The sequence below is a fragment of the Nocardioides pymetrozini genome, from assembly GCF_046058985.1.
Taxonomy (GTDB): domain Bacteria; phylum Actinomycetota; class Actinomycetes; order Propionibacteriales; family Nocardioidaceae; genus Nocardioides.
Genome location: NZ_CP175556.1, coordinates 4,190,794 through 4,299,952, shown reverse-complemented (window position 1 = coordinate 4,299,952; position 109,159 = coordinate 4,190,794). Strand labels below are relative to the sequence as shown.

Below are 109,159 nucleotides of genomic sequence, written 5' to 3'. Positions count from 1 at the left end.
CGGGTTCGCTTGTCATGGCGTCCATGCTCCGATCATGGCGCGCGCGGTGGCGGCGAGGCGCTCGGCGCTGAACCGCTCGGGCTCGGCCAGGACGAGCCGGCCGAAGTGGTCGAGGATCGCGAGCACCGCGTGCGCCAGCACCTCCGCGTCGGCGTCCGCCGGTAGGACGGCGCCGATGAGGCCCTGGATGGTCCCGCGCACCCGGCTCCGGTCGGCCTCGATCCGCTGGCGGACCACCTCGGGCACGTTGGCCGGCGACTGCAGGATCGCGCGCCAGGTCACCGGGTCGGCGAGGACCATCGCGTGTAGTGCGGGGATGGCGCGCTCGACCAGCTCGAGGGGAGTGCTCGCGAGCGCGGTGAGCGGGAGCGCGCCGTAGAGCTGGGTGAGCGCCCGCTGCTGCTGGCGGTCGAGGAGGGCCGTCAGCAGCGGGCCGAGCCCGTCGTAGGCGCCGTACACGACCGGTCGCGTGACGCCCGCCTCGCGCGCGATCGCGTCGATCGAGACGCCGTCGTAGCCGTCGCGGTCGATGATCGTCAGCGCCGCGTCGAGCAGCTGCTCGCGGCGCTCGGGCATCGGCACCCGCGCGGCGTACGGCCGCCGTCTCCGGCTCTCCTCGGGCATGCGCCCACCTTAGGGACACCCGGGTCTTCCATTTACTACACATGTGTAGCATTCTGGCGCCATGGCGATCTCGAAGCACGCGCGCAGCGTCACCCCGGCCGAGGACTACGGCTTCTTCGGCCCCGACTCCGTGGCCTGGAAGGTCTGGGGCTATCCCACCTCGCTGACCATCGGGTTCAGCCGGGCCGTGGTGGTCGAGGAGCTCGACCCGCACCTGGTCGCGTCGGTCGACCACACCCAGGACATCTACCGGCGCCCCAAGACCCGGTACGACCGGACGGTCCACTACTTCGCACTGGTGACGTTCGGTGCGAGCCGCCCGACCGCCCGTGCGGCGGACGTCCTGGTCAAGGTGCACAGCAAGGCGATCGGCACCGAGCCCTACGCCGGTGACCGGTACGACGCCAACGACCCCGACTCCCAGCTGTGGATCCTCGTCACCGCCTGGCACTCGGTGCTCAAGGCCTACGAGATGTACGGACCGGGCCGGCTCTCCGCGGCCGAGGAGGCGCAGTACTGGGCCGAGTGTGCCCGGGCGGCCGAGCTGCAGACCTGCTCCCCGGACGACGTGCCGCGCTCGCGGGCCGAGCTGCACGCCTACTACGAGCGGATGCGGCCGGTCATGTCCGGCTCGCCGATCGCCCGCCGGGCGATGGCGCACCTGATGGACATCAGCCAGCTCGCCGACGAGGTCCCGGCCGTGCTCCGCCCGGCGCGGTGGCTGGTCGGGTGGTTCTTCCGGGCCGGCGTCATCGCCACGCTCCCGCACTGGATGCGCGAGATGGCCGACATGCCGCAGTCGCGTGCGGTGGACCTGCTGGTCCGCCCCGTGCTGCGGGCCACCTTCGCGGCGCTGTCGCCGAGCAAGCGGCTGCAGCTGCGGATCCTGGGACTGCTCTCGCCCAGCACGGTCCCGGTCGTGGCGCCGGTCCTGCTCGGCGTACCGCCGACGAGCCCGGAGGTGCTGACCCCGGCGCAGGCCCGGGGGCGCTACGGCTACGACCGCCCCGCCGAGGCCCACCTGGAGTGGCGGGCCCGGCAGCGCGAGCGCGTGTTCGGTCGCGGGGAGCGGCCGAGCGACGAGGGACTCGTCGAGTCGGAGCCGGTCCTGGGTCGCCTGGCCTGACACAGTGGTCCTGCCGTTCCCGGCCGTCCCCTCGCGTCCGCACCACCGAAGGAGAGAACCGTGGGCCTCAACCCCGTCGCCGACGTCCTCAAGCGCACCGACAAGGTGCTCAAGAGCGCCGAGGTCGCGCTCGGCAGCGTCGACACCACGCTCGTCGACGTCGACGGCAAGCTGACGACCGTCGACGCGACCCTGGCCGAGACCCGGCAGGTGCTGGGCCAGGTGGAGACCCTGCTCGGCGACCTCAACGACAAGATGGCGCTGCTCGACGAGGTGCCGCGCCTCAAGGCCACGCTCGACGCGGTGCTGGCGGCGGTGCAGAAGGGCTGAGCGGCGAGCTGTAACTACCTGTTCGCGTCACTCCCGGACCCGTAGACGGGTCAGGTAGCAACACGAACAGGTAGTTACAGCTCGGTAGGCCCGCCGGCGCGACGGTTGACAGGACCGCGCCCAGCGCTCTAAATAGAAACTGTGACCATTTTAGAACCGCACTGGCGTCCCCGGGTGGCGACCGACGGCCCCGGGATCGACCGCCCCGGGGCCCACCGGGCCGCCGTGGACCTGCTGACCGCCCTCGGTCTCGACCTGAGCGTCGAGCACCTGGCGGACACGCCCCGCCGGATGGTCGACGCGCTCGCCGAGCTGACCTCACCGCCGGCGTTCGAGCTGACCACCTTCCCCAACGACGACGAGTACGACGAGCTCGTGGTGGTCGAGGACATCCCGGTCCAGTCGCTGTGCGAGCACCACATGCTGCCGTTCGTGGGCGTGGCGCACGTGGGCTACCTGCCGGGCGCGCGGATCCTGGGGCTGTCGAAGTTCGCCCGGATGGTCGACCATCACGCCCGCCGGCCGCAGACCCAGGAGCGGCTCACGAAGCGGGTCGCCGACCACCTCCAGCGCGCGCTCGAGCCGCGCGGGGTCGGCGTCGTGATCGACGCGCAGCACACCTGCATGTGCCTGCGCGGGGCCCGGGCCACCGGGTCGCGCACGCTCACCTCGGCCCTGTTCGGCCGGCTGCGCGACGACCCCCGCAGTCGCGCGGAGTTCCTCGACCTCACCCGGGGCCGGCGATGAGCGGGCACCCCGACGTCGTGGTCGTGGGCGCCGGCCTCGCCGCGGCCAGCGCGGTGGCCGAGCTGCGCGCGCAGGGCCACGAGGGCAGCATCGTCGTCGTCGGCGAGGAGCCCCACCCGCCGTACGAGCGACCGCCGCTGTCCAAGGGGCTGCTGCTCGGCTCGGCCACGCCCGACGACGCCCTGGTCCATCCGCGGGAGTGGTACGACGAGCACGACGTCGACCTGCGGGTCGGGACGGCCGCGACCGCCCTCGACCTCGCCCGCCGGCGGGTGGTGCTGGGCGGCGGCGAGCTGTCCTACGACCGGCTGTTGCTCGCGACCGGTGCCGCACCGCGGCACCTGGGGATGGCTGACGCCTCCGGTGCCCCCGTCCTGCACCTGCGCACCCTCGACGACGCCGTCGTCCTCCGTGACCGGATCGCCGCCGGCGCGAGGGTCGCGGTGATCGGTGCGGGATGGATCGGTCTCGAGGTCGCGTCCGCCGCCCGGCAGCGGGGGGCCGAAGTGACCGTGCTCGAGAGCGCTGCCCTCCCGCTCCAGCGCGTGCTCGGCGACGAGCTCGCCACCGTGTTCGCCGACCTGCACCGCGAGCACGGGGTGGACCTGCGTCTCGGGGTGAGCGTCGCCGGCGTCGAGCACGACGGCGGCAGGGCGGTGGTCCGGGTCGAGGGGAGCGAGCCGGTGGTCGCCGACCTCCTCCTCGTCGCCGTCGGCGTCACGCCCAACGACGCCCTCGCGGCCGCGGCGGGGCTCGCCGTCGACGACGGGGTCCTCGTCGACGCCCGGCTGCGCACCTCCGACCCGCACGTCTTCGCCGCCGGTGACGTCGCCCGCCACGACCACCCCGCCCTCGGCAGCCGGATTCGCGTCGAGCACTGGGACGCCGCCCTCCACCAGGGCCGGCACGCCGCGCGGGCGATGCTCGGCACGGAGGAGCCCTACACCCGGCTGCCCTTCTTCTTCACCGACCAGTACGACCTCGGCATGGAGTACGTCGGCCACGCCGCCGCGTACGACGAGATCGTGGTGCGCGGCGACCTCGGCGCCCGCCACGCGAGTGTCCTGTGGCTGAGCGCTGACCGCGTGGTCGCCGGGATGCACCTCAACGACTGGGACGCGATCGAGCCTCTGCGCGCGGTCGTCGGTGGGCCGGCGACGGATGCCGTCCGGGACCCGTCGGTCCCTCTCGCGGACCTGGCCGGCGGCCGCTAGGCGCTGCCGGTCAGGCGGTGCCGGACAGGACGTCCTCGGACGCGGGCGGGAGCTCGCGGACCTCGAGCCCGTCGCGACGGAGCCGCTCGCGGCCCCAGTCGCCCAGCGGGCGCAGGGCCTCGTTGAGCGCCGCGCCCACCTCGGTGAGCGAGTACTCGACCCGCGGCGGCACCTCGGCGTGGACCCGGCGCTCGACGAGACCGTCCGCCTCCATCTCCCGCAGGTGCTGGGCGAGCATCTTCTCGCTGACCCCCGGGAGCGCGCGGCGCAGCTCGGCGAACCGGCGTACGCCGTGGGCGTGCAGCTCCCAGAGGACCAGTCCCTTCCACTTGCCGCTCACGACGTCGAGCGCGGCGTCGATCCCGCAGATGTAGGGCCCGGTCCTCGGTGGTCTCGCCATGGTGGCTCCCTTACGAAAAGGTGAGTACCCCAGTAAATAGTGCGTACTTACCGAGGTTCGTGGTTCTCCTCGAGCATGGTCGCATGACGCACACCAGCCCCGCCCCGCCGGCTCATCCGTCCCCCGTCCCCGCTCCGGTCACCGTCCTGGGGCTCGGCCCGATGGGCCAGGCCATGTCCCGGACGTTGCTGGGGGCCGGGCATCCGGTGACCGTGTGGAACCGCACCCCGGCCCGGGCGGCAGAGCTCGTCGCGGCCGGCGCACGGCTCGCGCACTCGCCCGCCGGGGCGGTCGCGGCGAGCGACCTGGTCCTCCTCAGCCTCACCCACTACCAGGCGATGTACGACGTCATGGGTGGCGCGACGGCCGCGCTGGCCGGGCGCACCCTGGTCAACCTCAGCTCGGACACCCCGACCGCCACGCGGGACGCCGCGGCCTGGGCGCGTGAGCACGGCGCGGCCTTCGTGACGGGCGGGGTGATGGTCCCCGCTCCGATGATCGGGTCCGAGCGCTCCTCGGTGTTCTACAGCGGCGACGAGGAGGCGTTCCGGACGCACGCGGCGACCCTCGCGCAGATCGGCCGGCCGCGCTTCCTGGGCACCGACCCGGGCCGCGCCCAGCTGATGTACCAGGCCCATCTCGACGTCTTCCTCACCACCCTCGCGGGGCTCGCGCACGCGACCGCGATGGTCGGCACGGCAGGGATCGGCGCCGAGGACTTCCTCCCGGACGTCCTGCAGCTGCTCGGCGCCGTACCGGACATGATCGCGCCGGAGGGGGTCGCCGGACTCGGGCGCCAGATCGACGAGGGCGAGCACCCCGGGGACGGCAGCAACGTCACGATGATGGGCGCCACCGCCGACCACATCCGTGAGACGAGCGAGATCGTCGGGATCGACACCGCGCTGCCGGCGGCCGTGCAGGAGCACTACCACCGGGCGATCGCCGACGGCGGGGGAGCCGACGGCTGGACCCGGATCATCGACGGCATCCGGGCGCCCCGCCGGGCCGCGTGAGCACGCGGCCCCTCCTCAGGAGCGGCCGTGGTGCTGGGCGTGCAGGGCCCGCATCCGGTCGGCGTACTCCGCCACAGGGCCGTCGGCGGTGACGCCGGGAGCGACCTCGGCGACCCGCAGGGGAGCCACCGGCGAGGCCGGCAGGCCCAGCTCGCCGTACCACTCGACGAGCTGGGGGGTCGAGGTGGCGAACACGATCCGGCCCAGGCCGGCCCAGGCGTGCGCGGCCGAGCACATCGCGCAGTGCTCGCCCGAGGTGTAGACGGTCATCGCCGCCCGCTCGGCGGCGGGGACGTGCTCGGCGGCCCAGAGCGCGATCGCGAGCTCGGGGTGCCGGGTGCCGTTGCCGCCGCTGACGCGGTTGTGGTCCTCCATCAGCACGCTCCCGTCGGCGGCGACGAGGAGCGAGCCGAAGGGCTCGTCGCCGGCGGCGGCGGCGGCCTCGGCCAGCTCCACGCACCGGTCCAGGTGACGGCGGTCGTCGGCGGTGATCGTCATGGGCTCCTCCTCAGGCGCGGATGATGCGGCGCTCGATCGCCGCCGCGACGGCGCCGGCGCGGGTGTCGACGCCGAGCTTGGTGTAGATGTGCGACAGGTGGGACTTCACCGTCGCCTCGGAGACGAACAGCTCCCGGGCCATCTCCTTGTTGCCCAGCCCGCGGGAGAGCAGCTCGAGCACCTCCACCTCGCGCTCGGTGATCGTCACCGCGCCGGGCGTCGTACGGCGCACGAGGGTCGCGGCCACCGACGGAGCGAGCACGGTCTCGCCTCGGGCCGTCGCCCGGATCCCGGCGAAGAGCTCGTCGGGCGGCGCGTCCTTGAGCAGGTAGCCCCGGGCGCCGGCCTCGAGGGCGCGCAGGATGTCGGACTCGGTGTCGTAGGTCGTGAGCACGAGCACCTCGGGCGGCTCGGCGAGCGCGCGCAGCGCGGCGGTCACCGCCGCGCCGCCCGCCTCCCCCTCACCGAGGCTCAGGTCCATCAGCACGACGTCGGGGCGGTCGGCGGTCACGACCGTCACCGCGCGGTCGAGGCCGTCCGCCTCGCCGACCACGGACAGGTCCTCCTGCCCGTCGACCAGTGCCCGCAGCCCCGCACGGACCACCGGGTGGTCGTCGACCAGCACGATCCGGATCATCGCTCCTCCTTCGCACTCACCGGGAAGCGGACCGAGACGGTCGTGCCCTCACCCGGAGCGCTCTCGACCTCGGCGCGCCCGCCGAGGGCGTCCGCGCGGTCGCGGATGCCTGCCAGGCCGCGCCCGCGGGTGCCGGAGGCGCGCACCTGCGCGGGGGCGAAGCCTCGGCCGTCGTCGCGTACGTCGAGCACCACCTCATCGGGGTGATAGGTCAGTGTCAGCGCCACCCGGCGCGCGGCGGCATGCTCGCCGACGTTCGCGAGCGCGCCGCGGGCGGTGCGCACCAGGGCGGCCGCCACCTCGGCGGGGACGACGACCGGCCGCCCGTCCACGCGCACCTCGACCCGGGTCCCCGGTGCCGCCTGCGCCCACTGGTCGGCGGTCCGGCGCAGCGCCGCCGGAAGGGCGGCGCCGGTGTCGTCGCCGTCGAGCTCGGCCGGCGCGAGGTCGCGCACCACCCGACGCACCTCGTCGAGGCCGTCGCGTGCAGTCGCCGCCGCCGTGCGCACGTGGTCGCGGGCGGTCGCCGGCTGGACGTCCCACGCCTGCTCGGCGGCCTGGAGGAGCAGGTTGATGCTCGACAGGCCCTGGCCGACGGAGTCGTGGATCTCCCGTGACAGGCGGGTCCGCTCGGCGAGGGCGCCGGTGCGGTGCTGCTCCTCGGCGAGCTCGGCCTGGGCGTCGACGAGCTGGTCGAGCAGGTCCTGCCGGGCGCGCGCCTCGTTGTCGAGCGCGCGGTAGGCGAGCACGGTGACCAGCGCGACGCCGATGGGCCCGGCCACCTGGACCGGGTCGAAGCCGTCGGTGATCCGCTGCCAGGCGGCGGTCAGCAGGACCGTCATCAGGACCACGGTGCCCACCGCCCACGCGAAGGGCACCACCCGCAGCACGGCGAACGCCACCGGCACCGCGCACCACGCGAAGGACGGCGCCACGGCGGTCAGCGCGCCCCACAGCGCGACCATGCCGCTCACCCACGCCGTGGGCCACCAGCTGCGGTCGGCCAGCATCCCCCGGGTGGCGTAGGCCAGGCCGAGGACGCCCGCACCGGCCAGCACCGCGAGCCCGGCAGCGTCGAGGTCGTGCCGGTCGACGTACCGGACCGCACAGGTGACCAGCAGGACCACCAGCACCGCGAGCAGCCAGCGGTCCAGCCGGCTCGCGGGCGCGAGGATCCCGTGCTCGCCGGGGCGGCGGGAGACGGCGGGAAGGACGGACATGGCTGCCCCAGCGTAGGGAGATCGGCCGGCCGCGGCATCAACCATTCGGCTATCAAGGGCTAGCCGCCTGCCCGACGTCTCGCCGGGAGGACCCCGGCAGGCTGGCACCATGAAGCGAATCCAGCTCCTCACCAGCACCCTGGCCGGCACCGCCGTCCTCGCCACCACCGTGCTCGCCGGTACGACGACCACCACCGCCACCGCGGCCGACGGCGGCGACAGGGACCACGGGCGCGCGGCGAGCTACCTGCTCGCCGGCGACCCGGTCGACGCGGCCAACCCGGCCGGCTCGAAGTTCGAGGGCATCGGGGCCGACGAGCGCCGCGGCCGGTTCTACGTCAGCGAGGTCACCGGCGGCGAGATCCACCGGGGTACGGTCGGCACCGCGCAGACCCGCGAGTGGCTGGCCGGTCACGGCGCCGACGGCCGGTTCACCGCCCGCGGCATCACGGTCGACGACAAGGGCCGGGTGTACGTCGCCGGCGGCCCGAACGGCATCAGCAACGGTGGCCCCAACGGCATCGACCCCGCGGGCACCGACAACACGGCCCGCCCGGACCTCTGGGTCTACTCCCGGTCCGGCGAGCTCGTCGCCGCCCTGCAGGTCCCGGGCAAGCCGGTCTTCCTCAACGACGTCGCGATCGGTCCCGACGGTGCGGCGTACTTCACCAACTCCAAGGACGCCGAGATCTACCGCGTCGCGAAGGGCAAGAAGGGCTGGGGCGTGAAGCTCTTCGCCGACGCCAGCGCCACGATCACGACCGCTCCCGGCTTCAACCTCGGCGGCATCGTCGTGAGCGCGGACCAGAAGGCGCTCGTCGTCGCGCAGGGCAATGTCGGCAAGCTGTGGCGCTTCTCGCTCGAGAGCGGCAAGGCCATCCTGGTGAAGACCGGCGGCGCCGACCTCACCGACGCAGACGGCCTGGTCCTGCGGGGCAACCGGCTCACCGTCGTGCGCAACTTCAAGCGGCAGGTCGCCACCCTGCGCCTGTCCGCCGACGGCCGCAAGGCCACGCTGGTCCGCCAGCGCGCCACCTCGCCGAGCCGGGTCCTCACCACCGCCAAGGAGATCCGCGGCCAGATCCTGTACGTCGACAGCAAGTTCGACGAGCAGGTCGCCTCGGGTCCCTACGAGGTCATCGCGGACCCGACCCGATGACCCGCCGGCTCGTCGTCGCCCTCCCGCTCGCGCTCGTCCTGGGCGCGTGCGGGGGCGGTGACCCCGCGGCGGAGCGGTCCGCCGGCCCGGAGGAGACGACGAGCCCCGCGGTCACCGGCGCGACACCCACCGGCATCTCGTCCTCCGGCGCGGAGAGCCCCGCCCCGGAGGGCGGGCCGCTCACGCAGGCCGAGCTCGACCGGCGGCTGCGTGACGCCGCCTGGGCGAACGACGTGCCGCGGGCCCGTCGCCTCGTGCGGCGGGGAGCGGACGTCAACGCCAAGGACGACACCGAGCAGTCGGCGTACCTCATCGCGACCAGCGAGGGCCACCTGGAGCTGCTCCGGCTCGCCCTGCGCCACGGGGCACGGGTCGATGACAAGGACAGCTGGAACGGCACCGGGCTGATCCGCGCCGCCGAGCGCGGCCACGCGCTCGTCGTGGGCGAGCTGCTCCGGGCCGGCATCGACCGCGACCACGTGAACCGGATCGGCTACCAGGCGATCCACGAGGCGGTGTGGCTCGGGGAGGACACCCGCTCCTACGCCACCACGGTCCGGGTGCTCGCCGCCGGCGGTGTGCGCCTCGACCTGGCCTCGCCGTCGGCAGGCCTGACGCCACGACAGATGGCCCGCGAGCGCGGCTTCGCCGGGCTCCAGAGGACCCTGCGCAAGGTGACCACCGCAGCCCGGCCGGCGGACGCCGACGCCGCGCTGCTGCACGCGGCGCGCACCGGTGACGCCGACGCAGCCGCCGTCGCGCTCCGCGCCGGCGCCGACCTCGAGGCCCGGGACGAGCACGCGCGCACGCCACTGCTGCTGGCCGCGACCTACGACCACGTGGCCGTCGCCGAGCTGCTCGTCGCGATGGGTGCCGACCCGGACGCGCTCGACGACCGCCACGACACGCCCTGGCTGGTCACCGGGGTGACCGGCAGCGTCGCGATGCTCGAGGCGCTGCTGCCGGCCAGGCCCGACCTGACGATCGAGAACAGGTACGGCGGCCTCTCGCCGATCCCGGCAGGCGAGCGCGGCCACGTCGACTACATCCGCCGGGTGGTCCGGACCGACGTCGACCTCGACCACGTCAACGACCTCGGCTGGACCGCGATGCTGGAGGCGGTCGTCCTCGGCGACGGCAGCGAGCGCTACCGGGAGATCGTACGGATCCTGCTCGAGGCGGGGGCCGACCCGACGATCGCCGACCACGACGGCGTCACGCCCCTCGAGCACGCCCAGCGTCAGGGGTACGACGAGATCGCGGACCTCTTGCGGCGCTGATCGCCTCCGTTCATCGCTACCGTTGCCGGGGTGTTCACCTGCACCGGCCCCGTGATCGAGTGGCGCGGCCCCGCCCCGTTCGTCTTCCTGGCCGTACCCGAGGACGACAGCGACGACATCAAGGACGCGTCGCGCGGCCAGGAGTACTGGGGCCAGGTCGCGGTCGACGTCCGCATCGGCGAGACCGACTTCCGCACCGCCCTCTTCCCGAAGGACGGCCGCTACCTGGTGCCACTGAAGGTCGCCGTCCGGCGGGCCGAGGGGATCGAGGTCGGCCAGGAGCTCACCGCGACCCTCCAGCTCGCCTCGAGGGGTGAGCCCCGCGTTGGTTGAGGTGCGACGAGCGCCAGCGACGAGTCAGCCCCGCGTTGGTTGAGGTGTGACGAGCGCCAGCGAGGAGCCTCGAAACCAACGCCTGCTCGCATCGGCGTGCCGGGTGGCGCCGGGGGTTTCGAGGCTCGGCGCTGGGGCGCCTCGCACCTCAACCACCGGCGGGCGCCTCGCACCTCAACCACCGGCGGGCGCCTCGCACCTCGACCACCGGCGGGTGGGGTCAGCGACCGGGGCGGGGCCGCAGCGGCACCGGCTCGCCGGCGTACTCCTCGAGCGCCCCGCGGACCGCGTCCGAGATCGGCCAGGCGGTCCCGGCGGCAGTGTCCCAGAACACCGCGGCGGTCTCGGCGACGACCGCCGGCGGGTGGTCCGGTGCGACCCGCAGCTCCGAGGAGACGGCGAACGAGGAGCGGCCGACGTGGCTGACCCAGATCCGCACCAGGAAGGGCTGGTACGCAGCGAAGCGCATCTCGGCGTGGTACTCGACGTGCTGGGAGCCGACGAGCTCGGTCACGCCCGGCGGCAGGTCGCGGAGCAGTCCGCGCGGCTCGTCGCCCGCGGCAAGGCGGGCATGCCGGAGGAACATCAGCCGGGCCTCGTCGAGCACCCGGATCGCCTCGACGTTGTCGACGTGACCGCCGAGGTTGATGTCGCGCAGCCGCGCCTGGATCTCGCACTCGAAGACCTTGCCCACGCGCGCATCCTCGCAGCCCCGCTCAGAGCTCGAAGCGGTAGCCCATGCCCGGCTCGGTTCGGATGTGGACCGGGCGCGCCGGGTCGGGCTCGAGCTTGCGGCGCAGCTGGGCGACGTACAGGCGCAGGTTGCCGTGGGCGCTCTCGTAGCCCGGCCCCCACACCTCGGTGAGCAGCTGGCGCTGGCTGAGCAGCCGCCCCGGGTTGCGGACGAGCACCTCGAGCAGGTGCCACTCGGTGGGAGTCAGCCGCAGGTCCTCGCCGGCGAGGGTCACCCGCGTGGTGACGAGGTCGACCCGGACCGCCCCGAACTCGACGAGGTCGCGGGCGGGGTCGGCGTCCTCGGCCTGGCCGCGGCGCACCAGCGCGCGCAGCCGGGCCAGCAGCTCGTCCATCCCGAACGGCTTGGTCACGTAGTCGTCGGCACCAGCGTCGAGCGCGTCCACCTTGTCGACGCTGTCGCTGCGACCGGAGAGCACGAGGATCGGTACGCCGGACCGCTCGCGCAGCTGCGCGATGACGTCGACGCCGTCGCGGTCGGGCAGGCCGAGATCGAGGACGACGACGTCGGGTGGCGAGCTCGCGGCGAGGTCGAGCGCCTCGGTGCCGTCACCGGCCGTCGTCACCTGCCACCCCCGCGCCCGCAGGTGGATCCCGAGCGCGCGCCGGATGCGCAGGTCGTCGTCGACCACCAGCACGCGGCTCACCCCTCCTCCCCCGCCGGCAGGCTCAACCGCATGGTCAGGCCGCCACCCGGGGTCGCGGTCGGGACCAGCTCGCCGCCCACCGCGTCGGCCAGGCCGCGCGCGACGGCCAGCCCGAGACCGATCCCGGTGGTGTTGTCGGTGTCGCCGAGCCGTTGGAAGGGCTGGAACACCCGTTCCCGGTCGGCGCCGTCGATCCCCGGCCCGTGGTCGACCACCTCGATGACCACGCGAGCCGTGGCGGGGCCGTCGCCGGTCGTCACGCGGACCACCGGTGGCCGGTCGGGCGGGCTGAACCGTTGGGCGTTGGAGAGCAGGTTCACCAGGACCCGCTCGAGCAGGCCGGGATCGGTGAGGACGGCGGGCAGGTCGTCGGGGACGTCGATCAGCACGCCGCGCGGCGCGACGCCGAGGTCGTCGAGGGCGCGGGCCACCACGTCGCCGAGGGCGACCGGCCGCAGCCGCACGGGGATGGCGCCCGCCTGCAGTCGGCTCATGTCCAGGAGGTTGTCCACGAGCGCGGCGAGCCGGTCGAGCGCGTCGTCGGTCGTAGCGAGCAGCGCGACGTGGTCCCCGCGCGACAAAGCGACGTCATCGCTCAGCAGGCCCGACACGGAGGCCTTGGCCGCCGCGAGCGGGGTGCGCAGGTCATGCCCGACGGCGGCGAGCAGGGCCGCCCGCATCCGGTCCGCCGCCTCGATCTCCGCCGCCGCGGCGGCCGCCTCGGCGCGCCGGGCCGCGAGGTCCACCACCCAGCCGACCATCATCGCGACCACCACGAACGCGACCAGCGCCACGGCGTTGTTGGCGTCGTCGATCGCGAAGGTGTGGAAGGGCCGGGTGAACCAGAAGTTGAGCAGGGTGGCGCCGAGCACCGCCGCGACCAGCGCGGGAAGGACGCCGCCGACGAGGGCGGACCCGACGACCGCGACGAGGAACAGGGCGACATCGCTGGCCAGGTTGAGCTGGTCGCGCAGCGGCACCAGCACGGGCACGAGCAGGGCGGGGGCGGCGACGGCGACCACGAAGCCGCCGACGCGGCGTCGCCGGCTCAGGCTCCTGCTCATGGGGCCATTGTGGTGGCATCGCTGTTAGGGCCTTGTTAGGCGCGGCCCGATCGGGCCCGCGCGGGCGTTGCATGGCCGGGTGACCACGTCCACCGAGCCCGCGGCCGAGCCCCGGTCGCGCCCCCACGCAGCCACACGACACACCGACCAGGACGGCCACCTCGGCGGCCGGCGCCCGCACACGCGCCCCTGGTGGCAGGTGATGTGCCTGACCGGCGTCGACTACTTCTCCACCCTCGGCTACCAGCCCGGCATCGCGTTCCTGGCCGCCGGGCTGCTGAGCCCGCTGGCGACGATCGTGCTGGTGCTGCTGACGCTCCTCGGCGCGCTGCCGGTCTACCGGCGAGTGGCCGCGGAGAGCCCGCACGGGCAGGGCTCGATCGCGATGCTCGAGCGGCTGCTCCCGCGCTGGCGGGGCAAGCTGTTCGTCCTCGCCCTGCTGGGCTTCGCACTGACCGACTTCATCATCACGATCACCCTCTCGGCGGCGGACGCGAGCGCCCACGTGGTCGAGAACCCGCACGTCCCCGCTGCCCTGCACGGCCAGGAGCTGTGGATCACCCTCGGCCTCATCGCGTTGCTCGGGGCTGTGTTCCTCAAGGGCTTCCGGGAGGCCATCGGGCTGGCGGTCGTGCTCGTGGTCGTCTATCTGCTGCTCAACGCCGTCGTGATCGCGGTCGGTGCGGTCGAGGTCCTCCGCAACGGCCACGTGGTCACGGACTGGACCGGCGCCCTCACCACCGAGCACGGCAACATCGCGCTGATGATCGCCGTCGCGCTCACCCTCTTCCCGAAGCTGGCGCTCGGCATGTCCGGCTTCGAGACCGGCGTCGCGGTGATGACCCACGTGCGGGGCGCCTCGGACGACGACGCCGAGCGGCCCGCCGTACGGATCCGCAACACGAAGCGCCTGCTGACCACCGCCGCGATCGTGATGAGCATCTACCTGGTCTGCTCGAGCCTGGTCACCACGCTGCTGATCCCCGCCGCGCAGTTCGAGGAGGGCGGGGAGGCCAACGGACGGGCGCTCGCCTATCTCGCGCACCGCTTCCTCGGCGACGGGTTCGGCACCGTGTACGACGTCTCGACCATCCTCATCCTCTGGTTCGCGGGCGCCTCGGCGATGGCCGGCATGCTGAACCTGATCCCGCGCTACCTGCCGCGCTACGGCATGGCCCCCGAGTGGGCGGGTGCGGTGCGTCCGCTCGTGTGCGTGCTCACGGCCACGGCCTTCCTCATCACCTGGATCTTCGACGCCGACGTCGACGCCCAGGGCGGCGCCTACGCGACCGGAGTGCTCGTCCTGATGACCTCGGCGAGCATCGCGGTCGCGCTCGCGGCGCGCAAGGCGCGCGAGCGCGGCTGGACGATCGCGTTCACCCTGATCGCCGTCGTATTCGTCTACACGACACTCGACAACGTCAAGGAGCGCCCGGACGGGGTGAAGATCGGCGGCTGCTTCATCGCGGCCATCGTCGTCGTCTCGCTGGTCTCGCGCCTGACGCGCTCGCTCGAGCTGCGCACCACCCACATCGAGTACGACGCCACGGCGGACCGCTTCCTGCGCGACTGCGCGCGGCGCACCCTCCGGCTCGTCGCCCACGACCCCCAGCACGGGGACGCCGGCGCCTACCGGGCCAAGGCACGCAAGATCGTGGACGCCCACGAGCTGCCCCACGGTGGCGACCTGATCTTCGTCGAGGTCGTCGTGGAGGACTACTCCGACTTCGAGAGCCGGATCGAGGTGACCGGGTCCGTGGCGCACGGGGAGTACCGGGTGCTGACGGTGCACGCGGCGACGATCCCGAACGCGCTCGCGGCGCTCCTCCTCGACCTGCGCGACCGCGTCGGCGTGCGTCCGCACATGTACGTCGAATGGACCGAGGGCAGCCCGGTCTCCCAGATGGCGCGCTTCCTGCTCTTCGGCACCGGGGAGGTCGCCCCCCTCACGCGCGAGGTGGTGCGCCGGGCCGAGCCGGATCCGCGCCGGCGACCGCACGTGCACGCAGGCTGAGCGCGCGGCGGCGTACGGTCGGAGCATGGGCTACGAAGAGATCAGCGCGGAGCAGTTCAGCCAGGCCGAGGGCGTCGCCGACTGGCGGGTGCTCGGGGTGCACGCGTACGCCGTCTTCCGCACGGGCAGCTTCGCGACCGGGCTGCAGCTGGTGAACGCGATCGGCGAGCTGGCCGAGGAGGCCAACCACCACCCCGACCTGAAGCTCGGCTACCCGTCGCTGGCCGTGCACCTGACGACGCACGACACCGGCACCCTGACCACCGCTGATCTGGACCTCGCGCAGCGGATCTCGGCGGCGGCGCGCAACCTGGGCGTCGCCGGCGACCCGGACGCGGTGCAGGCCTGGGTGTGAGTTCGGCCCGAGCTTGGACGAAGAAACTCACGCCTGGACGAAGAAGCTTCTTCGTCCAGGCGTGAGTTTCACCGGCCGGCCGGTGAAACTGTCTCCCCGACGTACGCCGCCAGGTGCTCCCCCGTCAGCGTCGAGCGCTTCGCGACCAGCTCGGCAGGGGTGCCCTCGAAGACGACCGTGCCGCCGTCGTGGCCGGCGCCGGGGCCGAGGTCGATGATCCAGTCGGCGTGGGCCATCACGGCCTGGTGGTGCTCGATCACGATCACGGACTTGCCGGTGTCGACGAGCTGGTCGAGCAGGCGCAGCAGGTTGTCGACGTCGGCGAGGTGGAGGCCCGTCGTCGGCTCGTCGAGGACGTAGACGCCGCCCTTCTCGCCCATCCGCATCGCGAGCTTGAGCCGCTGCCGCTCGCCACCGGAGAGCGTGTTGAGGGGCTGGCCGAGCTTCAGGTAGCCGAGCCCGACGTCCTCCATCCGCTGCAGGATCGCGACCGCGGCGGGTGTCTTCGCCTCGCCGTCGGCGAAGTATGCGCGCGCCTGCGCGACCGGCAGGTCGAGCACCTCGGCGATGTTGAGCTCGCCGAGCCGCAGCTCCAGCACCGACGCCTGGAAGCGCCGGCCGCCGCACTCGTCGCAGACGGTGGCCACGGTGTCCATGAACCCGAGCTCGGTGTAGATCATCCCGTTGCCGTTGCAGCTCTCGCAGGCGCCCTCGGAGTTGGCGCTGAACAGCGCGGGCTTCACGCCGTTGGCCTTGGCGAAGGCCTTGCGGATCGGCTCGAGCAGGCCGGTGTACGTCGCCGGGTTGCTGCGCCGCGAGCCCTTGATCGCGCTCTGGTCGATGACGACGACCTCGTCGCGGCCGGCGAGGGAGCCGTGGATCAGCGAGCTCTTCCCCGAGCCGGCGACGCCCGTGACCACGCAGAGCACGCCGAGCGGCACGTCGACGTCGACGTCGCGCAGGTTGTGGGTCGAGGCGCCCCGCACCTCGATGACGCCCGACGGCTGCCGGACGCTCTCCTTGACCTCCGCGCGGTAGCTGAGGTGGCGCCCGGTCAGGGTGTCGGAGGCCCGCAGGCCCGCGACGTCGCCCTCGTAGCAGATGGTGCCACCGTGGGTCCCGGCGCCGGGCCCGAGGTCGACGACGTGGTCGGCGATGGCGATGGTCTCGGGCTTGTGCTCGACGACGAGGACGGTGTTGCCCTTGTCGCGCAGCTCGAGGAGCAGCTTGTTCATCCGCTCGATGTCGTGGGGGTGGAGACCGACGGTGGGCTCGTCGAAGACGTAGGTGACGTCGGTGAGCGCCGAGCCGAGGTGGCGGATCATCTTGGTGCGCTGCGCCTCGCCGCCCGACAGCGTGCCGGCGGGGCGGTCGAGGGAGAGATAGCCGAGACCGATCTCGACGAAGGAGTCGAAGAGGTGGAGCAGGCTCTTCACCAGCGGCGCGACACCGGGGTCCTTGATCTCCCGCACCCATGCGGCGGCGTCGGTGATCTGCATGGCGCAGACGTCGGCGATGCTCCGGCCGGCGATCTTGGAGCCGCGGGCGGCCTCGTTGAGGCGGGTGCCGTCGCAGGCCGGGCACGGAGCGAAGACCGCCGCGCGCTCGACGAAGGCCCGGATGTGGGGCTGCAGCGAGTCGACGTCCTTGCTGAACATCGACTTGCGGATCTTGGGGATCAGGCCCTCGTAGGTGACGTTGATCTTCTCGACCTTCACCTTGCGCGGCTCGGCGTACAGGAAGTCCTCGCGCTCGGCCTTGGTGAACTTCGCGATCGGCTTCTCCGGCGGCAGCACCTCCTTGTACGGCGCCACCATCCAGCCGTCGGCCGTGTAGCCCGGCACCAGGATCGCGCCCTCGACCAGCGACCTGCTCTCGTCGACGATCGCGCTCATGTCGAGGTCGGAGACGGTGCCGCGGCCCTCGCACTCCGCGCACATGCCGCCGAGGTAGACGGCCTGGCGCACGACGTTCTTCTCGACCCGGCCCCCCGCCTTCTCGGTCTGCATGACCCCGCTGGCCTTGCGGGTGGGCACGTTGAAGGCGAAGGCGGTGGGCGGCCCGACGTACGGGTCGCCGAGCCGGCTGAACAGCACGCGCAGCATCGCGTTCGCGTCGGTGGCCGTCCCGACCGTCGAGCGGACGTTGGCGCCCATCCGCTCCTGGTCGACCAGGATCGCGGTGGTGATCCCCTCCAGGTGGTCGACCTCCGGGCGGGCCAGCGAGGGCATGAAGCCCTGCACGAAGGTGCTGTAGGTCTCGTTGATCATCCGCTGCGACTCCGCGGCGATGGTGCCGAACACCAGCGAGCTCTTGCCGGACCCCGAGACGCCCGTGAAGACGCTGAGCCGGCGCTTCGGGATCTCGACGTCGACGCCCTGGAGGTTGTTGACGTGGGCGCCCTGCACCCGGATCGTGTCGTGGCTGTCCGCGGGGTGCGGCTCGGCAGGCTTCGGCATGCGCCCATCATGGCCGATCTCGCCGACACCTTGCCGAGACTTATGCGCGGTCGGCGGCCCCGGGGAGCGCCTCCCGGCGGCTGTGTACGAGAATCGGCCGTCCTGCAGCGGAGCTGTAACTAGCTGTTCGTGTCACTACCTGACCCGTAGACGGGTACGGCAGTGACACGAACAGCCGTCCTGCAGCTCGGCCAGCGGATTCGGCGACGAGCATGGGGGAGAGCCGTGGGCGAGGAAGCGATGGAGGGCGCCATCGAGGGCGACGAGCCCGCCGACGTGGTCGGCGACGTGGCGGGCCGCGCGATGTCGTACGAGGAGTTCGGCGTCAGCTGGATCCGCCGGGTGCTCCACAAGGAGCGGATCCTGCGCACCATCGACGAGGTGCTGGGCGACCAGATCGCGCTGGGCCCGATCGGTGCCGGGCCGGGGCGGGCGTTCGCGAGCGTCAGCTTCGTCGGGACCTACCGCCCCACCACCGGCGAGCTGGTGCCAGGCGAGCTGCTGACCTACGCCATCGACCTGCCGATCAGCGTGGTCTTCGACCTCGACCTGCCGCTCGACAAGCTGACCTTCAACGCGGAGGTCGTCGTCCCGCTCGTGCTCGTGGTCCACACCGAGGCGCCGCTGCGGCTGCGCCTGGAGCTGCAGACGCCGACCGAGGACGAGATCGGCCTGGAGCTGAAGACCGACACCCGACGGGGTGCGATGCTGCGGAAGGTCGCCGGCCTCGACGCCGAGCTGCGACGCTTCCTGCTCAAGGTGCTCGACACCGAGCTGAGCAAGGACTACGTCCGCCGGGCGACCGAGCTCGACATGGAGGAGCTCATCGACGGGGCGTGGCCGGCGTTCACCGCGCAGTTCCTGCCGCGGGGCCCGGAGGATCGGCGGGCCTGACGCGGGCGGCGACCGCGAGGAGCTACCGCGGCGGCGCGAAGGACGCCAGCTGCGGCCTCTCGTAGAGCGCGCGCAGGCGCTCGTACCGGAACCGGTTGAGCGCGAGCGGGTCGAGCAGCAGCCAGCGCGGGAGCCACCGGCGCACGGTCCGGATGAGCAGCAGGTAGAGGTCGAGCTCGCGCTGCCGCCGCCGCGTCCAGCGCACGCCGAGCAGCTCGCGCATCCGGGGATGGGCCGCGCCCTCGGCGCACACCTTCGCCGGCCGGCCCAGGACCGGCGTGAGCAGCCACCACAGGGGCGCGAGCGCACGCTGGAGCCAGCGCGGCCCGACCAGGGTCGGCACGGGGAGACGGTCGAAGGCCGCATGGGCCCACTGGAGGAACTCGTTGTCGTCGAGGACGGTGGCGGCGACCTCGTCGTAGTACGCCGCCGCCTCGGCGGCGGTCGCGGGGATCCGCGCCTGCTCGCTGGGCAGGTCGAAGTCGGTCATGTGCAGGATCGTGCGGTAGACGACCTCGCGCTGCTCGGCGTCCAGCTGCCGGCCGTAGGTCGTGACGTAGCCGGTGTGGAACACGAGCAGGCTGGTCGTGCCGACCCACTTCCACAGGGCGGGGTTCAGCGCGCTGTAGCGCTCGCCCTCGAAGTGGCCCCTGCCCCGGCCGCGCACCTCGCCGTGCAGGTCCTTGAGCCGCTGCGCCGTCGCACCGCGGTCGGCGTCGTCGCCGAAGAGCAGGAGCGGTCCCCACAGCGCGCTGCGGATCCCGCGGTCGGTGAAGTTCTGCGCGAAGCGCCCGGTCGCGTCGACCGCGGCGGCCACCTCGCGATAGGCGACCTGGTCGAGCGCGAGCCGGCCGAAGAGCGCGAACGCGGCGGGGGTGCCCAGCCAGGCACGGACGTCCGCGGCAAGCGCGTGGTGCGGCTGCGAGGGATGCCAGGGCGGCACGGCGGTGCGGAGGTCGGACACGGCGGAGCTCCTCGGGCGGTATCTGTCAACGGTCGTTGACAGTTGTATTCAGCCATCGGTCAACGGTCGTGTCAAGATGTCCGCGTGGAGCGGACGGCCGAGGGCGCACGACGGTACGGCGGCCGCGCGGCCGAGGAGCGGGTGGCCGAGCGGCGCGCCCGGCTGCTCGAGGCGGGCCTGGACCTGATGGGCACCCGTGGTGTCGCCGGGACCACCGTCCGGGGGATCGCGGAGCGGTCCGGGCTCGCCGCGCGCTACTTCTACGAGAGCTTCCCGAGCATCGAGGCGCTGCAGCTCGCCGTCTTCGAGCAGATCGCCGCCGAGGCGGCCGACCGCGCGCTCGGTGCGCTCGCCACCGCCCCCGCCGCGGCCCCGGCGCGGACCCGCGCGGTGCTCGCCGAGATGGTGGACCTGCTGCTGGAGGACCCCCGCAAGGGCCGGGTGGCGCTCATCGAGTCGATCACCTCGCCCGTCCTGGGTCCGCGCGTGCTCGAGGAGAGCCGCCGCTTCGCCGGGATGCTCGCGGCCACGGCCTCCGCCGGCGACCCCGGCGCCGCGCCGGAAGGGCTGCCGGTCGAGGTCCGGCTGCGCGCGCAGTTCCTCATCGGCGGGGTCGCGCACACGGTCGGCGCGGCCTTGCAGGGCGACATCGCCGTCGAGCGCGAGCGCCTCGTCGACGTCCTGGTGGACCTGTTCTTGACCATCAGCCCGGCCTGAGCGCGCGTCAGGCGGTGACCGGGTCCTGCGCCAGCAGCGCACGCACTCGCGGGACCACCTCGGTGCCGTAGAGCTCGATGCTGCGGAGCAGCTGCGCGTGGGGCATCGTGCCGTTGCTGTACTTCAGGTCGAAGCGCTGGATGCCGAGATCGCGCACGGCGGCCGCGATCTTGCGGGCGACGGTCTCGGGGGAGCCGACGAACAGGGCGCCGTGGTCCACCTCGGCGTCGTACTGGGCGCGGGTGGCGGGTCCCCAGCCGCGCTCGGCGCCGATCCGGTTGCGGCTCTCCTGGAAGTGCGGGAAGAGCCCCTCGCGCGCCTCCTCGTCGGTGTCGGCGACGAAGCCCGGTGAGTGGACGGCGATGGGGAGCGCGGGCTGCTCGAACTGCGCCAGCGCGCGCCGGTAGAGGTCGGTGAAGGGCGCGAACCGGGCCGGCTCGCCGCCGATGATCGCGATCGCCAGGGGATAGCCGTAGCGGGCGGCCCGCACGACCGACTCCGGCGAGCCGCCCACCCCGATCCAGGTCGGGATCGAGCCGCGCTCGGTCGACGGGTAGGCACGGGCGTCGCGCAAGGGCGCGCGCAGCGTGCCCCGGTCCCAGGTGACCGGCTCCTCGCCCTGGAGCTCGGTCCACAGGTCCAGCTTCTCGCTGAACAGCCGGTCGTAGTCGGCGAGGTCGTAGCCGAACAGCGGGAACGACTCGGTGAACGAGCCGCGGCCGAGGGTGATCTCGGCGCGCCCGTGCGAGAGCGCGTCGAGCGTCGCGAAGCGCTCGTAGAGCCGGACCGGGTCGTCGGAGCTGAGCACGGTCACCGCCGTGCCGAGCCGGATCCGCTCGGTCCGGGCCGCGACCGCGGCCAGCACCATCTCGGGGCTGGTGACGGCGAAGTCGTCGCGGTGGTGCTCGCCGACGCCGAACACGTCGACCCCGACGTGGTCCGCCAGGACCGCCTGCTCGACGAGGTTGCGGATGACCTGCGGATGGGTGAGCGGCCGGCCCGTGTCCGGGTCCGCGGTCACGTCGCCGAAGGTGTCGAGACCGAACTCCAGCGCGGTCCCGGGCCCGCTCACTGCTCGGCGGCCTTCGCGGCGTCCACGTCGAAGTCGCGGACGGCGGCGATGACCTGCTCCAGCGCGGGCGCCGGGAGAGCGCCGGCCTGGGAGAAGACCAACGCGCCGCCCTTGAAGGCCATCAGGGTCGGGATCGAGGTGACCCGCGCGGCCGCGGCGAGCTGCTGCTCCTCCTCGGTGTTGACCGAGCCGAAGACCAGGTCGCCGTGCTCCTCGGCGGCCGCCTCGTAGATCGGGGCGAAGTTGCGGCACGGGCCGCACCACGACGCCCAGAAGTCGACGAACACGATCTCGTTGTCGAGCACCGTCTGCTCGAAGTTGCCGGCGGTGAGGTCGATGGTGGACATGTCTTCTCAACGCCTCCCGACCGGGATTGTTCCCCGGTTGCGGTCGACGCCGCCCCGGACGCCCGGTACGGAGCCGCGGTCGTCGTACTGCCACACCGCCCATTCCCGGGCCGGGGGGCGCCGGCCGAGCCGGCGGACCCACTGCGGATGGTCGGCCAGGTCGTCGGCGAAGCGGAAGCGGTCCTCGAACGCGGGGTAGAGGTAGACGAGCGTGGTCGTGCCGAGGCGCTCGTCGACCGTGGCGAGGAACGCGCGGACCTCGGCGAGCAGCTCGTCGGCGGGCGGCGGCGAGGTGCAGCTGCCGGCGAGCTCGAGGTCCACGGCGGGCGGCAGGTCCGGGTCGGCGCGACCGCCCAGCACGGTCAGGAAGTGCTCGGCCTGTGCCCGGCCGTCGCTGCACAGCTGGAAGTAGTGGTAGCCGGCGACCGCCAGGCCCGCCCGGGCGGCGCCGGCGCGATGCGCGGCGAAGCGCGGGTCCACGAAGCCGGTGCCCTCGCTGGCCTTGAGATAGGCGAACCGGATCCCGGCGGCGGCCACGCGGTCCCAGTCGATCGGGCCCTGGTGGTGGGAGGCGTCGATGCCCTCGGCGACGGCAGGTGCGGGCGGCGGGGTCGCGGTCGTCGGCGCGCTCGTCGGGACGGCGTCCGCGCTGGGCGAGGCCGCCGGGGTGGTCGGCCGTACGCCGGACGTCGGCGCAGCGCCCCCGCACGCCGTGAGCAGGAGCAGCGCCGCGCAGGCCGACGCGGCGAGCCGGGTCCTCATGGGGACACCCAACCACGGCCGGGACGACGTATCGTCGATCCATGCGCGCGCTGTCGACGAACTCTCGGGCGATCCTCCTCACCGTGCTCCGCGGCCTGCTCCCGGCCCTGCTGCTGGGCGTCCTCGCTCCGCTGGCCGTGCCGGCGCCGGCCGGGGCCGCGGTGAAGGTGATCGACGACGGCGCCGAGGCGTCCCTGCCCGCGCGGATGGACATCCTGACCGTGCGGATCGACAACCGCCTCGACCGTGTGGTCCTGAAGATCACCTTCCGCGACCTCGTCGAGCACCAGCGCTCGCGCACCAAGGTGTTCATCGGCACCGACCCGGGCAGCGACGCGGGCTTCATCGCCTACAGCCGGCACCGGCCCGGCGACGTACCGCTCACCCAGCTGTGGCTGCCGACCGACCAGGAGTTCGGCGGGACGCCCATCGCCTGCGAGGGGATCCGCGGGAGGTGGCGCTTCGACCGCGACCGGGTCAAGATCGTGGTGCCGCAGGCCTGCCTGGCGAGCACCGCCGACCGCTACCGCTTCAAGGCCGTCGCGGGGTTCTACCGCAACGTCGGCGACTGGACGGCGTTCCGCTCCGTCGCCCGCGGCTGACCGCGACGCCGTAGCCTCCTCCCATGGAGACCGCGCGGACCAGCTACGTCCTGGTGGACGGCGAGAACATCGACGCCACGCTGGGCACCTCGATCCTCGGCCGCCGACCCCGGCCCGAGGAGCGCCCGCGCTGGGAGCGCCTGCTGCAGTTCGTGGAGCGGCAGTGGGGGCAGCCCGCCAACGGGCTCTTCTTCCTCGCCGCCAACAGCGAGCTCCCGATGTCCTTCGTGCAGGCACTGCTGGCGATCGGCTACCGGCCGATCCCGCTCTCGGGCGGCGCGAACCAGAAGGTCGTCGACATCGCCATCCAGCGCACGCTGGAGGAGCTCAAGAGCCGCGAGGCCGATGTCGTGCTGGTCAGCAACGACGGTGACTTCGTCGACCAGATCGAGAACGTCCTGGACGGGCGCCGCGTCGGCCTGCTCGGGTTCACCGAGTTCCGCAACAGCGCCTTCGCCGAGCTGACCACGCGCGGGCTGGAGTTCTTCGACCTCGAGTACGACGTCAACGCCTTCAACGAGCGGCTGCCGCGGGTCCGGATCATCCCGATCGACGAGTTCGACCCGGCCCAGTTTCTCTGAGGGAGCCGGCGCGGCACACCTAGAACCAGGCGTTGATGTGGTCCTTGTGGTGCTGCCCGTAGTAGCGCCAGGTGGAGGACGTGCTCGGGATCTCGCCGTTGATCATGCACCCCCAGGTGCTGATCCGGTCGGCGTGGTGGGTCAGGCCGACGGTGTGACCCGCCTCGTGGCAGGCGGTCTTCTGCATGTCGTTGTAGTCGCTGGACCCCTTGGCGATCTCCAGCGCGTCGATCTGCACCAGGCTCTGGTCGCAGTGGGCGCCCGAGTCGGACCAGTGGATGCAGGTCGCCCGCCCGCGCGTCCCGCCGCCGAGATAGTCGTCACGCCACGCCGTGTCGGTGCGGTACTCGCCCGACGCGTCGCAGGGGGCCTTGAACTCGTTGACGGCCTGGGTCTGGGCGCCGACGGCCTGGGTCATGGCGTGGCGGATCGCGTTGTACCGGTTGTCGCTCGTGCTCGCCGGGATGGCGAGAAGGCACCAGCTGTGCGTGCTGCCGTCGGGGTGGGAGCCGACGCCCGAGACCTGGTTGTCCTCGGTGTCGCCCCACGGGTCGGCGGCGGCGGGGGCGGCGACGGCGAGGACCGTCGCCACGGTAGCCATCGCCAGCCAGCGCCGTGCGGCCACCGCCGCGGCTCCGCGCCCTCGTGCTGTGGTCATGTCAGCTCCTCGATCAGCCGGTCGATGTCCTCAGTGCTCATCCCCTCGCGCAGATAGAGGTCGAGACGTCCCTCGACCTCGACCCCCACGACGTCCTCCGGCGCGTGCCCGTGGATGCTGTGGACGCGCACCGGTACGGCGTCCTCGCCGCCGGTCGCGGATCCCTCCCCGTCGGGGCAGCCGCCCAGCTCTCCGGCACCCAGGTCGGCGTCAGCCGTCTCGCCGTCGGCGGAGCCGTAGCCGAGATAGGTCTCCTCTCGGAAGACCAGCTCCTGCGAGCAGTCGCCCTCGGCGTCCCCCTGGCCGCTGCAGCCCGCGACGCCGGTGGCGCAGAGCACGAGTCCCAGGACGCGTGCGGCCGGGGCGAGGCTCATCCCAGGGCCCGGAGGTCGGACCGGATCTCCGTGGCGGACAGGTCCTGCCATGCCTCGGGCAGCGCCTCGACCTCCTCGAGGACCGGGTCGACCGTGACCCCGCCCGCAACTCGTCGCCCGACCTGGTCGGACGCGCCGTCCGGGGTCCCCGTGGCGGTGTCGTCCACCGGCTCCAGGACGAAGAGGCCCTGCGGACTCGCCTGGTAGACGCTGGCCCCGGCCTCTCGCCCGGCGTACTCGTCGCGGACCGGCTCGACGGCGCGGGACCGGTAGCCGAGGAAGATGACCTGCGTGCCGATCCCGATGCTGTCGCGGTAGACGCTCGCATCGACGTTCTCGGGGCGGATCATCTCGAAGTAGAGATGCTCGCCGGCGCGCTGAGGGTCTGCCTTGAACTCCTCGGTGACGGCGACGCCGAACACGACCGTCTGCACGCCGGCGCCGAAGTCCGCCATCTGGGTACGCCCGTTCTCGACGGAAGCGATCGTGCCCTCGACGGCGACGTCCTGCCGCTTCAGCAGGGCTCGCGGCGACGCGGCCGGGCGGTAGTCGTCGTGCGGTCCGAGGACGCCGACGAGCTCCGACAGGGAGCCGGTGGGCAGGGCTCGCGTGGAGGGGCCGGGTGCGGCCTCGCGCGCGTCACCGTTCCCGCCGCAGGCCGCCAACATGGTCAGGGCCACCGTGGCCAGCGCGAGCGCGCGTCTCCTCATCCGAGTCTCCCGTCCCGAGTGGGTGGGTCGAACCTAGGTTCGCGCCCACGCCCTGTCAACGAGCGGCCCTGTCGGGACCGTCGGGCATGCTGGCGGGATGCGGATCCTGGTCCTCGGCGGCACCCAGTTCCTCTCGCGCGCGGTGGCGGCCGAGGCCGCGCGGCGCGGCCACGACGTGGTGTGCGCGAACCGCGGGCGCTCCGGGTCCCCGCCGCCGGGGGTCGCCACGGTGCGCTGGGACCGGGACCAGTACGCGCCGGCGGAGCTCGCCGACCTCGGGCCGTACGACGCCGTGGTCGACGTGTCACGCGTCCCCTCGCACGTCCGGCGCGCCTTGGCCGCGGTCCCGGAGGCGCACTGGGTGTTCGTCTCCACCATCTCGGTCTACGCCGACGACGCGGACCCGGCCGGTCCCGGCGCGGGCCGGCTCAAGGAGCCCATCCCCGACGACCTCGACCCGATGGCCAGCGTCGAGAACTACGGCGGCATGAAGGTCGCGTGCGAGCAGCTCGTCCTCGACGCCGTGCCGGGCGCCGCCGTCGTGCGCCCCGGACTGATCGTCGGACCCGGCGACCCGAGCGGCCGCTTCGCCTACTGGGCGCGCCGCTCCGCCGCCACGGGTGAGGTCCTCGCGCCCGGGCGGCCCGAGGACCTCGTGCAGGTCGTCGACGTGCGCGACCTGGCCCACTGGCTGGTGACCCTCGCCGAGGAGCGCACCGGCGGCACGTACGACGGCGTCGGACCGGCGCTGGGGATGGGCGAGCTGCTCGCCGCCTGCTTGCCCGACGCGCGCCTGGTCTGGGTCGACCAGGAGTTCCTGGAGGCCGAGGGCGTGGAGCCCTGGTCGGGACCGGACAGCATTCCCGTCTGGCTGCCCCGGCCGGCGTACGACGGCATGCTCGCCCACGACGCCGCGCCCGCTCTCGCCGCCGGGCTCGCCCCGCGCCCGCTCGCCGACACCACCCGGGACACCCGGGTCTGGCTGGACGCCGACCCTGCGGCGCGGATCACGGGGATCACCACCGAGCGGGAGGCCGAGATCCTCGCGCGCTGGCGCGCCCGCTAGCCTCCCGCGGGTGCTGAGAGTCGCCACCGTCAACATCAACGGCATCCGCGCCGCGCACCGGCGCGGCTTCGGCGACTGGCTGGCGACCCGGGGCTGCGACGTGGTGACCCTGCAGGAGGTCCGGTGCCCGACGTCGGCGCTTCCCGACGACGCCTTCGGAGACTACGAGGTGGCCTACGACGCCGGCGAGATCCCCGGTCGCAACGGGGTCGCGGTCCTCACCCGCGTCCCGGCAGCGGCCGTGCGCACGTGGGCCGTGCCCGACCCCGAGCGACCGCTGCACCGCGCGCTGCGCCGCCACGCCGTCGAGGGTCGCTACATCGAGGTCGACCTCGCCGACGTACCGCTCACCGTCGCGAGCCTGTACCTCCCCAAGGGCGGCCTCCCCGCCCACCTGCAGGACCCGCGGCGGATGCGGGAGGCGCCCGACGGCGGCGCGAAGTACCAGCGCAAGATGTCCTTCATGGCCGGCTTCGCCCGCCATCTCGCCGCCTCGCGCAAGGCCGCGGTCGCGGCCGGACGCGAGTTCCTGCTGACCGGCGACCTCAACATCGCCCACCAGCGCATCGACGTCGCCTCCTACAAGCGCAGCAACCAGACGGAGGGCTTCCTCCCCGAGGAGCGGGCCTGGCTGGGTGCGCAGCTCACGCCGCGCACGCTGGTCGACGTGGTGCGCCACGTGCACCCCGACGTCGAGGGGCCGTACTCCTGGTGGAGCTGGCTCGGCCGGGCGTACGACGAGGACCGCGGCTGGCGCATCGACTACCACCTCGCGACCCCGCGGCTGGCCCGCGCCGCGCGAAGCGCGGTCGTCGACCGCCACCACCTCGGCGTACGGATGAGCGACCACGCCCCGGTGGTCGTCGACTACGACCTGACGGCGCTGCGCTGAGACGCGGCTGACGGCTCAGCTCACGGTGCGCTCGCCCGCCACCGGCACCACCGCGACCGCCAGCAGCGGAAGCGCGGCCGCGAGAGCGTAGGCGGCGCCATAGCCCCACGCGGTGATGGTCAGGCCGGCCACGGGCGGCACGGCCACGGCCGCCAGGTGCTGTGCCGTGTTCTGCAGGCCGAGCGCGCGCCCCGACCAGAAGGGGCCGGCGCGCTCCGCGACCGCGGTGAACGCCAGCCCGTTGTCCGCGACGGTGACCGCCGAGGCAACGACGAGCAGCACCACGGCGAGCGCCGTCACCGCGGTCGAGCCGTCGGTGCCGCTGGCGGCGAGGCCGAGCAGGGCCATCGTGGCGGCCGCGACGAGCGCGACGGCACGCATCGGCCGCATCCGGCTGCCGACGAGGTCGGAGGCCCAGCCCGCGCCGATGCGCGCGGCCGCGCCCGCCACCTGGGTGCCGGCGACGACCAGGCCGGCGACGCCCGGGGACCAGCCGAGGTCGTCGACCAGCCAGGTCAGACCGAAGGTCCACACCAGGAACTGCGGCACGACCAGCAGGACCGAGGCGGCGTGGATCCGCGCGAGATACCAGTCGGCGCGATAGGGGTTGGCCGCGTGTGTGCCGGCGCTCCGGGGCGGACGGGGCGGGTCGAGCACGATGACGGCGACGTACGCCGCGACGGCCAGCGCCGCCCCGGTCGGCACCCACAGGGCCGGCCCGATGCCGTGGTGGTGGGCGATGACCGCGACCGTGGCGGCGGCGATCCCCACGCCGAGCGGCTGTCCGGTCTGCCGGATCCCCATCGCTACGCCGCGCCGCTCCGGCGGGAACCAGCCGACCACCACCCGCCCGGATGCGGAGTTCGTCGCCGCGGCGCCCACGCCCGCCAGGCACAGCGCGGCCGCCATCGGCCATGGCTCGGCCAGCGCGGCGGCCACCGCGCCTCCGGCCGCGGTCACCAGCAGCCCGGCCAGCAGCGCGAACCGCTCGCCACGGCGGTCCACCACCAGCCCCCAGAGCACCAGGGTGCACATCATCCCGGCCATCGACGCGGACGCCACCAGGCCGGCCTCGGCCAGGCTCATGCCGTAGCCGCCCTCGGCGACCGGCCGGTGCAGCTCCGGGATCAGGAAGCTCGGCGCCGTGACCATGGCCGACGTCGCCGCCTGCGCCCCCGTCCCCGCGGCCAGCATCGCCCACCGGCGCGACGTGGACACGGTCCTCGGCTCGGGGGTCTGGATGGCGGCGGTCGGGCTCACCGGTCCAGTGAACGCGCTCCGCGCGGCGGTCGGGGGACGGATCTCGCGGGTGGCGGTGTGAGATGGGCCGCAGCCTCCTCAGTCCCCGCTCGGCACGATCGCCGAGATCACCGTCCCGTCGGCACGCTGGATGCCGGCGGGGTACGGCGGCTCGCCGGCCAGCCGCGGGCCCTGGTGCTCGAGAGGGATGACGACGGGATCGCCGGGGCCGACCTTCACCAGGGCGCCGCGCACGGAGAAGGTGACCGGCCCGGTGCCGCTCTCGACGTACAGCTCCAGCTCCTCGGGCCGCACGGTGACCCGGACCCGGGTCCCCTTGAGGGTGATCCGGTAGGTCAGCGAGGACCAGTCGTCCGGGAGGCGCGGGTCGATCTGCCACTGCTGGTCGCCGGCCGCCGAGCCGATGTCGCGGAAGCCGCCGAAGCCGGAGACCAGGGCGCTCCACACGCCGCCGGTGGACGCGACGTGCACGCCCTCGGAGGTGTTGTGGTGCCGGTCGGCGAGGTCGACGAAGAGGGCGGCCATGAAGTAGCGCAGCGCCAGCTCGTGGTAGCCCACCTCGGCGGCCATCACCGACTGCATGACCGCCGACAGCGTGGAGTCGCCGGTGGTGATCGGGTCGTAGTAGTCGAAGTCGGCCTTCTTCTGCTCGGCGGTGAACTCCTCTCCCTGCAGGAAGAGGGCGAGCACCACGTCGGCCTGCTTGAGCACCTGGAAGCGGTAGATCACCAGCGGGTGGTAGTTGAGCAGCAGCGGCCGCTTCTCCAGCGGCGTGTTCTCCAGGTCCCACATCTCCCGCTCGAGGAAGTGCCGGTCCTGCGGGTGGATGCCGAGGAACTCGTCGTACGGGATGTACATGCCGGCGGCGCACTCGGCCCACTCCTCGGGCTCGTCCGCGGTCAGCCCGGTACGACGCACCAGCGCGGCGTACGCCTCGGGGTCGTCGCGCTCGAGCTCCCAGACCGCGCGCGCCGCTCGGCGCAGGTTGAAGCGGGCGAGCACGTTCGTGTACAGGTTGTCGTTCACGACCGTCGTGTACTCGTCCGGCCCGGTGACGCCGTGGATGTGGAAGGTCCGGCGCGACTCGTCCCGCCAGAAGCCGATGTCAGCCCACAGCCGCGCGGTCTCGACGAAGATGTCGACCGCCTCGCGGGCGAGGAACTCCTCGTCGCCGGTCGCGCCGACGTACTGGCTCAGCGCGTACGCGATGTCGGCGTCGATGTGGTACTGCGCCGTGCCGGCGGCATAGTACGCCGACGCCTCGTGGCCGTTGATCGTGCGCCAGGGGAACAGGGCGCCCTTCTGGGACAGCTCGCGGGCCCGTGAGCGGGCGTTGTCGAGCAGGCTGTAGCGGAAGCGCAGCGCGTTGCGGGCCGCCCACGGCATCGTGTACGTCAGGAACGGCATCGCGTAGATCTCGGTGTCCCAGAAGTAGTGGCCGCCGTAGCCGGAGCCGCTGACCCCCTTCGCCGCGATGCCCTGGCCCTCCGCCCGCGCCGAGGCCTGGAGGATGGAGAAGAGGTTCCAGCGGATCGCCTGCTGGATGCCGGGATGGCCGGGGACCTCCACGTCCGCGCGCTCCCAGAAGCCCTTCAGCCACGCCTCCTGCGCGGCGAACTGGTGCTCGACGCCCTCCTCGCGGGTGCGGTCCAGGGTGCGCTCGCAGCGGTCGATCAGCTCGCGCGGCGGCACCGTGGTGGCGGTGTGGAAGGAGACGAGCTTGGTGAGCCGCACGGTCTGGCCGGGCTCCGCCGCGATCCGGTAGATCACCTTGGCGAGGTCGTCCTCGGAGTGGACGGCCATCGAGTACGCCGCCTCGGTCTCCAGGACGTGGTCGGCGACGACGCCGAGCGTCATCTTGCTCTCGTGGGTGCAGTAGCCCAGCTTGATCCGCCCGGTCTCCGGATCCGCGCCGTGCAGCTGCGGGTCGAGCACCCGGTGGTCGAAGCTCTCCGCCTTGCGGGGGTCCGTCCCGCCGCCACCGATCCCCGCCTCGTGCTTGGGCGAGTCCGTGTCGGCGTCCTGCCGGTTGACCAGCTGGGAGGAGATGGCCAGCGACGCGCGCTGGTCGAGCAGGGTGACCTCGAAGGTGAGCACCGCCAGATGGCGCTGCTCCAGCGGGACCATGCGGGTGCTGCGGATCCGTACCCGCTTGCCGCCGGGGGTGCGCCAGAGCAGGTCCCGGGTGAGCACGCCGGTGCGGAAGTCCAGCGCCCGCTCGTACTCCTGCAGGTCGGCGACCGAGACCTGCAGCGGCTCGTCGTCGACGTAGAGCCGGATCACCTTCGGGTCCGGCACGTTGACGATCGTCTGCCCGATCCGGGCGAAGCCGTAGGCCTCCTCGGCGTGGGAGATCGGCCAGATCTCGTGGAAGCCGTTGATGAACGTGCCGTCCAGATGCGCGTCGCGGCTCTCGGAGTAGTTGCCGCGCAGGCCGAGATAGCCGTTGCCGACGGTGAACAGCGACTCGGTCGTGCCGAGGTCGCTGCCGTCGAAGCGGGTCTCGACCAGGCGCCACTCGTCGATCGGGAAGCGCGTGCGGTCCAGGGGGTCCTCGACCGGCGGCGCCTTGTGGGACGGCCCCTGCTCGGGCGCGTTCATCGCGTCCCCTCCTGTGCCGGGGCGGAGCCGTCCGGATCCGCCGGCACGACGTCGGCGAGGTCGTCGACCACGAGGTCGGCACCGGCGCTCGTCAGCGCCTCCGGGCCGGCGCCGCGGTCGACGCCGATGACCAGGCCGAAGGCGCCCGCCCGTCCGGCGGCGACGCCGCTGACCGCGTCCTCCAGGACGACGGCCTCCGCGTTGGTCGCGCCGAGCTCGCGGGCGGCGTACGCGAAGGTGTCGGGGGCGGGCTTGCCGGGCAGGCCGCGCTCCTCGGCGACGCCGCCGTGGACGACGAGCGCGAAGTACGAGCTCAGGTCGGCCGCGGCGAGGACCGCGGGGGCGTTGCGCGACGACGACACCACCGCCATCGGGATGCCTCTGCGGTGCAGTGCGAGGATCAGCTCGACCGACCCGGGATAGGGCACGACGCCCTCGGCGCGCAGGACCTCCTCGAAGGCGTCGTTCTTGCTGTTGCCGAGACCGCACACCGTCTGCGCGGTCGGGGGGTCGTCCGGCGATCCTTCCGGCAGGGTGATGCCGCGCGACTCCAGCACCGACCGCACGCCGTCGTACCGGGGCTTGCCGTCGACGTAGGCGAAGTAGTCCTGCTCGGTGTACGGCGGGTACGCGACGCCGTCCGCCGCCGACCGGCTGGTCAGGAAGGCGTTGAACATCGCGTCCCAGGCGTGCATGTGCACGACGGCTGTCGGCGTCACCACCCCGTCGAGGTCGAAGAGCACGGCCTTCCAGGAATCCCAGTCCACTTGCGTCCGAGGCACCTGCTCAGGCTAGCGGGACCGCCTCGGGGTTGGCTCAGGGTCGCGATCCGGGTCACACCGGATTCGCGAAGCCCTCTCATCTGGTGGAATGTCCCCCATGCGCATCCCCCTCCTCGGCTCCGTCGTCGGGCCCGTGCTCGACCCGGTGCTCGGCCCGGTGAAGCAGCGCGTCGGCGTCTGGCTCCTCAACCGGACGATGCGCAACGGCATCGACCTGCGCAAGCTCCGCTTCCTCCCCGACTCCGTCACGCTGCCGCTCAAGCGCGACGGGCTCGACCCGCTGCCGGAGATGGCGGCGGTGCAGGCCCAGGAGCCCGTCAAGAAGCTGGCCGACCTGTTCGGCAAGGGGGTGTGGCTGGTCAGCGGGTACGACGAGGCGCGCGAGGTCCTCGCCGGCGGCGCCGAGTCGTGGTCCAACGACCTCGGCCAGTTCGTGTCCCAGGAGGGTCGCTCCGACGAGGAGCAGATCGGCGGCCTCGGGATGACCGACCCGCCGCTGCACACCCAGCTGCGCCGCTATCTCACCCCGGAGTTCACGATGCGGCGCCTCGCCCGGCTGCAGCCCGGCATCGAGGCGATCGTGCGACAGCGGCTCGACGCGATGGAGGCCGCCGGACGCGACGGCAGCCCGGTCGACATGGTGCAGGAGTTCGCCTTCGCCGTACCGTTCGACGTGATCTGCGACCTGCTCGGCCTCCCGGTCGACGACCGGGCCCGCTTCCTCGAGCTCGGCGTCGCCCGCTTCGACCTCACCGAGGGCGGAGCCGGCGCTTTCGGCGCGGCCGCGCACACCCGCGAGTTCCTCATCAACGCCGTCCGCGAGCAGCGGGCCGCCCCCGGCGACGGCCTGATCGGCGCGCTGCTGAAGGAGCACGGCGACGAGCTCGACGACGTCACCCTCGGCGGCATCGCCGACGGCGTCTTCCTCGGCGGCTACGAGACGTCCGCCAGCATGCTCGCCCTCGGCGCCTACCTGATCGCCACCACCCCGAAGGCCGGCGAGATGCTGCGCTCGGAGGACGGCGAGCAGGTCAACAAGGTCGTCGAGGAGCTGCTGCGCCACCTGTGCGTCGTCCAGCTCGCCTTCCTGCGCTTCGCCAAGCAGGACGTCGAGATCGGCGGGGTGCTCATCAAGGAGGGCGACGCCGTCGGGGTCTCCCTGCTCGCCGCCAACCGCGACCCCCGCCTCGCGCCGGACCTCGACACCTTCGACCCCACCCGCGACCCCACGCGGCACCTGGCCTTCGGCTGGGGGATGCACCGCTGCGTCGGCGCCGAGCTGGCCCGCATGGAGCTGCGCACCGCCCTGCGGATGCTCGCCGAGCGCTTCCCCGATCTCACCATGGCCGCCGACATCTCCGAGCTGGAGTTCCGCAAGCTCTCGGCCGTCTACGGCGTCGAGGCGCTGCCGGTGCTGACCGGTGTCGGTGCCGTGGCCGAGCCTGCCTGAGTCCGAGCTCGGGGTCGGCCGGGGCGGGTGTGCTGGTCTCGCGGGGCGGATTCACCACGGGATGTAGGCGAGTCCGCGCCGATTCACCACGGGATGTAGGCGAACCGGAGGTTCTGTAGCGGAACTCCGCTGGGGGAGTGCGGATTCGGCTACATCCCGTGGTGAATCCGCCCCGGCGGACTCGCCTACATCCCGTGGTGAATCCGCCCCGGCCGCAGACCCACCAGGCCCGGCCTCGTCCGACGAGACCGGGCCCGGGACGGGGCTCGGACGATGGGGGCTACTTGCTGGTCGTCAGCCGGTACTGCCGCACCGACAGCGGCGCGAACACCGCGATGATGGCCACCACCCAGATGAGGGTGTACGCCACCGGGTGCTGCAGCGACCAGGCGTCCGAGCCGGGGCCGACCCCGGTGTTGCCGAAGAGGTCCCGGCTGGCCTGGGTCACCGCCGAGACCGGGTTCCACTCCACCACCGGCTTGAGCACCTTGTTGAAGGACTCCGTCGGCACGAACGCGTTGGAGATGAAGGTCAGCGGCATGATCACCATGAACGAGGCGTTGTTGATGACCTCGACGCTGGGCACCATCAGCCCGACCCACGCCATCACCCAGCTGATCGCGTAGCCGAACACGAGCAGCAGCGCGAACCCGGCGAGGGCGTCGAGGAAGCCCTCACGGATGCGCCAGCCGACGAGCAGGCCGGTCAGCGCCATGATGATCAGCGAGAGCACGTTGTAGACCACGTCGGAGGCGGTCCGCCCGACGAGCACCGCGGAGTTCGACATGGGCAGCGACCGGAACCGGTCGATGATGCCCTTCTGCATGTCCTCCGCGAGGCCCGCGCCGGTGAACGTCGCGCCGAACACGATGGTCTGGCCGAAGATGCCGGCGATCAGCCACTCGCGGTAGTTGACGCCGGGCGTCTCGATCGCGCCGCCGAACACGTAGGCGAAGAGCAGCACGAACATGATCGGGCTGAGCAGGACGAAGACCAGGATCTCCGGCACCCGGACGATCTTGATCAGGTTGCGCTGGGCGACCACCCAGCCGTCGTTGAGGGCCTGGTTCATGGTGCTCACTGGGCTGCCTCCGTGCTCTCGTGTCCGGTCAGGGTGAGGAAGACGTCGTCGAGGGTCGGGCGGCGCAGCCCGACGTCGAGGACCTTCACCGCGTCGCGCTCGAAGGCCTGGAGCACGCGCAGCAGGTCGCCGGCCGCCTCGTCCCCGACCGCCGCGGCGAGCTCACGGCCGCCGCCGGCGACCTGGACCTCGCCCACGGCCACCTCGTTGAGGACCCGGGCCGCGGCCTCGGTGTCGGCGGCGCTGGTCAGCACCACCTCGATCCGCTGGCCGCCGGTCTGGGCCTTCAGCTCGTCGGCGGTGCCGTGCGCGATCTCGCGACCGTGGTCGATCACCACGATGTCGTCGGCCAGGACATCGGCCTCCTCGAGGTACTGGGTGGTCAGCAGCAGCGTCGCGCCCTCGCCGACCAGCTCGCGGATGACGTCCCACATCAGCTGCCGGCTGCGCGGGTCGAGCCCGGTGGTGGGCTCGTCGAGCACGATCACCGGCGGCGCCGCGACGAGCGCGCCCGCGAGGTCGAGGCGGCGCCGCTGGCCGCCGGAGTAGGTCTTGGTCGGGCGCCCGGCGAACTCGGTGAGGTCGAAGCGCTCGAGCAGCTCCTGCGCGCGCTCGCGCGCCCGCTGCCGGCCGAGATGGTAGAGCCGCCCGATCATCACCAGGTTCTCGTACGCCGTCAGGTGCTCGTCCACCGCGGCGTACTGGCCCGAAAGCCCGATCTTCGCCTTCGCCGCCGCGGGGTCGGCCAGCACGTCGATGCCCGCCACGCTCGCCGAGCCGCCGTCGGGCTTGAGCAGCGTGGTCAGGCAGCGCACCGCCGTGGTCTTGCCCGCACCGTTGGGTCCCAGCAGAGCCAGGACCTTGCCCTCCGGCACGGCCAGGTCGAGACCGGCCAGGGCCTCGACGTCCTTGTAGCGCTTGACCAGTCCGGTCGCGCGGATCATGGGTTCACTCATCGCTGTCCCTGTATCTCCTCGTCATCTGCCCCCGGGTCCTTCGAAGACTAGGGACCGCCGCCGACAGCCGGACTCATCGCTGAGGAGGGGTGCGGTGAGAGACCGAGGTGAGATAGGCAAGGCTTCCTTTTCTGGAATGACTCCAAAAAGGCTGGCACAGTGGACGTCGTGGTCCTGCCGGACCGATCCGCCGAACCGAGCGAAAGGGAGCACCCTCCATGACGACCACCGCGACCCAGCACCGCACGTCCCAGCACGTCGCGCACCCCGCCTTCCGTGCCGACGAGCAGCTCGCCGGCCACCTGCAGCAGGTCCTGGTCGACCTCAACGACCTCGCCCTCCAGGGCAAGCAGGCGCACTGGAACGCCGTCGGCGCCAACTTCCGCGACCTGCACCTCCAGCTCGACGAGATCGTCGACGCGGCCCGCGAGTTCACCGACGCGGTCGCCGAGCGGATGCGCGCGCTCTACGTCGTCCCCGACGGCACCTCGGCCCGCACCGCGGCGCAGTCCAGCCTGCCCGCGTTCCCGCGCGGCGAGGTCGCGACGGGCGAGGCGATCGACGCGATCGTGGCCTCCCTCTACGCGGTCGCCGGCACCGTGCGCCGGGTCCACGACGAGGTCGACGCGGCCGACCCCACGACCGCGGACCTGCTGCACTCGGTCCTGGAGCGCCTCGAGCAGCTCGCCTGGCTGACCGACGCCGAGCGTCGCGCGCCGGGCACCTCGGTGCCGGCCGCGATCGTCGTCTGACTAGACACAGTGGCTGGCATGTCTCACGATTGAGGCATGTCAGCCGATCTGTCTGAGGGTTACCGGCCGGGCGGCGGCGCCGCCTGGCGCAACCCCTGGCCGGGCTACGCCTGGCTGCGCGAGCACGCGCCGGTCCACCACGTCGTGCCTCCCGGTCGTCCCGAGGCCGACTACTACGTCCTCTCCCGGCACTCCGACGTGCTGGCAGCGGCGGTCGACGTCGCGACGTACTCCAGCGCGCACGGCCTGACGGTCGAGTACGACGAGCTCGAGCGGATCGGGCTGGCCGACAACGCGCCGTTCGTGATGACCGACCCTCCGGCGCACACCACCTTCCGCAGAATGGTCGCGCGCGGGTTCACGCCGCGGCAGGTGCGGGACCTGGAGCCTGCCGTCCGGGCCTTCGCCGCGGCGCGGCTCGAGGGGCTCCGGTCGGCCGGCGGCGGCGACGTCGTCGCCGAGCTGTTCAAGCCGCTGCCCAGCCTGGTCGTCGGCCACTACCTCGGCGTGCCCGCCGAGGACCAGCCGCGCTTCGACGAGTGGAGCAGTGCGATCGTGGCCGCCAACGTCGGCGACGGTGAGCTCGCGGCCGCCGACGCCGCGGCGGCGACCACCGAGCTGATGGGCTACTTCACCGAGCTCGTCGAGCGGCGTCGTGCGGAGCCGGCCGACGACACGGTGTCCCAGCTCGTGCTCGCCGACACGGACCTGTTCGAGATCCTGGCCTTCGTCTTCACCATGGTCGCCGGCGGCAACGACACCTCCACCGGCGCCCTCGGCGGCGCCGTCCAGCTCCTCGCCGCGCACTCCGAGCAGCGGGCCCTCCTCGCTGCCGCGCCCGACCTCGTGCCGGACGCCGTCGAGGAGATCCTCCGGCTCACCTCACCCGTGCAGGGTCTCGCGCGCACGACGACGCGTGACGTCGCGCTGCACGGGACGACCATCCCGGCGGGTCGCAAGGTGCTGCTGCTGTACGCCGCCGGCAACCGCGACCCCCGCGCGTACGGTCCCGACGCCGACGCGCTCGACGTACGACGCCGACCGCGCCAGGTGCTCAGCTTCGGCCAGGGCCACCACCACTGCCTCGGCGCCGCCGCCGCGCGGCTGCAGATCACCGTCGCGCTCGAGGAGCTGCTCGCGCGGATCCCCCACTTCAGCGTCGACGAGGACGCCGTCACCTGGGCGCCCGGCCCCTACGTCCGCCGCCCGCTCTCGGTCCCCCTGGTCGTGCGATGAGCGGGGCGCGATGAGCTGGGTCGACCGCCGCACGCCCGCCGTCGAGCGGATCCTCGACGCCGCCGGTGCGCTGTACGCCGAGCACGGCGTGGACGCGGTCGCGATGCGGGAGATCGCCACGGCGGCCGGCTGCTCCCGGGCCACGCTCTACCGCTACTTCCCCGACCGGCCGGCCCTCCAGTTGGCGTTCGTCCAGCGCGAGGCGATCCGCGTCGGTGGTCTGGTCGCCGCCGATGCGCCGGCGAGCGTGGCCGATGCCGTCCTGGCGGCACTGCGTCACGTGCGGGCCGCACCGGCCCTCGCTGCCTGGTTCCGGGAGCCCGATGCCGGGCGTACGGCGGTCGTCGCCCAGGGGTCCGAGGTCGTCGCCGCGCTCGGGCTCGGCATGGTGCCCGACTCCGAGTCCGCTCGCTGGCTGGTCCGCGTGATCGTCTCCCTGCTCACCGTCCCGGGCGGCGACGAGGCCGAGGAGCGCCGGCTGGTCGAACGGTTCGTCGTCCCCGTCCTGGGCCCGCGCGCTACTGCGCCACCAGTGCCGCCTCCACCTGCTGCTCGACCGACGGCGTGAGCGCGTCGTCGCCGGTGACGATCTCCACCTGCTCGATCCGGCCGGTGAACCGGTAGCCGTCGCGGGTGCCGTAGTCGTCGGTCACCGGGGTGCCTCGGTCGATCCCGACGTCGAGCGTCTGGTCCATCGAGAACATCCCGGGTAGCGAGCGCTCCAGCCGCCCCCGCCCGACCTCCACGCCGTCGAGGACGAGGGTGATGTCGGCGCCCTTGCCGAGCCCGCCGCCGTCGTACGCGAAGCGGAGCTCGGCGACGTGGTCGCCGTCGGTGAGGGCGCCGGACGCGCGGACGTGGGTCCACTCGACCGCCGCGTAGCTGTAGGCCCAGGTGAGGGTCCCGTCCTTGACGTAGAGCGACCAGCCGCCGAAGTAGCCGCCCTGCGCCACGAGCACGCCGCGGGTCGAGGGGCCGCCCGAGAAGGATGCGCGCACCAGATGCGAGGCGTTGCGCACGATCGGCACGGCGTCGTCGCGCAGCCGTCCCGAGGTCGGGCCGAGCACGATCGCGGTCGGCGGCGCCGGCCGGCTGCCGGCCGAGCGGGCGAACCGCAGCTTGTCGTCCATGGGCAGCACGTGGTTGCGCCGCGCCTCGGCGAGGAAGAGCTCCTGCAGCGCGGCGAGGCGCTCGGGCTCGGTGGCGGCGAGGTCGCGTGCCTGGGTCCAGTCCGTCGTCGTGTCGTAGAGCTCCCAGCGGTCGTCCTCGAAGCGCGGCGTCTCCGCGAAGCGGGGGTGCCAGGGCGCCTTGTGCGCCGCGACCGCGGTCCAGCCCTCGTGGTAGATCCCGCGGTTGCCGAACATCTCGAAGTACTGGGTCGTGTGCCGCTCCGGGGCGTCGGGCGCGTCGAAGGAGTACGCGAAGGACACCCCGTCCAGGGGCGACTGCTCCACGCCGTCGATGGTCTCCGGCACCGGCACACCGGCCACCTCGAGCAGCGTCGGCAGCACGTCGTTCACGTGATGCCACTGGTGGCGCACCTCGCCACGGGAGCGGATGCCGGCCGGCCAGTGCACGACCAGGCCGTTGCGCGTGCCGCCGTAGTGGGAGGCGACCTGCTTGGTCCACTGGTACGGCGTGTCCATCGCGACCGCCCAGCCCGCGGGGTAGTGGGCGTAGGTGTCCGGGCCGCCGAGGTCGCCGGGCCGCTCCGCGATGAACCGCGCGATCCGCTCGGGGTCCTCCTCGATGCCGTTGAAGTGCAGACCCTCGTTCAGGGTGCCGGCATCGCCGCCCTCGGCGGACGCGCCGTTGTCGCCGAGGATGTAGAGCACGATCGTGTTCTCGAGCTCGCCACGCTCGCGGAGCGCCTCGACCACCCGCCCCACCTGGGCGTCGGTGTGCTCCGCGAACGCGGCGTACAGCTCCATCAGGCGCTGCCCGGTCTCCCGCTCGAGATCGGAGATCTCGTCCCAGTGCGGGACGCCGGGCGTCCAGGGAGCCAGCTCGGCGTCGGGAGGGACGACGCCCAGCTGCTTCTGCCGCTCCAGCGTGATCTCACGCTGGCGGTCCCAGCCGTGGGCGAACTCGCCGCGGTACCGGTCGCGCCACTCCGGCGGGACCTGGAAGGGCGCGTGGGTCGCGCCGAACGCGAGATAGCAGAACCACGGCTTGTCCGGGGCGTGCCGGCGCACGTCGCCGGTCCACGCGATCGCGCGGTCGGCCAGGTCCTCGGAGAGGTGGTAGCCCTCGGCCGCCGTCCTCGGCGGGTCGACGAAGGTGGTGCCGTCGACGAGGGTCGGCTCGAACTGGCTGGCCTCGCCCCCGAGGAAGCCGTAGAAGCGGTCGAAGCCCTCGTGGGTCGGCCACCGGTCGAACGGACCCGCCGCGGTCTGCTCCCACGGCGGTGTCTGGTGCCACTTGCCGAAGGCGCCGGTGCTGTAGCCGTTGCCCTTGAGGATCTGCGCGAGGGTGCCGGCGCTGCGCGGCCGCTGGCCGTCGTACCCGGGAGCACCGGTGGAGATCTCCATGACGGTGCCCACCCCGACCGCGTGGTGGTTGCGCCCGGTCATCAGGGCGGCGCGGGTCGGCGAGCACAGCGCCGTGGTGTGGAAGCGGGAGTAGCGCAGGCCCTCGTCGGCCAGCTCCTCGGCCACCGGCGTGCGGCAGGGGCCGCCGAACACGGACGGCGCACCGAAGCCCATGTCGTCGAGCAGGACGACGAGCACGTTCGGCGCGCCCTCGGGTGCGTGCAGCCGCTCGCGCCGCGGCAGCTCGGCGACCTGGTCGCGGGCGTCGAGCTCGGCCTCGAAGGGCGGCCGCTCGCGGTGGAAGGGCAGGTGGGTGCGGTCGGTCATGGGGTGCTCCTGGGTGGGTCGGGGGAGGGGCGGACGGGAGGGCGGCGGGCTAGGACTGGGGGGAGGCGGCGCAGCGGAAGCCGATGTTGGCCGAGGCCGAGTCGGGGGTGTTGCCGGTGCGGGCAGCGACGCGGTAGCGGTTGCAGTAGGAGTCGTGGCACAGGTACGAGCCGCCGCGCATGACGCGATGGGTGCCACGCGCGGGTCCGCGGGGGTTCGCGGCCGGCGAGACGGCGTAGTAGCCGGGGTCGAACCAGTCGGCGCACCACTCCCAGACGTTGCCGACCATCTGGAACAGGCCGTAGCCGTTGGGCCGGTAGGACTTCACCGGTGCGGTGGTCAGGTGTCCGTCGTCGAGGGTGTTGGCGACGGGGAACTCCCCCTGCCACACGTTGAGCCGCCAGGCGCCGCCGTCGTGCAGCTCGTCGCCCCACGGGAACCGTCGTCCGGCGAGGCCGCCGCGGGCGGCGTACTCCCACTCGGCCTCGGTGAGCAGGCGCTTGCCGGCCCAACGGCAGTAGGCCTGGGCGTCGTTCCACGTGACGTGGACGACCGGGTGGTGCGGCAGGTCGCCGATCGACGAGAGCCGCCCGGCCGGGTGCCGCCAGTCGGCGCCCTTGACCGCGACCCACCACGGGGTGGTGTCCAGGCGGTGCAGCACGTCGGCGCGCCCGGCCCGGACGGCGAGGTGGAAGACCGCGGAGACGCCGAGCTGCTCGGCCTCGGTGACATAGCCGGTCGCCTTCACGAAGCGCGCGAACGCCGCGTTGGTCACCGCCGTCTCGTCGACCAGGTACGGCGCGAGGGTGACCTCGTGCACCGGCCCCTCCCCGTCGCCGGGCGCTCCGTCGCCGAAGGGGTCGCCCATGGCGAAGGTGCCGCCGGGGATGAGCCGCTGGCCGCGGGTGGTGGGGTGGGGGGTGGATGCTCGCGCTGCGGGGGGTGCGGATTCACCACGGGATGTAGGCGAATCCGAGGTTCCCGTGCGGAACTCCACCGGGGAAGTGACGGTTGGGCTACATCCCGTGGTGAATCCGCCACCGGCGCCGCGGACCCCACCCCCGCAGCAGGATCCGCTCACGACGCCAGCTCGCGCACCCGCCGGCCCCGGCGGGCCGGGTCGGGGACCGGGACGGCGTCGAGCAGCCGGCGCGTGTACTCCTCGGCGGGGCGGGCGAACACCGAGCCGACCGGACCGGCCTCGACCAGCTGCCCGCCGCGCAGCACCGCCACGCGGTCGGCGACCTGGTGGACGACGGCGAGGTCGTGGCTGATGAACAGGCACGCGAAGCCGAGCCGCTCCTGCAGCTCGCGGAAGAGCTCGAGCACCCGCGCCTGCACCGACACGTCGAGCGCGCTGGTCGGCTCGTCGGCGACGAGCAGGGCCGGCTCGAGGGCCAGCGCCCGGGCCAGCGCGATGCGCTGGCGCTGGCCGCCGGAGAGCTCGCGCGGACGGCGGGGGGCGTACGACGCCGGCAGCTGGACCGCCTCGAGCAGCTCGGCCACGCGGGCCTCGCGCTCCGCGGGAGTGCCGACCCGGTGGATGTCGAGCGGCTCGCGGATGCTGGCGCCCACCGCATAGCGGGGGTCGAGGGAGGCCTCGGGGTCCTGGTGGACGAAGGCCAGGCCGCGGCGCAGGTGGCGCCCCTGCGCACGCGGAGCCGCCAGCACGTCCTCGCCGCGCAGCAGCACCTGACCGGCCGCCAGCGGGACCAGCCCGGCCGCGAGCCGGCCGAGGGTGGTCTTGCCCGAGCCCGACTCCCCGACGAGGCCGACGACCTCGCCCGGCGCCACCTGGAGGGAGACGTCGGTGACGGCGGGGAAGGCCCGGCCGCGACGGCGCGAGCCGTAGTGGACGTGCACCTCGCGGAACTCCACGGCCGGCACCACCTCCGCGGTCGCCGTGCCGTCCGGCACCATCGCGCCGACCGCACCCACCGGCGTGCCGTCCGAGGCGCCGGCCCCACCGGAGGAGCGCGTCGGGGCGAGCTCGGGCAGCCGCAGCACGGAGGCGAGCAGCGTCTTCGTGTACGGCTCGCGCGGGTGCGCGAACAGGGCGCGGGTCTCGCCCTCCTCGACGACGTTCCCGGCCTGGAGGACGACGACCCGGTCGGCGATCTCGGCGACGACCCCCATGTTGTGGGTGATGAGGACGATTGCGGTGCCGGTCCGCTCGCGGATCCGGTCCAGCAGGCGGAGGATCTCCGCCTGCACCGTGACGTCGAGGGCGGTGGTGGGCTCGTCGGCGAGCAGCACCTCCGGCTCGTTCGCCAGGGCCAGGGCGAGGACGACCCGCTGCTTCTGCCCGCCGGAGAGCTGGTGGGGGTAGGAGCGCAGCCGACGCTCCGGCTCGGGGATCTCGACGGCGCGGAGCAGCTCGACCGCGCGCTGCTCGGCCTCCTTGCGCGAGGTGGTGCCGTGGGCGCGCAGAGCCTCGCGCAGCTGCCAGCCGATGGTGCGGACCGGGTTGAGTGCGGTCTGCGGCTCCTGGAAGACCATCGCGATCCGCGCCCCGCGGATCCGGTTGAGGCCGGCCTCGTCGAGCCCGAGGATCTCCTCGCCGCCGTACCGGATCGAGCCGGTGGCCCGGGCGCCCGGTGGGAGCAGGCCGAGCACCGCGCGGGCGGTCATCGACTTCCCGGACCCGGACTCGCCGACGAGGGCGAGGATCTCGCCACGGCGCAGGGTGACCGAGACGTCCTCGACGGCCGGACGGGGCTGGGCGAAGGAGATGGCGAGGTGCTCGATGGTGAGCACTGCCTCGGTGGAGTGGAGATCAAGCACGGCGAGCCTCCGAGAGGGACTGGGAGATGAGCAGGAGGCCGAGGACCAGGGCGACCACGACGGCCAGCGGACCCACGGCGAAGAAGGGGGCCTCGTGGAGCAGCCGGACGCCGTCCTTGATCAGGGAGCCGAGCGACGGGTCCGGCGGGCGCACCCCGAGGCCCAGGAAGCTCATCGCGCCCTCGATGAACACCGCGACGGACATCGAGACGGCGAGCTGGACGGTCAGCGGCTCCAGCGAGTTCGGCAGGACGTGCTTGCGCAGCACCCATGCCGGCCCGGCGCCCACCACCTGCGACGCCTCCACGAAGGGCATCTCGCGCACGGTGCGCACGGCGGTGCGGACCAGGCGCCCGAACACGGGCACCTCGAGCGCCACGATGACGATGCCCACGGTCAGCAGACCTGGACCGAAGAAGGCGGTCAGCAGGATGCCCAGGATCAGTGCCGGGAAGGCGAGCAGCAGGTCGAAGACCCGCTGCGCGACCACGTCGGTGACCGACCACCAGCTGGTGACCAGCCCGAGCAGCACCCCGAGCACGGCACCCACCGGGACCGCGGCGAACACGACGACCAGGTCGGCCCGGATGCCGTACAGCGTGCGGGACAGGATGTCCCGGTTGAGCTCGTCGGTGCCGAACCAGTGTCCCGCCGTGGGTCCCAGCAGGTTGGCGCCCGGGACCTGCTCGGTCGGGCCGTACGGCGCGAGCAGCGGACCGAGGATCCCGAGCAGCACCACCGCGCCGACGAGGACCAGCCCGACCAGGCCCCGCCCGTGCACCAGTGCATGGACGAGCCCGGGGCGCCGGGACGGCGCCGGGTCGCCCGGCACCGGCCCCACGGGCACGGGGGAGACGGGCTCCCGGAGTGGGACGTCGAGGGTCATCAGGAGACTCCGTTCAGCCGGACGCGCGGGTCGAGCCACGCGTGGACCAGGTCGCTGGCGAGCTGGGTCAGCACGAACACCACGACCGAGAGCAGCAGCAGGACCTGCACGACGGGGTAGTCGCGTGCGGAGATCCCCTGCTCGATGAGCCGTCCGAGGCCGGGCCACGCGAACACCGCCTCGACCAGGATGGCGCCGCCCAGCAGGGTGCCGAACTGGATGCCGAGCACGGTCACCGAGGACGGCAGCGCATTGCGCAGCGCCTGGGTGAGCACGATCCGCCGCCGGGGGATCCCGAGCGCGCGGGCGGTCGTGACGTACGGCTGCTGCAGCTGGGTGCGCAGCGCCTCGGTCAGGAAGCGGGTCAGCGCAGCCCAAGCCGGCAGCGCGAGCGCGAGGCCCGGCAGGATCAGGTACTGGAACGCGATGTCGGGCCGCGAGAGGAAGCCACCCGGCGGCGTGCCGCCGGCCGGCAGGACGGGGAAGCGCACCGCGAACACCAGGACCAGGAGCAGTGCGGTGGCGAAGGTCGGCACCGCCACCGCGGCCGTGTTGAGCACGGAGAGCAGGGAGTTGAGCCAACGCCGGTCGGTGACCACCGCGGCCGTGCTGGTGACCAGCGCGCCGACGGAGGCGAGCAGGAGGGCGAACAGGGTCAGCACCACGGTGTTGACCGCCCCGTCGGCGATCAGGCTGCCCACGTCGCCGCCCAGCTTGTACGACGGGCCGAGGTCGAGACGTGCCAGGTCGCCGAGCCAGTGCACGTACTGGCTCCAGAACGGCTGGTCCAGCCCGAGCTCCGCGCGGATGGCCGCGCGGGACGCGGGCGTGGCGTCCGGCCCGGCGAGCACCGAGACCGGGTCGCCGGGCACCAGCCGGATCAGGGCGAAGATCCCGATGGAGGCCAGCACCGTCACCAGCAGGGCCGAGCCCAGTCTGCTGAGGAGGTAGCGGATCATGGTCGTCGGCTCACTTCGTCAGGTAGGCGTCGTAGAAGATCGGCTCGCCGCGCTTGGTCTGGCCGACGTCGTGGACCCGGGTGCTGCTCGCGTCCTGCGGGAGGGTGATGGCGATCTCCAGCAGGAACGAGCCCTCCAGCAGCGCCTCGCTGAGGTCTGCGTACTCGGCCGGCTCGACGTCCTCGGGCTTCTGCTTCCACACCGACTCCGCCGCCGCCTTGTAGTCCTCGTCGACGTAGCGCGAGGCGTTGTGGTCGGCGTTGAAGGGGTACGCCGAGACCGCCAGCGTCGAGGGCGTGTAGTGGGCGTACCCGTGGCTGAGGATCCACAGCGCGGGGAACTTGGCCCCGATCAGCTGCTGGATCACCTGCGCCTGCTCCTGCGGGTCGAGCTCGACCTCGATCCCGACCTTCGCCAGGTCCGCCTGCACGATCTGGGCGATGGAGCCGTAGATGGGGTTCTCCGCCGGATAGGTCAGCGGCAGCGTGGGGATCTCCACGCCGTCGGCCTTCGCCTCGTCGACGAGCGCCTTGGCCTTGTCGAGGTCGAAGTCGTAGGTGGAGTTGGCCTCCTGGTCGTACGCCGGCGAGTACTCCGGCCACGGCAGGCTGATCGGGACCCCGGCGCCGCGCAGCACCTCGTCGACCACCCGCTGACGGTCGAGGGCGAAGGCGATCGCCTGGCGGACCCGGACGTCGGAGAGTGCGGGGTTCGTGACGTTCGTGCCGACGTACACCTGTCCCTCGGAGCCGTTCCACTGGCTGACGTGGAAGGAGTCGTCCTTGCCGAGGCTCTCGAAGTCGCGGTAGGACGCCCCGAGGATCAGGTCCAGCTGGCGGGCACGCAGCTGGGAGACCTGCGCCTGCGGGTCCGGGATCACGCTGATGTCGATCCCGTCCAGGGCGGGCTTGCCGCGCCAGTAGTCGTCGTTGCGGGTGAAGGAGATCTTCGAGCCCGGGCTCCAGCTGTCGAACTCGAACGGGCCGGTGCCGACGAAGGCCTTGCCCTCACGGAGCTGGTCGATCGTCTCGGAGTCGATGATCGGCAGCATGTCCAGCAGGTCGAAGACGTTGCTCAGCGGGTGCGCGAAGGTGAGCGTGATCGCGTGCTCCTCGCTGGTGTCGAAGCCGGTGATCGCAGCCGCGGTCCGCTGCAGCTGCACGGTCCACACCGGGTCGGCCCAGGTCTTGATGCTGAACTCCACGTCCTTGCTGGTGAAGGGACGCCCGGAGTGGAAGGTCACGTCGTCACGCAGCTGCAGGGTGAGCTGCGTGCCGTCCTCCGAGAGCTCCCAGGAGGTCGCCAGTGAGGGCTGCGGCTCGAGCTCGTCGAGCGGGTAGTCGATGAGCGAGTCGTAGACGCTGCCGACGAGGACGTTGATGGAGTCGCTGGAGTTGGTGAAGATCCGCGCGGGGATGATGTCCTGGAGCGCGCCGACCCGCAGCGTCCCGCCCTCCTGGCGCTCGCCGGAGCCGGTCTTCAGCTCGTCCACGGCGGAGGAGCACGCGCTCGCGGCGACGAGGGTGAGCACGGCCGCGGCCGTGGCGAGCAGTCGACGGGAGCGTCGGCGCGGGTGCGCGGGGGCAGAGGTGGACACAGGTGTTCCTTTCGCGGGGGTGGTGCGGGAGGTCCGAGAGGTGAGTGGTCAGGCGCCGCGTCGTCGTTGACAGGCGCCGTCGGCCTCGAGACAGGTGAGCTCGACCCCGGTGAGCTCGACACAGGCGAGCGGGTCGTCGAGAACGGGACCGAGCGCGACCGTGCAGGCGCTGATCGCCTGGATGTCGCTGCCGAAGCGGGTGAAGGACACGGGGACCGGGTGGGCGAGCGCCGTGCGCCCCTCGTAGGCGGCGACCACGACGTCGAGCAGACCCGGGTCGCCGGTGAAGGCCTGGCCGACGAGCACGACGCGGTCGGGCGAGATCATGTCGCGCACCGCCCCGGCCGTCGCGCCGAGCAGCCGGGCGCGCTCGGCGCCCTCCCGTGCCTCGACGGTGGCTGCCAGGCAGCCGGTGCGCCCGCAGGGGCACGGGACGTCGGAGCCGGTGGGGAAGTGGCTCAGGCTGGCGGCACGGGTGACATCGGTCTGGACGCCCCGGTCCACGGCCACGGACCAGCCGAACGTGTCGCGGGCGTAGACGTACAGCGTCAGCGCCCTGCCCTCCGCGGCGGTCAGCTCGCGCCGCGGGCGCCGGCGGTGCAGGAACTCGGCGGCGGCCACGGCGGAGATGTGGTCCCCGGTGCGCACGGGCAGGCCGGTCAGCTCGTGGAGGGCGGCCTCGGCCTCGCCGGGGACCTGGCCTATCTCGCGCCACGGGGCGACCAGGCCGGCGGCCAGCGGGACCCGGCGCGGGTGGGAGCCGAGGAGGGCTGCGGCCTGCCGGCTGAGCTCCTCGAGGTCGGGCTCGGCGCCGAGCGGGCGTCGTACCGTCGCCGAGGTGAGGACCCGCCCGGTGAGGTCCCCGAGCGCGACCGTGGCGATCCTGCGGCCGACGTGCACGCCGATCGTGAGATAGCGGTCCGGGTCGATCTCCACCGGTACGCCGGGCCGGCCGGTGGCGCCCGGCCGGGCGAGGTCGGGACGCTCGCGCAGGAGCCGGCGCTCGACGAGGAGGGCGACGGTGCGACCGACCGTCGCGATGCTCAGCCCGGTGGCGGCGGCGATCTCGTCGCGCGAGGCGCGCCCGGCCGCGCGGACCTGCTCGAGCACCTGGGTCGCCGTGGAGCTGAACCGTCCACGGGACACCGTGATGATCGGCGATCGCGTCACTGCGCACCTCCTCGGCCCGGGTTCCTGATCTGCTTTGTCTACCAACCTACTCGACAAACTCTAGATCATGCGGACGGCGCCGGTGCAAGCCGGTCCCGCGATCCGGTCACGTTCCGCTCACGGTGAGCGAAAGCCTTGTCCGGTACGGCGTTCGTGCCCACCGTTGGGCCACGTTCCCCAGCCGTCCGACCCGAAGGGCCCGCCATGACCATCCTCGACCGCGAGACCGCCCCCGCCACGAGCGACCTCACGAGCGCCGCGACCATCACCGTCAGCAAGCTCGGCAGCCGCATCGGCGCCCGCATCGACGGCGTCCGCCTGGGCGCCGACCTCGCGCCGGAGACCGTCGCCGAGATCCGCGCGGCCATCAACGAGCACAAGGTCGTCTTCTTCCGGGGCCAGGACCACCTCGACGACGACGCGCAGATCGCGTTCGGCGAGAAGCTCGGCCCGCTCACCACCGCCCACCCGACCGTCAACACCGGCAGCTCGCGGGTCCTCGCACTCAAGGCGACCAAGGGCATGGCGGCCAACTCGTGGCACACCGACGTCACCTTCGTCGACCGGGTGCCCGCGTTCTCGATCCTGCGCGGCGTGACCATCCCGGAGTACGGCGGCAGCACCGTGTGGGCCAACACGGCCGCGGCGTACGCGTCCCTTCCGCCGCAGCTCAAGGCGCTCGTCGACGACCTGTGGGCGGTGCACACCAACGACTACGACTACGCCAACCACTACACCGAGGAGGGCGACGCGAACACGCAGTTCAGCCGCGCGGAGTTCGCCTCGACCGTCTACCAGACCGAGCACCCCGTCGTCCGGGTCCACCCGGAGACCGGCGAGCGCGCGCTGCTCCTCGGTCACTTCGTGAAGAACTTCGTCGGCTTCAACTCCAAGGAGTCCGCCGCGCTCTTCAACCTGCTCCAGGACCGCGTGACCAAGCTCGAGAACACCGTGCGCTGGTCCTGGCAGGCCGGCGACGTCGCCGTCTGGGACAACCGCGCGACCCAGCACTACGCCGTCGCCGACTTCGACACCCAGCTGCGCGAGGTGCGCCGGATCACCGTCCAGGGCCCCGTCCCGGTCTCGATCGACGGCCGGGAGAGCCGGGTCCTGCAGGGCTCGGCCGACGTCTACAACCGGCTGGACGAGCTGATCAGCTGACGAGTCGCCCCGCCGGCGTACCGTCGGGGCCATGACACCCGCCGACCTGCTGACCGACGCCCTCTCCCGGGTGCTGGACGACGTCGAGGCGGTCCTCGACGGTCTCGACGACGCCACCCTCGTGCGCCGCGCGGGGCCCGACGCCAACACCATCGCCTGGCTGGTCTGGCATCTCACCCGGGTCCAGGACGACCACGTCGCCGACGTCGCGGGGACGGGACAGGTGTGGACCGAGGAGGGGTACGCCGAGCGCCTCGCCCTGCCGCTCGAACCGCACGACATCGGCTACGGCCACACGAGCGAGCAGGTCGGGGCGGTCCGCGCCTCGGCCGGCGCCCTCCTCGACTACTACCGCGCCACGCACGCCCGTACGCTCGCGTTCGTCGCGACCGTCAGCCCGGAGGACCTCGACCGCGTCGTCGACACGCGCTGGGATCCGCCGGTGACGCTCGGCGTCCGGCTGGTCAGCGTCGTCAACGACTGCACCCAGCACGTGGGGCAGGCGGCCTTCCTGAGGGGTCTCCTGCGGGGCTGAGTCTCACACCCCGGCGGCGAGCGCCCGGACGATCTCGCCGGCGGGACGTGCCTCGGCGCTGCGCCAGCCGGTGCCGGCCCACAGGTGCAGCCGGTGGGGGTCGCCGGCGCGGGCGGCCGCCCGGCGCAGGTCGCGGGTGAGGTGGTGCAGCTCCGGATACCCGTACGGCGCGGCCGCGTGGTGCCGCTCGGCGAAGGCGTTGCGCAGCGCCCGGGCGGGACGGCCGGTGAAGCAGTGGGTGACCACCGTCTCGGTGAACGCGGGGTCCGCCAGTGCGTCGCGGTGCGTGGTCGACGTCCCCGCCTCGACGGCGCGCAGGAGCAGGGTGCCGACGGCGACGGCCTCGGCGCCCGCCGCGAGCAGCTCCCGTACGGCGCCCGGCCCGTCCACCCCGCCCGCGGCGAGGAGCGGCAGCCGGGTCAGCCCGGTCACGGCCCGCACCACGTCCGCGGTCGGGCGGTCGGCGATCGCGCGGCGCGGGTCGAAGGTGCCGCTGTGGCCGCCGGCCGCCGGACCCTGGACGACGAGCCCGTCCACGCCGGCCTCCTCGGCCGCGCGCGCCTCCTCCGGGGTGGTGACGGTGGCGAGCACACGCGACCCGGCGGAGCGCAGGGCCGCGATGTCGGCGCGGTCCGGCAGCCCGAAGGTCAGCGAGACGACCGGTGCCGGGTCGCGGACCAGCAGGTCGACCTTCGCCCGCCAGGCGTCGTCGTCGTGCCGCGGCCGCGCCGGCAGGTCCACCCCCAGGACGTCGGCCTCGGCGCGGATCGCGTCCGCGTAGGCCGCGTACGCGGTCGGGTCGATCGCGCCCGGCTGCGGCACGAACAGGTTGACCCCGAACGGCCGCCCCGCGCCGTGCGCCGCCGCCAGGTCGGAGGCGAACGCCTCGGCCGACAGGTAGCCGGCGGGCACGAAGGCGAAGGCGCCGGCGTCCGTCACCGCCGCTGCCAGCTCGGGGGACGAGGGGCCGCCGGCCATGGGTGCCGCGGCGAGCGGGAGTGCGGAGTCGAGCAGGGGCACGCGACCAGCATCCCTCAGGCCCGGTCGGCGTGGTCCGCCCGTTGCCCGACGACGACCCGGTAGCGGACGAACGACGGCACGGCGATCGCGGCCACGACCACGAGCACGACGACCAGGACGCCGCCGCCGGCCGCCGCGGTCGCCGTACCGACCATCGCCGCGCTGGCCCCGTGGGCCACGTCCGCGATCCTCGGGCCACCGGCGACGACGACGACGAAGATGCCCTGCAGCCGACCGCGCACCTCGTCGGCCGCGGCGGTCTGCAGCATCGAGGTGCGGAAGGCCGCCGACGCCATGTCCGCGGCGCCGCCCACGACGAGCATGAGGACGGCGACGACCAGCCACCAGCGCGCCGACCCCGGCAGAGTGTCGGCGCCAAGGACGGCAAGACCGAAGCCGGTCATCGCCAGGCCCCACACGACGATGCACCAGACCACGGCCCGGCCCTGCGCGCTGACGCGCGAGACCCAGCCGGAGAAGACGCCGCCGAGCACCGCACCCGCCGGGATGCCGGCGAACAGCAGGGCGAACGCGAGCCCGCCCTCCTCCGGTCCGAGGAAGCTCTCGTGCGCGATCTCGGGGAAGAGCGCGCGCGGCATGCCGAAGACCATCGCGATGATGTCGACGACGAAGGACATCATCAGCACCGGCTGGGTGCGCAGGTAGGTGATCCCCTCGACGACCGAGCGGAGGCCGGGCGTGCCGGTCCGGCCCTCCACCGGGAGCCGCGGCAGCCGTACGACGGCCCACGCCGTCGCCAGCAGGCACACCGCGTCGGCCAGGTAGAGCCAGGAGAAGCCCGTGAAGGGGATCAGGACGCCGGCGATGAGCGGCCCGCCGATCGCCCCGGCCTGCATCACCGTCATGTTGAGGGAGTTCGCCGCGGGCAGCACCTCCTCGTCGAGGAGGCGGGGCAGCACGGCCGAGCGGGTGGGCTGGTTGACGGCGAAGAAGCCCTGCTGGACCGCGAAGAGGCACAGCAGCAGCCACACGTTGCCCAGGCCGAGGGCGGCCTGCAGCCAGAAGAGCGTGGCCGTGCCGATCAGGCCGGCGGTCGTGACGAGCAGGATCGTGCGCCGGTCGAAGTGGTCGGCGAGCGCCCCGCCCCACAGGCCGAACACGACCAGCGGGACCAGCCCGAACACCCCGGTGAGCCCGACGTACGCCGACGAGCCGGTGTCGGCGTAGATCTGGGCGGGCACCGCGACGACGGTGAGCTGCGCACCGACGACGGTGACGATGTTGGCCGACCACAGCCGCCGGAAGTGCGGGTCCCGCAGCGGCCGGGTGTCGGCCAACATCCCGCGAACACTCACCAGATCAGGCTACGGACCTCCTCGCCGCGGCGATGAGTCGGGCCGGCCGGCGCGGTCCACCTGTCATGAGCACACCGGAGCAGAGCGGCGTCGGCCCGCTCGACATCACCTTCACCGAGACCCTCCGCCGCAGCGACGCCAAGGGCGGCTGGACCTACCTGATCTGGCCGGAGTCCGCCGAGCGGTTCGGCACCCGCGGCCGGGTCAAGGTCCGCGGGACCATCGACGGCGCACCCTTCGAGACCTCCTTCATGGCCCTCGGCGACGGCACCCACAAGCTGCCGGTCGCCAACGCCCTGCGCGTCGAGTCCGGGAAGCAGGCGGGGGAGAGCGTCGAGGTCCACCTCACTGAGCGGCTCTCCTGACCCGTCGAGTCGTCGGTTCTGACCCGTCGAATCGACGGTTGCTGCCCGGCCCGGCCCGCTGACGGCCGTATCTCGGAGGATCGATGAGAATTCTGCTGGCAGGCTGTCGTATGCAGCGTCCCCCCTTCGTGGTGGGGGTGGGAGGCGGTCATCGGGACCGCCCCGCACCGACCGAGACCAGGAGATCCCCATGACCCAGTACCTGCTGAGCGTGCACGGCAACGAGGAGGAGTACGCCGAGGTCCCCGAGGACCAGTGGCCCGAGATGTTCGCCGCGGTCGAGCGGTTCAACGAGCAGCTGCGCACCGACGGCGTCTGGGTCTTCGCCGGCGGTCTGGAGGGAGCCGAGACCGCGACCGTGGTCGACGGCCAGGGCGAGAGCCCCGTCTTCACCGACGGGCCCTACCTGGAGACCAAGGAGCACATCGGCGGCTTCTGGGTCATCGAGGTCCCCGACCGCGACACCGCCCTGCGCTACGCCGTCGCCGGCTCGAAGGCCTGCCAGGGCCGGGTCGAGGTCCGCCCGTTCCAGGCCGAGCCCCCGGCCGAGGCGTGACGGACCACCCGGACCGCTCCGCTCCCCGCCCGACCGCCGCGGAGGCGGTCGAGCGGATCTTCCGCGACGAGTACGGGCGGCTGATCGCCTCCCTCGTGCGGCGCTTCGGCGACATCGACCTCGCCGAGGACGCCGCCGGGGAGGCGCTGGTCACCGCGCTCGAGAAGTGGCCCAGGGACGGCGTACCCCCCAACCCGGGGGCGTGGCTCACCACCACCGCCGGCAACCGGGCCATCGACCGGCTCCGTCGCGAGAAGCTCCGGGACGGCAAGCACCAGGCCGCTGCCATGATCGAGGACGACACACCTCACGAGCCGACCGGCGTCATCGAGGACGACCGGCTCCGGCTGATCTTCACCTGCTGCCACCCGGCGCTCGCGCCCGAGGCACGGATCGCCCTGACCCTGCGCCTGCTGGGCGGGCTCACGGTCGCCGAGATCGCCAGCGCCTTCCTGGTCCAGGAGACCACGATGGCGCAGCGGATCACCCGCGCCAAGGCCAAGATCAAGGGCGCGAACATCCCCTACCGGGTGCCCGCGGCCGAGGACCTGCCGGCGCGGGTGGGCACCGTCCTCGCCGTCCTGCTGCTGATCTTCAACGAGGGCTACCTGTCCTCGGGCGACGGCGACCCGGTGCGGGAGGAGCTCACCGGGGAGGCGATCCGGCTGGCCCGGATCCTCCACGAGCTGCTGCCGGCCGATCTCGAGGCGACCGGCCTGCTGGCGCTGCTGCTGCTCACCGAGGCCCGTCGCCCGGTGCGGGTGCGCGACGGGGAGCTGGTCCCGCTCGACGAGCAGGACCGTGGTGGGTGGGACCGGGCGCTCATCGCCGAGGGCCACGATCTGGTGCGCCGGTGCCTGGCGGCGAACCGGCCCGGGCGCTACCAGATCCTCGCCGCGGTCAACGCCGTGCACACCGACGCGCCCACGGCCGCCGCGACGGACTGGTCGCAGGTCGCGGCGCTCTACGACCAGCTCGCCCGGCTGGACCCGTCGCCGATCGTCGCGCTGAACCGCGCCGTCGCCGTCGCCGAGCTCGACGGCCCGGAGGTCGCGCTGGCGATCGTCGAGCGGCTGCCCCTCGACGGCTACCACGCCTGGCACGCGACCCGCGCCGAGCTGCTGCGCCGGCTCGGCCGCAGTGCCGAGGCCCGGGAGCAGTACGACGCGGCGCTGGCCGTGTGCGACAACGTCGCCGAGCGCGCGTACCTGGCCCGCAAGCGCGGTCAGCTGGCCTGATCCGGTCCACCCCGCGCCGCTCGTAGGCTGGCGCCATGACGCTCGTCCCCCTCGCTCTGCCCTCCACGCCCGACGACTGGCCCGCCTGGTTCCGCGAGCGCACCCAGGCCGAGCTGGCCCGGGCCCAGGAGCTCGTCGACGGCCTGCGGGCGGGCCCGCCCGCCGACGCCGTGGAGACGCTGCGCCGCTGGGACCGCGCGGCGGGACATCTCGGCAACGCGGCGGCCGCGGGATCGCTGTTCGGCAACGTCCACCCCGCCGAGGAGGTCCGCGACCTGGCCGACGCCGCCGAGCAGGAGGCCCAGCGGATCGGGACGTCCTGGGGCCTGGACCGCGAGCTGTACGACGTCTTCGCGGCCATCGACGACAGCGCGGTCGCGCACGACCCGCTCGCCGCACGCCTGCTCGCGAAGGTGCGTGACGACTTCCGGCGCTCCGGCGTCGACCAGGACGAGGTCACCCGCGCCCGGATCGCGGAGATCCGCGAGCGGATCACCGAGCTCGACCAGGAGTTCAGCCGGGTGGTCCGCGACGACGTCCGCACGGTGCGGGTCCCGCCCGAGAGGCTCGCCGGCATGCCGGAGGACTGGCTGGCCGCCCATCCGGTCGACGACGAGGGCATGGTCACCGTGACGACCGACTATCCCGACTCGGTCCCGGTGCGGATGTTCGCCCGCGACCAGGACGTGCGGCGGCAGGTCACCGTCGCCTTCCTCGAGCGGGGGTGGCCGGCCACGGAGCCGCTGCTCACGGAGCTCTTCGCACTGCGCCACGAGCTCGCCACCACCGTCGGGTACGCCGACTGGCCGTCGTACGACGCCGACGTGAAGATGATCGGGGACGGCCCGGCCATCCCGGCCTTCATCGAGCGCATCGTCGAGGCCGCGGAGGAGCCGATGCGCCGCGACCTCGCCCAGCTGCTCGAGCGCTACCGCCGCGACTTCCCCGACGCGGTCGAGGTGCCCGGCTACGACTACAACCACTACGCCGAGCTGGTGCGCGCCGAGCAGTACGACGTCGACTCGCAGCGGGTCCGCGCGTACTTCGACTTCGCCTCGGTGCGGGAGGGGCTGCTGGCCGTCACCGGCCGGCTGTTCGGGCTGCGCTACGAGCGGGTCGACGTACCGGTGTGGCACGAGGACGTCACCGTCTACGACGTCTTCGCCGACGCCGACCTGCCAGGGCTCGAGCGAGGAGCGCCGGCGACGAGCCTCGAAACCCCCCTGGGTCGCATCTACCTCGACCTCCACCCGCGCGAGGGCAAGTACAAGCACGCCGCCCAGTTCACCCTCGCCGACGGGGTGCGCGGGGAGCAGCTGCCCGAGGGCGTCCTCGTGTGCAACTTCTCCCGCGGCCTGATGGAGCACGACCACGTCGTCACGCTCTTCCACGAGTTCGGCCATCTCCTGCACCACGTCCTCGGCGGCCACGGCGAGTGGTACCGCTTCGCCGGCGTCGCCACCGAGTGGGACTTCGTGGAGGCGCCGAGCCAGATGCTGGAGGAGTGGGCCTGGCACGCGGACGTGTTGCGGACCTTCGCGACGGACGCCGCGGGGGAGCCGATCCCGGCCGAGCTGGTCGCCGCGATGCGCGCCGCGGACGACTACGGCAAGGGGATCTACGCGCGCACCCAGATGTTCTACGCGGCGATGTCGTACTGGTTCCACGCGGACCGCGTCCACGGTGACGACGCGCCCGACCTGACCTCGCGCATGGTCGAGCTGCAGGAGCGGTACGCCGCGCTGCCCTATCTGCCGGGCACGCACATGTTCGCCAGCTTCGGACACCTGGGCGGCTACAGCTCGGGCTACTACACCTACATGTGGTCGCTGGTGATCGCGAAGGACATGTTCAGCGCCTTCGACGAGCACGACCTCTTCGCCCCGGAGGTGGCGCACCGCTATCGCGACCGGGTGCTCGTGCCGGGTGGCTCCGCCGACGCCGCCGACCTGGTGGCCGACTTCCTCGGGCGTCCCTCGTCGTTCGACGCGTACGCCGCCTGGCTGGCGCGCTGATCGACTCGCCCTTGCCCCGGGGCGGGAGTCGGCGTACGGTTGCGATATATCGCGACACGAACACGAACTGTTCGCCGGTATCTCGATCCGAACCGGGGCTCACGAGGCCCCCGCAACCGAAGGAGGTCCCTCATGGGACACCACGAGAGCTCACGCCCGTTCGACGACCGCGACCCCTGGGGTCGCTCCGAGCCCCGGGGCTTCCAGCGCCGCAACCGCGGCGGCGGCCCCGGCCCCTGGGCCGGCGCCTGGGGCGGCTGGGAGTGGGGCGAGCCCGGCCGTGGCCGGGGTCGCCACGGAGGTCCGGGCTTCGGCCCGGGAGGCCCCGGCGTCCCGCCGCCGTGGCTCGCCGGCCTGTTCGGCATGGGACGCCCCGAGCCCGGCCGCGGCCCGCGGGTACGCCGCGGCGACGTCCGCTCGGCCATCCTGGACGTGCTGCGCGAGGCCAACCAGCGCGAGGAGTCGCCGAACGGCTACCAGGTGATCCAGGCGATCACCGAGCGCAGCGGCGGGGTGTGGAAGCCGAGCCCCGGCTCGGTCTACCCCACCGTCCAGCAGCTCCAGGACGAGGACCTGGTCGAGATCGACGAGGCCCGCGGCCGCCGCGCCATGCGGCTGACCAGCGCCGGTGCGGCCTGGTGCGAGGAGCACGCCGACGAGCTCGCCGCCGTCTGGGCGCCCTTCGACCGCTCGCGGGAGAAGGCCCAGGCCGGATCGGCCGACCAGGGCCACGCCGACCTCAAGGCCGAGATCGGCCAGGTGATGGGTGCCGTGTGGCAGATCGTCACCGCCGGCTCCGACACCCAGCGCCGGGCCGCGGTCGACGTACTGGTCGAGGCCCGCCGCAGCCTCTACGGCATCCTCGCCGACGGCCCGACGCGCGACGCCGACCCGTCCGAAACTGACAGCTGACAGACGCCGACCCGGCGCAGGTTGACCGCGAGATGGTCAGCCTGCGCCGGGTCGATGCGTCTGCGGTGACAGTTCGCGCCGGGTCGCGCTCAGGCCTGGGCGTACTCGTCCGCCACCTCGAGGGCCTCGTCGAGGATCGCCAGTCCCTCGAGCAACTCCTCCGCGGTGGTGGTGCACGGCGGCGCGACGTGGGTCCGGTTGAAGTGCACGAAGGGCCACAGGCCGCGCTCCTTGCACGCGGCCGTGAAGCGGGCCATCGGCTCGGCGTCCGGGCCGGCGGCGTTGAACGGCACCAGCGGCTCGCGGGTCGCGCGGTCGCGGACCAGCTCGACGGCCCAGAACATGCCCAGGCCGCGGACGTCGCCGACGCTCGGGTGCCGGGCGGCGATCTCGGCCAGCCGCGGGCCGATCACGTCCGTGCCCATCGCCCGGACGTGGTCGAGCACGCCGTCGGACATGACCCGGATCGACGCCACCGCCGCCGCGCACGCCAGCGGGTGGCCGGAGTAGGTGAGGCCGCCGGGGTAGGCGCGCTCGCGGAAGGTGTCGAAGATCCGCTCCGAGATCACGACGCCGCCCAGCGGCACGTAGCCGGAGTTCACGCCCTTGGCGAAGGTGATGAGGTCCGGCGTCACCCCCCAGTGGTCGATCGCGAACCACTCGCCACAGCGGCCGAAGCCGGCCATCACCTCGTCGGCGACCAGCACGATGCCGTGCCGGTCGCACAGCTCCCGTACGCCGGCCAGGTAGCCCGGCGGCGGCACCAGGATGCCGTTGGTGCCGACCACGGTCTCGAGGACGATCGCCGCGATCGTCGTCGGGCCCTCGACCATGATGGTGTCGGCCAGGTGCTGCAGCGCCCGCTCGCCCTCCTCGGCCTCCGAGCTCGCGTGGAAGGCCGAGCGGTAGGGATAGGGACCCCAGAAGTGGACGGCCCCCGGGACGGAGGGCTCGGAGGGCCAGCGCCGCGGGTCGCCCGTCAGCGCGATCGCGCCGGCGGTGGCGCCGTGGTAGCTGCGATAGGTCGACATCACCTTGTGGCGGCCGGTGTGCAGGCGCGCCATCCGGATCGCGTTCTCGTTCGCCTCGGCACCGCCGTTGGTGAAGAACACGTGGTTCAGGTCGCCCGGCGCACGCTCGGCGATGAGGCGGGCGGCCTCGCCGCGCACGTCGTTGGCGAACGCGGGCTGCACCATGCACAGCCGCGCGGCCTGCTCCTGGATCGCGGCGACGAGCGCGGGGTGCTGGTAGCCGAGGTTGAGGTTGACCAGCTGGGAGGAGAAGTCGAGATAGGTCTTCCCGTCGTAGTCCCAGAACCGCGAGCCCGCGCCGCCGGCGATCGGCAGCGGGCTGATCCTGTCCTGCGCCGACCAGGAGTGGAAGACGTGCGCGCGGTCGTCGGCGACGACCGCCTCGACCGCGGCGTCGGTGGTGATCCCGTGCGAGAGGGTGGTCATCGCCGTCACCGGTTCCGCGGGAAGCCGAGGTCGATGGTCGACGTCGCCGGGTCGGGCCACCGGGAGGTGATCACCTTCGCCCGGGTGAAGAACTCGATGCCCTCGGCGCCGTACATGTGGTGCGAGCCGAACAGCGACGACTTCCAGCCGCCGAAGGAGTAGTGCGCGACCGGCACGGGGATGGGCACGTTGACGCCGACCATGCCGACCTCGATCTCGCGCTCGAACTTCCGCGCGGCGCCACCGTCGCGGCTGAACAGCGCGACGCCGTTGGCGAACTCGTTGCGGTTGACCAGGTCGATCGCCTCGTCGAAGGTCGCGACCCGGACGACCGACAGCACCGGGCCGAAGATCTCGTCGCGGTAGACCGACATCTCCTCGGTGACGTGGTCGATCAGGGACGGGCCGAGGAAGAAGCCCGACCCCGGGACCTCGGTACGACGGCCGTCCAGCACGACCGTCGCGCCCGCCTCGGCGCCGGCGTCGATGTAGCCCGCGACCCGGTCGCGGTGCGCGGCCGTGATGAGCGGACCCATGCCGGTGCCGGGGGCCGTGCCGTCGCCGACGGTGATGTCGTGGGCGCGGTTCTCGATCTCCTTGACGAGCCGGTCGGCGACGTCGCCGACGGCGACCAGGACCGAGACGGCCATGCAGCGCTCGCCGGCCGAGCCGTAGGCGGCCGAGATCGCGGCGTCGGCGGCCATGCCGAGGTCGGCGTCGGGCAGCACGATCATGTGGTTCTTGGCGCCACCGAGGGCCTGGACCCGCTTGCCGGCGCGGGTGCCGGCCTCGTAGACGGCCTGGGCGACGGGGGTCGAGCCGACGAAGCTGACCGCGGCGACGCCGCGGTGCGCGAGCAGCTCCTGGACGGTGCCGGCGTCGCCCTGCAGCACGGTGAACACGCCGTCGGGCAGGCCGGCCCGCTGCCACAGCTCGGCGAGCAGCAGCGACGCCGAGGGGTCGCGGTCGCTGGGCTTGAGGACGAAGGCGTTGCCGGTGGCGATCGCGTTGGCGCACATCCACAGGGGCACCATCACGGGGAAGTTGAACGGCGTGATGCCGGCGACGACGCCGAGCGGCTCGCGGATGGAGCGGACGTCGACGCCGGTGCCGACCTCGGAGGAGAAGGAGCCGCGCAGGTGCTCGGCGATGCCGACCGCGTAGTCGATGTTGTCGAGTCCGCGCGCGACCTCGCCGGCCGCGTCGTCGAGCACCTTCCCGTGCTCGGCGGTGATCGCCGCGGCCAGCTCGTCGGCGTGCGCGCGGACCAGCTCGCGGAAGGCGAACAGGATCTGGGTGCGGGTCGCGAGCGACGTACGACGCCACTGGGCCGCCGCTGCCGTCGCGGACGCCACGGCGCGCTCGACCAGGGCGGCGTCCGCCAGCTGCACGGCGCCGGTGACCTCACCGGTCGCAGGGTTGAACACGTCGCCGGTGCGGGCGCCGTCGACGCTCACGCGGGCGCCGTCGATCCAGTGGGGGATGGGAGTCGCGGTCATGGCGCCGACCGTAGGCGCCCAGCACGCCCGGGGCCAGTGGCAGACTGTCTCGCGTCCGTGGTGCTCGTTGACAGTGTGGAAAGGGGTGGTCGCCGTGCTGCCGACGCTCGCGGAGGTGCTCGCCCTGCCGGAGGTCCAGCGCGGCGACCCGCTGGTCGTCGCCGGCCGGGCGCACCTCGACCGCCGCGTCCGGTGGGTCCACGTGAGCGAGCTCAGCGACATCGCCGAGCTGCTGACCGGGGACGAGCTCCTGCTGACCACCGGCATCGCGCTGCCCTCGTCCCCGCGGGCGCTGCGCGGCTATCTCGACGGGCTGGTCCGCGTCGGCGGCGTCGGCATCGCGGGGCTGGCGGTGGAGCTCGGCCGGCGCTACACCGACGAGCTGCCGGCCGCCCTCGTCACCGCCGCCGAGGAGCACGGCCTGCCCCTGCTGGCCTTCCGGCGGGAGACCTCGTTCGTCGCGCTCACCCAGGCGGTGCACCGGATCGTGGTCAACGCTCACCTCGCGGAGCTGGAGGCCTCCGAGGAGGCCCACCGCGCCTTCACCCAGCTGACCCTCGGGCGGGCCCGGCCCCAGCAGGTGGTGGACCTGGTCGCGGAGATGGCCGACCGGCCGGTCGTCTTCGAGAACCTGGTCCACCGCGTCATCGCCTACAACACCGCGGGGCGCGACCACGACGCCGTCATCGGCGACTGGGAGCGGCGCTCGCGCAGCGCCCGGCTGCTCGGCGCGAGCGCGGCGGTGGACGTCGGGCCCGAGCCCGGCCGGTTCGGGCGCCTGGTGCTCCTGGCCGACGGGGCCGGCGGGGCCGGCGGGGACCTGACGCCGCGGCACCGGATGCTCCTGGAGCGCGGGGCGACCGCGCTGGCGATGGGTCGCCTCATCGACCGCGACGCGCAGAGCCTCGAGCTGCAGGCGCACCGGACCCTGCTCACCGAGCTCGCCGCCGGCGTCGACGTCCCCCATCTTCCGGCCCGGCTCACCTCCCTCGGCGTGCGCTGGAAGGGCCGCCATGTCACCGGGATGGCCGTCCGGCTGTCGGCGCCGGGCTCGGGGGCCGACGAGCTGCGCGGAGTCGCGACGGACCTGCTCGACGAGCTCCGGGTGCGCCGTACCAGCGGGCTGGTCGGCCCGGTGGACGACGAGCGGGTGGTCGCGCTGGTCGCGCACGCGCCGGGCGACCTGGACGCGGTCGTCGCGCGCCTGGTCGCGCGCCTGGCCCGCAGCGGTGCCCGCCTCGCCGTCGGCGTCGGCTCGGCGGTGGCGGAGGTGGCCGGGGCGGGGGCGAGCGTGCGGGAGGCTCTCGTCGTCGCGGACTCCGCCGCTCCCACCGACCCGCCGCGCGCCGTGCGCCTCTACGACCTGCGCCTGCGCGGGCTGCTGCACCTGCTGCGCGACGACCCTCGGGTGCAGCAGTACGTCGAGCGCGAGCTCGGGTCCCTGCTCGCCCACGACGCGCGGACCGGCGAGGAGCTCACCGGCACGCTGGCGGCGTACTGCGCCGAGGGCGGGAACAAGGTCCGCGCCGCCGAGCGCTGTCACATCTCCCGGCCGGCGCTCTATGCGCGGCTGCGGCGGATCGGCCAGCTCGTCGACATCGACCTGGCCGACCCGGAGAACGTGCTCGCGCTGCATGTCGCGCTGCTCGCCCGTGAGGTGATGGCCACGCCGGTCCGCTGACGCGCCGGGCGAGAGAAGCCGACGACCCGCCGCGCGAGCGCGGCGGGTCGTTCGGGTGAGAAGGCTCAGAGCAGGGTCAGGCGTTCTTGATCGCGGAGATGTCGAACTCGAGCTTGATCTTCTCCGAGACCAGGACGCCGCCGGTCTCCAGCGCGGCGTTCCAGGTCAGGCCCCAGTCCTTGCGGTTGACCGTGACGTCGCCCTCGAAGCCGACGCGGATGTTGCCGAACGGGTCCTTGGCCGAGCCGTTCTCCTCGAACTCGATCGTGACCGGCTTGGTGACGTCCTTGATGGTCAGGTCGCCGGTGACGGTCCACGTGTTGCCGTCGCGCGCCACGTCGGTGGAGACGAAGGTCCACTCCGGGAAGGCGGCGGTGTCGAAGAAGTCGGGGGAGGTGAGGTGACCGTCGCGGTCGGCGCTGCCGGTGCTGACGCTGGCCGGGTTGATGGTCAGGGTGACCGACGAGGCCGAGGGGTTCGCGGTGTCGATGTGCGCGGTGGCGCTCCAGTCGGTGAACTGGCCGCGGACCTTGGTGACCACGGCGTGCCGGGCGACGAAGCCGAGACGGCTGTGCGCGACGTCGAGGGTGTAGTCGCCGCTGATGTCGGTGAGGGCTGCGGACTCGGTCATGGCGTGTGCTCCTTGGTGCAGTGCGGATTGGTTGAATCTTCAAAGACCGTAACCGATGGTGACACGTCAACCATTCCACTGCAACGTGTGACCTGGCTCACGTCCGCACCCTTCCCGACGTCGTCGGCGGGAAAGCAGCAGAGCCGCCCCCACGTGGGGGCGGCTCTGACGAGATCTGCGAAGCGAGCGTCAGGCGGCGTGCGAGTGCGCGGCCGCGGGCTGGCCGACCTCGACCCAGACGGCCTCCATCCGGGTGCGTCCGTCGGGGGCGGTCACGGGCAGCCAGCGCATCTCCAGATGCGTCGCGGTCATGTTCGTGTCGGTCATGGGTCACCTCCTGTTCACCTTGTGTTCACCAACATAGCACGTCCCCCACTCCGGGCGCCGCCCTGCGGCGAATCGGCCGCTCGACGCTCCACTCGGCGGCGCGCGTGGGGTCCAGCCGGTGGTTCGCGCTCCACCTCACGCTGGCCGGGCGATTCGGCGCGCGGAGAACACGATTTGCCCGATTTCGGGCAGATTTTGCGAAACCACGGATCCTGGCTGCACGCTGGCGGGGTGCACGTCGACCCGCGGCTCCTGCAGCATGTGCAGGACAGCACCGGCCTGGACGCGGCGGAGGCCACTCGCCTGGTCCAGGACATCCTCGCCTTCCACGACGAGACGGTGGAGGCGTGGGTGCGGCGGCGGCATGCGGAGCTGAGGACGTACGGCGCGAGGAACGACGCGATCTTCGCCCGGCTCCGTGAGGAGCTGCGGACCACCGTGGTCGCGGCTCCCGACCTGTCGGAGCGCCAGCTCCGGCGCATCATCTACGGCTGAGGGGGATCACGGGACATGTGCGGCATCGTGGGATACATCGGCACCCAGCAGGCAGCGCCGCTGCTGCTCGAGGGCCTGACCCGGCTCGAGCATCGCGGCTACGACTCGGCGGGGCTCGCCGTGCTCGGCGGGAGCGGACTGAAGGTCGCCAAGCAGGCCGGACGGGTCCGCGACCTGGCAGGCGGGCTGCCGAAGCGCTTCGGCGGGAAGGTCGGCATCGGCCACACCCGGTGGGCCACCCACGGGCCGGCGAACGACACCAACGCCCACCCCCACACCGACGAGGCCTCGCGGGTGGCCGTCGTCCACAACGGCATCATCGACAACGCCGCTGCGCTGCGGGCCGAGCTCGCGGACGCCGGCGTGACGCTGACCTCGGACACCGACACCGAGGTGCTCGCCCATCTCATCGCGCGCTCCGACGCGGCGACGCTCGAGCAGCGCATCGCCGACGCGCTGCTGCGGGTCGAGGGCACCTACGGCATCGCGGTCGCGCACGCCGACTTCCCCGACCGCCTGGTGGTGGCGCGCAACGGCAGCCCGCTCATCGTCGGCGTCGGCGACCACGAGATGCACGTGGCCTCGGACCTCGCCGCCCTGGTGCGCTACACCACGACCGTGGCCCATCTCGGCGACGGCGAGATGGCCACGATCACCGCGAACGGGTTCACGACCTACCGCATCGAGGCCACTGGGCTGGCCGCCACGGACCGCCGGGCCAAGCACGTCGACGTCGACCCGGCGGCGTACGACGCGGGCGAGCACGACTCGTTCATGCACAAGGAGCTGCTCGAGCAGCCGGCCCGCGCCGAGGCGGTGCTCCGGGGCCGCCTCGACGAGCGCTTCGGCACCGGCCACCTGGGCGGGCTCAACCTCGACGCCCGCGAGCTGCGCGCGATCCGCCGGGTCAAGATCCTCGGCTGCGGGTCGGCGTACTACGTGGGCCAGATGGGTGCCTCGCTGGTCGAGGAGCTCGCCCGGATCCCGGCCGACGCCGAGGCGGCGAGCGAGTTCCGCTACCGCAACCCGATCGTCGAGCCGGACACGCTCTACGTCGCGGTCAGCCAGTCCGGCGAGACCATCGACACCCTGCTGGCGGTCCAGGAGATCCAGCGCAAGGGCGGTCGGGTGATCGGCCTGGTCAACGTGGTCGGCTCCGCGATCGCGCGGCAGGTCGACGGCGGCATCTACCTCCACGCCGGACCTGAGGTCGCCGTGGCGTCCACGAAGGCGCTGACCAACATGTTCCTCGCGTTCGCGATGCTCGCGGTGCAGCTGGGCCGGGTGCGGGACCTGTCCATCGCGGACGGCAAGCGGCTCATCGCGGGCCTGACCCGAATCCCGGAGCAGATCGACGAGATCCTCGCGACCGAGGCCGACCTCGCGCTCGTCGCGAAGCGGCTGGCGACGGCCGAGAGCCTCTTCTTCGTCGGCCGGGTGCGCGGCTTCCCCGTCGCCCGCGAGGGCGCGCAGAAGTTCAAGGAGATCAGCTACCGCCACGCCGAGGCGTACCAGACCAGCGAGCTCAAGCACGGCCCGCTCGCCCTCATCGCGCCCGAGGTGCCGACCGTCGCCATCGTCCCCGACGACGAGCTGGTCGAGCGGAACGTGGCGGCCCTCCACGAGATCGCCGCCCGCGGGGGCCCGCTCGTCGTCCTGACCCACGCCGGGGTCGACCTGGGCGACCTGGAGAGGGGGCTGACGGGGCGCATCGACGTACCGCGCAACGAGCGTGAGCTCGACCCCATCCTGCTGACGATCCCGCTCCAGGTGCTGGCCTACCACGCCGCCCTGGAGCTCGGCCACGACATCGACAAGCCCCGCAACCTGGCCAAGTCCGTCACCGTCGAGTGAGGCGCGAGGTGTGAGGACTGGGGGTATGAGGTGTGAGCCTCGGGGGTCGGCAGCCCCCGAAGCTCACACCTCGAGGGCCCACGGCTCACACCTCGCGCCTCAGGGGATCTCGACCGTGACGCGGACGGGGGCGTGGTCGGAGAGGATGCCGGTCCAGCGGCCGTCGGCGTAGGGCTCGTCCAGCCGCCAGCTCGTGACCCGCGCGTTCGGCGGGACGAAGACCCGGTCGATGTGACCACCCCAGCGCGGGAAGATCCGCGGGACGGAGGACCAGGCGTTGAACGAGTTGAGGTACGGCAGCGAGGCGTACTGCTCGGCGACGTCGTAGGCGTCGTCCCAGCCGAACGTGTTGAGGTACTCCCGCGGACCGTCTAGACCGCTGCCGCGGTCGGAGTTGAAGTCGCCCGAAAGCAGGATGGGAAGTCCCGCGGTCTCCGGGTCGGCGGTGAGCCTGCCCCAGAAGGTCGCAGCTTGGTCGAGCCGAGTCTGGTCGTTGCCGGAGACCGGAGGCACGAGATGCACAGAAGCAAGAATCAGCTCTCGATTGGTGACCTTGTCTCTCACCTTCACCCAGCAGCCGCCGTGGGTGTACCCGTAAAAGCGGTAGCCATTTGCGGTCTCCGTGAGCACATCGAACTTTGCCGAGCGCACGATCAAGGATTGGTTCCGGGTTCCTGCCACAAGAGGCCGATCCGGATGGTTGTTCGGATTCTTCAGGTATCCGTCGCCGACTCGACAGGCCAGCTCGTACCCGGTCGTTGTCGCAAGGTCGTTGACCGCGGGCGCGGATTCCTGCAGGGCAACGGCATCCGGGGCAGCTGACGCGATGCGGGACTTCGCTGCCAGCTTCCGGTTGTCCCACGGATGCGGTGCGCACACCGACCCGTCGCCGTCGCCGCTGCATACGTTCCAGGTCATCATGCTCACCTTGAGTGGCCCGCCGACCGCGCGGCTCGTCGGCACCGTCGCCTTGCAGCTGGTCGCGCCGAGCGCGCCGGCGCCGTACCCGCTGTGGGGGCGCACCTGGAAGCAGTACACCTTGTTGGGCTGGAGGCCACCGACCACGACGCCCGCCGCGCCGCCGCCGGCGCCGACGCGCACGGTCTGCTTGGCCGGGTCCTTCTGGACGTCGCCCTGGCCCGGCGCATAGTCGAGGTCGTACGCCGTGGCGCCGGCGATCTCGTTCCACCGGAAGGTGAGCGCCACGGTGGCGCCCTGGTGCTGCTGCCGGTCGACCCACACCGGCTGGACGCGGTCGAGCCGGGGCGTCGTACGACAGCGCGTCTTCGACCACTTGCCCTTGCGCTTGCCGTTGTAGGCGCGCACCTTGACGCAGTAGCTCGCGCCCTGGGCCAGTCCCTTGAGCGTCTTCGACGTCTTGCGGGTGCGGTCGGTGTGCGCCGTGCCGCCGGGCACCCTCCACTTCACCTTGTACGACGTCGCCCGCGCCGCCCGCTTCCACTTCACCTTGAAGGACGCGCTCGCGCCGTCGATGCGGGGCTTGACGAGCTTGACGCCCTTCACCTTCGCGGGCTTGGCGGCGGCGCCGGCGGGCTCGACGACACCGGCGACGAGTCCGGAGGTGCACAGCAGGACGGCGATCGCCGCGAGCAGCAGGTGCCGCAGGCGGCGGGGCGTGGTGTCGGGCCTCATGTGGTTCTTTCTCGTCGTCCGGAGCTGAGCGTGTGCCGACCGTGAAGCGGATGGGAGGCTCCCGGCATTACCGCAGTCCTTACCAGTTCGTGTCCGGTTCAACCCTCCGTGACCCAGCGCACCGCGACGAGGATCACGCCACCCGGGCTTGACCGCACTAGTCTTGACGGGTGAGTGACACCGAGGACACGCCGCCACGTTCGCCGATCTCGGTCTCGGTGACCGCATTCTCAAGGCGCTCAAGGACATCGGCTACGAGTCCCCGTCCGCGATCCAGGCCGAGACGATCCCGCACCTCCTCGCGGGCCGCGACGTGATGGGCCTGGCCCAGACCGGCACCGGCAAGACGGCCGCCTTCGCGCTGCCCATCCTCGACCAGCTCGACCTCACGCAGAAGACCCCCCAGGCGCTGGTCCTCGCCCCCACCCGCGAGCTCGCCCTCCAGGTGTGCGAGGCCTTCGAGAAGTACGCCGCGAACCTGCGCGGCGTGCACGTGCTCCCCGTCTACGGCGGCCAGGGGTACGGCGTCCAGCTGTCCGCGCTGCGTCGCGGGGTCCACATCGTCGTCGGCACGCCCGGCCGGATCATGGACCACCTCGACAAGGGCACCCTCGACCTGACCGAGCTGCGCTTCCTCGTGCTCGACGAGGCCGACGAGATGCTGAACATGGGCTTCGCCGAGGACGTCGAGACGATCCTCGCCGACACCCCGTCGGACAAGCAGGTGGCGCTCTTCTCGGCCACCATGCCGAAGCAGATCAAGACGCTGTCGAGCAAGTACCTCAACGACCCGGTCGAGATCGCGATCGAGCGCAAGACCCGGACCGCCGAGAACATCCGCCAGCGCTACCTGATGGTCAGCTACCCGCAGAAGGTCGACGCGCTGACCCGGATCCTCGAGGTCGAGAACTTCGAGGGCGCCATCGTCTTCGTCCGCACGAAGAACGAGACCGAGACCCTCGCCGAGAAGCTGCGCGCCCGCGGCTTCAGCGCGGCGGCCATCAACGGCGACATCGTCCAGGCCCAGCGCGAGCGCACCGTCAACCAGCTCAAGGACGGCAAGCTCGACATCCTGGTCGCCACGGACGTCGCGGCCCGCGGCATCGACGTACCCCGGATCAGCCACGTCTTCAACTACGACATCCCCACCGACACCGAGGCCTACGTGCACCGGATCGGCCGCACCGGCCGCGCGGGTCGCAGCGGCGACGCGATCTCCTTCATCACCCCGCGCGAGCGCTACCTCCTCAAGCACATCGAGAAGGCCACCCGCTCCACGCTGGAGCAGATGCAGCTCCCGACGGTGGACGCGATCAACGAGTCGCGCCTGAGCCGCTTCGACGACCAGATCACCGCCGCCCTCGAGTCGCCGCGCATCGAGTTCTTCCGCGAGGTGGTCGGCCACTACATCCGCGAGCACGACGTGCCCGAGGTCGACGTGGCCGCCGCGCTCGCGATCGCGATGCAGGGCGACACGCCGCTGCTGCTCGAGCCCGAGCCGGAGCCGGAGCGCCGACCCCGCCGGGAGTACGACGACCGGCCGGCGCGCGGCGACCGCGGCGCGGACCGCGGCGACCGGGGTGACCGGGGCGGTCGTGACCGTACGCCGCGCTCGGGCGGCAGCTTCCAGGCCTACAAGATCCAGGTCGGCAAGCGCCACCGCGTCGAGCCGCGCCAGATCGTCGGCGCTCTCGCCAACGAGGGCGGCCTGGACCGGCGGGACTTCGGCAAGATCACGATCCGCCCGGACTACTCGATCGTCGAGCTGCCCGCGCGGCTGACCGACGAGCAGTGGGAGCGACTCAAGAGCACCCGGATCAGCGGCAAGCTGATCGAGCTCGCGAAGGACCACGGTCCGCCGAACCGCTCCCGCAAGCCGCGGGACTGACCTACGCTCGGACCCCATGGGGGGTCCGCGACGCGTCGTGGCGCCCACTGCGCTCGCGGTGGGCGCGATGCTGCTGAGCGCGTGCGCCGGCCAGGCGCGGCCTGGGGCGGAGCCCACCGCCCCGACCGCGGCGACCACGCCGCCGACGTCCGCGAGCGCCGTGCCGAGCTCCCCGCCGACCCCGGTGGAGCACGCCGACCCGCTGTCGCGCTCGGGCGCCCGCGCCGACGTGTCGACGGTGCAGATCATGGCGCAGCTCGCCCGCCGCGCCGAGCGGATCGCGAAGCGGCTCCCGCAGGTCCCCGTGCCGACCGACGTCGACCCGGCGTCGAACCGGGGCATCGGCTACCGGGAGATGGTCGACTTCGGCTTCCCCGCCGACCAATGGCCCTATCTCGATGCGCTCTGGCACCGCGAGTCCGGCTGGAACCATCTCGCCGAGAACCGCAGCTCCGGCGCCTACGGCATCCCCCAGTCGCTGCCCGCCACGAAGATGGCCGTCGTGGGCAGCGACTGGCGGACCAACCCGGTCACCCAGATCCGCTGGGGCCTCGCCTACATCGCGGCTCGGTACGGCAACGCGCAGAAGGCGTGGGAGCACTCCGAGCGCGTCGGCTGGTACTGAGCTCTCGGGCCGAGCGTGTCGCCTGTCGAGGCGCACCGCACGCTGCGATGGGCCGAGCGTGTCGCCTGTCGAGGCGCACCGCACGGGCACTCGCTTCGCTCGGCCCGCGGGTGCGCCTCGACGCGCTGCGCGCGGGCGACACGCTGCCGGCCGCGCGGTCGAGGTCGAGGAGCTCGAGGTCGCCGGGCGGCCAGACCACCTCAGCCGGGGCCGAGCGTGTCGCCTGTCGAGGCGCACCGCACGGGCACTCGCTTCGCTCGGCCCGCGGGCGCGCCTCGACGCGCTGCGCGCGGGCGACACGCTGCCGGCCGCGCGGTCGAGGTCGAGGAGCTCGAGGTCGCCGGGCGGCCAGACCACCTCAGCCGGTGGTTGAGGTGCGAGGCCGTCCGCGGCGGGTCGGCTTCAGCCGGTGGTTGAGGTGCGAGGCCGCCCGCGGCGGGTCGGCTTCAGCCGGTGGTTGAGGTGCGAGGCCGCCCGCGGCCGAGCCTCGAAACCTCCCGCGGCCCGGCGCGGTGGCCCCGGAGGTTTCGAGGCTCCTCGCTGGCGCTCGTCGCACCTCAACCACCGGGGTGGCTCCTCGCTGGCGCTCGTCGCACCTCAACCACCGGGGTGGCTCCTCGCTGGCGCTCGTCGCACCTCAACCACCGGGGTCAGGCGATCCGGGCCAGAGCCGCGTCCTGGACGCACGCGGAGGCGGCGACCTGGCCCATGGCGGCGGCGACGAGGACGGACGCCATGGGCATGGGGAGCTCCGGGCCCTGGGCGAGGTCGCCCGCGGCGTACACGCCGGGCACGCTGGTGCGCCCGAGGGCGTCGATCCGGATCGCGCCGACCTCGGAGGTCGCCAGGCCCAGCTGCTCGGCGAACGGGCTCGACGGCTGCCAGGCGGTCTTGACGAACAGCCCGCCGAGCGCGACCTCCTCGCCGTCGGTGAGGGTGACGATCAGGCCGTCCCCCGCCTTGCGCACGTCGGCGACGGGGGTGGTCACGACGCTCGCGCCGGTCCGGGCGAGACCTGCCGCGGTGGCCTCGTCGAGCGTGGCGCCGTGGGTGAGGACCACCCGCTCCACGGCGACGGGCAGCAGCATCGAGGCCATCGCCGCGACGTGCGGGGCCGCGCCGAGGATGCCGACCCGGGTGCCGGCGTACTCGTGACCGTGGCAGAACGGGCAGTGCGCGACGAGGTCACCGAAGTTCTCGGCGATCCCCGGCACGTCCGGCAGCGTGTCGCGCACGCCGGCGGCGACGAGGACGCGCCGGGCCTGCACGTCCGGCTCGCCGTCGACCTCGAGGACGAAGGCGCCCAGCTCGCCGGAGATCCGGGTGACGCCGGCGCCGACGACGTCGAGGAAGCGCACGTCGGCGTACGCCTCGGCGTCCTTGCGGGCGGCCAGGCGCAGCTCGGCGGGGGCGGCGCCGTCGTGGCCGAGGAAGTTGTGCATGTGCCCGGTCGGGTCGTTGCGGTAGCGGTCGTTGCTGATGACGATGGTCGACTGGTGCATCCGGCCGAGGGTCTGGGCGGCCTGCAGGCCGGCGGATCCCGCGCCGATGACGGCGACGTCGTAGGTGGTCGAGTTGATCATGGACCCAGGATGTGACTTCATGTGAACATGAAGTCAAGCACCAAGAGCATCCGATGGTCCGTGGGTGAGCTGGCCGCACGCTTCGAGCTGGAGACCCACGTCCTTCGGCACTGGGAGGACAAGGGGCTGCTGAGTCCCGAGCGCGACGGGGCCGGCCGTCGCGTGTACGGCGAGGACGACGCCTACCGGGTCGCCGCGATCCTCGCCAGCAAGGCCTCGGGCATGAGCCTGGACCAGATCCGCACCCTCATGGACGGCTCCGCCGAGGGTCGGCGCGCCGCGCTCAAGGCCCATCTCGACGAGCTCGACCGGCGCCAGGCCGAGCTCGAGCGGTCCCGGCACATGACCCAGCACGCCCTGGAGTGCCGCGCGCACGACATCACGACCTGCCCGGGATTCCAGGCGCACGTCTCCGACATCGTGGACGGTACGACGCGCGGCATCCGGTTCCTGGGCGGGCATCGCGAGGCGGCGTCCTGACCGGGGCCGGTGACGGGGCCCCCTGGTAGAACGATGTCATGCGGCGGACCTCGGCAGCCCTGACCTCCCTCCTCGTCATCGGTGGGGGGCTGAGCGCCTGCTCCGGCGACGACGGCAGCGCGGCCGCGGAGAAGGTTGCCGACCGCTTCGCCGACGCGCTGGTGGCCGCGGCCGATCCCGCCCAGGGCGACGAGGCGAAGGGCGCGGACGCACTGGCCGCCGTCCCCTTCTCCGGCGCCGACGGCACCGCGGTCGCCGAGGGATATGCCGCCGTCATCGACGAGATGGACGGGATCGTCCCGGCGGTCGGCGTCGGGGAGGTCGACGTCGACGGGGAGAGCCCGACGGCGACCCTGCGATGGTCCTGGCCGGTCGTCGCGGACGGCGACCCCTGGGCCTACGAGACCACCGTCGGGCTGGTCGAGGACGGCGACGCCTGGGCGGTCAAGTGGGCGCCGGACGTCGTCGCCCCCGATCTCGCCGAGGGCGAGACCCTCGACGCCGTCACGCAGCCGACCGACCGCGGCGACATCACCGGCGCCGGCGGGCAGGTGCTCGTCACCGAGCGGCCCGTGCTGCGCGTGGGCATCGACCGCTCCCGGGTGGACGCCACGAGGGCGGAGGCGTCGGCGCGTGCCCTGGCCCGGCTGGTCGGGATCGGAGTGAAGGCCTACGTCAAGGCGGTGGGCGCCGCCGGTCCGCGCGCGTTCGTCGAGGCGATCACCTATCGCGTCGGGGAGGAGCCGGCAGGGCTGGCCGACCGGCTGGCCGCGATCGAGGGCGGGCACGTCGTCGACGACGAGATGGACCTCGCGCCCGGCCGCGACTTCGCCGCGCCGATCCTGGGCCGGGTCGGCCCGGTGACCGCGGAGATGGTGGAGAAGGACCCGGAGAAGTACCGCAGCGGGGACATCGCGGGGGTCTCCGGGCTCCAGGCCCGCTACGACGACCAGCTCCGTGGCAGCGTCGGACGCGTCGTGTACGCCGTCCCCGCGGACGAGTCCGCCGAGCGCCGCGAGCTCTTCCGCCACGACGCCGAGGCCGGCCGGCCCCTCGCGATCACCCTCGACCAGCGCCTGCAGGTGCTCGCCGAGCGGGTCCTGTCCACGACCGGTCCCGCGGCGTCGCTGGTGGCCCTGCGGCCCAGTGACGGCGCGATCCTCGCCGCCGCCAACGGCACGGGCACCGGCGGCCAGAACCACGCGACCTTCGGCCAGTTCGCCCCCGGCTCCACGTTCAAGATCGTCACCTCGCTCGCCCTGCTCCGCGCCGGCCTGACGCCCGAGAGCCAGGTGGCCTGCACGCCGACGATCACTGTCGACGGCAAGCAGTTCAAGAACTACTCCGACTATCCCGCCGGATCTCTCGGCACGATCCCCTTGCGCGAGGCGATCGCGCAGTCCTGCAACACCGCCCTGATCGACCAGCGCGACACCCTCGGGCCGGGGGACCTCGCGGCGGCCGCGGCGACGCTGGGCCTGGGCATCGACCACGATCTCGGCTTCCCGGCGTACTTCGGCGAGGTCCCGGATCCCGCCAGCGACACCGAGGCGGCGGCCTCGCTCATCGGCCAGGGCAAGGTGCTCGCCTCGCCGATGGCCATGGCGACGGTCATCGGCAGCGTGCAGGCCGGCCGGACCGTCGTACCCCGCCTCGTGGAGCAGGTCGACGTCGCCGTGCCCGCCGAGGCGAAGGAGCTGGCTCCCGCCGAGGCCGAGCAGCTGCGTGCGATGCTCCGCCAGGTGGTCACCGGCGGCAGCGGCCGCGGCCTCGCCGACGTCCCCGGCCCTGCGGTGATCGCCAAGACGGGCACCGCCGAGTACGCCGACGGCGACACCATCCGCACCCACGCCTGGATGGTCGCCGCTCAGGGCGACCTCGCCGTCGCCGTCTTCGTCCAGACCGGCGAGTCCGGCTCGCAGACCGCCGGCCCGATCATCGAGGACTTCCTCCGCGGCGCGCAGTAGCCCACCGGCGTCCCCACCGGCATGCATGCCTGCCGGACGGGAGACCCCTGGTCCCGGCCGGCAGCGTGTCGCACGGCCGCGAAGCGGCACGGTGCGACGCCCGCGGGGCGAGCGCAGCGAGTCGCGGGTGGCGAGCGCCGTATGCGACACGCTCGGCCCATACAAAAGCGAGCGAGCCCCTCATTGCATGGGGTCAACGAGGGGCTCAGTCGTATCGGTGCTCCCTCCGAAGTACGACTGGTGTCACTCTAGCGCGGCGGCGGTGGCGGACAAGAGCTCGCCGGCTGAAATCCTCCGGTCGGTCACCGCACCCGGGACCTTGGTCCCGGGTGGCAGCGGGTGGCGGGGCGCCGGCGGGCTCCCGGTGTGACCGCGGCAGTGCCAGAGTGGGCCCATGAGCTTCCGTGACCGCCTCGCCCATCTGCTCCCGGAGTCGCGTCGCCAGCTGTACGTCGGGGGTGCGTGGGTCCCGTCGAGCGGCGGCGGCCGGATCGAGGTCCTCGACCCGGCCGACGGGTCCGTGCTGACCGACGTCGCCGACGGCACCCTCGACGACGCCCGCGCCGCGCTGGACGCCGCGGTCGCGGCCCAGGACGGCTGGGCGGCGACGCCGCCGCGGGAGCGCGGGGAGATCCTGCGCCGTGCGTTCGGGCTCGTGAGCGAGCACGCGGACGACCTGGCGCTGGTGATGAGCCTGGAGATGGGCAAGCCGATCGCCGAGGCGAAGGGCGAGGTCACCTATGGCGCGGAGTTCCTGCGCTGGTTCTCCGAGGAGGCGGTGCGGATCCACGGGCGCTGGATGCACAACCCCGCGGGAGGGAGCCGGCTGCTCACCGTCCGCAAGCCGGTCGGCCCCTGCCTGTTCATCACGCCGTGGAACTTCCCGCTCGCGATGGGCACCCGCAAGATCGGACCGGCCGTCGCGGCAGGCTGCACGATGGTCGTCAAGCCGGCGTCGCAGACCCCGCTGACGATGTTGTTGCTCGCGGCGCTGATGGCCGAGGCCGGCCTGCCGCCCGGCGTCCTGAACGTCGTGACCACCTCCGACTCCGGCGGCCTCAGCAAGACCCTCCAGTCCGACGCCCGGCTGCGCAAGGTGAGCTTCACCGGCTCGACCGGCGTCGGCAGGTCCCTGGTCGAGCAGTCCGCGGGCCAGCTGCAGCGGGTGTCGATGGAGCTGGGGGGCAACGCACCCTTCCTCGTCTTCGCCGACGCCGACCTCGACGCGGCCGTCGAGGGCGCGATGGTCGCGAAGATGCGGAACATGGGGGAGGCCTGCACCTCGGCCAACCGCTTCCTCGTCGAGGCGTCCGTCGCCGAGGAGTTCGGCGTGCGGCTCGCGGAGCGGATGGGCGAGCTCCGGGTCGGGCGTGGCCAGGACGTCGGCGTCCAGGTGGGTCCGCTCATCGACGCGAAGGCGGTCACCTCGGTCGCGGCCCTCGTGGACGACGCCGTGGACCGCGGGGCCCGGCTGCTCACCGGGGGCCGCGTGGTCGCGGGGGACGGCTTCTTCTACCCGCCGACGGTGCTCGTCGACGTGCCGGCCGACGCCGAGGCGGTCCGCAACGAGATCTTCGGCCCGGTCGCCCCCATCACGACGTTCGCCGACGAGGACGAGGCGATCCAGCTGGCGAACTCCACCGAGTACGGCCTCGCCGCCTACGCCTACACCCGTGACCTCGCGCGCACGATCCGTCTCGCGGAGCGCCTCGAGACGGGCATGCTCGGCATCAACACCGGCCTGGTCTCCAACCCGGCGGCACCCTTCGGCGGCGTCAAGGCGAGCGGGTTCGGCCGGGAGGGCGGTTTCGAGGGGATCGAGGAGTACCTCGACACGACGTACGTCGCGCTGCCGGCTCCGTAGGGCACGGGCGTGGGTCCGGCGACGACTGCTTGACCCGAAGCGTTGACCCGAAGTGGGCTTGAGGTTGTCTGCTGGTGGGCCGGGGACGGATTCACCACGGGATGTAGACGAGTGCGCGCTTCTGTAGCGGAACTCCGCAGGGGGAGTGCGGGTCCGCCTACATCCCGTGGTGAATCCGCTCCCGCCCCCGCCCCGCCCGGCCGAGCCCCGCCACCGATGAAATCGGTGGCCGATGTCGGTCCACCCGTGCAGACTCCGAAGGACCACCATGACCGACCAGCTCGCGCCTCTCGTCCCCGTGCCGGAGGAGCCCGACCCCGGGCTTCGCCGTCCGCGACGGATTCCGCGCGCGTTCACGCCTTTCCGGCACTCCTCCTACCGACGGCTCGGGTCGGCGCTGGTCCTGACCAGCTTCGGCAGCGGCGTGTGGATCGTCGCCCTGGTCTGGGAGGTGATCCGGATCGGCGGGGGCGCGAGCGCGCTCTCTGCGGTGACGACCGCCGGCGCGGTGGGCGTCGTGCTGCCGGCGCTGCTCGGCGGCGTGGTGGCCGACCGGGTGCCGCAGAAGCTGATCCTCCTCGTCACCACCGCGGTCGAGCTGCTCGGCATGACGCTGGTGGCGGTGCTGTCCTTCACCGACCTCACCCGGCTGTGGCACCTGGCGGCGGTGGCCTTCGTCGCCGGCATGGCGATGGCGTTCTACTACCCGGCCTACTCCGCCTGGCTCCCGGCGCTCGTGCCGGAGGAGGACCTGCTGGCCGTCAACGGCTTCGAGGGCATGGTGCGCCCGACGGTCGGCCAGGCGCTCGGCCCGGCGGCGGCGGGCCTCGTGGTCGGAGCGAGCTCGTCGTCGGCCGCGATCTCGGTGGCGGCGCTGTCCTATCTCGCCGGCCTGCTGGTGCTGCTGATGGTGCCGCTGACCGCCGTACGACGCGACCTCCCGCTCGCGGCCGAGGGCGCGACCGGCGGTGCCGCCCACGCGGTGCGTACGGCCCTGACCGACATGCGGGAGGGCTTCGCCTACATGGTGCGCACGCCCTGGCTCCTCGCGACGCTGCTGTTCGCGTCGATCATGGTGCTCGTGATCATGGGGCCGCTGGAGGTCCTCGTCCCGTTCCTCATCAAGGACGAGCTGGGCGGCGGGCCGGGCGACCATGCCGTCGTGATGGCCTGCTTTGGGATCGGCGGAGCCGTGGGCTCGCTGGTCACCGGCTCACTGCCCATGCCGCGGCGCTATCTCACCTGGATGAACCTGATGTGGGGAGTGGGCTGCCTGCCCTTCCTCCTCATCGGGTTCGCGACGGCGGTCTGGCAGGTGGCGGCGTCCGCGTTCGTGATCGGCGCCCTGTTCTCCGCGCCGATGGTGATCTGGGGGACCCTGCTCCAGCGCCGGGTCCCGCCCGAGCTGCTCGGACGGGTGGCCTCGCTCGACTTCTTCGTGTCGATCAGCCTGATGCCCGTGTCGATGGCCGTCGCGGGTCCGGTCGCCGACCTGATCGGGCTCCAGGCGACCTTCGCGATCGCCGCGGTCGTGCCGGGCGTGGCCGCCGTGGTCGCGGTCGTCGGCGCCCGCCTCCCCGCGGACGAGCTCGCCCATCCGCTCAGGGACCAGCCGTCGAGCGCGTGATGCTGTCCAGCACGTCCGCGTTGTGCCGGTACCCGGCCGCCTCGTAGCCGACGACCGTCACCCACGGCGCCAGTGCCAGGACCAGCAGGCACCAGGTGAGCCCGACGTCCGCCTGCGCCATGAGGACCGGCGCGACCAGCACCACGGCGGTGATCGCCACCAGCAGCAGGTGGAAGGTGTGGACGGAGCGGGTGAGGAGCGAGTACCCGACGTAGAAGACGGCGATGAACAGCGCCACCGGTACGACGACGGTGAGGACCGTGCCGGTCGGACCCAGCTTGCTGTGGTGGTCGAGATGGTACGCCGCAGCGTGCAGTCCGGCGCCGATGGCGACGATGGTGCCGAAGAGCCCCATGGCGCCGTACCCGAAGCCGAAGGAGCGCTCGCGCCGGGCATGCAGGATCTCGGCGGCGGGCACGACGAAGTAGGACCACCAGATCCCGAAGGTCAGCGCGGTGCCGGCGAGGGTGAAGAGCCCGATGTCCCAGGTCAGGCCGCCCTCGGCGAGCACGTTGATGGCCGCCATCGTGCCGATCATCCCCTCGCCGAGCGTGATGATCACCATGAGCCCGTACCGCTCGGCGATGTGGTGGGCGTGCCAGGGCGTGCCGCCGCGGTAGCGCTCGGCGATGGCGGGGCCGCCGAGCTCGACGAGGAAGGGGATGGCGATCAGCGCGAAGGTCGTGCCGACCGGCAGGTCGACCACGGCCAGCACGCACCACAGGACCTGGGCGAGGGCGATCGAGGCGATGTACGTGCGGCAGGCGGGGCGGCGCTCCGCGTCGTGCTGTCCGGCCCGCAGCCACTGCAGGATCATCGCGGCCCGCATGACGACGTAGCCCCACACGATGACGTCGTTGTCGAGGGTCTCGCCGTGCTCGGTCACCGAAGCGAACATGGGCTTGATGCCCAGCGCGAAGATGAGCACGCCGACCATCTGCACCATCGTCGTGACCCGGTACACCCAGTCGTCGGTGTCGTAGGCCGAGGCGAACCAGGTGAAGTTGATCCACGCCCACGAGATCCCGAAGGTGGCGAAGGCGAACGCGGCGACGCCCGTGCCGACGTGGTCCTCGGCCAGCGCATGGGCCAGCTCGTTGGCGGCCGTCCCGAAGGCCACGACGAAGGTGAGGTCGAAGAGCAGCTCGAGCGGCGTCGCCGCGCGGTGCTCCTCGTGGGGGTCCCGTCCTGTCATCCGCCGGGTGCGGTGCCGTACGGCGGACTCCGGGTCGTGGCGCTCGGCCTGCTCGGCGTGTTGCTCCGACATGGGCCGCAGTCTAGGTGTCAGGCACCTCGCGGCCGGCGCCCGAGGAGTGCCAGGACGTGGGCGCCGGCGGGCGCCTCGACGGCGACGGGAACGGGCGGGCCGAAGCGGTCGTCGCCACTGAGGGCGATCTGCAGGGCCGAGGGGAGCAACGCGGCGGCGAGCGGCTCCGGCAACGGCGCGTCGTGACCGGTGGTCTGGCGCACGTCCCAGCCGTGGACGGCGATCTCGAGCGCGGCGACCCGCGCGACCGTGTCCACCGGCAGGGGATGGCCGCCGACGTCGACGGACGGGGTCGTCGCGTGCAGCCACGCCGTGAGCAGGCCGCAGGCCTTCTCCTGCAGACTCCGGAGCCGCACCTCGACCGGTGTGGGCGCCGCGCTGCTCAGTCCGACGGCTCCGTCGGCGGCCTCGGCGAAGGCGTCGAGGGCGTCCTCCATGTGGGCGAGCAGGTCGCCGAGGGTCCACCCGGCGCAGGGGCTGGGCCGGTCGACGTCGGCGCAGGTGATCGTGGCGAGCGCGCCGGCGGTGTAGTCGAGGGCGCGCTGCAGCAGGTCGAGGCCCGCGACCATCCCGTCCGGCGCGGCGGCGGCGGACATCGCCGGGCTCACGCGGGCACGTAGTCGGCGGGCAGCCGCTCCGGCAGCCCGAAGCGCGCGAAGAGGCGGGCGTCGAAGAACGCCGTGACGTGCTCGACGCGGAGGTCGTCCCCCGAGCCGGTCAGCTGCAGCACCTGCAGGTGGAAGGGCTCGAAGTGGCCGTCGGGCTGGCGCATGTAGAGCCCGAACGCCGGCTGGCCGTTGGCGACCGTCTCCACCATCGGCATGTCGTTGCACCCGCCGGGGCACTTCGTGCCGACGAGCTGGCCGATCGCCGCGGCGCCCTGGTAGTGGTTGAGGAAGGGCGGCATGTCCCACGTGGCGTCGTACTTGAGGAGCTGGACGATCTGGTCGATGTCCTTGCGCCAGAACGCCTGGAGATAGGCGTCGAGCAGCGTCCGCTGGGCCTGGTCGAGGTCCGGCTCCACGGTGTCGGGCGAGAGCCCGCGCTCTGCGAGCTGGGCGTGGGCGCGCTGGAGGGCGGAGTTGACCGCCGCCGTCGTGGTGTCCAGGGCGGTCGCGGTCTCGGCGGCCGACCACCGCAGCACGTCGCGCAGGATCAGCACGGCGCGCTGGCGGGCCGGCAGGTGCTGCAGCGCCGCGACGAACGCCAGCCGGATCGTGTCGCGCTCGGCGACCTCGACCGCCGCGTCCGGGATCGGCTCCAGCCACGGGATCTCGTGGTCCTCGAGAAGCTCGTCGGAGGGGGCGGAGTCGGCCGTGCCGAGGCCCGTCGGCAGGGGTCGGCGCGGCTTGGCCTCCAGGTTGGTGAGGCACACGTTGGTGGCGATCTTGTAGAGCCAGGTGCGCACCGAGCTGCGGCCCTGGAAGCTGGCCGAGGCCTTCCACGCGCGCAGGAAGGTCTCCTGGACCAGGTCCTCGGCCTCGTGGACCGACCCACTCATCCGGTAGCAGTGCGCCATCAGCTCGCGCTGGTAGCGGCCCGTGAGGGTGTCGAAGTCCGCGAGCTCGTCGCCCGCCGTCCGGGCGGTCGTGTCGGCCGTCTCGATCTCGGTCACCGTTGCGCTTCCCATCACTACCCCCGTGGTCTCGCCAGTCTGCCTGATGGAGGGACCGGGGTCGATCGGAAAACTCATCGCGCTGCGGGCGGACTTCTTGGCCGTTGCGATGCCCGAGAAGCGCGGGAGTCACCGCTTCAGCGGCGATTCCCGCAGCACCGCGAGCACCCGCTCCGCCGCAGGTACGGCGAGCTCGCGGTCGGGGGCGACCAGCCCGACCCGGGTACGCCGGTCGAGCAGGTCCCCGACATCGGTCGCGCCCTCGTGGGTCACGGCGAAGAACAGTTCCGCCCACACCGTCGGGATGCTCTCGGCGATCGGGGCGAGGAGCTCGGGCTCGGCCCAGCCGCTCGCCTCCGAGGCCGCGTCGAGGACGAGCTCCGCGTCCGCTCCGTACCGGCGGACGAGGCGGGCGAGACCGTGGTCCCCCGCCTTGGCCGCGCGGTCGGCGAGCTCCGCGCGCGGCGCCGCGCCCGCCAGCGGCAGGACGGCCGTGACGGACGGGCCCGCGCGCAGCCCTGCGCTCGCGATCGCCGCGTCGACGGCGTCCTCGGCCATCCGGCGGTAGGTCGTCAGCTTGCCGCCGACGATCGTGACCACGCCGGTCGGCGAGGTGAGCACGGCGTGCTTGCGGGACAGGTCGGCGGTGGCGTCGCCCCCGGTGTCGAGGAGCGGGCGCAGCCCGGCGAACGCGCCGACCACGTCGCAGCGGCGTAGCGGACGCGCGAACGAGGCGGACACGACGTCGAGCAGGAACCCGATCTCCACCTCGGTCGGCTCCGCCACGTCGGGCACGGGGCCTTCGACGGGCTCGTCGGTGAGGCCGACGTAGAGCTGGCCGTCGGGTTGCGGAAGGACCAGCACGAAGCGGTTGGTCTCCCCCGGGATCGGCGCGAACACGGCGACGTCCAGGCCCGGGAGGGTCTCGCCGCGCAGCACGAGGTGGGTGCCGCGGGACGGTCGGAGCCGCACGTCCTCGACGAGGTCGCCGGCCCAGACGCCGGCTGCGTTGACGACGCTCCGCGCGGAGACCGTCGTGCGCGCGCCGGTGAGCTCGTCGCGCAGCACCACCGACCGACCGGTCGCGGACAGCACCCGCGCCCGGGTGCGGACGTGTGCGCCTCGGTCGGCGGCGGTGCGCGCGATGGTCGTGACCAGCCGCGCGTCGTCCTCGAGCTGGCCGTCCCAGCCGAGATAGGCCCCGCGCAGACCGTCGGCACGCAGCGGCGGCGCCAGCCGGCGGGTCTCGGCGGCCGAGAGGCGACGCGGTCGGGGCAGGGTGTCCGCACTCGTGCCCGCGGCTCGACGGAGCAGGTCGCCGCCGAGGAAGCCGGCTCCGGCGAGGCTGCCCATCGGTCGGCTGACCCCGGCGGACAGCGGGATGAGCGACGGCAGCGGCCGAGTGAGATGGGGCGCCGTGGTCTCCATCAGGATCCCCCGCTCCACCGCGCTCTCGTGGGCGATGCCCACCTGGCCGGACGCGAGATAGCGCAGGCCGCCGTGGACGAGCTTGGAGGAGAAGCGCGAGGTGCCGTACGCGAGGTCCTGGGCGTCGACCGCCAGCACCGAGAGACCGCGCGTGACGGCGTCGAGGGCGACGCCCGCCCCGGTAACGCCCAGGCCGATCACCACGACGTCGACCTCGGCCGGTACGCCGGCGAGGCCGGCCGCGATCCTCGTCGAGCTCGGGGCGCTCATGGGGCGAGGCTCCGGGAGACCAGGGCGTGCAGCTCGTCGTCCAGGGCGCTCTGGTCCACCTGGTCGTCCACCATGGTGTGGGCGGACAGGACGAACCCGTGCGCGGCGAGCACCAGGCCACGGGCGACGGCCTGCGGGTCGCCGTCGGTGATGGTGCCCGCCTCCTGGCCGGCTGCCACCGCGCCCGCGAGCACCTCGAGGATCAGCTCCTGCGAGCGGCCGCGGCGGGACAGCAGGTAGGGGAGGATCAGCTCGGGGTCGAGCTCGACGATCCGCGTGAACAGCTCGTTCTCCCGCAGCGCGTCGACCGTGGCGACCATGGCGTCGGCGATCGCGTCCGGGGTGGGCGACCCGGCGAGGTCGACACCCGACGCGACGAGCACGCCCCACTCGCGGGTCATCAGGTCGCCGAGCAGGGCCGGCATGTCGGACCAGGCGCGGTAGATCGTCATGCGCGAGACGCCGGCGCGACGCGCCACCTCGGTCAGCGTCGTGCGCCGCCAGCCGACGTCGAGGATGCACTCGCGGGCGGCGTCGAGGTAGGCGTCGCGCGGGTTGTCCCCGGACGAGCCGACGGCGGGCGCCCCGGGCTTGGATGGGTTGTGACGATGTGACGTCATGTGTAACACTGTAACACATGACCCTCGAACATCCCTCCGCCCTCCAGCCCGAGATGCCGCCCACGCGCTGGGGCGACCCCGCTCACGTCACGGGCCTCCCGGACGGCGTTCGGGACCTCGTCGGACTGGTCTTCCCGATCCGGGACACGCCCGCGCGGAGCGATGTCGCCGTGCCCCAGCCGCGCCTCGGGGACGAGCAGGTCGCCGGGCTCCGGGCGATCGTCGGCGACGACAACGTGTCCACCGACGACGCACTGCGCCGCCGGCGTACGCGCGGCAAGTCGACGCCCGACCTGCTCCGCCAGCGCACCGGGGACCTCTCCGACGCACCCGACGTCGTGGTGCGGCCGGCGGGCCACGACGAGGTCGTCGCCGTGCTCGCGTTCGCGCAGCAGGAGCGGATCGCCGTCGTCCCCTTCGGGGGCGGCACGGCGGTGACCGGCGGTCTGGTCGCCGACGCGGACGGGCTGAGCGGGGTGCTCTCGCTCGACCTGGGCCGGATGCGCGGGCTGCTGGCGCTCGACCCGGTCTCCTCGACCGCCACGCTCGAGCCCGGGCTGCGCGGCCCCGAGGCCGAGTCCCTCCTCGCGGCGCACGGCATGATGCTCGGCCACTTCCCTCAGTCCTTCGAGTACGCCACGATCGGCGGCTTCGCGGCCACCCGGTCGAGTGGCCAGTCCAGCGCCGGGTACGGTCGCTTCGACGCGATGGTCGTCGGGCTCCGGGTCGCCACGCCTCGCGGCGAGGTCCGGCTCGGGAGCGCTCCCGCCAACGCCTCGGGCCCCGACCTGCGCGAGCTCTTCCTCGGGTCCGAGGGCGCGTTCGGGGTCATCACGGAGGTGACCGTGCGGGTCCGCCCGCTGCCGGAGGTCAAGGAGTACGAGGGCTGGCGCTGGCCCAGCTTCGCCGCCGGGGCCGACGCCATGCGCTCGCTCGCGCAGTCCGACCTGCTGCCGACGGTCATCCGCCTGTCCGACGAGAACGAGACCGCCATCAACCTCGCCGACCCCTCCGGCATCGGAGGCGAGGAGAGCGCGGGCTGCCTGATGATCGTCGGCTACGAGGGCACCCCTGCGGCGGTCGCCGCCAAGCGGGCTGCCGTCACCGAGGCGCTGGGCGCGCTGGGCGGCACCTCCCTCGGTGCGGCGCCCGGGGAGTCCTGGGCGCAGGGGCGGTTCTCCGCGCCGTACCTGCGCGACAGCCTGCTCGACGTCGGGGTGCTCGTGGAGACGCTGGAGACCGCGACCTTCTGGAGCAACCGGGAGAACCTCTACACCCGCGTGCGGGCCGCGCTCGAGGAGACCCTGGGCGAGGGCACGATGGTCCTCTGCCACATCTCGCACGTCTACGCGACAGGCTGCTCGCTGTACTTCACCGTCGCCGCCCCCGGCGGCGAGGACCCGCTGGCGCGCTGGCTGCCCGCCAAGGCCGCCGCCTGCGAGGCGATCGTCGCGGCCGGCGCCGCGATCACCCACCACCATGCGGTCGGCACGGACCACAAGCCCTATCTGACGGCCGAGATCGGCGCGGTCGGCGCGGACGTCCTGCGGGCGGTGAAGCAGGCGGTCGACCCGGCGGGGATCCTCAACCCCGGGGTGCTGGTCCCGTGAGCGGCCCGGCGCGCGCCTTCGCCTTCCTGGTGAACCCGGCCGCGGGCGGCGGCGCCGCACCGAAGGTGGTCGTCCCGCTGGCGCGTGCGCTGCGCGAGTCGGGTGCGGAGGTCGAGGTCACCTACACGACCTCGGCCGCGGAGACGCCCGCGCTCGTCGCGGCCGCCGTCGAGCGCGGCGCCGTCCTGGTCTCGGTCGGCGGCGACGGCATGCTCTCCTCGGTCGCGGGCTCGGTGGCACAGCACGGCGGCGTCCTCGCCGTGGTCCCCGCCGGCCGCGGCAACGACTTCGCGCGGATGCTCGCGGTGCCCACGGAGACCGCCGCCCAGGCCCGGCTCCTGCTCGCCGCGGAGCCGCGGCCGATCGACCTGCTCCGGGTGACGCGTCCCGGCCCGGACGGGCCGTCGTACGTCGTGGCGGGCTCGGTGTACGCCGGTGTCGACGCGCGCGCCGCCGAGATCGTCGACCGCTCGCACTGGCTGCCCTCGCGCCTGCAGTATCCCGTCGCCGCGGTGCGCGCCCTCGCGACGTACCGGCCCGTCGAGTGCACCCTGGACGTCGACGGCGCTCGCTCGACCCACACCGCCGCGACCGTGGTCGTCGCGAACTCGCGCTACTACGGCAAGGGGATGGCGATCGCCCCGTCTGCATCGGTCGACGACGGCCTGCTCGACGTCATCGTGATCGAGGCGGCCTCGCGCCTCGACCTCATCCGCTCGCTGCCGAAGGTGTACGACGGCAGCCACGTCGACCTCGCCGAGGTGACCGTGCTGACCGGCCGCCGGGTCAGCCTCTCCGGGCGGCATCGTGGGGGTGCCGCCGTGCCGGTGGGCGCCGACGGCGAGGCGCTCGGTGCCCTTCCCGCCGGCGCCGGCGATCCGCTCACGGTGGAGCTGGTGCCGGGGGCGGTGCGGGTGCTGGCGTGAAAAGACAGTTTCACCGGCCGGCCGGTGAAACTCACGCTTGGACGAAGAAGTTTCATCGTCCAAGCGTGAGTTTTCTCGTCCAGGCTGGACAGATTCACCGGCCGGCCGGTGAAACTGTCTTTTCCGCTCAGCCCGCCGATCGCGCCGCCCGCGCGACCCGCGCAACCCGGGCGGCATGGACGCCGGCGCCGTAGCCGTTGTCGACGTTCACGACCACCACGCCGGGTGCGCAGGAGTTCAGCATCGCGTTGAGTGCGGCGATGCCGCCGGCCCCGACGCCGTACCCGGTGCTGGTCGGTACGGCGACGAGCGGCGTGCCGGTGAGCCCGCCGACGACGGACGGCAACGCACCCTCCATGCCCGCGACCACGACGAGGCAGTCGGCGGACTCGAGGCGGTCGGCCACCGCCAGCAGGCGATGCAGGCCGGCGACGCCGACGTCGTCGATGCGCTCCACCTCGACCCCGTGGACCGCAGCGGTGATCGCGGCCTCCGCGGCGACCGGTCCGTCGGCCGTCCCGGCGGCGAGGACCAGGACCCGACCGGTGCCGGACACGGGCGGCCCGAGGACCGCCGTCCGTGCCGCGTCGTCGACGAGTGCCTCGGGCAGGGCCGCGCGCACCGCGGCGCGTGCGTCCGGGGACAGGCGGGTCGCCATCACCTGGCGTGCCGGATGGTGCTCGTGCAGTCGCCGCAGCGCCTCGACCACCTGGGTCGGCGTCTTGCCCTGGCCGTAGACGACCTCGGGGTCACCGGTGCGCGTGGCGCGGTCCAGGTCGAGGCGCGCCCACCCGAGGTCCGCGGTGCGTGCTCGCCCGGAGGTGGCCACGGTCAGGCTCCACCGCTGGTCAGGTGGAACGCCGGCTGCGACAGCCGCGGCACGGCCAGCACCTTCGGGGTGCGCCCGAGGATGGCGGTGGTCTCCGCCAGGGCCTCCTCGATCGTCGCGGTCGTGCGCGCCCCCATGGCACGTGCCAGGCCGGGCTGCTTCGCGCCGGCGACGTAGATCGCGGCGCTGTGCTCGCGGGCGATCCCGCCCATGTAGATCATCGAGAAGGCGTGGAAGGGGTGGTAGCCGAAGCGGTGGCGGTAGCGGTAGACCCACTCCGGGTCGGTGGCCAGCTCGTCCTGGTGCTCGCGCATGTCCGCGGGGTGCTGGCAGCTCTGGAGGCGTTCGAAGGCCTGGCGGTACGGCGGGAACTCGGTGTCGTTGAACCAGCCGTCGCAGACCGCCGCGGCGATGACGACCGGCTTGTCGACCATCGCCCGCTTCGCGCGCACGACGCTCGCCCCGATGGCCTGCATCATCAGGATCGGGTTGGAGCCCATGCCCGCGCCGTAGTGGAAGTTGCGGGGGACCCCGATCACCAGGACGTCGGCCGGCTCGCCCGGCACCCGCAGGTCGGTTCGCGCGGTCGCGAGCGGCCACGACGCCCGCTCCACGTCGGGGATCCGGCCGGCGTACACGCCGAGCTGGCGCGACCGGCTGTCGAGGACCGCGTCGACGCTGAAGAACGGCTGGGGCATCGCCTCCTGCATCCGCTCGCCGATCGCCGTCAGCTGCTCGCGGAAGCGGCTCGCGGTGGAGGCGGGGACGAAGTCGTCGCGGTACAGGCTGCGCGGCGAGTGATGCGCGGCGATGCTGCGCCACGACGTCAGGCCGGTGCTCGGCATCTTGTAGCCCCCGCTGAAGCCGCCGTAGGGGTTGCCCGCGGTGTGCCCGATGAGCACGGTGAGGTCGGACTCCGCCAGCGCCCTGTTCATCGCCACCGGGTCGCCGAGCGCGGAGGTGCCGAGGTCGACCATGCCGGTGGGGTCCTCGGCGTCGTGGTTGACGAGGTTGGCGGCGGGGACGGCGTCGACGACCTCGCGCCCCAGGTAGTCGAGGAACTCCTCGCGCCGGTTCTTGCGGTGCAGGCCGATCGCGCAGACCAGGCGGACGTCCTCACGGCGTACGCCGGCGGCGTCGAGCTCCTCGAACAGCAGCCGCATCGACACCTTGCGGTGGGCGGTCTCCTGGGCGCCGCCCTTGACCCGGTCGGGGAACGCGATGGTGACGGTGCTGCCGCGCGAGACCAGGCCCCGCACCGGGTCGCTGCCGAGCGGCGCCGCCAGCGCGGCCCGGGTGGCCGCCTCGGGATCCTCGAGCGGAGGGGGCTCGTGGGTCGCGGTCTCGGGCCGCACCACGGCCGTGTCGTCGGGCAGGGCGGCGGTCACGGTCCCGTCGCCGTACTCGAACTCGACATCCATGTCCGACCCTCTCGCTCGACCCCTTTGACGAACTGCACATTACATGTAATCGTGGGCCGCGTCACAGCGCCAGCGACGGCCCGCCCCGGCCCGCTCTCGGGTCCGGCCGGCGGCGGTCCGCTCACCGAAAGGCATGTCCCGTGTCCAAGTTCGTGGGTCGCAGCCTGTGGTCCCTGGCGGGCTTCGGCGTCTTCCTCCTGGTCTGGTACGCCGTCGCGCTCTCGGGGGTGATGCCCCCCGGCCAGCTGCCGCGCCCCGACGAGGTGCTCGCCACGCTGGTCACCCAGTTCCGTGACGAGGGCCTCCTGCTCGACCTCCGGCTCAGCGTGCTGCGCGTGCTGATCGGCGTCGCGGTCGGCTGCTCGCTCGCGCTGCCCATCGGCTTCCTGCTGGCCTGGTACACGCCGCTGCGCCAGATGTTCGACCCGCTGTTCAGCTTCTTTCGCGCACTGCCGCCGATCGCCCTGATCCCGCTCGTGATCATCTACCTCGGGATCGGGGAGCAGGCTCGCCTGTTCATCCTCGTGTACGCGGCCTTCTTCGCCTCCGTCGTGGTGATCTACGAGGGCATCGCCGCCATCGACGAGATCTACGTGCGGGCCGCCCGTTCGATGGGCGCCACCGAGCTCGAGCTCTTCCGCCGGGTCGTCGTCCCGCTCGCCGTGCCGCAGGTGCTGGTCGCGGTCCGGGTCGCGGTCGGGGTGTGCTGGGCGACCCTGGTGGCGGCCGAGCTCATCGCCGCCCAGCGCGGCCTCGGCGCCTCGATCCAGGATGCGGCGAACTTCTTCAAGATCGACATGGTGTACGGCGGCGTCGTCCTCATCGGACTGTCCGCCCTGGTGATGGACCGCCTGCTGGCGGTCGTGATGAAGCGCGCCGTGCGCTGGCAGGAGAGGGTGGGCGGCTGATGGTGCGAGCGGAGACCTACGAGCCCGAGACCTCCCGGGAGGGCGTCCCGAAGATCCACTTCGACGACGTCCGGATCGGCTTCGGCAAGGGCGGGCGCCGCAAGGAGGTGCTCGACGGGGTCAGCTTCGACGTCCGGCGCGGGGAGTTCGTCAGCGTGCTGGGACCCAGTGGCTGCGGCAAGTCGACCCTGCTGACGATGGCGGCGGGCTTCGCCTCACCCGACTCGGGCACGGTGCAGGTCGACGGGGTGACGGTGACCGGCCCCCACCACGACCGGGGCGTGGTCTTCCAGCAGTACGCGATCTTCCCGTGGCTGAGCGTGCGCAAGAACATCGGCTTCGGGCTGACGCTGCGCGCCAACCGGCACAGCAAGGCGGAGATCGCCGCCGCCACCGACCGCTACATCGACCTGATGGGGCTGCGCGGCTTCGAGGACGCGCTGCCCAAGACCCTGTCGGGCGGCATGCGGCAGCGCGTGGCGATCGCGCGGGCGTATGCGACCGACCCGAGCGTGCTGCTGATGGACGAGCCGTTCGCCGCGCTCGACGCCCAGACCCGCGAGTTCATGCAGGAGCTCCTCCACGAGGCCAACCAGGAGGAGCGGCGGACGGCCATGTTCATCACGCACTCGGTCGAGGAGGCGATCTTCCTCAGCTCGCGCATCGTGGTGCTGACGGGCCGGCCCACCAGGGTCAGCGAGGTCGTCGACGTCCCCGTCCCCATGCCCCGGACCGCAGCGTCGCGGACCGCACCGGAGTTCATCGAGCTCCGGCGTCATCTCGAAGAGGTGATGCGCAGTATGTCGTCGTTCACCCACGGAGGAACCTCATGAAGCGAATTCTCGGCGCCCTCGCGGCGGCCACGCTCGCCCTCGCCGGATGCGGCGCTCTGGACGAGACACCCGACACCAAGGACGCCCCGGCGGGCTCGACGGTCGTCAAGGTCGGCTACCTGCACACGATCGCCGTGGACGACAAGCTGCACTACGGCCTCCAGAACGGACACTTCGCCGACGAGGACCTCGACATCCAGGCGACCCAGTTCGACACCGGGATCGCCGTCAGCCAAGCGCTGGCCAGTGGCGCCATCGACGTCGCGATCATGGGGGGCGTGACGTCGAACTTCCCGGCGCAGGGCCAGGGCAAGATCTTCATGGTCAACTCCATCGAGACGGCGACGGCTCGGCTCTACGTGCAGCCCGACTCGGGCATCGAGTCCGTCAAGGACCTGCCCGGGCACAGCCTGATCACCACGGAGGGCACGACCGCCGACGTGTTCCTCAACGCCGCGATGAAGAAGAACGGGGTCGACCGTGACGCGGTCGAGGTTGTCAACGCGTCGATGCCGGACGCCGTACAGGCCTTCGTCTCCGGATCCGTCGACGCGATCGCGCTGTGGGTGCCCTTCGACCTCCGGCTGAAGGAGGGCCGACCCGGCGCGGTGGAGATCGACAACGCGGGCAACTACCCCGACGCCGCGGTGGCCGACGGCTGGATCGCCAACAACGACTGGTACGACGAGAACAAGGACACGATGGCGGCCATCATCCGCGGCTGGCTCGCCAGCAACGAGGCGTTCGAGAAGGACCCGGAGGCGGCGCTCGCGGAGGTCCAGGAGAAGGCGTACGACGGCCAGGCGACCCTCGACGACCTGAAGTACCAGGTGCGCTTCCAGGAGAACAACTCCAACGCGGAATGGCTGAAGCTGTACGAGGATGGGACGGTCTCCGACATCATCGGCACCGCGGAGCAGGCGTACGTCGAGCTCGGCGGGCTCCCGAAGTTCGTCGATCCCGACGAGTTCTTCGACACCTCCCTGTTCATCGAGACCGCCAAGGAAGCAGGCGTGGAGTGAGCGTGACCGCGCAGACGGCCGAGCCGGGCCCCGCGGGGCTCACGGTCGGCGTCGTCGGCCTGGGCGCGATGGGCTTGAGGCTGGCGACGCGGATCGCTGGCGCCGGGGCCACCCTCCGGTGCGTGGACCCCGCGCCGGCCGCGGCCGCACGCGCGGCCGAGGAGGGGCTGACGGTGGTGGAGGACGTCCGCGACCTGGCGTCCTGCGACGCCGTCGTGCTCTCCCTGCCGACACCGGACGTGGTGCTCGACGTCGTCGCCCGGCTGGCCGACGCGGCCCAGGCGGCGTCCGCCGGCGCCGAGGCGGCACGGCCCCTGGTCGTGATCGACACCAGCACGATCGGACCCGGTGACGCGCGCGCGGCCGCGCGGCTGGCCGAGGAGCGCGGCCAGGCCTATGCCGACGCTCCCATCCTGGGACGGCCCGCGTCGGTCGGTCAGTGGACCTTCCCCGTCGGCGGCGACGAGGAGACCGTCGCCTTCGTGCGCCGCGTCCTGGCGCCCGCCGCCCGCGCCGTCGAGCGAGTCGGTCCGGTCGGGACGGCCGCCGCGACCAAGGTGCTCAACAACCTGATGCTCGGCACGATCAATGCCGTGACGGCCGAGCTGCTCGTTCTCGCCGAGGCCGCCGGTCTCGATCCCGGCCGCTGGGTCGACCTCGTCGTGGACTCCGGCGCCGCGTCGGTGAGCCCGCTGTTCCGGGACGTCGCGGCCCGAGCGGTCGACGGAGACTTCGAGCCGACGTTCACGCTGCAGCTGCTGCACAAGGACAACGCCCTCGCGCTGGACCTGGCCGACGAGCTCCGGGTCCCGATGATCACGGGACGGGCCGCGCAGCAGCTCACGACCATGGGCCTGGCGGCCGGTCACGGCGCCGAGGACACCATCGCCGTCCTCAAGGTGCTCGAGTCGATCACCGGCCGGCAGGCCCGGCGACACGTCTCGTGAGCTCACCAGGACCCCTGACGGAGGAGAGGCCGATGGTCACCGGCATCCAGCGGTCGCGACTGGCCGACCAGGCCTACGAGCTGCTCAAGGAGCGGATCCTGACGCGCCAGCTGCTGCCCGGCCAGCGGCTCAGCGTTCCGGCGATCGCCCAGGAGCTGGAGCTCAGCCGGAGCCCCGTCCGCGAGGCGGTCCAGCGCCTCGTCCAGGAAGGGCTGGGCACCGAGCGGCCGCACTCGGGCGCGGTGGTCGCCTCGGCCGACCTCCCCGCCCTGGTCGACCTGTACCTCGTGCGCGCCGAGCTCGAGGGGCTCGCCGCCCGGCTCGCGGTGGAGTCGGGCGACGACCGTCTGGTCACCGACCTCGAGGCGATCCAGGACGGTCACGATCAGGCGCACGCGGACGGCGCCCGGTCCCGGATGATCCGCGCGGACGTGGAGTTCCACGCCCGGGTGCTGCGGGCGGCCGGCAATCCCGAGCTCGCCCGGATGCTCGAGCCGGTGCTGCAACGCATGCTGCTGGCGATGCTGGAGGCCGAGCGCGGGTGGCCCCTCCAGGCGATGGCGGAGCATCGCGAGTTCATCGCGGCGGTCCGCACCGGGGATCCCGTGGCCGCGCGCGAGCGGATGGTCGAGCACGTCCTCCGCGTGCGCAGCGACATGGAGGCGAAGCTCCGCCAGGAGCGTGCCGAGCCCGCCGCGCCCGAGGGAGCGTCGTGACCGCGCTTCCCCACCCGGACGACCGCCTCGACTACGAGACGCGGCCGCTGGAGGGACGTCTCGGGGTCGCCGCGGACGCCTTCGCCGCGCAGGTCGCGGACGCCTCCGCGGTGGCCGTCGCGTTCTCGGGAGGCGTCGACTCCTCGGTGACCCTGGCCCTCAGCGCGCGGGCCCTCGGCCGCCACCGGGTCGTGGCCGTCCTCGGCGTGAGCCCCAGTCTCGCGGACCTCGAGCGACGGCAGGCACACGCGACGGCCGCGGCGCTCGCCATCCAGTGCCGCGAGATCCCCACCTTCGAGCTCGACGACCCGGCGTACGTCGCGAACCGCGGCAACCGCTGCTACTTCTGCAAGCACGAGCTCTACACCCGCGCCTTCGGCAGCGGGGTGCGCGCGCTCGGGTGCGATGTCTTCGTCAACGGCGACACGGCCGACGACCTCCGGGCCACCGACCGCCCGGGACGGCGCGCGGCGGCCGAGCTCGGCGTACGCTCCCCGCTCGCCGAGGCCGGCATCGGCAAGGAGCTCGTCCGGACGCTGGCCCACGCCCTGGGCCTGGAGGTCTGGGACAAGCCGTCAGCGCCCTGCCTGGCGAGCCGGGTGCCGCTGCACATGCCGGTGACCCGCGAGCGGCTCGCGCAGGTGGAGCAGGCGGAGGCCGGGCTGCGCGCGCTGGGCCTGCGCCATCTCCGCGTGCGCCATCTCGGGGCCACGGCGCGCGTCGAGCTGGGCGCCGCGGACATCGACGCGGTCGAGGGCGGTGGGCTCCGCCCGGCGCTGGAGCGCGCAGTCGCCGCCGCGGGCTACGCCCACGTCGAGGTGGCCGCAGCGCCGTTGGAACGGGGCTGAGACGTGCGCCATCTCGCTGTCCAGTGCGCCAGCGGCGCCAGCGGCGACATGCTCCTCGGCGCGCTCCTGGACCTCGGTGCGTCCCTGGAGCTGGTCCGGGCCGCCGTCGACGCGGTCGCCCCCGAGCCCGTCACCATCGAGGTCGAACGGGTACGACGGGCGGGTTTCGCCGCGCTCAAGGCGCACGTGGGCACCGACGAGTCGCACCACCACCGCGGCTGGCGCGCGGTGCGCGGGCTGATCGAGGGAGCCGGACCGGCGCTGACGCAGGGAGCGCGCGAGCGCGCGCTCGCGGCCTTCCGCGGACTGGCCGAGGCCGAGGCCCGGGCGCATGGCGTCGCCGTCGACGACGTCCACTTCCACGAGGTCGGCGCGCTCGACGCCATCGCCGACATCGTCGGCGTCTGCGCCGCCCTCGACGAGCTCGGCGTGGTCGCGCTGCACGCGGAGACCGTCGCGGTGGGGAGCGGAAGCGTCGAGACCTCCCACGGTCGGCTCGCCGTGCCCGTGCCCGCCGTCGTCGGGCTGTTCGCCGGCACCGACGCCGTCCTGGTCCCCGGCGCGGTGGCCCGCGAGCTGTGTACGCCGACCGGCGCCGCGCTGCTCGTCTCTGAGGTGCGGTCGTGGGGCCCGCCGCCGGCCGGCCGCGTGCTCGCAGCGGGTGCTGGCGCGGGGAGCGCGGACCATGCGGAGGCGCCGAACGTCGTACGCGCCGTCCTCCTCGAGACCGACGAGGTCAAAGCGGCGCCCGTCACGCGCACGTCGGCGGTCGTCGTCAGCGCGAACGTGGACGACCTCGACCCGCGGCTGTGGCCGCTCGTCCTCGACGCCCTGCTGGCCGCCGGAGCCGACGACGCCTGGCTCACCCCGATCGTGATGAAGAAGGGGCGACCCGCGCACCAGGTCGCCGCACTCTGCGTCCCCGAGGCCGTCGCCGCCGTCCGCGACTGCCTGCTGCGCGAGACCACGACGATCGGAGTCCGGGTCGCCGGCGTCGAGAAGCACGCGGCTCCCCGCACCGAGCGGGTGGTCGCGGTCCACGGCCACCGGGTCCGGGTGAAGGAGGCCGGGACCGGCGGGACGCGGCTCACCCGGCAGCCCGAGTTCGACGACATCGCGAGGGTGGCCCGCGAGACCGGCCGCTCGGCGCGCGAGATCCTCCAGGCCGCGCACGACGCGGCCGCTCGCGAGGACGGGTCGTGACGCCGCGAGCGGGCGGGCGGCGACGACCCGCCTGGGTGTACGACGGGGGAGAGGAGCCCGACTACCGGTTCAGCTTCGCCAACGAGCGGACCTATCTCGCCTGGCTGCGCACGGCCCTGGCTCTCATCGCGAGCGGCGTCGCCGTCGACCTCGTCGCCCCGCCGGAGACCGACGGCCGCAGCCGGGTGCTCGCCGTCCTCCTCGTCGCGCTGGGCATGCTCTGCGCCCTCCTGGCGGTGGTCCGTTGGGCCCGCGCCGAGCGCGCCATGCGCCACGGACAGCCGCTCCCCGGGTTCACGATGGTGGTGATGCTGCCGGCGGGCCTCGTCGTCACCGGGCTCGTGCTGTGGTTCCTGCTGTGGTGAGCGGCGCACCGTGCACCGACCGCAGCCTGCAGAACGAGCGCACCGCGCTGGCCTGGCGTCGTACCGCCCTCTCCCTGCTCGTCGCGACCGCCACGATCGCCAAGGTGACCTCCCTGCACGAGGGTGTCCTGGCCTGGGCCTGGCTGCTCGTCGGAATCCCGGGCGCGCTCGCCGTCCTGGTGATGTCGACCAGGACCTACCAGGCCCGGCGCGTCGACGCCGCAGCCGTGTCGCCCTGGCCGCCGATCGCCGCGAGCGCACTCGTCTCGCTCGGGGCCGGGGTGCTCAGCATCGTCACGATCCTGGGGGTGAGGGTGTGAGGGTGGCTGGGGGCTGGAAAAGACTGTCTCCTCGCCTCAGACCGGCGCCGGCAGCGACCGGGCGATGATCTCCTTCATGATCTCGCTGGTCCCGGCATAGATCTGGGAGACGCGGAGGTCGGCCCAGGCGCGGGCGATCGGGTACTCGTTCATGTAGCCGTAGCCGCCGTGCAGCTGCAGGCACATGTCGGCGACCTTCTGTGCGCGCTCCGAGCACCACAGCTTGGCCATGGCCACGGTCGGGATGTCGAGCTGCTTGTCGAGGTGCAGGCCGATGCACTCGTCGACGAAGGAGCGGGCGACGCGCGCCTCGGTGGCGATCTCGGCCATCTTGAACTTGGTGTTCTGGAAACCCCAGATCGGCCGGTTGAAGGCGTGCCGGTCGTGGACGTAGCGCATGGTCTCCTCGAAGCAGAGCTCCATGGCGGCGACATTGGAGACGGCGACGATCAGCCGCTCCTGGGGCAGCTGCTCCATGAGCTGGATGAAGCCCTGGCCCTCCTCGGTGCCGAGCAGGTTCGAGACGGGGATCCGCACGTCCTCGAAGAAGAGCTCCGAGGTGTCCTGGCCCTTCATGCCGATCTTGTCGAGCACCCGCCCGCGGGAGAACCCGGGGGTGTCGGTCGGGACGATCACCAGGGAGATGCCGGCGGCGGCCTCCTCCGGGTTGGTCTTCACCACGGTCACCACGACATCGGCCTGCGCGCCGTTGGTGATGAACGTCTTGGCGCCGTTGACGACGTACTCGTCGCCCTCGCGGATGGCCTTGGTCCGCACGTTCTGCAGGTCCGAGCCGGTGCCGGGCTCGGTCATGGCGATCGCACCGACCACCTCGCCGCTGGCCATCTTGGGGAGCCACTCGCGCTTCTGCGCTGGCGTGCCGTAGCTGAGGATGTAGTGCGCCACGATCCCGTTGTGCAGCGAGGCGCCCCACGAGCTGTCGCCGACCCGGGCCTGCTCCTCGATGAGGATCGCCTCGTGGGCGAAGGTGCCGCCCCCGCCGCCGTACTCCTCGGGGATCGAGAGGCAGAGCAGGCCGACCCCGCCGGCCTTGTTCCACAGGTCGCGGTCGACCTGCTTGTTGGCGATGTAGGTCTCGACGTTCGGCTTGATCTCCTTCTCGCAGAAGGTCCGCGCGAGGTCGCGGAAGTCGTCGAGGTCGGTGTCCATCCAGGGTGAGCGGCGCATGGGTACAGGGTGTATCACGCCACGCCGCTCGGATACAAGATGTATCCAGTCACGGTCGCGCGATAGCGTCGGACCGTGGTGGATGTCGTGAAGTGGGTCGACTCGACCGTGCGCCGGCGCAACGCCAAGGAGGCGCTGGAGAACGACGCCCGCCGGGCGCAGGTCGTGCAGGCGGCGGTGGACGCCATCGAGGAGGGCGGCGGCCAGGTCGGGATGGGCCAGGTGGCCGAGCGCGCGGGCATCCCGCGCCCCAACGTCTACCGGCACTTCGCGAGCAAGGAGCAGCTCGACGCCGAGGTCGCCCGCTTCGCCGCTACCGAGCTGCTGCGCCGCGTGCGACCGCACCTCTCGCGCACCGGGACGCCGGTCGAGATCATCCGCGGGCTGATCGCGCCGTGCGTCGCCTGGGCCGCCGAGCATCCCCACCTGTTCCGCTTCCTCGCCGCCCAGCAGCAGACCAAGGCCCTGCACCGCGCACGCCTCGGTCGGACCCGGCTGCTCAGTGAGATCGTCGCGGCGGCCCGGTCCTATCTCAGCGAGACGCCGCTCTCCGCGGACCCGCCCGAGGGCGTCCTCGTCGGCGTCATGGGGATGGTCGACGCCAGCATCACCTGGTGGTTCGACCACCACGACGAGACCCAGGAGCAGCTCGTCGACCGGCTCACCCGGCAGGTGACGGCCGTGCTCGTCGACACGCTCGCGCAGTACGGCCTCGTGGTCCCCGAGGACATGGTCTTCCGGCCGGGAGACCAGCTGTAACTAACTGTTCTTGCCACTACCGCATCCGTCTACGGGTCAGGTAGTGGCAAGAACCGTTAGTTACAGCTGGCGCGGACCGCCTGACGCCGGCGGGAATACCCCGGGTGCCGGCCAGCTTGTGCCTCCATCGCTTCAACTTTGAAATAACGGAGCCACGATGACGATCTGCCCCACCAGCACACGGCGGGCGCCCGCCGCAGCCGCGCCCGCCGCGGCCCCGCCCGCAGGCCCGCCCGCAGCCCTGCCGCCGGCCGCGGTCCGCACCCGAGTCGTCGTACCGCTGCGCTTCCCGGACGGCTATGCGACGACCGCCGACGTGCTGACCTTCGACGGCCTCGTCGACGGCAAGGAGCACCTGCTCCTCGGCCTCGGCGCCTGGCGGGACCGGCTCGGCGAGCTCGCCGCGGGAGGTACGGCGCCCCTGGTCCGCCCGCACAGCGAGTGCCTCACCGGCGACGTGTTCGGCTCCCAGCGGTGCGACTGCGGACCGCAGCTGCGCGAGGCTGCCGAGCGGATCACGGTGGCGGGCGGCTTCCTCCTCTACCTGCGACAGGAGGGCCGCGGCATCGGCCTGTACGCGAAGCTCGACGCCTATGCCCTGCAGGACGCGGGCCTCGACACCTACGAGGCCAATGTCGCGCTCGGCCGCGGCGAGGACGAGCGCGACTACCGCGCCGCCGCGCAGATGCTGCGCGCCGTCGGCGCCGGGCGGATCCGCCTGCTCAGCAACAACCCCGACAAGGCCGGCCAGCTGGCGGCGTACGGCGTCGGCGTGGACGAGCAGGTACCCACCGGGGTGCACCTGTCCGCCGCCAACGAGCGCTATCTCACCGTGAAGCGGTACCACACCGCACACACGCTGGACCTGAGCGGGCTGGGCGGCGTGGGCGGGCTGGGCGCGTGAGCGGTCGCGTGAGCGGCGAGGAGAACCGCTGGCTCGACGAGGAGGAGATGGCGGCCTGGCTGCCGCTGGTCCGGCTCGTCCACGAGCTCCCGCAGGCGCTCGACCGGCGGCTGCGGGAGGAGGCCGGGATCACGCACACCTACTACGCGATGCTCGCCAACCTGGCGGCCGCGCCCGACCGGTCCCTCACGATGGGCGAGCTCGCCCGGCTCACCGCGACCAGCCCGTCGCGGCTGACCCACGCGGTGGCGGTGCTCGAGCGGCGGGGCTGGGTCACGAGGACGGACTGCCCGCGCGACCGGCGCAGCCAGTTCGCCGTGCTGACCGACGAGGGTCAGGCGCTGCTCGAACGGATCGCGCCCGCCCACGTCGCCCAGGTGCGGGCGCTGGTCTTCGACCGGCTGACCCGTGAGCAGGTGCGCGGTCTTGCGGACGTCGCGGGGGCTCTCGTCGGGCCGGGCGAGGCGCTGGGGGAGGGCTGAGGCTGCCGGCCCCGTCCCGCCGGCACCTCAGCCCGCGCCCGTCCCGAACGACCACACCAGCATCTCGGTCGGCACCGCGGCGGTGACGGAGTACGACGCCCCGTCGGTGACGCACAGCGCGTCGCCGGCCGCGAGCGGCTCGGCGAGGGACGACCGGAGCAGCGCGCCGGTCGCGACGAAGGCGTGCACCCGCGGCGCGGCCGGCAGGGCGAGGGTCTCGCCCGCGCCGAGGCGGGCCACCTCGAAGACGGCGCCCGCGACGGCCACGGCGAGCGGGCCTCCCTCGCCGACCAGGCGGACCAGTCCGGCGCCCGGCGCCGCGTCGGAGCCGGCGCGGGCGTAGGCAGGCGCGGCGTCGGGGTCGTCGGGCCGCAGCCACACCTGGACGAACCGCGCCGGGCCCTCGGGTCCGGCGAGCTCGCTGTGCCGCACGCCCGTGCCGGCCGACAGGACGCCGCAGTCGCCGGCGCGCAGGGTCTCCACCGCTCCGGTGCCGTCACGGTGCACGACCGAGCCGGACACCACCCAGGTGACGATCTCGAGAGCCTCGTGCGGATGCTCCTCGAAGCCGGTGTCCCGGCCCAGCACATGGTCGTCGTGACAGACCATCGGACCGAAGGACAGCCGCTCCGGGTCGAGGTGCGGGCCGAAGGAGAAGGCGTGGTGGCTCAGCCGCCCCGGGGCCCGTTCGACGAACCGGTCCGTTCCCCTGCGGATCTCGACGTTCACGTGACAGATTGTGCCGGGTCGGAACCTCCCCGCTCCCGGAGCCCCGACTGTCGCGTCGCCGGCCGGCACATGGAGAGCTCGCGGAAGGGTCCTGGGTGAGATGATCGGGCCGATGGGGGACAGGGTGGGGGATCTGGCGGGGCGCTTCCCCGCCGACTTCAGGTTCGGCACGAGCACGGCGGCGTACCAGATCGAGGGCGCGGTCGCCGTGGACGGTCGCGGTCCGTCGGTGTGGGACACCTTCTGCGCCCACCCCGGCCGGATCGTCGACGGGTCGAGCGGCGCGACCGCCTGCGACCACTACCACCGCTGGCGCGAGGACGTCGCGCTGATGCGCACCCTCGGCGCCACCGGCTACCGGTTCTCGGTCGCCTGGCCGCGGATCCAGCCCACCGGCAGCGGACAGGTCAACGCCGCCGGCCTCGACTTCTACGACCGCCTCGTCGACGACCTGCTCGAGGCAGGGATCCGGCCGATGGCGACCCTCTTCCACTGGGACCTGCCGCAGGCGCTGGAGGACGACGGGGGCTGGCTCAACCGGGCGACCGTCGACCGCTTCGCCGACTACGCCGCGATCGTCGGTGAGCGGCTCGCCGACCGGGTTGCCGACTGGGTGCCGGTCAACGAGCCGAACGTCATCACGCTCATGGGCTACGCCGTCGGCATCCACGCGCCGGGGAAGTCCCTCATGTTCGACGCCCTCCCGGTCGGCCACCACCTGCTCGTCGCCCACGGGCGCGCCGTGATCGCCCTGCGCGCCGCCGGCGCGACCAGCGTCGGTTGCGCCAACAACCACGCGCCCATCTGGCCGGCCAGCGACGACCCCGCCGACATCGGCGCCGCGAAGCTCTTCGACACGCTGTGGAACGGCCACTACATGGAGGGGATGCTGCTCGGCCGGTACGCCGACGAGCTGACGATGCTCCTCGAGCCGCACGTGCGCGACGGCGACTTCGCCACCATGCGCCAGCCGCTCGACTTCTACGGCGTCAACTACTACAACCCGATGCGGATCGCCGCCGCCGACGAGACCGCCGAGCTGCCGTTCGAGTTCCGCGAGGTGCTGGGCTACCCGGTGACCGACTTCGGCTGGCCGGTCGTGCCGGACGCGCTGCGGGAGTGGCTGATCACCTTCCGCGCGCGCTTCCGCGCCGCCGTACCGCCGATCGTGGTCACCGAGTCGGGATGCTCCTACGCCGCCGGTCCCGACGAGCACGGCATCGTCGACGACCATCTGCGCGTCGACTACCACGCGCTGCACCTGACGGCCGTCGCCGAGGCGATCGAGCGCGGCGTCGACGTGCGCGGGTACTACGCGTGGTCGCTCATCGACAACTTCGAGTGGGCGGAGGGCTACACGCAGCGCTTCGGCCTGGTCCACGTTGACTACGAGACCCAGCGGCGCACGCCCAAGCGGTCCTTCACCTGGTACGCCGACCTGGTGGCCGAGCACGCCCGCCGGTCCGCCGGGGCCTGACGGCGGGGGCACCGCCCGAGGGGTACTCTCCGAGCCGTGCGCGCAGTCCAGGTCGTCACCACCACCGGTCCCGCCGACGTCGTCGTCCGGGAGGTGCCGGACCCGACGCCCGGACCGGAGGACGTGCTGGTCGAGGTGCACACGGTCGGGGTCTCCTTCCCGGACCTGCTGCTCAGTCGCGGCCAGTACCAGCTGCGTCCCGAGCCGCCGTTCACGCTCGGGGTGGACTATGCCGGGGTCGTGGTCTCCGGCGGCGATGCAGGACAGGGGCAGCGGTTCGAGCCCGGACAGCGGGTCGTCGGGGTCGGCGGCTACGGCGGGGCGTCCGAGCTCGTCGCCGGGCCCCGCCAGTCCACCTTCGCGCTGCCCGACGCGGTGAGCTTCGAGGAGGCCGTCGCGCTGCCGATGAACTACCTGACGGCGCTCTTCGCTCTCGACGAGCGGGCCGGGCTGCGCGAGGGCGAGACCGTGCTCGTGCACGGCGCGGCCGGCGGGGTCGGGACCGCGACCATCCAGGTCGCGAAGGGGCTCGGTGCGCGGGTCATCGCGGTGGCGAGCACCGAGGAGAAGGCGGCGTACGCGCGGGCGGCGGGCGCGGACGACGCCGTCCTGTTCGACGGCTTCAAGGACGCCGTCGCGGAGCTCACGGGCGGGAAGGGCGTCGACGTCGTCCTCGACGTCGTCGGCGGCGACGCCTTCACCGACTCGCTGCGCATCCTGGCGCCGCAGGGCCGGCTCCTCGTCGTCGGCTTCGCCGCCGGTGCGGGCATCCCGGAGGTCAAGGTCAACCGGCTGCTGCTCAACAACATCGACGTCCGCGGGGTCGGCTGGGGCGCGTACGCGTTCACCCGACCCGACTACCTCCAGCAGCAGTGGAGCCAGCTGCTGCCCATGATCGAGTCCGGTGCGGTCAAGCCGCCGGTCGGCAAGGTCTACCCGATGGCGGAGTTCGGCCGGGCGCTGGCGGACATGGACGACCGCGCGGCCCTCGGCAAGCTGGTCGTGCGGCTGCGCGACTGACGCGCCCTCGGCGAGCACGACGCGGCGGGGCCGGTCCGGCGCGCCCGCCGGGTCAGCGGCGGACCAGGTCGACCGTCCACCACAGCGTGCCGTCCCTCTCGTGCACGCCCAGCCCGGCCAGCCGGAGCCGGCAGTCGAGGATCACCGCACGGTGCGGTGGGCTGTCGAGCCAGCTGCGCAGCGCCTCGCGTGGGCTCCTCGGTCCCGCCGCCACCACCTCCGCCATCAGGCGAGCGTTGCGGTAGCCGGCGTCGGCGATGCGCTGCTCGAGGCTGCGCTCGCCCGGGACCTGGTGGGACAGCCCGCCGTACGCGGCCATCGCCGCCGAGTGCGCCGCGGCCGAGGCGTGCAAGGCGGCGCGCGAGCGCAGCCGCCGGCAGCCGGCCCGCCGTCGCTCCGCGTTGACCTGCCCGAGGAGGCGTACCTCCCTCCGCGCGCTGTCCGACCCGAGCCCGTGCTGCGACGCCGGCGCGGCGGGCGCGGCGGGCGCGGCGGGCGGTGCGGCGGGGAGGACGGTGACCACGGCCGTCGCGAGGACGGTCAGGAGCAGGGAGGCCGAGCGCACGGGGAGCATCATGGCGGCCAACGGTCCGCGCTGTCAGCGAGTCGGTCCACGGACGGCGGTCGGGGCAGGGGCTGGGGTGCGGTGGCTGCGGGCTCGGGGTGGGGGCGGATTCACCACGGGATGTAGGCGAATGCCCGCATCTGTAGCGGAGTTCCACCAGGGATGTGCGGACTCGCCTACATCCCGTGGTGAATCCGCCACCGCCGCGGCCGACTCGCCCACATCCCGTGGTGAATCCGCCACCGCCGGGGCCGACCGCCCCTCAACGCCGGCCGAAGTCCTGGGTCCACCACAGCTGGGAGCCCTGCACGACGACGCCGACACCGAGATGGCGCATCCGGCAGTCGAGGATGTTGCGGCGGTGGCTCGGACTCCTCATCCAGCCCTGCATCACGCCGCGCGGGGAGTCGAAGCCGGAGGCGACGTTCTCCGCTAGGCGCCGCCACCCGTCGTACCCGGCATAGCTGACCCGCTCGCCGAGGCCGGCCTCGCCCGGCAGGAAGTGGGTCATCGTGCGGTACTGCGCCATCCCCACGCTGTGGGTGCGCGCGGCCCGGCGCAGCTTCGCGTGGGAGCGTACGGCGGGACAGCCCGCCGCGGCGCGACGCCTGTTGACGATCGCGACGACCCGGTCCTCGAAGGACGGGTGCACCGCCATCGGGATCGGGGCCGGCGCCGGCTGGCCGGGCGCCGGCGGCGGAGCCGGAACGGTCGTCTGCCCGCCGAGCAGTGCCGCCAGCAGTCCCGTCAGCAGGTCGGTGAGCGTACCGGTGATCGTGGGCGTGTCCGTCGAGGCCAGCTGAGCGGTCGGGGCCGCCGCGGCGGGTGCCGGCTGCAGCACGGGCAGGGCGGGCAGGAGGACCAGGGCGGGCAGGACGGCGAGGACGGCGGTCGCGGCCATCCGGGAGCAGCGGAACAGCATGACAACGATGGTGCGATCCCGGACCGGCGCCGCGCCTCGGCGCTCCGCCTCGGATCGCCTAGTCCCGAAGGGCTAGCAAAACTCGGCGACCGGCCGGCGTGTCGCCGTACGACGGACCTCAGCGCACGCCGAAGTCCTGGGTCCACCACAGCTGGTCGTCGCGCAGGACCACGCCCACGCCCAGCTCGCGCAGCCGGCAGTTGAGGATGTTCTTGCGGTGGCTGGGGCTGTTCATCCAGGCGGACATCACCGCCTCAGGCGAGGAGAACCCCCGCGCGATGTTCTCCGCGACCAGGCTCCAGCCGCGATAGCCCGCCCGGGTGATCCGGGTGGAGAACCTGTCCTCGCCCGGCAGCTGGTGCGACATCTGCCCGGCGTCGGCCATCGCCGTCGTGTGCCTCCGCGCCGCCCGGCGCAGCGGCTTCGACGCCTTCAGGGCGCGGCAGCCGTGCGCGGCGCGCTGCTCGTTGGTGAGCTCGAGGACGCGCTCCTCGAGCGCGGGCTGCAGCTGTCGCGCCGCCGCGCGCGCCGGCACCGCCTCTGTCCCACCGGCCGGCGCCGTCGTCCCCACCGCCCCGGCGGTCGCCGGAGCGAGCACGGCCAGGCCGAGCACGAGGCACGGCAGCAGGGCGAGCAGGCGGTTCATGGACTGCCGATCGGAGCCCCGGACCTCGTCCTGAGCCTGCCGGGCGCAACCCGGGACGAAGTCAGGACGTTGGTCCCGGCGCCCACCCCTGGACCGGACTGCGTAGGCTCGACGCGTGAGCATCCTCGACGACGCGCGGCCGGGCATGGACCTCGGCATCCGCCCCCAGGACGACCTCTTCGGCCACGTGAACGGCACCTGGCTGAGCGAGACGGAGATCCCGTCCGACCGCTCCAGCTGGGGTCCCTTCGTCCAGCTCGCCGACCAGGCGGAGGAGGACGTGCGGACGATCATCACCGAGCTCGCCGCCGCGGCCCAGGAGGGCACCGCCGACGTCGACGGCGACGCCCGCAAGATCGCGGACCTGTTCAACTCGTTCATGGACGCCGAGCGGGTCGAGGCCGCCGGCCTGGCGCCGGTCCAGCCGCTCATCGACGCCGTCGCCGCGCTGCGCGACGTCCGCGACGTCGCCGCCTTCCTCGGCGAGTTCGAGCGGATCGGCGGCTACGGCCTGTTCGGCTCCTACGTCGACACCGACGACCGGCAGTCCGACCGCTACCTCTTCCATCTCGTCCAGGGCGGACTCGGGCTGCCCGACGAGTCCTACTACCGCGACGAGAAGTTCGCCGACATCCGCGAGGCGTACGTCGCCTACCTGACCCGGCTGCTCACCCTCGGCGGCCACGCGGACCCCGCCGCTGCCGCGCAGCGCATCCTCGCGCTCGACACCGAGCTGGCCAAGGGCCACTGGGAGCGCGCGGAGACCCGCGACGTGCAGAAGACGTACAACCTGCTCACCGCCGACGAGCTCAAGGCGCTGTGCCCGGCGTTCGACTGGGACGCCTACGTCACCAACCTGGGCGGCCGGCCCTCCGGCCCCGGGGCCACGATCGCCGAGGTGGTCGTGCGCCAGCCGTCCTATCTCGAGCACCTCTCCCGTGTCCTGGAGGCCGAGCCGATCGAGACCTGGCGCGACTGGTTCCTCTCGCGCGTGCTGCGCTCGGTCGCGCCGTACCTCGGCGACGACTTCGTGCAGACCAACTTCGACTTCTACGGACGGACGCTCTCCGGCACCCCCGAGCTGCGGGCGCGCTGGAAGCGCGCGGTGTCCTTCGTCGAGGGCGCGATGGGCGAGGCCGTCGGCAAGGAGTACGTCGCCCGCCACTTCCCGCCCAGCAGCAAGGCGATGATGGACGAGCTCGTCGCCAACCTGCTCGCGGCCTACCGGCAGTCGATCAGCCAGCTCGACTGGATGACCGAGGAGACCAAGGAGCGGGCCTACGAGAAGCTCGCGACCTTCCGGCCCAAGATCGGCTATCCCGAGCGCTTCCGCGACTACAGCGCGCTCGTCGTCGTACCGGACGACCTGGTCGCCAACGCCCAGGCGGCGGCGGCCTTCGAGACCGACCGCCAGCTCGCCAAGATCGGCGCTCCGGTCGACCGCGACGAGTGGTTCATGCTGCCGCAGACCGTCAACGCCTACTACAACCCGGGCACCAACGAGATCTGCTTCCCGGCGGGCATCCTGCAGCGGCCGTTCTTCAGCCCCGACGCGCTGCCGGCGGAGAACTACGGCGGCATCGGCGCCGTGATCGGTCACGAGATCGGGCACGGCTTCGACGACCAGGGCGCGCAGTACGACGGCGACGGCAACCTCAACGACTGGTGGACCGCCGACGACAAGGCCGCCTTCGAGGTGAAGTCGAAGGCCCTGATCGCCCAGTACGACGGCTTCTCGCCCCGCAACCTGCCGGGCGAGCACGTCAACGGCGCCCTCACCGTCGGCGAGAACATCGGCGACCTCGGCGGGCTCACCATCGCCCACACGGCGTTCCGGATCGCGATGGAGGCGGCCGGCACCGCGGCGTCCGAGGAGGACCGCCGGACCCTCTTCCTCAACTGGGCCTACGTGTGGCGCACCAAGCGCCGGCTCGAGCAGGAGCAGCAGTACCTCACGATCGACCCGCACAGCCCGCCGGAGTTCCGCGCCAACATCGTGCGCAACCTCGACGAGTTCCACGAGGTCTTCGGCACGGCCCCGGGCGACGGCCTGTGGCTCGAGCCGGGGGACCGCGTGCGGATCTGGTGAGCGGACGGTCCCGCGGGGAGGGCGCTCGCTGGCAGCGCTACCGCAGGCCGGAGACCGACGACATCGAGCGCGAGCCGGCCGCGGGGCCCGCGGCCCTGCCCCGCCGACGCCCTGCGCGGCGCACGTCCGGGCGGCCCGGCCGGCTCCGGAGGCCCGGGCGTCTGGCCGGCTGGGTCGGCGTGGCAGCCGGCGTCGCGTACGCCGGCTCGGCGATCCTGAGCGCGGGCGGCGAGCAGGCGCCCGCGCCGCTCCCGCGGGAGGAGCGCTACGCGCCGATCGTGACCGACGAGGCGTTGGCCGAGGTCGGCGCCGCGCTGGCGCGCCAGTCCGGCGGGACAGAGGTCCTCGAGGCCCGGTTCGGGGGCACCGACGACATCCTGCTGACGACCCCGCCGGCAACCCCGGGCGATCTCGCCGAGGTGTGGCGCTGGGACGGGACCGTGTTGGAGAAGTGGCTGGGCGAGCAGGCCCGCGACCGGTCGCCCTTCGACCTCGGCGCCGTCGACGCCGAGGTCCTCCGTGCCCTGGACGAGGAGGCGCGCGAGCGCAGCGACGGCCGGATCAGCAGCAGCCGCGCCCACGTGCGCAAGCCCGTCACGGACACCGAGCACTGGGTGTACCTGCGGGTCAGCGAGGTCGACCACGGCGGCGTCGTGCTGTGGGCGGACCTTGCGGGCACGATCGAGTCCGACCTGGTCAACGAGAGCTGGCGCGACGACTGAGGCCGGGGGAGCCGCATGCGACGCCTGCGCTGAACGGGCAGCGTTGAACGGGCAGCCTGAGGCGGGCAGGGTGGAGCCATGACCCACGCCTTCGAACCGGCCGTCGTCGACGCCGTTCTCGCCCACATGAACGGCGACCACCTCGACGACAACCTGCTGATCGTGCGTGCCCATGGGGTCCCCGAGGCCACCGCCGCCTCGATGAGCGACGCCGACGGCGAGGCCGGCACCTGGACCGTGATCGGTCCGGAGGGCCCGCTCGGGGAGCGCCGGATCCGGTGGCCGAACGGGCCGATCACCGAGCGCGCGGAGATCCGCCGCGAGGTCGTGGCGCTCTACGACGCCGCGTGCGCGGCGCTCGGCGTGGAGCCCCGGCCGCACTGACGCCGTTCCGGGGCGTCCGGGTGCTGGGGACAGCCGGGTCTCCCCGTCGCCCGTGTCGGGCGGCGCTGGTAGACACGACCCCATGGACTCCGCGACCCCCGACGACACCGCCGTCCGCTCCCGTGCGGAGCAGCATCTGCGGGCGCTCGTCGGGCGCCCCGACGCGACGCTGTACGACGACCAGTGGGCCGCGATCGCGGCGTTGGTGGTCGACCGGCGTCGGGCGCTGGTCGTGCAGCGCACCGGATGGGGCAAGTCGGCGGTCTACTTCGTGGCCACCCTGCTGCTGCGCGAGCGCGGCAGCGGGCCGACGGTCATCATCTCGCCGCTGCTCGCGCTGATGCGCAACCAGATCGCGGCGGCCGAGCGAGCCGGCATCCGCGCCGTCACGGTCAACTCCACCAACATGGAGCAGTGGGACGAGGTCCACCGGGCGATCGCTGCCGGGGAGGTCGACGTGCTGCTGGTCAGCCCTGAGCGGCTCAACAACCCCGGGTTCCGCGACGAGGTGCTGCCGCGGCTGGCGGCGACCTGCGGCCTCCTGGTCGTCGACGAGGCGCACTGCATCTCCGACTGGGGTCACGACTTCCGGCCCGACTACCGCCGCATCCGCACGCTGCTGCGGGAGCTGCCCGCGGGGATCCCGGTCCTCGCCACCACCGCGACCGCCAACCAGCGCGTCACCGACGACGTCGCCGAGCAGCTCACCGGCGACGGTCTCGCTGGTGACGGCGACGGCGTCGCCGGCACCCTCGTCCTGCGCGGCACCCTCGACCGCTCGTCGCTGCGGCTGGGCGTGGTCCGGCTGACCACGGCCGAGCAGCGGCTCGCCTGGCTGGCCGACCACCTCGCCGAGCAGCCGGGCAGCGGCATCGTCTACTGCCTGACCGTGGCCGCGACCCAGGAGGTCGCCGACTACCTGCGCTCGCGCGGGCACCGGGTGGCGGCGTACTCGGGCCAGACCGAGCAGACCGAGCGGCTCGCGCTCGAGCAGGCCCTCGTCGACGGCGAGGTCAAGGCACTGGTCGCGACCAGCGCGCTCGGGATGGGCTTCGACGCCGCGCTCGGGTTCGTGGTCAACCTGGGCGCCCCCGACAGCCCCGTCGCCTACTACCAGCAGGTCGGGCGCGCCGGGCGCGGCACGGTCGACGACGCCACCGTCGTGCTCCTGCCGGCCACCGAGGACCGCGACATCTGGGCCTACTTCGCGTCGCTGGCCTTCCCGCGCGAGGAGCTGGTCCGCGAGACCTTGAGCGTGCTGAGCGAGGAGGGCCGGGCGCTGAGCACCGCCGCCCTCGAGCCGCGGGTGGACCTGTCCCGGAGCCGGCTGGAGACCATGCTCAAGGTCCTCGACGTCGACGGCGCGGTCCGTCGCGTCAAGGGCGGCTGGGAGGCCACCGGGCGTCCGTGGGAGTACGACGCCGAGCGCTACGCGCGGGTGGCCGCGGCCCGCCAGGCCGAGCAGCAGGCCATGCTCGCCTACCTGTCCACCGACGAGTGCCGGATGCGCTACCTGCGCCGTCAGCTCGACGACCCCGCCGTGCTGGCCGATCCCGACTGGCGATGCGGACGGTGCGACAACTGCGGTGGGCTCGACCTGTCGACCGAGGTCTCGTCGGCGGCGGTCGCCGAGGCCGCTGACCGGATCGCGCGGCCCGGAGTGCCGATCGAGCCGCGCAAGCTGTGGCCCTCGGGCCTGGCCGCGATCGGCGTGAGCCGCTCCGGCCGGATCAAGCAGCCCGCCGAGGAGGGCCGAGCCATCGCCCGGCTCACCGATCTCGGGCACGGCGCCGCGCTGCGCGGGCTGTTCGCGGTCGACGCCCAGGACGGCCCCGTCCCCGACTCGCTCGCCCGCGCCATGGTGGCGATGCTCCAGGACTGGCAGCCCAAGGTCGACGCGATCGTCGTGGCGGAGTCGGAGCGCCGGCCCGCCCTGACGGCGGACCTGGCGGCGGGCCTCTCGCGCTTCCTCGGCGTGCCGGTGGTCGGGCGCTGGGCGGTGGTCGACCTCTCCGTCGGGCCCGACCGAGGCGCCACGAACTCGGCCCAACGGGTCGCCGCGGTCAGCCGACGGTGCGCGCTCCAGCTGGACGACCCGGTCGCGGTCCGGGACGCCCGGGTGCTGCTCGTGGACGACCGGCTGGTGACGGGATGGTCCCTCACCCTGGGCGCCGAGGCCCTGCACGACGCCGGGGCAGCCGCGGTGGTGCCGCTCGTGCTGGGCCTGTCGGGCTGACCGCTCCAGCCTCCCGCGATCGGGGCCGCAACGGTCCTAGAGTCGGCCCCATGACCGACGACGCTCCCGCGAAGGGCACCCCCGAGCACCCCCGTGACGGGCATCCGACGCCGCCTGCCGCGCCGTCCGCGCCGAGCGGCCCGATGACCCCGCCCGCCGGAGCCATCGTCACCGACCCGGACGACCCCGCGACCGACGAGCGTGGCGCCGGGCGCGTCCCGCCGCCCCCCGGCGGCACCGGCCTTCCCGGTCCCGGCGAGCCCGCGCTGCCGGCCCGCGCCGGCCGCGCCGGGACGACCGCCGGCGTGGTCGCCCTCGGCACCGGTCTGCTCGGGGCCGCCGTCGTCGTCTCGGCCGTCCGCAGCCGCGGCGACGGCGAGGGCCTGGACGGCTCGACGTACGGCGTCGGCGTCGGCGCCACCGCCGTGCTCCTGGTGATCGCGGTCCTCGCCGCGCTCGCCGCTCGTCGAGCCGGTGGCCGCGCCCGCGAGGACGTCGTCACCTGGCCGGGAAGCGTCGGCATCCTCGCGACCGCGGTGATGATGGGCGTCGGCATCGACCGCGGTGAGGACTGGGTGGCCTACCTCGTCGGCGGCACGATGGTGGTCCTCGCCGCCGCCGGCTATCTGGCGGCGCGTCGAGCGGCCTTCGTCGTGGTGGCCATTCTCGGCCTCGGGCTGATCTATGCCGTCGCGCTGGACGGCGTCGTGGCGGACAGCATCGGCGAGGACCATCCGCAGCTCGCCACCGCCGTCCTGCTCACCCTGTTCGTCGTGGTCGTCACGCTCGTCGGCTGGCTGCTGCCGAGCCGGGCCGTGTCGGGCGTGGTGGTCGGGACGTTCGGCCTCGTCGGCCTGCTCGGACTGCTCGCCTCCTTCGCCGTGCTGCGGCTCTTCGCCGACATCCTCGGCGGCATGTCGGGCATGCTCCTCGGTGAGGAGTCGCCCGGCGGCACGCTCGACCCCTCGCGGGGCTTCCCCGAGTCGGACGTGTGGTGGGTGGTCGCCCTCGGCGGCCTGCTCACCGTGCTCTGGGCACTGGCCGCCGCCATCTCGAACCACTCTGGCTTCACCGTGCTCGCGATCGCGATGACGGCGCTCGGCGTACCGCTCGCGTCGGTGGCGCTGGCGGCCGAGCACCCCACCTGGTGGGCTGCGATCACCGCAGCGGCCGGCGGCGTCCTGCTGCTCGGAGCCGTGCTGCTCGCGCGCCTGCGGGGTCGCCGGCTCGAGGCCGGGGCTGGCGTCAGCCG

Annotated in this window: 106 protein-coding genes (2 of these 106 running past the window's edge); 57 read left to right on the top strand and 49 right to left on the bottom strand. The window is 73.1% G+C overall.

What is annotated here, in order from left to right:
* Positions 1 to 16, bottom strand: partial view of an N-acetyltransferase family protein gene (locus tag ACJ5H2_RS20990; RefSeq protein WP_408897381.1) — the 5' portion only. Its footprint begins 485 nt before the window's first position; the window shows 16 of its 501 coding nt (coding positions 1–16); its start codon is at positions 14 to 16; its stop codon lies off the left edge, out of view.
* A complete protein-coding gene (locus ACJ5H2_RS20985; protein ID WP_408897380.1) occupies positions 13 to 624 on the bottom strand; it encodes a TetR/AcrR family transcriptional regulator in 612 nt (203 codons plus the stop codon). Before ACJ5H2_RS20985 ends, ACJ5H2_RS20990 begins: the two co-directional genes overlap by 4 nt.
* Before the next feature lie 61 nt (positions 625 to 685).
* Here ACJ5H2_RS20985 and ACJ5H2_RS20980 point away from each other — a divergent pair, with 61 nt between their 5' ends.
* From ACJ5H2_RS20980 to ACJ5H2_RS20965, 4 genes are all read left to right on the top strand, one after another.
* Positions 686 to 1,750 (top strand): oxygenase MpaB family protein, encoded by a 1,065-nt coding sequence (locus ACJ5H2_RS20980; RefSeq protein WP_408897379.1) that lies wholly within the window; start codon positions 686 to 688, stop codon positions 1,748 to 1,750.
* 60 nt (positions 1,751 to 1,810) lie between these two features.
* Positions 1,811 to 2,080 (top strand): hypothetical protein, encoded by a 270-nt coding sequence (locus ACJ5H2_RS20975; protein ID WP_408897378.1) that lies wholly within the window; start codon positions 1,811 to 1,813, stop codon positions 2,078 to 2,080.
* Between the two features lie 174 nt (positions 2,081 to 2,254).
* Positions 2,255 to 2,827 (top strand): GTP cyclohydrolase I, encoded by a 573-nt coding sequence (gene folE / locus ACJ5H2_RS20970; protein WP_408897377.1) that lies wholly within the window; start codon positions 2,255 to 2,257, stop codon positions 2,825 to 2,827.
* The gene (locus ACJ5H2_RS20965) at positions 2,824 to 4,041 is read left to right on the top strand and encodes an NAD(P)/FAD-dependent oxidoreductase (protein ID WP_408897376.1); all 1,218 of its coding nucleotides are present in this window, start codon (positions 2,824 to 2,826) and stop codon (positions 4,039 to 4,041) included. Before folE ends, ACJ5H2_RS20965 begins: the two co-directional genes overlap by 4 nt.
* 10 nt (positions 4,042 to 4,051) lie before the next feature.
* Here the strand turns inward: ACJ5H2_RS20965 and ACJ5H2_RS20960 are convergent, their stop codons facing one another.
* On the bottom strand, positions 4,052 to 4,441 hold the full coding sequence (locus ACJ5H2_RS20960; protein ID WP_408897375.1) for a winged helix-turn-helix transcriptional regulator: 390 nt from the start codon (positions 4,439 to 4,441) through the stop codon (positions 4,052 to 4,054).
* Positions 4,442 to 4,524: 83 nt separating this feature from the next.
* Here ACJ5H2_RS20960 and ACJ5H2_RS20955 point away from each other — a divergent pair, with 83 nt between their 5' ends.
* Positions 4,525 to 5,457 (top strand): NAD(P)-dependent oxidoreductase, encoded by a 933-nt coding sequence (locus tag ACJ5H2_RS20955; RefSeq protein WP_408897374.1) that lies wholly within the window; start codon positions 4,525 to 4,527, stop codon positions 5,455 to 5,457.
* A gap of 15 nt (positions 5,458 to 5,472) precedes the next feature.
* Here the strand turns inward: ACJ5H2_RS20955 and ACJ5H2_RS20950 are convergent, their stop codons facing one another.
* Genes ACJ5H2_RS20950 through ACJ5H2_RS20940 form a run of 3 tightly spaced genes read right to left on the bottom strand, consistent with a single transcriptional unit; the run spans position 5,473 to position 7,812 of the window.
* The gene (locus ACJ5H2_RS20950; RefSeq protein ID WP_408897373.1) at positions 5,473 to 5,955 is read right to left on the bottom strand and encodes a nucleoside deaminase; all 483 of its coding nucleotides are present in this window, start codon (positions 5,953 to 5,955) and stop codon (positions 5,473 to 5,475) included.
* A 10-nt stretch (positions 5,956 to 5,965) separates the two neighbouring features.
* Positions 5,966 to 6,592: a response regulator gene (locus ACJ5H2_RS20945; RefSeq protein WP_408897372.1), complete on the bottom strand. Its 627-nt coding sequence runs from the start codon at positions 6,590 to 6,592 to the stop codon at positions 5,966 to 5,968.
* On the bottom strand, positions 6,589 to 7,812 hold the full coding sequence (locus ACJ5H2_RS20940; RefSeq protein ID WP_408897371.1) for a sensor histidine kinase: 1,224 nt from the start codon (positions 7,810 to 7,812) through the stop codon (positions 6,589 to 6,591). Before ACJ5H2_RS20940 ends, ACJ5H2_RS20945 begins: the two co-directional genes overlap by 4 nt.
* 109 nt (positions 7,813 to 7,921) lie before the next feature.
* On the opposite strand from ACJ5H2_RS20940, the gene ACJ5H2_RS20935 reads away from it, so the two are divergent.
* Genes ACJ5H2_RS20935 through ACJ5H2_RS20925 form a run of 3 tightly spaced genes read left to right on the top strand, consistent with a single transcriptional unit; the run spans position 7,922 to position 10,584 of the window.
* Positions 7,922 to 8,971 carry an SMP-30/gluconolactonase/LRE family protein gene (locus ACJ5H2_RS20935; RefSeq protein WP_408897370.1) on the top strand — a complete coding sequence of 350 codons (1,050 nt, stop codon included), beginning with the start codon at positions 7,922 to 7,924 and terminating at the stop codon, positions 8,969 to 8,971.
* Positions 8,968 to 10,251, top strand: coding sequence for an ankyrin repeat domain-containing protein (locus ACJ5H2_RS20930; protein ID WP_408897369.1), 1,284 nt, complete (start codon positions 8,968 to 8,970; stop codon positions 10,249 to 10,251). Before ACJ5H2_RS20935 ends, ACJ5H2_RS20930 begins: the two co-directional genes overlap by 4 nt.
* Positions 10,252 to 10,281: 30 nt before the next feature.
* Positions 10,282 to 10,584 carry a DUF1905 domain-containing protein gene (locus tag ACJ5H2_RS20925; protein ID WP_408897368.1) on the top strand — a complete coding sequence of 101 codons (303 nt, stop codon included), beginning with the start codon at positions 10,282 to 10,284 and terminating at the stop codon, positions 10,582 to 10,584.
* Between the two features lie 220 nt (positions 10,585 to 10,804).
* Here the strand turns inward: ACJ5H2_RS20925 and ACJ5H2_RS20920 are convergent, their stop codons facing one another.
* The 3 genes from ACJ5H2_RS20920 to ACJ5H2_RS20910 are packed head-to-tail and all read right to left on the bottom strand — an operon-like array spanning position 10,805 to position 13,048.
* On the bottom strand, positions 10,805 to 11,278 hold the full coding sequence (locus ACJ5H2_RS20920) for an acyl-CoA thioesterase (RefSeq protein ID WP_408897367.1): 474 nt from the start codon (positions 11,276 to 11,278) through the stop codon (positions 10,805 to 10,807).
* A 22-nt stretch (positions 11,279 to 11,300) separates the two neighbouring features.
* The gene (locus tag ACJ5H2_RS20915; protein ID WP_408897366.1) at positions 11,301 to 11,984 is read right to left on the bottom strand and encodes a response regulator; all 684 of its coding nucleotides are present in this window, start codon (positions 11,982 to 11,984) and stop codon (positions 11,301 to 11,303) included.
* Positions 11,981 to 13,048 (bottom strand): DUF4118 domain-containing protein, encoded by a 1,068-nt coding sequence (locus ACJ5H2_RS20910; protein WP_408897365.1) that lies wholly within the window; start codon positions 13,046 to 13,048, stop codon positions 11,981 to 11,983. Before ACJ5H2_RS20910 ends, ACJ5H2_RS20915 begins: the two co-directional genes overlap by 4 nt.
* Positions 13,049 to 13,127: 79 nt before the next feature.
* Between ACJ5H2_RS20910 and ACJ5H2_RS20905 the strand changes: the two genes are divergently transcribed.
* The gene (locus ACJ5H2_RS20905) at positions 13,128 to 15,062 is read left to right on the top strand and encodes an amino acid transporter (protein ID WP_409348825.1); all 1,935 of its coding nucleotides are present in this window, start codon (positions 13,128 to 13,130) and stop codon (positions 15,060 to 15,062) included.
* 25 nt (positions 15,063 to 15,087) lie between these two features.
* The gene (locus ACJ5H2_RS20900) at positions 15,088 to 15,417 is read left to right on the top strand and encodes a 4a-hydroxytetrahydrobiopterin dehydratase (protein ID WP_408897364.1); all 330 of its coding nucleotides are present in this window, start codon (positions 15,088 to 15,090) and stop codon (positions 15,415 to 15,417) included.
* A 68-nt stretch (positions 15,418 to 15,485) separates the two neighbouring features.
* Here the strand turns inward: ACJ5H2_RS20900 and ACJ5H2_RS20895 are convergent, their stop codons facing one another.
* Positions 15,486 to 17,876, bottom strand: coding sequence for an ATP-binding cassette domain-containing protein (locus ACJ5H2_RS20895; protein ID WP_408897363.1), 2,391 nt, complete (start codon positions 17,874 to 17,876; stop codon positions 15,486 to 15,488).
* A 225-nt stretch (positions 17,877 to 18,101) separates the two neighbouring features.
* On the opposite strand from ACJ5H2_RS20895, the gene ACJ5H2_RS20890 reads away from it, so the two are divergent.
* Positions 18,102 to 18,770, top strand: a complete 669-nt coding sequence (locus ACJ5H2_RS20890; RefSeq protein WP_408897362.1) for a hypothetical protein — start codon at positions 18,102 to 18,104, stop codon at positions 18,768 to 18,770.
* A 22-nt stretch (positions 18,771 to 18,792) separates the two neighbouring features.
* On the opposite strand, the gene ACJ5H2_RS20885 is transcribed toward ACJ5H2_RS20890, so the two are convergent.
* Positions 18,793 to 19,734 carry an oxygenase MpaB family protein gene (locus ACJ5H2_RS20885; protein ID WP_408897361.1) on the bottom strand — a complete coding sequence of 314 codons (942 nt, stop codon included), beginning with the start codon at positions 19,732 to 19,734 and terminating at the stop codon, positions 18,793 to 18,795.
* Between the two features lie 84 nt (positions 19,735 to 19,818).
* On the opposite strand from ACJ5H2_RS20885, the gene ACJ5H2_RS20880 reads away from it, so the two are divergent.
* The gene (locus tag ACJ5H2_RS20880) at positions 19,819 to 20,451 is read left to right on the top strand and encodes a TetR/AcrR family transcriptional regulator (protein ID WP_408897360.1); all 633 of its coding nucleotides are present in this window, start codon (positions 19,819 to 19,821) and stop codon (positions 20,449 to 20,451) included.
* 7 nt (positions 20,452 to 20,458) lie between these two features.
* On the opposite strand, the gene ACJ5H2_RS20875 is transcribed toward ACJ5H2_RS20880, so the two are convergent.
* Genes ACJ5H2_RS20875 through ACJ5H2_RS20865 form a run of 3 tightly spaced genes read right to left on the bottom strand, consistent with a single transcriptional unit; the run spans position 20,459 to position 22,632 of the window.
* Positions 20,459 to 21,523, bottom strand: coding sequence for an LLM class flavin-dependent oxidoreductase (locus tag ACJ5H2_RS20875; protein ID WP_408897359.1), 1,065 nt, complete (start codon positions 21,521 to 21,523; stop codon positions 20,459 to 20,461).
* Positions 21,520 to 21,870 (bottom strand): thioredoxin, encoded by a 351-nt coding sequence (gene trxA, locus ACJ5H2_RS20870; RefSeq protein WP_408897358.1) that lies wholly within the window; start codon positions 21,868 to 21,870, stop codon positions 21,520 to 21,522. The genes ACJ5H2_RS20875 and trxA overlap by 4 nt, the downstream gene beginning before the upstream one ends.
* 6 nt (positions 21,871 to 21,876) lie before the next feature.
* On the bottom strand, positions 21,877 to 22,632 hold the full coding sequence (locus ACJ5H2_RS20865; protein WP_408897357.1) for a glycoside hydrolase family 25 protein: 756 nt from the start codon (positions 22,630 to 22,632) through the stop codon (positions 21,877 to 21,879).
* Positions 22,633 to 22,673: 41 nt separating this feature from the next.
* Between ACJ5H2_RS20865 and ACJ5H2_RS20860 the strand changes: the two genes are divergently transcribed.
* Positions 22,674 to 23,234 (top strand): hypothetical protein, encoded by a 561-nt coding sequence (locus ACJ5H2_RS20860; RefSeq protein ID WP_408897356.1) that lies wholly within the window; start codon positions 22,674 to 22,676, stop codon positions 23,232 to 23,234.
* A 23-nt stretch (positions 23,235 to 23,257) separates the two neighbouring features.
* A complete protein-coding gene (locus ACJ5H2_RS20855) occupies positions 23,258 to 23,815 on the top strand; it encodes an NYN domain-containing protein (RefSeq protein WP_408897355.1) in 558 nt (185 codons plus the stop codon).
* A gap of 19 nt (positions 23,816 to 23,834) precedes the next feature.
* Here the strand turns inward: ACJ5H2_RS20855 and ACJ5H2_RS20850 are convergent, their stop codons facing one another.
* From ACJ5H2_RS20850 to ACJ5H2_RS20840, 3 genes are read right to left on the bottom strand one after another with little or no spacing between them, the layout of a single operon-like run.
* Positions 23,835 to 24,473: a hypothetical protein gene (locus ACJ5H2_RS20850; RefSeq protein ID WP_408897354.1), complete on the bottom strand. Its 639-nt coding sequence runs from the start codon at positions 24,471 to 24,473 to the stop codon at positions 23,835 to 23,837.
* Complete coding sequence (locus ACJ5H2_RS20845) at positions 24,470 to 24,847, bottom strand: DUF6281 family protein (protein ID WP_408897353.1); 378 nt, start codon at positions 24,845 to 24,847, stop codon at positions 24,470 to 24,472. The genes ACJ5H2_RS20850 and ACJ5H2_RS20845 overlap by 4 nt, the downstream gene beginning before the upstream one ends.
* Positions 24,844 to 25,557 (bottom strand): hypothetical protein, encoded by a 714-nt coding sequence (locus ACJ5H2_RS20840; RefSeq protein WP_408897352.1) that lies wholly within the window; start codon positions 25,555 to 25,557, stop codon positions 24,844 to 24,846. Before ACJ5H2_RS20840 ends, ACJ5H2_RS20845 begins: the two co-directional genes overlap by 4 nt.
* Positions 25,558 to 25,654: 97 nt before the next feature.
* On the opposite strand from ACJ5H2_RS20840, the gene ACJ5H2_RS20835 reads away from it, so the two are divergent.
* Complete coding sequence (locus tag ACJ5H2_RS20835; RefSeq protein WP_408897351.1) at positions 25,655 to 26,623, top strand: NAD-dependent epimerase/dehydratase family protein; 969 nt, start codon at positions 25,655 to 25,657, stop codon at positions 26,621 to 26,623.
* A gap of 13 nt (positions 26,624 to 26,636) precedes the next feature.
* Positions 26,637 to 27,515, top strand: a complete 879-nt coding sequence (locus ACJ5H2_RS20830) for an exodeoxyribonuclease III (protein ID WP_408899659.1) — start codon at positions 26,637 to 26,639, stop codon at positions 27,513 to 27,515.
* A gap of 15 nt (positions 27,516 to 27,530) precedes the next feature.
* On the opposite strand, the gene ACJ5H2_RS20825 is transcribed toward ACJ5H2_RS20830, so the two are convergent.
* The 3 genes from ACJ5H2_RS20825 to ACJ5H2_RS20815 all read right to left on the bottom strand — a co-directional run bounded on the left by ACJ5H2_RS20825 (position 27,531) and on the right by ACJ5H2_RS20815 (position 32,158).
* Positions 27,531 to 28,775 (bottom strand): MFS transporter, encoded by a 1,245-nt coding sequence (locus ACJ5H2_RS20825; protein WP_408897350.1) that lies wholly within the window; start codon positions 28,773 to 28,775, stop codon positions 27,531 to 27,533.
* A 78-nt stretch (positions 28,776 to 28,853) separates the two neighbouring features.
* On the bottom strand, positions 28,854 to 31,376 hold the full coding sequence (locus ACJ5H2_RS20820) for a glycoside hydrolase family 65 protein (protein ID WP_408897349.1): 2,523 nt from the start codon (positions 31,374 to 31,376) through the stop codon (positions 28,854 to 28,856).
* On the bottom strand, positions 31,373 to 32,158 hold the full coding sequence (locus tag ACJ5H2_RS20815; RefSeq protein WP_408897348.1) for an HAD family hydrolase: 786 nt from the start codon (positions 32,156 to 32,158) through the stop codon (positions 31,373 to 31,375). The genes ACJ5H2_RS20820 and ACJ5H2_RS20815 overlap by 4 nt, the downstream gene beginning before the upstream one ends.
* A 97-nt stretch (positions 32,159 to 32,255) precedes the next feature.
* On the opposite strand from ACJ5H2_RS20815, the gene ACJ5H2_RS20810 reads away from it, so the two are divergent.
* On the top strand, positions 32,256 to 33,608 hold the full coding sequence (locus ACJ5H2_RS20810) for a cytochrome P450 (protein ID WP_408897347.1): 1,353 nt from the start codon (positions 32,256 to 32,258) through the stop codon (positions 33,606 to 33,608).
* A 280-nt stretch (positions 33,609 to 33,888) separates the two neighbouring features.
* Here ACJ5H2_RS20810 and ACJ5H2_RS20805 read toward each other — a convergent pair whose 3' ends face one another.
* Both ACJ5H2_RS20805 and ACJ5H2_RS20800 read right to left on the bottom strand, forming a co-directional pair.
* The gene (locus ACJ5H2_RS20805; RefSeq protein ID WP_408899658.1) at positions 33,889 to 34,680 is read right to left on the bottom strand and encodes an ABC transporter permease; all 792 of its coding nucleotides are present in this window, start codon (positions 34,678 to 34,680) and stop codon (positions 33,889 to 33,891) included.
* A 5-nt stretch (positions 34,681 to 34,685) separates the two neighbouring features.
* A complete protein-coding gene (locus tag ACJ5H2_RS20800) occupies positions 34,686 to 35,645 on the bottom strand; it encodes an ATP-binding cassette domain-containing protein (protein ID WP_408897346.1) in 960 nt (319 codons plus the stop codon).
* Between the two features lie 218 nt (positions 35,646 to 35,863).
* Between ACJ5H2_RS20800 and ACJ5H2_RS20795 the strand changes: the two genes are divergently transcribed.
* Genes ACJ5H2_RS20795 through ACJ5H2_RS20785 form a run of 3 tightly spaced genes read left to right on the top strand, consistent with a single transcriptional unit; the run spans position 35,864 to position 38,201 of the window.
* On the top strand, positions 35,864 to 36,397 hold the full coding sequence (locus tag ACJ5H2_RS20795; protein ID WP_408897345.1) for a Dps family protein: 534 nt from the start codon (positions 35,864 to 35,866) through the stop codon (positions 36,395 to 36,397).
* Positions 36,398 to 36,433: 36 nt separating this feature from the next.
* Positions 36,434 to 37,633, top strand: coding sequence for a cytochrome P450 (locus ACJ5H2_RS20790; protein WP_408897344.1), 1,200 nt, complete (start codon positions 36,434 to 36,436; stop codon positions 37,631 to 37,633).
* A gap of 10 nt (positions 37,634 to 37,643) precedes the next feature.
* Positions 37,644 to 38,201 carry a TetR/AcrR family transcriptional regulator gene (locus ACJ5H2_RS20785; RefSeq protein ID WP_408897343.1) on the top strand — a complete coding sequence of 186 codons (558 nt, stop codon included), beginning with the start codon at positions 37,644 to 37,646 and terminating at the stop codon, positions 38,199 to 38,201.
* Here ACJ5H2_RS20785 and ACJ5H2_RS20780 read toward each other — a convergent pair.
* The 7 genes from ACJ5H2_RS20780 to ACJ5H2_RS20750 all read right to left on the bottom strand — a co-directional run bounded on the left by ACJ5H2_RS20780 (position 38,152) and on the right by ACJ5H2_RS20750 (position 47,887).
* Positions 38,152 to 40,491 carry an arylsulfatase gene (locus ACJ5H2_RS20780; protein ID WP_408897342.1) on the bottom strand — a complete coding sequence of 780 codons (2,340 nt, stop codon included), beginning with the start codon at positions 40,489 to 40,491 and terminating at the stop codon, positions 38,152 to 38,154. The two genes, ACJ5H2_RS20785 and ACJ5H2_RS20780, sit on opposite strands and share 50 nt — an antisense overlap.
* A gap of 49 nt (positions 40,492 to 40,540) precedes the next feature.
* Positions 40,541 to 41,488 (bottom strand): formylglycine-generating enzyme family protein, encoded by a 948-nt coding sequence (locus ACJ5H2_RS20775; RefSeq protein WP_408897341.1) that lies wholly within the window; start codon positions 41,486 to 41,488, stop codon positions 40,541 to 40,543.
* Between the two features lie 80 nt (positions 41,489 to 41,568).
* Positions 41,569 to 43,275 carry a dipeptide ABC transporter ATP-binding protein gene (locus tag ACJ5H2_RS20770; protein ID WP_408897340.1) on the bottom strand — a complete coding sequence of 569 codons (1,707 nt, stop codon included), beginning with the start codon at positions 43,273 to 43,275 and terminating at the stop codon, positions 41,569 to 41,571.
* A complete protein-coding gene (locus ACJ5H2_RS20765) occupies positions 43,268 to 44,161 on the bottom strand; it encodes an ABC transporter permease (protein ID WP_408897339.1) in 894 nt (297 codons plus the stop codon). Before ACJ5H2_RS20765 ends, ACJ5H2_RS20770 begins: the two co-directional genes overlap by 8 nt.
* Positions 44,161 to 45,120 (bottom strand): ABC transporter permease, encoded by a 960-nt coding sequence (locus tag ACJ5H2_RS20760; RefSeq protein WP_408897338.1) that lies wholly within the window; start codon positions 45,118 to 45,120, stop codon positions 44,161 to 44,163. Before ACJ5H2_RS20760 ends, ACJ5H2_RS20765 begins: the two co-directional genes overlap by 1 nt.
* Before the next feature lie 10 nt (positions 45,121 to 45,130).
* Positions 45,131 to 46,717 (bottom strand): ABC transporter substrate-binding protein, encoded by a 1,587-nt coding sequence (locus ACJ5H2_RS20755; RefSeq protein WP_408897337.1) that lies wholly within the window; start codon positions 46,715 to 46,717, stop codon positions 45,131 to 45,133.
* A gap of 48 nt (positions 46,718 to 46,765) precedes the next feature.
* Positions 46,766 to 47,887, bottom strand: coding sequence for a hypothetical protein (locus ACJ5H2_RS20750; RefSeq protein WP_408897336.1), 1,122 nt, complete (start codon positions 47,885 to 47,887; stop codon positions 46,766 to 46,768).
* Between the two features lie 204 nt (positions 47,888 to 48,091).
* Between ACJ5H2_RS20750 and ACJ5H2_RS20745 the strand changes: the two genes are divergently transcribed.
* Complete coding sequence (locus ACJ5H2_RS20745) at positions 48,092 to 49,048, top strand: TauD/TfdA dioxygenase family protein (RefSeq protein ID WP_408897335.1); 957 nt, start codon at positions 48,092 to 48,094, stop codon at positions 49,046 to 49,048.
* 31 nt (positions 49,049 to 49,079) lie between these two features.
* A complete protein-coding gene (locus ACJ5H2_RS20740; RefSeq protein WP_408897334.1) occupies positions 49,080 to 49,583 on the top strand; it encodes a mycothiol transferase in 504 nt (167 codons plus the stop codon).
* Positions 49,584 to 49,586: 3 nt separating this feature from the next.
* Here the strand turns inward: ACJ5H2_RS20740 and ACJ5H2_RS20735 are convergent, their stop codons facing one another.
* A complete protein-coding gene (locus tag ACJ5H2_RS20735; protein ID WP_408897333.1) occupies positions 49,587 to 50,603 on the bottom strand; it encodes a nitronate monooxygenase in 1,017 nt (338 codons plus the stop codon).
* Between the two features lie 14 nt (positions 50,604 to 50,617).
* Positions 50,618 to 51,919 carry an MFS transporter gene (locus ACJ5H2_RS20730; RefSeq protein WP_408897332.1) on the bottom strand — a complete coding sequence of 434 codons (1,302 nt, stop codon included), beginning with the start codon at positions 51,917 to 51,919 and terminating at the stop codon, positions 50,618 to 50,620.
* A gap of 65 nt (positions 51,920 to 51,984) precedes the next feature.
* On the opposite strand from ACJ5H2_RS20730, the gene ACJ5H2_RS20725 reads away from it, so the two are divergent.
* From ACJ5H2_RS20725 to ACJ5H2_RS20705, 5 genes are all read left to right on the top strand, one after another.
* Positions 51,985 to 52,284 (top strand): DUF1905 domain-containing protein, encoded by a 300-nt coding sequence (locus tag ACJ5H2_RS20725; RefSeq protein WP_408897331.1) that lies wholly within the window; start codon positions 51,985 to 51,987, stop codon positions 52,282 to 52,284.
* A 190-nt stretch (positions 52,285 to 52,474) separates the two neighbouring features.
* Positions 52,475 to 52,840 carry a YciI family protein gene (locus ACJ5H2_RS20720; protein ID WP_408897330.1) on the top strand — a complete coding sequence of 122 codons (366 nt, stop codon included), beginning with the start codon at positions 52,475 to 52,477 and terminating at the stop codon, positions 52,838 to 52,840.
* Entirely contained in the window at positions 52,837 to 54,078 is a 1,242-nt protein-coding gene (locus ACJ5H2_RS20715; RefSeq protein WP_408897329.1) for an RNA polymerase sigma factor, read from the top strand. Before ACJ5H2_RS20720 ends, ACJ5H2_RS20715 begins: the two co-directional genes overlap by 4 nt.
* Positions 54,079 to 54,113: 35 nt before the next feature.
* Complete coding sequence (locus ACJ5H2_RS20710; RefSeq protein WP_408897328.1) at positions 54,114 to 56,093, top strand: M3 family metallopeptidase; 1,980 nt, start codon at positions 54,114 to 54,116, stop codon at positions 56,091 to 56,093.
* A 132-nt stretch (positions 56,094 to 56,225) separates the two neighbouring features.
* On the top strand, positions 56,226 to 57,005 hold the full coding sequence (locus ACJ5H2_RS20705; RefSeq protein WP_408897327.1) for a PadR family transcriptional regulator: 780 nt from the start codon (positions 56,226 to 56,228) through the stop codon (positions 57,003 to 57,005).
* Between the two features lie 89 nt (positions 57,006 to 57,094).
* Here ACJ5H2_RS20705 and ACJ5H2_RS20700 read toward each other — a convergent pair whose 3' ends face one another.
* Together ACJ5H2_RS20700 and ACJ5H2_RS20695 are read right to left on the bottom strand one after the other, a co-directional pair.
* A complete protein-coding gene (locus tag ACJ5H2_RS20700; RefSeq protein ID WP_408897326.1) occupies positions 57,095 to 58,462 on the bottom strand; it encodes an aspartate aminotransferase family protein in 1,368 nt (455 codons plus the stop codon).
* 5 nt (positions 58,463 to 58,467) lie between these two features.
* Positions 58,468 to 59,961: a CoA-acylating methylmalonate-semialdehyde dehydrogenase gene (locus ACJ5H2_RS20695; RefSeq protein ID WP_408897325.1), complete on the bottom strand. Its 1,494-nt coding sequence runs from the start codon at positions 59,959 to 59,961 to the stop codon at positions 58,468 to 58,470.
* A 94-nt stretch (positions 59,962 to 60,055) separates the two neighbouring features.
* Between ACJ5H2_RS20695 and ACJ5H2_RS20690 the strand changes: the two genes are divergently transcribed.
* Positions 60,056 to 61,642 carry a PucR family transcriptional regulator gene (locus ACJ5H2_RS20690; protein WP_408897324.1) on the top strand — a complete coding sequence of 529 codons (1,587 nt, stop codon included), beginning with the start codon at positions 60,056 to 60,058 and terminating at the stop codon, positions 61,640 to 61,642.
* Positions 61,643 to 61,718: 76 nt separating this feature from the next.
* On the opposite strand, the gene ACJ5H2_RS20685 is transcribed toward ACJ5H2_RS20690, so the two are convergent.
* Complete coding sequence (locus tag ACJ5H2_RS20685) at positions 61,719 to 62,273, bottom strand: YceI family protein (protein WP_408897323.1); 555 nt, start codon at positions 62,271 to 62,273, stop codon at positions 61,719 to 61,721.
* Between the two features lie 189 nt (positions 62,274 to 62,462).
* Complete coding sequence (locus ACJ5H2_RS20680) at positions 62,463 to 62,600, bottom strand: hypothetical protein (protein ID WP_408897322.1); 138 nt, start codon at positions 62,598 to 62,600, stop codon at positions 62,463 to 62,465.
* Positions 62,601 to 62,831: 231 nt separating this feature from the next.
* Here ACJ5H2_RS20680 and ACJ5H2_RS20675 point away from each other — a divergent pair, with 231 nt between their 5' ends.
* On the top strand, positions 62,832 to 63,095 hold the full coding sequence (locus ACJ5H2_RS20675; RefSeq protein ID WP_408897321.1) for a hypothetical protein: 264 nt from the start codon (positions 62,832 to 62,834) through the stop codon (positions 63,093 to 63,095).
* 15 nt (positions 63,096 to 63,110) lie between these two features.
* Positions 63,111 to 64,949: a glutamine--fructose-6-phosphate transaminase (isomerizing) gene (gene glmS / locus ACJ5H2_RS20670; protein ID WP_408897320.1), complete on the top strand. Its 1,839-nt coding sequence runs from the start codon at positions 63,111 to 63,113 to the stop codon at positions 64,947 to 64,949.
* Between the two features lie 99 nt (positions 64,950 to 65,048).
* On the opposite strand, the gene ACJ5H2_RS20665 is transcribed toward glmS, so the two are convergent.
* The gene (locus tag ACJ5H2_RS20665) at positions 65,049 to 66,602 is read right to left on the bottom strand and encodes a fibronectin type III domain-containing protein (RefSeq protein WP_408897319.1); all 1,554 of its coding nucleotides are present in this window, start codon (positions 66,600 to 66,602) and stop codon (positions 65,049 to 65,051) included.
* A gap of 226 nt (positions 66,603 to 66,828) precedes the next feature.
* Between ACJ5H2_RS20665 and ACJ5H2_RS20660 the strand changes: the two genes are divergently transcribed.
* A complete protein-coding gene (locus ACJ5H2_RS20660) occupies positions 66,829 to 68,490 on the top strand; it encodes a DEAD/DEAH box helicase (protein WP_408899657.1) in 1,662 nt (553 codons plus the stop codon).
* A 16-nt stretch (positions 68,491 to 68,506) separates the two neighbouring features.
* Entirely contained in the window at positions 68,507 to 69,115 is a 609-nt protein-coding gene (locus ACJ5H2_RS20655) for a transglycosylase SLT domain-containing protein (RefSeq protein ID WP_408897318.1), read from the top strand.
* 650 nt (positions 69,116 to 69,765) lie between these two features.
* On the opposite strand, the gene ACJ5H2_RS20650 is transcribed toward ACJ5H2_RS20655, so the two are convergent.
* Positions 69,766 to 70,698 carry an NAD(P)/FAD-dependent oxidoreductase gene (locus tag ACJ5H2_RS20650; RefSeq protein ID WP_408897317.1) on the bottom strand — a complete coding sequence of 311 codons (933 nt, stop codon included), beginning with the start codon at positions 70,696 to 70,698 and terminating at the stop codon, positions 69,766 to 69,768.
* 27 nt (positions 70,699 to 70,725) lie between these two features.
* On the opposite strand from ACJ5H2_RS20650, the gene ACJ5H2_RS20645 reads away from it, so the two are divergent.
* The 4 genes from ACJ5H2_RS20645 to ACJ5H2_RS20630 all read left to right on the top strand — a co-directional run bounded on the left by ACJ5H2_RS20645 (position 70,726) and on the right by ACJ5H2_RS20630 (position 76,636).
* Complete coding sequence (locus tag ACJ5H2_RS20645) at positions 70,726 to 71,178, top strand: MerR family transcriptional regulator (RefSeq protein WP_408897316.1); 453 nt, start codon at positions 70,726 to 70,728, stop codon at positions 71,176 to 71,178.
* A gap of 38 nt (positions 71,179 to 71,216) precedes the next feature.
* Positions 71,217 to 73,145, top strand: a complete 1,929-nt coding sequence (locus ACJ5H2_RS20640) for a penicillin-binding transpeptidase domain-containing protein (RefSeq protein WP_408897315.1) — start codon at positions 71,217 to 71,219, stop codon at positions 73,143 to 73,145.
* Positions 73,146 to 73,539: 394 nt separating this feature from the next.
* Positions 73,540 to 75,009 carry an NAD-dependent succinate-semialdehyde dehydrogenase gene (locus ACJ5H2_RS20635; RefSeq protein WP_408897314.1) on the top strand — a complete coding sequence of 490 codons (1,470 nt, stop codon included), beginning with the start codon at positions 73,540 to 73,542 and terminating at the stop codon, positions 75,007 to 75,009.
* A 268-nt stretch (positions 75,010 to 75,277) separates the two neighbouring features.
* Entirely contained in the window at positions 75,278 to 76,636 is a 1,359-nt protein-coding gene (locus ACJ5H2_RS20630) for an MFS transporter (protein WP_408897313.1), read from the top strand.
* Here the strand turns inward: ACJ5H2_RS20630 and ACJ5H2_RS20625 are convergent.
* The 5 genes from ACJ5H2_RS20625 to ACJ5H2_RS20605 all read right to left on the bottom strand — a co-directional run bounded on the left by ACJ5H2_RS20625 (position 76,611) and on the right by ACJ5H2_RS20605 (position 81,836).
* Positions 76,611 to 77,903, bottom strand: a complete 1,293-nt coding sequence (locus ACJ5H2_RS20625; RefSeq protein WP_408897312.1) for a low temperature requirement protein A — start codon at positions 77,901 to 77,903, stop codon at positions 76,611 to 76,613. The genes ACJ5H2_RS20630 and ACJ5H2_RS20625 overlap by 26 nt on opposite strands.
* Positions 77,904 to 77,920: 17 nt before the next feature.
* Positions 77,921 to 78,511, bottom strand: coding sequence for a TIGR03086 family metal-binding protein (locus ACJ5H2_RS20620; protein ID WP_408897311.1), 591 nt, complete (start codon positions 78,509 to 78,511; stop codon positions 77,921 to 77,923).
* The gene (locus ACJ5H2_RS20615) at positions 78,508 to 79,518 is read right to left on the bottom strand and encodes a sigma-70 family RNA polymerase sigma factor (protein WP_408897310.1); all 1,011 of its coding nucleotides are present in this window, start codon (positions 79,516 to 79,518) and stop codon (positions 78,508 to 78,510) included. Before ACJ5H2_RS20615 ends, ACJ5H2_RS20620 begins: the two co-directional genes overlap by 4 nt.
* Positions 79,519 to 79,647: 129 nt before the next feature.
* Positions 79,648 to 81,216 (bottom strand): glycerol-3-phosphate dehydrogenase/oxidase, encoded by a 1,569-nt coding sequence (locus ACJ5H2_RS20610; protein WP_408897309.1) that lies wholly within the window; start codon positions 81,214 to 81,216, stop codon positions 79,648 to 79,650.
* Entirely contained in the window at positions 81,213 to 81,836 is a 624-nt protein-coding gene (locus ACJ5H2_RS20605) for a TetR/AcrR family transcriptional regulator (RefSeq protein WP_408897308.1), read from the bottom strand. The genes ACJ5H2_RS20610 and ACJ5H2_RS20605 overlap by 4 nt, the downstream gene beginning before the upstream one ends.
* Positions 81,837 to 81,853: 17 nt before the next feature.
* Between ACJ5H2_RS20605 and ACJ5H2_RS20600 the strand changes: the two genes are divergently transcribed.
* Positions 81,854 to 83,446 (top strand): FAD-binding oxidoreductase, encoded by a 1,593-nt coding sequence (locus tag ACJ5H2_RS20600; RefSeq protein ID WP_408897307.1) that lies wholly within the window; start codon positions 81,854 to 81,856, stop codon positions 83,444 to 83,446.
* Positions 83,443 to 84,372, top strand: coding sequence for a diacylglycerol/lipid kinase family protein (locus ACJ5H2_RS20595; protein WP_408897306.1), 930 nt, complete (start codon positions 83,443 to 83,445; stop codon positions 84,370 to 84,372). The genes ACJ5H2_RS20600 and ACJ5H2_RS20595 overlap by 4 nt, the downstream gene beginning before the upstream one ends.
* 127 nt (positions 84,373 to 84,499) lie before the next feature.
* Here the strand turns inward: ACJ5H2_RS20595 and larB are convergent, their stop codons facing one another.
* Together larB and ACJ5H2_RS20585 are read right to left on the bottom strand one after the other, a co-directional pair.
* On the bottom strand, positions 84,500 to 85,201 hold the full coding sequence (gene larB / locus ACJ5H2_RS20590) for a nickel pincer cofactor biosynthesis protein LarB (RefSeq protein WP_408897305.1): 702 nt from the start codon (positions 85,199 to 85,201) through the stop codon (positions 84,500 to 84,502).
* A 2-nt stretch (positions 85,202 to 85,203) separates the two neighbouring features.
* Entirely contained in the window at positions 85,204 to 86,622 is a 1,419-nt protein-coding gene (locus ACJ5H2_RS20585; protein WP_408897304.1) for a lactate racemase domain-containing protein, read from the bottom strand.
* Between the two features lie 140 nt (positions 86,623 to 86,762).
* Between ACJ5H2_RS20585 and ACJ5H2_RS20580 the strand changes: the two genes are divergently transcribed.
* Genes ACJ5H2_RS20580 through ACJ5H2_RS20540 form a run of 9 tightly spaced genes read left to right on the top strand, consistent with a single transcriptional unit; the run spans position 86,763 to position 93,784 of the window.
* Positions 86,763 to 87,530, top strand: a complete 768-nt coding sequence (locus ACJ5H2_RS20580) for an ABC transporter permease (protein WP_408897303.1) — start codon at positions 86,763 to 86,765, stop codon at positions 87,528 to 87,530.
* On the top strand, positions 87,530 to 88,363 hold the full coding sequence (locus ACJ5H2_RS20575; protein WP_408897302.1) for an ABC transporter ATP-binding protein: 834 nt from the start codon (positions 87,530 to 87,532) through the stop codon (positions 88,361 to 88,363). Before ACJ5H2_RS20580 ends, ACJ5H2_RS20575 begins: the two co-directional genes overlap by 1 nt.
* A complete protein-coding gene (locus tag ACJ5H2_RS20570) occupies positions 88,360 to 89,385 on the top strand; it encodes an ABC transporter substrate-binding protein (RefSeq protein WP_408897301.1) in 1,026 nt (341 codons plus the stop codon). Before ACJ5H2_RS20575 ends, ACJ5H2_RS20570 begins: the two co-directional genes overlap by 4 nt.
* A 2-nt stretch (positions 89,386 to 89,387) precedes the next feature.
* A complete protein-coding gene (locus ACJ5H2_RS20565) occupies positions 89,388 to 90,332 on the top strand; it encodes an NAD(P)-dependent oxidoreductase (RefSeq protein WP_408897300.1) in 945 nt (314 codons plus the stop codon).
* A gap of 32 nt (positions 90,333 to 90,364) precedes the next feature.
* On the top strand, positions 90,365 to 91,048 hold the full coding sequence (locus ACJ5H2_RS20560; RefSeq protein ID WP_408897299.1) for a GntR family transcriptional regulator: 684 nt from the start codon (positions 90,365 to 90,367) through the stop codon (positions 91,046 to 91,048).
* Positions 91,045 to 91,896 carry an ATP-dependent sacrificial sulfur transferase LarE gene (gene larE / locus ACJ5H2_RS20555; RefSeq protein ID WP_408897298.1) on the top strand — a complete coding sequence of 284 codons (852 nt, stop codon included), beginning with the start codon at positions 91,045 to 91,047 and terminating at the stop codon, positions 91,894 to 91,896. Before ACJ5H2_RS20560 ends, larE begins: the two co-directional genes overlap by 4 nt.
* Before the next feature lie 3 nt (positions 91,897 to 91,899).
* Entirely contained in the window at positions 91,900 to 93,099 is a 1,200-nt protein-coding gene (gene larC, locus ACJ5H2_RS20550; RefSeq protein ID WP_408897297.1) for a nickel pincer cofactor biosynthesis protein LarC, read from the top strand.
* Positions 93,096 to 93,464, top strand: a complete 369-nt coding sequence (locus ACJ5H2_RS20545) for a YidH family protein (RefSeq protein ID WP_408897296.1) — start codon at positions 93,096 to 93,098, stop codon at positions 93,462 to 93,464. The genes larC and ACJ5H2_RS20545 overlap by 4 nt, the downstream gene beginning before the upstream one ends.
* Positions 93,461 to 93,784 (top strand): DUF202 domain-containing protein, encoded by a 324-nt coding sequence (locus tag ACJ5H2_RS20540; protein ID WP_408897295.1) that lies wholly within the window; start codon positions 93,461 to 93,463, stop codon positions 93,782 to 93,784. Before ACJ5H2_RS20545 ends, ACJ5H2_RS20540 begins: the two co-directional genes overlap by 4 nt.
* A gap of 36 nt (positions 93,785 to 93,820) precedes the next feature.
* Here the strand turns inward: ACJ5H2_RS20540 and ACJ5H2_RS20535 are convergent, their stop codons facing one another.
* On the bottom strand, positions 93,821 to 94,972 hold the full coding sequence (locus ACJ5H2_RS20535) for an acyl-CoA dehydrogenase family protein (RefSeq protein WP_408897294.1): 1,152 nt from the start codon (positions 94,970 to 94,972) through the stop codon (positions 93,821 to 93,823).
* A 75-nt stretch (positions 94,973 to 95,047) separates the two neighbouring features.
* Between ACJ5H2_RS20535 and ACJ5H2_RS20530 the strand changes: the two genes are divergently transcribed.
* The 3 genes from ACJ5H2_RS20530 (at position 95,048) to ACJ5H2_RS20520 (ending at position 97,117) form a co-directional block, all read left to right on the top strand.
* Positions 95,048 to 95,731 (top strand): TetR/AcrR family transcriptional regulator, encoded by a 684-nt coding sequence (locus ACJ5H2_RS20530; RefSeq protein WP_408897293.1) that lies wholly within the window; start codon positions 95,048 to 95,050, stop codon positions 95,729 to 95,731.
* Positions 95,732 to 95,888: 157 nt separating this feature from the next.
* Positions 95,889 to 96,635 carry a GTP cyclohydrolase II gene (gene ribA / locus ACJ5H2_RS20525; protein ID WP_408897292.1) on the top strand — a complete coding sequence of 249 codons (747 nt, stop codon included), beginning with the start codon at positions 95,889 to 95,891 and terminating at the stop codon, positions 96,633 to 96,635.
* A complete protein-coding gene (locus tag ACJ5H2_RS20520; RefSeq protein ID WP_408897291.1) occupies positions 96,632 to 97,117 on the top strand; it encodes a MarR family winged helix-turn-helix transcriptional regulator in 486 nt (161 codons plus the stop codon). The genes ribA and ACJ5H2_RS20520 overlap by 4 nt, the downstream gene beginning before the upstream one ends.
* Positions 97,118 to 97,144: 27 nt before the next feature.
* Here ACJ5H2_RS20520 and ACJ5H2_RS20515 read toward each other — a convergent pair whose 3' ends face one another.
* Positions 97,145 to 97,846: a pirin family protein gene (locus tag ACJ5H2_RS20515; protein WP_408897290.1), complete on the bottom strand. Its 702-nt coding sequence runs from the start codon at positions 97,844 to 97,846 to the stop codon at positions 97,145 to 97,147.
* A 112-nt stretch (positions 97,847 to 97,958) separates the two neighbouring features.
* Between ACJ5H2_RS20515 and ACJ5H2_RS20510 the strand changes: the two genes are divergently transcribed.
* Together ACJ5H2_RS20510 and ACJ5H2_RS20505 are read left to right on the top strand one after the other, a co-directional pair.
* The gene (locus ACJ5H2_RS20510; protein WP_408897289.1) at positions 97,959 to 99,323 is read left to right on the top strand and encodes a GH1 family beta-glucosidase; all 1,365 of its coding nucleotides are present in this window, start codon (positions 97,959 to 97,961) and stop codon (positions 99,321 to 99,323) included.
* A gap of 36 nt (positions 99,324 to 99,359) precedes the next feature.
* The gene (locus ACJ5H2_RS20505; RefSeq protein ID WP_408897288.1) at positions 99,360 to 100,343 is read left to right on the top strand and encodes an NADPH:quinone oxidoreductase family protein; all 984 of its coding nucleotides are present in this window, start codon (positions 99,360 to 99,362) and stop codon (positions 100,341 to 100,343) included.
* Between the two features lie 52 nt (positions 100,344 to 100,395).
* On the opposite strand, the gene ACJ5H2_RS20500 is transcribed toward ACJ5H2_RS20505, so the two are convergent.
* From ACJ5H2_RS20500 to ACJ5H2_RS20490, 3 genes are all read right to left on the bottom strand, one after another.
* Entirely contained in the window at positions 100,396 to 100,920 is a 525-nt protein-coding gene (locus tag ACJ5H2_RS20500; protein ID WP_408897287.1) for a CAP domain-containing protein, read from the bottom strand.
* Between the two features lie 250 nt (positions 100,921 to 101,170).
* Positions 101,171 to 101,830, bottom strand: a complete 660-nt coding sequence (locus ACJ5H2_RS20495; RefSeq protein WP_408897286.1) for a CAP domain-containing protein — start codon at positions 101,828 to 101,830, stop codon at positions 101,171 to 101,173.
* Between the two features lie 118 nt (positions 101,831 to 101,948).
* Positions 101,949 to 102,476 (bottom strand): CAP domain-containing protein, encoded by a 528-nt coding sequence (locus tag ACJ5H2_RS20490; RefSeq protein ID WP_408897285.1) that lies wholly within the window; start codon positions 102,474 to 102,476, stop codon positions 101,949 to 101,951.
* Between the two features lie 115 nt (positions 102,477 to 102,591).
* Here ACJ5H2_RS20490 and ACJ5H2_RS20485 point away from each other — a divergent pair, with 115 nt between their 5' ends.
* From ACJ5H2_RS20485 to ACJ5H2_RS20465, 5 genes are all read left to right on the top strand, one after another.
* Positions 102,592 to 104,565 (top strand): M13 family metallopeptidase, encoded by a 1,974-nt coding sequence (locus ACJ5H2_RS20485; protein ID WP_408897284.1) that lies wholly within the window; start codon positions 102,592 to 102,594, stop codon positions 104,563 to 104,565.
* Positions 104,562 to 105,287 carry a hypothetical protein gene (locus ACJ5H2_RS20480; protein WP_408897283.1) on the top strand — a complete coding sequence of 242 codons (726 nt, stop codon included), beginning with the start codon at positions 104,562 to 104,564 and terminating at the stop codon, positions 105,285 to 105,287. Before ACJ5H2_RS20485 ends, ACJ5H2_RS20480 begins: the two co-directional genes overlap by 4 nt.
* A 78-nt stretch (positions 105,288 to 105,365) precedes the next feature.
* Positions 105,366 to 105,671 (top strand): DUF2470 domain-containing protein, encoded by a 306-nt coding sequence (locus ACJ5H2_RS20475; protein WP_408897282.1) that lies wholly within the window; start codon positions 105,366 to 105,368, stop codon positions 105,669 to 105,671.
* 82 nt (positions 105,672 to 105,753) lie between these two features.
* Positions 105,754 to 107,907, top strand: a complete 2,154-nt coding sequence (locus ACJ5H2_RS20470; protein ID WP_408897281.1) for a RecQ family ATP-dependent DNA helicase — start codon at positions 105,754 to 105,756, stop codon at positions 107,905 to 107,907.
* A 50-nt stretch (positions 107,908 to 107,957) separates the two neighbouring features.
* Positions 107,958 to 109,159, top strand: partial view of a hypothetical protein gene (locus ACJ5H2_RS20465; protein ID WP_408897280.1) — the 5' portion only. Its footprint extends 4 nt past the window's final position; only the first 1,202 of its 1,206 coding nucleotides appear in the window; the start codon lies at positions 107,958 to 107,960; the stop codon falls past the right edge of the window.

What these genes read in the sequence shown, in the direction of transcription:
- ACJ5H2_RS20985 (WP_408897380.1), bottom strand. Translation starts at nt 624, where the DNA reads ATGCCCGAGGAGAGCCGGAGACGGCGGCCGTACGCCGCGCGGGTGCCG.
- ACJ5H2_RS20980 (WP_408897379.1), top strand. Translation starts at nt 686, where the DNA reads ATGGCGATCTCGAAGCACGCGCGCAGCGTCACCCCGGCCGAGGACTAC.
- ACJ5H2_RS20965 (WP_408897376.1), top strand. Translation starts at nt 2,824, where the DNA reads ATGAGCGGGCACCCCGACGTCGTGGTCGTGGGCGCCGGCCTCGCCGCG.
- ACJ5H2_RS20960 (WP_408897375.1), bottom strand. Translation starts at nt 4,441, where the DNA reads ATGGCGAGACCACCGAGGACCGGGCCCTACATCTGCGGGATCGACGCC.
- ACJ5H2_RS20955 (WP_408897374.1), top strand. Translation starts at nt 4,525, where the DNA reads ATGACGCACACCAGCCCCGCCCCGCCGGCTCATCCGTCCCCCGTCCCC.
- ACJ5H2_RS20950 (WP_408897373.1), bottom strand. Translation starts at nt 5,955, where the DNA reads ATGACGATCACCGCCGACGACCGCCGTCACCTGGACCGGTGCGTGGAG.
- ACJ5H2_RS20945 (WP_408897372.1), bottom strand. Translation starts at nt 6,592, where the DNA reads ATGATCCGGATCGTGCTGGTCGACGACCACCCGGTGGTCCGTGCGGGG.
- ACJ5H2_RS20940 (WP_408897371.1), bottom strand. Translation starts at nt 7,812, where the DNA reads ATGTCCGTCCTTCCCGCCGTCTCCCGCCGCCCCGGCGAGCACGGGATC.
- ACJ5H2_RS20935 (WP_408897370.1), top strand. Translation starts at nt 7,922, where the DNA reads ATGAAGCGAATCCAGCTCCTCACCAGCACCCTGGCCGGCACCGCCGTC.
- ACJ5H2_RS20930 (WP_408897369.1), top strand. Translation starts at nt 8,968, where the DNA reads ATGACCCGCCGGCTCGTCGTCGCCCTCCCGCTCGCGCTCGTCCTGGGC.
- ACJ5H2_RS20910 (WP_408897365.1), bottom strand. Translation starts at nt 13,048, where the DNA reads ATGAGCAGGAGCCTGAGCCGGCGACGCCGCGTCGGCGGCTTCGTGGTC.
- ACJ5H2_RS20900 (WP_408897364.1), top strand. Translation starts at nt 15,088, where the DNA reads ATGGGCTACGAAGAGATCAGCGCGGAGCAGTTCAGCCAGGCCGAGGGC.
- ACJ5H2_RS20895 (WP_408897363.1), bottom strand. Translation starts at nt 17,876, where the DNA reads ATGCCGAAGCCTGCCGAGCCGCACCCCGCGGACAGCCACGACACGATC.
- trxA (WP_408897358.1), bottom strand. Translation starts at nt 21,870, where the DNA reads ATGTCCACCATCGACCTCACCGCCGGCAACTTCGAGCAGACGGTGCTC.
- ACJ5H2_RS20865 (WP_408897357.1), bottom strand. Translation starts at nt 22,632, where the DNA reads ATGAGGACCCGGCTCGCCGCGTCGGCCTGCGCGGCGCTGCTCCTGCTC.
- ACJ5H2_RS20860 (WP_408897356.1), top strand. Translation starts at nt 22,674, where the DNA reads ATGCGCGCGCTGTCGACGAACTCTCGGGCGATCCTCCTCACCGTGCTC.
- ACJ5H2_RS20855 (WP_408897355.1), top strand. Translation starts at nt 23,258, where the DNA reads ATGGAGACCGCGCGGACCAGCTACGTCCTGGTGGACGGCGAGAACATC.
- ACJ5H2_RS20850 (WP_408897354.1), bottom strand. Translation starts at nt 24,473, where the DNA reads ATGACCACAGCACGAGGGCGCGGAGCCGCGGCGGTGGCCGCACGGCGC.
- ACJ5H2_RS20845 (WP_408897353.1), bottom strand. Translation starts at nt 24,847, where the DNA reads ATGAGCCTCGCCCCGGCCGCACGCGTCCTGGGACTCGTGCTCTGCGCC.
- ACJ5H2_RS20840 (WP_408897352.1), bottom strand. Translation starts at nt 25,557, where the DNA reads ATGAGGAGACGCGCGCTCGCGCTGGCCACGGTGGCCCTGACCATGTTG.
- ACJ5H2_RS20835 (WP_408897351.1), top strand. Translation starts at nt 25,655, where the DNA reads ATGCGGATCCTGGTCCTCGGCGGCACCCAGTTCCTCTCGCGCGCGGTG.
- ACJ5H2_RS20820 (WP_408897349.1), bottom strand. Translation starts at nt 31,376, where the DNA reads ATGAACGCGCCCGAGCAGGGGCCGTCCCACAAGGCGCCGCCGGTCGAG.
- ACJ5H2_RS20810 (WP_408897347.1), top strand. Translation starts at nt 32,256, where the DNA reads ATGCGCATCCCCCTCCTCGGCTCCGTCGTCGGGCCCGTGCTCGACCCG.
- ACJ5H2_RS20805 (WP_408899658.1), bottom strand. Translation starts at nt 34,680, where the DNA reads ATGAACCAGGCCCTCAACGACGGCTGGGTGGTCGCCCAGCGCAACCTG.
- ACJ5H2_RS20800 (WP_408897346.1), bottom strand. Translation starts at nt 35,645, where the DNA reads ATGAGTGAACCCATGATCCGCGCGACCGGACTGGTCAAGCGCTACAAG.
- ACJ5H2_RS20795 (WP_408897345.1), top strand. Translation starts at nt 35,864, where the DNA reads ATGACGACCACCGCGACCCAGCACCGCACGTCCCAGCACGTCGCGCAC.
- ACJ5H2_RS20790 (WP_408897344.1), top strand. Translation starts at nt 36,434, where the DNA reads ATGTCAGCCGATCTGTCTGAGGGTTACCGGCCGGGCGGCGGCGCCGCC.
- ACJ5H2_RS20785 (WP_408897343.1), top strand. Translation starts at nt 37,644, where the DNA reads ATGAGCTGGGTCGACCGCCGCACGCCCGCCGTCGAGCGGATCCTCGAC.
- ACJ5H2_RS20780 (WP_408897342.1), bottom strand. Translation starts at nt 40,491, where the DNA reads ATGACCGACCGCACCCACCTGCCCTTCCACCGCGAGCGGCCGCCCTTC.
- ACJ5H2_RS20765 (WP_408897339.1), bottom strand. Translation starts at nt 44,161, where the DNA reads ATGACCCTCGACGTCCCACTCCGGGAGCCCGTCTCCCCCGTGCCCGTG.
- ACJ5H2_RS20760 (WP_408897338.1), bottom strand. Translation starts at nt 45,120, where the DNA reads ATGATCCGCTACCTCCTCAGCAGACTGGGCTCGGCCCTGCTGGTGACG.
- ACJ5H2_RS20745 (WP_408897335.1), top strand. Translation starts at nt 48,092, where the DNA reads ATGACCATCCTCGACCGCGAGACCGCCCCCGCCACGAGCGACCTCACG.
- ACJ5H2_RS20740 (WP_408897334.1), top strand. Translation starts at nt 49,080, where the DNA reads ATGACACCCGCCGACCTGCTGACCGACGCCCTCTCCCGGGTGCTGGAC.
- ACJ5H2_RS20725 (WP_408897331.1), top strand. Translation starts at nt 51,985, where the DNA reads ATGAGCACACCGGAGCAGAGCGGCGTCGGCCCGCTCGACATCACCTTC.
- ACJ5H2_RS20720 (WP_408897330.1), top strand. Translation starts at nt 52,475, where the DNA reads ATGACCCAGTACCTGCTGAGCGTGCACGGCAACGAGGAGGAGTACGCC.
- ACJ5H2_RS20710 (WP_408897328.1), top strand. Translation starts at nt 54,114, where the DNA reads ATGACGCTCGTCCCCCTCGCTCTGCCCTCCACGCCCGACGACTGGCCC.
- ACJ5H2_RS20705 (WP_408897327.1), top strand. Translation starts at nt 56,226, where the DNA reads ATGGGACACCACGAGAGCTCACGCCCGTTCGACGACCGCGACCCCTGG.
- ACJ5H2_RS20700 (WP_408897326.1), bottom strand. Translation starts at nt 58,462, where the DNA reads ATGACCACCCTCTCGCACGGGATCACCACCGACGCCGCGGTCGAGGCG.
- ACJ5H2_RS20695 (WP_408897325.1), bottom strand. Translation starts at nt 59,961, where the DNA reads ATGACCGCGACTCCCATCCCCCACTGGATCGACGGCGCCCGCGTGAGC.
- ACJ5H2_RS20685 (WP_408897323.1), bottom strand. Translation starts at nt 62,273, where the DNA reads ATGACCGAGTCCGCAGCCCTCACCGACATCAGCGGCGACTACACCCTC.
- ACJ5H2_RS20680 (WP_408897322.1), bottom strand. Translation starts at nt 62,600, where the DNA reads ATGACCGACACGAACATGACCGCGACGCATCTGGAGATGCGCTGGCTG.
- glmS (WP_408897320.1), top strand. Translation starts at nt 63,111, where the DNA reads ATGTGCGGCATCGTGGGATACATCGGCACCCAGCAGGCAGCGCCGCTG.
- ACJ5H2_RS20665 (WP_408897319.1), bottom strand. Translation starts at nt 66,602, where the DNA reads ATGAGGCCCGACACCACGCCCCGCCGCCTGCGGCACCTGCTGCTCGCG.
- ACJ5H2_RS20655 (WP_408897318.1), top strand. Translation starts at nt 68,507, where the DNA reads ATGGGGGGTCCGCGACGCGTCGTGGCGCCCACTGCGCTCGCGGTGGGC.
- ACJ5H2_RS20650 (WP_408897317.1), bottom strand. Translation starts at nt 70,698, where the DNA reads ATGATCAACTCGACCACCTACGACGTCGCCGTCATCGGCGCGGGATCC.
- ACJ5H2_RS20645 (WP_408897316.1), top strand. Translation starts at nt 70,726, where the DNA reads ATGAAGTCAAGCACCAAGAGCATCCGATGGTCCGTGGGTGAGCTGGCC.
- ACJ5H2_RS20640 (WP_408897315.1), top strand. Translation starts at nt 71,217, where the DNA reads ATGCGGCGGACCTCGGCAGCCCTGACCTCCCTCCTCGTCATCGGTGGG.
- ACJ5H2_RS20635 (WP_408897314.1), top strand. Translation starts at nt 73,540, where the DNA reads ATGAGCTTCCGTGACCGCCTCGCCCATCTGCTCCCGGAGTCGCGTCGC.
- ACJ5H2_RS20630 (WP_408897313.1), top strand. Translation starts at nt 75,278, where the DNA reads ATGACCGACCAGCTCGCGCCTCTCGTCCCCGTGCCGGAGGAGCCCGAC.
- ACJ5H2_RS20625 (WP_408897312.1), bottom strand. Translation starts at nt 77,903, where the DNA reads ATGTCGGAGCAACACGCCGAGCAGGCCGAGCGCCACGACCCGGAGTCC.
- ACJ5H2_RS20610 (WP_408897309.1), bottom strand. Translation starts at nt 81,216, where the DNA reads ATGAGCGCCCCGAGCTCGACGAGGATCGCGGCCGGCCTCGCCGGCGTA.
- ACJ5H2_RS20605 (WP_408897308.1), bottom strand. Translation starts at nt 81,836, where the DNA reads ATGACGTCACATCGTCACAACCCATCCAAGCCCGGGGCGCCCGCCGTC.
- ACJ5H2_RS20600 (WP_408897307.1), top strand. Translation starts at nt 81,854, where the DNA reads ATGACCCTCGAACATCCCTCCGCCCTCCAGCCCGAGATGCCGCCCACG.
- ACJ5H2_RS20585 (WP_408897304.1), bottom strand. Translation starts at nt 86,622, where the DNA reads ATGGATGTCGAGTTCGAGTACGGCGACGGGACCGTGACCGCCGCCCTG.
- ACJ5H2_RS20575 (WP_408897302.1), top strand. Translation starts at nt 87,530, where the DNA reads ATGGTGCGAGCGGAGACCTACGAGCCCGAGACCTCCCGGGAGGGCGTC.
- ACJ5H2_RS20570 (WP_408897301.1), top strand. Translation starts at nt 88,360, where the DNA reads ATGAAGCGAATTCTCGGCGCCCTCGCGGCGGCCACGCTCGCCCTCGCC.
- ACJ5H2_RS20560 (WP_408897299.1), top strand. Translation starts at nt 90,365, where the DNA reads ATGGTCACCGGCATCCAGCGGTCGCGACTGGCCGACCAGGCCTACGAG.
- ACJ5H2_RS20535 (WP_408897294.1), bottom strand. Translation starts at nt 94,972, where the DNA reads ATGCGCCGCTCACCCTGGATGGACACCGACCTCGACGACTTCCGCGAC.
- ribA (WP_408897292.1), top strand. Translation starts at nt 95,889, where the DNA reads ATGACGATCTGCCCCACCAGCACACGGCGGGCGCCCGCCGCAGCCGCG.
- ACJ5H2_RS20510 (WP_408897289.1), top strand. Translation starts at nt 97,959, where the DNA reads ATGGGGGACAGGGTGGGGGATCTGGCGGGGCGCTTCCCCGCCGACTTC.
- ACJ5H2_RS20500 (WP_408897287.1), bottom strand. Translation starts at nt 100,920, where the DNA reads ATGATGCTCCCCGTGCGCTCGGCCTCCCTGCTCCTGACCGTCCTCGCG.
- ACJ5H2_RS20495 (WP_408897286.1), bottom strand. Translation starts at nt 101,830, where the DNA reads ATGCTGTTCCGCTGCTCCCGGATGGCCGCGACCGCCGTCCTCGCCGTC.
- ACJ5H2_RS20490 (WP_408897285.1), bottom strand. Translation starts at nt 102,476, where the DNA reads ATGAACCGCCTGCTCGCCCTGCTGCCGTGCCTCGTGCTCGGCCTGGCC.
- ACJ5H2_RS20475 (WP_408897282.1), top strand. Translation starts at nt 105,366, where the DNA reads ATGACCCACGCCTTCGAACCGGCCGTCGTCGACGCCGTTCTCGCCCAC.
- ACJ5H2_RS20470 (WP_408897281.1), top strand. Translation starts at nt 105,754, where the DNA reads ATGGACTCCGCGACCCCCGACGACACCGCCGTCCGCTCCCGTGCGGAG.